The sequence below is a fragment of the Flavobacterium panacis genome, from assembly GCF_024649945.1.
GTDB classification, from domain to species: Bacteria; Bacteroidota; Bacteroidia; order Flavobacteriales; family Flavobacteriaceae; genus Flavobacterium; species Flavobacterium panacis.
In genome coordinates, this window is sequence record NZ_JANKMS010000002.1 from 288026 (window position 1) to 403368 (window position 115343).

Genomic DNA, 115343 nt, shown 5'->3' on the forward strand with positions numbered 1-115343 from the left:
TTTCCTTTTTTAGCAGGCCATTCGACCAAATCTCCTACTTTGTAACCTACCATCGCGATTCCTTCATCAGAAAGAACCGAAATTTTATTCTTGCTTACCTTCACTTTATCAGGACCAACCAGTAGAATGGTTTTTTCTTCATTATTGATATGGTTTTTATACGTTACTTTTCGGTTAATCGAGACAATATCTTCTGGAAGATTCTTGCGCAATACCTGAGTGGCATGTTTTAATTCATTCAGCAACAACTCTTCTTCTTGTGGTGTAACTTTTTTTCTTCTTACGTGATCTTTAATTAAATCGTAGGTTCCTGTAGTTAAAATAATATTTTGTGACATAACTTTCTTGTTTGCTTCATTTTGCATCGGGTATGATGCACAACTCTTCTCATCCCGAATGAAAATTGAGATTAAATATATGGACTATAAAAATGGAAGAATCCCCTGCCTAGAGTTTCGACAGGGCAAAAGGAATAAACTCTTTTGAGCTTTTTAAGAAAGTATCATCATGCAAATACAATAATGTGTACATCAGGCACATTAAACAGCTATTTATCAAATAAAAATTGGCAGTTCCCATTATTGTTTCAACTCTAATAATCTTTCTGCAATATACATATTTTTCTTATAAAAAAGAAAAGAAACTTTGGAAGAATATAGCTTCTCTTAAAAGTAAAATGCGTAAAAGTCAAATTGATTTTTACGCATTTTTTATTTCATTATCTTTTTATATGCTTTATATAAAAAATAAATTACAGCTGCGAAAAACAGCAGAAGAAACAACTGCCATAACAACAAGCCTATTTGAAAATCATTAATTAGTTTTTCCATAATTTTATTTATTGAGCTAAAATACAAATTATAAATTAACAAGAAAAATAACTTTTAGTATACACTTTAATTACAATATGTCCGTTCTAATTACGGTTTCACGTAAGGATTTTGTTTCGGAACCCATTACTTTTGGAAAAGCTTTAAAAACTAACTTTCAAACAACCAAAAATAAAAATCAATGAAATTGATACTAACCTCTTTACTTTTTATTTTCAACCTACTTTTATCTGCGCAATCCAATCAATTGGCAGGTGATTATAGTCGTTCGCTTGGAGAAAAAGGAAAACATGAATTTGAATACAAACTTACTTTAAATCAAGACGGAACATTTTTATTTCATTATTATTCTAAAATAGACAATGGAACTCCTCCTGAAGTAAATAAATACGGAAAAGGCAAATGGACCACAAAAGACAATGTGGTTACTTTTTCGGCAGACAAAAAGGAAGATTTGGATGAAAAATATACGCTTGATTTTACTAATTCGGCTGCCCGTTTTGTGACTAAAAATCCGAGAGATAAAAGCGATAAAATAGTGCAAACCAGACTTAGGTTTTTAGCATCAGAAATCTTCTGGATGAAAGGAATCGATATTTTCAAAATATAAACAGAACTTTCATACCTCACATGAAATTAAGAAAACATCCTTTTTTTCAAAAAAACAAATCATTCAAATACTTTTTATTAGTTCATCTGGTAATTAGTCTGATTTTTTGTGTTTCGCAATTGATTCATGGCTTTATAAAAGGCGATCCTTTTAAAAGCATTGCAAAACCTTTTGAAAATTTAAAAGCTTTAAGTATTCCAGAAAAATATTTAAAAACCGATTTTTTCGTATTAGACACCGCTTTTGTCGAACAAAAAGAATCCTCTTCGGGAGCTTCTACCGAATGCAGTAAATACACTATTGTTAAAGGCCACGTAAAAGATTCCGATACGCAAAGAGAAATTATTGCTCAGGATAATAACTTGGAGACTTTTTACACTGTTAAATACGATTTGGTAAACAATATCAAAACGCCTATTTACATTAAAAAGAACGAACCAATAAAAATATGGAGAAGTACCTTAAACGATGAAATTTTTCTGGAAAACGAACAGATGATACTGGACGAAAAATTCAATGCGGTTATCGGCTTATATTTTCAGGTTTCTCTTATCCTTTTAACGATACAATTATTAATTCTAAAAAAGAGATCTGAAATAGAATAAGCCGCCTTCCCCATCTACAAGCTTGATCTGATAAGTTAATAAAACGATTTTGAAACTTTACATCAGTTAATTATGAAAAAATTCATTTTTATAGTTTTAGCCTCAATTCTTTTCACATCGTGTTTTGGTTTGTACGACTATGGAAGCGACATTATTGTAGATGATTATGAAGCACTTTGGATTGACTTGTACGAATCCAGATCTTTAAAAAAAGGAGAAACATTAGTACCTGCCTATGTTGCTGCGGTAGGTTATGATTCAAAATATATTTATTCGAAACAACATCCGCTTTTAGAAAATTCCAAAGAAAAAATAAATTTAAAAGTAACGAATTACTACATCATCGAAAGAACAAAAAGCGGCTTTCAAGACAAACCTGTCTTTGGTCCGTTTAATAAGTTAGGTTTTGAAAAAAAATGCCAGGAACTTTCCATCCAACCAAAATTTCATTTAACTTTTCCAACTGAATGGCATTTTGAGTGATGAATGAAGATTGTATAATGTATTTACAATTGTATAGTTTTTCAAGAACCAAACAAAAACCTTTGTCCCTTTGTCTCTCTGAACCTTTGCCCCTTTCCCATAAAATCCCTATTTTCGCTCTTCAATAAGAAAAGGAAAAAATGAAGGTCTGTATTGCTGAGAAACCAAGTGTAGCACGTGAAATCGCATCCGTTTTAGGCGCCAATACCAAACATGACGGATATTACGAAGGCAACGGTTATGCGGTAACTTATACTTTCGGGCATTTATGTACCTTAAAAGAACCTAACGATTACAAACCGCACTGGAAAAGCTGGGATTTAAATAATCTTCCCATGCTTCCTGATAAATTTGAAACCAAAGTAGTTCAGAATTCTGGAATCCAGAAGCAGTTTAAAATTATAAAAACACTTTTTGAAAAAGCCGAATTGGTTATCAATTGCGGGGATGCTGGGCAGGAAGGAGAATTAATTCAGCGTTGGGTGATGAACGAAGCGCATTACAAAGGCGAAATAAAACGTTTATGGATTTCCTCCCTGACTACCGAAGCCATAAAAGAAGGTTTTGATAATCTGAAACCCTCTGAAAACTACGACAATTTATTCTATGCCGGATTTTCGAGAGCAATTGGCGACTGGCTTCTCGGAATGAATGCTACACGTTTATATACCGTAAAACATGGCGGTTATAAACAAGTTTTATCTATTGGACGCGTTCAAACGCCGACATTGGCAATGGTTGTGGACCGATTTAAAGAAATCGAAAACTTTAAACCTCAACCTTATTGGGAATTACAGACTTTGTATCGCGAAACGCTTTTTAGCTATGAAGAAGGACGTTTCTTAAATAAAGCTGACGGAGAAATTCTAGCCGAAAAAGTAAAAGAAAGTGATTTTGAAATTGTTTCTGTCGATAAGAAAAACGGAAACGAATATGCTCCAAAACTCTTTGATTTAACAGGTTTACAAGTCTATTGCAATCAGAAATTTGGTTTTTCAGCCGAAGAAACGTTGAAAATTGCCCAGACATTATACGAACAAAAAGCGATTACTTATCCCAGAGTAGATACTACTTTTCTTCCGGGAGACATTTATCCAAAAGTACCTGGAATTCTGCAAAAACTGACCAATTACAGTCATTTAACAGAACCTCTTTTAGGAAAGAAAATCAAAAAATCGCCAAAGGTTTTTAATGATAAAAAAGTAACCGATCACCACGCTATTATTCCAACCGGAATCGAAATTAATCTGCCTCATAATCAGCAGCAGGTTTATGATATTATTACCAAACGTTTTATTGCAGTATTTTATGATGATTGTCTCGTAGCCAATACTACCGTAATCGGAAAAGCGGCAGATGTTACTTTTAAAGCCACAGGAAAAGAAATCCTGAAAAAAGGTTTTAGAGTGGTTTTTGAAGATCCAAATGCTAAAGAAAAAGAACCGGATTTATTGCCGAGTTTTGTTGTGGGCGAAAAAGGACCACATGAACCTTCTTTCCTTCAAAAAGAAACCAAACCGCCCAATCATTTTACAGAAGCCACTTTGCTGCGCGCAATGGAAACCGCAGGAAAACAAGTCGACGACGAAGATCTGCGAGAATTGATGAAAGAAAATGGAATTGGTCGACCGTCAACTCGTGCGAATATTATTGAAACACTTTTTAAACGTCAATATATTGTTCGAAACAAAAAACAGGTTTTACCCACTATAACAGGAATTCAGTTGATTGATACGATTCAGAATGAATTAATCAAATCGGCTGAACTTACAGGTTCTTGGGAAAAGCAGTTGAAAGATATCGAAAAAGGTACTTTTACAGCTGCGGCTTTTATTAAAAACATGAAACGTATGGTTGAAGCTTTGGTTTACGAGGTTAGAAGCGAAACCAAACATGCCAATATTTCTTATGCGGCAACAATTCAGAAACCAGTTGTAAAAGCAGAGAAAAAAAAAGCAGCAGGAATTTTGGCTGAAACTTGTCCGAAATGTCAAAAAGGAACTTTTATAAAAGGAAAATCCGCTTTTGGTTGCAGCGAATACAAATCGGGTTGTGATTTTGTACTTCCTTATGTTTTTCATGATAAAAAAATAACAGAACCACAATATTTAAGATTGCTTCAAAAAGGCTCAACGGTAAATATAAAAGGTTTCAAAATCGATTCGGGAACTTTAGAAGGTTTGATTCGTTTTGAGGAAAATTATAAACTCAAATTAGAGCCCAAAAAAACAGATAAAAAAACCGAGCCAAAAGAAAATTCAGATGCTTTGGTTTGCCCGAAATGCAAAAAAGGAACTATTCTAAAAGGCAAAACCGCTTATGGCTGCGCTGAATATAAATCAGGTTGCGATTTTAAAGTAACTTTTGATGAAGTTAGAGCTAAGCTTCAAGATCAAAAACCAACAAAGGAATTGGTTTACTTGATTTTATCTGCGAGCGTATAATTTTTTTGCCACAGATTTAAAGGATTATATTGATTTTTGTTTGCCACGAATTACACTAATTTCCACTAATTTATTTTTTTATGCTGCTGATAACTATTGGGAGTGGCAAAATTTGTATAGCAAATATTTCAATAAATAATTCGTGGAAATTAGTGTAATTCGTGGCTAAAAAAATTTTCATACTTTAGTACCACCATTTACAAAACCAAAACTCACAAAATATGTTTCAGAAAATTACTCTTATTGCGCTTCTAATAGCTTTCGTTTCCTGCCAGAAAAAAGAAACTGTTGAAAAAGACAAAATCAAATTGGCCGACTGGTTAATCGGAAACTGGGAAAACACTTCTACAGAAGGCGTTTTAAGCGAAAACTGGCAAAAACTAAACGACAGTACTTTTAGCGCTTCTTCTTATTTTATAAAAGGAAAAGACACTTTGCATTTTGAAACTATTATTTTGGCTCAATTAGGAGAAACGTTAACTTACAAAGCAACTGTAAAAGGGCAAAACGACGACAAACCTGTTTTCTTCCCTGCTACTTCTGAGACAGATAAACAGTTGGTTTTTGAAAATCCTAAACACGACTATCCTCAAAAAATTACTTATATAAAAGGTGCAAATACTTTGACAGCAGAGATTTCCGGAAATTTGAATGGAAAACCAAGTTCTGAGAAGTTTGTGATGACAAAGAAGTAAATATGAAGTTACTAAAAGGCTGCCTAATATCTTTAATTATATCCATTTTACTTATCTTGGTTGGATTTTATTTTCTTAAAAATAACATTCTAACCAACTTAGAAGCATCAAATAAGGAGGTAAATCAAAAATGGAATAGTTACATCTCTATTTTAAAAGAAAGAAACTCTCATTTACTAAAGCAGAATTTAAAAAATGACAGCTTAAAATATTATTTTGAAAAAAGCAAGTCAATAAATTTCAAAGAAAATTCGAAAAGATTTGAATACAACGAGTATAAAATAAATAAATTCATCAAACCAGATTCTTTAATTCTAAGTTTAAATGATTCATTAAATTCTAATATAAATACCTATAACAAAGTTGCTAGGAAATATAATTTTTATAAATTAAAATTCCCAAATTCTTTCATTATCAGAAAAACAAATCTCAATAAAAGGTTTAAATATTTTGAGATTAAATATGGCTCAGACAACGAAGAAATAATGTCGAAAAAGAAAAAAAAAGGCGAATGGATTAAAAATGGCGGAACATATCCAATGTAATATTTATCGAAATAAAACTAACTATCAAATAGTTACACAGAAAAATTACAAATCATGAAACTATACATTACTTTATTCTTAGCATTTGTTTTAATACTATTAACTTCTTGCAAAAAAGAAATCAAAACCGAAACTCCCGTTAAAACCTATCCTAATCTTGCCAAAGCCAAATGGTTTATAGGCGAATGGGGAAATAAATCGGCTGAAGGCGAACTTACCGAACGTTGGAAAAAAGAAAATGATTCGGTTTATTTTGGCGAATCTTACTTTGTTGTGGGCGAAAAAGATACCGTTTTTGGAGAACATGTAAAGCTTGAAGATAAAAATGGCAAACTGTCTTTTATCGTTACTGTTCCAGGACAAAATGACGAACTTCCGGTTACTTTTGAAATGACTTCATCTACAGACAATCAGATTGTTTTTGAAAACCCAAAACATGATTATCCTTCTAAAATTGTTTATAATAAAGTTGGAAATGATTCTTTAGTTGCAGAGATTTTCGGTTTAAAAAAAGGAAAAGTGGCTTCTGAGAAGTTTTTAATGGCAAAGAGGTAATTGTTTTAAAATGTGGTTTATTATACTTGGTTTTTCTTTTTTAGGGCTTATTATTCTAGTAAATGGTATTCTATATTTAAAGTATTCGTATATTCCAAAATCATTTATACCTCTTGAAAGTAAAATAATTCGTTTTGAAGAAAGGATAAGATGGCGTGATGCTGCAGGAAGTCCAAGAAATCCAGAAGTATCAGAAACCTACTATACGCCAATTATAGAATATACTTTTAATGGTGAAAAACATACGTATCAAGGACAGATTCCGATAAGGTTTGCAACTTATAATTTCAATCGCAAAATAGCATTATACATTAATCCAAAAAAGCAATCTGATGTCAGACATAAAGTTAAATACCATTGGGAATGAGCTATGGAATGGCTATGAAAAGCATAATGAAATTCGAGCTTTTTTAATTGATTTAATTCAAAGCGGAACTACTTCTTTTATTTTTAAATACAATCGAATAGAAAAATCAATGAATACTACTTTCGATTTTAGATTTTATTGCATAGAAAATCAAGTTGAAAAAGAGTTATTCTACGTTAATTGCAGTTCTACCAGAAAGACTTTGCTTTCTTTTTTATCAATTCTTAATCATATTACTGAAAACTATGAAATTGATTTAGTAAATGAATTCGCAAACGACGGTTATTTTTATGATAGTAAGAAGGAAGAAATTGTACGATATATTTATCCATAATTTCTAACAGAAAAAGTCCAATAAGAAAGCTTAGAAGCTCAGAATCTTAGCAACTTAAAAAATCACTCATTCTCCCCAATCTTATTCACCATAAAAATCATCAGAATCCCTAAAAGGGCCATAATTAAAAATGCCCATTTCATACTTAAATATTCGGAAATAAAACCAACCATTGGCGGTACCAATAAAAATCCCAAATAACCAATTGTAGATATTGAAGTTAAGGCAGAACCACTGCTTAGTTTTGAAGATCTTCCAGCAATACTAAAAACCAAAGGAACTACGCAAGAAACTCCAAATCCGATTAAAACATAACCGAAAATAGTTGGGTAAGCATATGGGAGAATAAAACAGATTCCAAAACCTATTGTAATTAAAATTCCGCTGTACAAAAGGATTTTTTTAGTTCCAAACTTCATTACACCATAATCGCCAAAAATACGTCCCAAGGTAACTGCGGAAGCAAAAAAGACAAATGCTGCACTGGTTAATTTTGGAGAAGCTTTTAGAATATTTTCGAAGTAAATTCCGCTCCAGTCGTACATTGTATTTTCGCAAGCCATAGAAACAAAACAAATCAAGGCAAACTTAACCAAGTTTTTTTCGGGCATTGAGAAGAATTTCTTTTTAACTGGAACAGGTTCATTATGAATACTCATTGGGTAAAAACAAGCCGTTAGCGCCAACATAAAAACACTCACTCCCAATAAATGGTGCGATGGTGCAATTTTCTGTGTCACCATTACATACCCCAAACCAGCTCCTGAGAAAACGGCTATACTCCAAACCGCATGAAAACGAGTAATAATTGATTTTGGATATAATTTTTGCACTTCAAGCGACTGTGCATTAATCGATAAATTGAAAATATTACGAGAGGCTCCAAAAATTAAAAGTACAATAACCAACTGCCAAACAAAAGCTACCAAACCTGGCAATGAGAGCACAATATTAAACATAATGGCTCCCAAAAGCATAATATAGCGGCTGCTGTATTTATTCAATAATTTTCCTGTAAAAGGCATTGTCAGCATTAAACCAATCGGAAAAGCGAATAAAACGGCTCCAAATTGTGCTTCACTTAAATGTAATTGTGCTTGTATATGTGGAATTCTCGATACCCAAGAAGAATATCCAAAACCTGAAAGAAAGAAAAAAACTGTATTAGCTATACGATATCCTCTAGGAGTGTTTTGAATTTTTTTAAAGAAAGATAAAATCATGAAGTTGTTTTTCAGACTGCAAAATTAAGGCTTTTTTCAGGGGAAGCTACTTTCTTTCTCCTTTTTTCACAAAAACTTAAATTTCTTTCCAATAGTTCAAAAAACAGAATCCCCTTGCTTTCTTAAAAAAATCTTAAGATTTACTAAATAAATCATTAAAATATAATTTGTTATAGGAAATATAATTTTTACATTTGCCCTGTTTTTATTTATTCTAAATAAGAACTAATTATAAACCAATAAAAATTAGCAATGAATTATGTCAGTTTGAAAACTTCACGTTTTCTATTTACACTCAGTTTTTTATTTTCTTTCCTATCCGGTTTTGCACAGAATAACGGAAAAATTAAAGGAACCATTACTACCTCAGATGGTGAATTGGCCGCAGGAGTTAACATCATTTTAAAAAATTCCAAATATTGGACTGTTTCCGATGAAAACGGAAATTTCGAATTCAACAGGGTAAAACCAAACACTTATACTTTACAAATTTCATTAACTGGTTACGAGACTTCAGAAAGCGAAGTAATTGTGGCAGAAAGCGAAACTTCAACTATCAATTTACAATTAAAAGTTTCTAATAAAGAATTAAAAGAAGTTGTAGTAAATGGTAAAAAGAGCATCTTGTCTAAAAAAACAGATTATGTTGCCAGAATGCCTTTAACTAATATTGAAAATCCACAGGTTTACAGTGTAATTCAAAAAGAGCTTTTACTACAGCAAGTAGCAGTAGATATTAAAGGTGCTGTTATGAATGCCCCTGGAGTTGTATCAATTAGTTATCCTTCGGGTGGAGTTGGAATGATTTTCAGAGGATTTTCTATTGGAGTCAATTCCCGTAACGGAATGGAAACAGTTTCGGGACGTTCTTCTGTTGATCTTGGTAACGTAGAGCGCATTGAAATCTTAAAAGGACCTTCTGGAACTTTATTTGGTTCTTCGGTATCTTCTTTTGGAGGTGTTGTGAATCTTGTTACAAAAAAACCTTTTGAAACAACTGCTGCCGAAGTATCTTATACAACTGGAAGCTACAATTTAAACCGATTGACTGTAGATGTTAATACCCCTTTAAATCAGGAAAAAACAGTTTTATTCAGAATCAACATGGGGGTTCACAGAGAGAAAAGCTTTCTTGATTATGGTTTTAACAACACTCTCCTATTCGCTCCAAGTTTAACATATAAGGCATCTGACAAACTTACTTTTAATTTTGACGCAGAGCTTTATAATGTGAACAACACCAGACGTACTTATAACACTTATAACGCAGATTCTGGAATAACAAATCCTAGTCAGTTACAAATTGATTACAAAAAATCGATGTTTCATGATGATAACGATGCTAAATCAACGGCTACGAAATTCTTTGGACAAGCTGAATATCAAATATCCGAAAACTGGAAATCGACAACTGTATTCTCTTTTGTAGGCGAAGATGTAGAACGCAGTTACCAAAGTTATGCTGTGTGGAGTTCACCAACACAGACAGCTAGAAGAGTTGGACTTTGGGGACCTATTTTTAATAACTACACCAACATTCAGGAAAACATTAACGGGCAGTTTTCAACTGGAAGCATCAAACATAAATTCTTAGCTGGTGTAAACTATAGACTTTACAGTTCAAACTTTTCAGGCGGATCGACTTTTACACTTGACAATATTGACGTTACAACTCCTTTCAGCCCTATCAGAAGAAAAGCAGTTGATGCCGGTCTAAACCTAACAACTTCTCCCGTTGCCGACCAAAAAACAATTAGTGCGTATGCTTGCGACGTAGTAAATTTTACAGATAAATTTTCTGCAATGTTAAGTTTGCGTCTGGACAATTTTGAAAGAGCAAAAGTTGGAACTGTGGAAGGTTACAGCCAGACCGCACTTTCTCCTAAGTTTGGATTAGTGTATGAATTTGTAAAAGATCAGGTTGCGGTATTTACAAACTATATGAACGGTTTTCAAAATGTACAGCCTGTAACGCAGCCAGATCAAACGTTATTAGTTTTAGACCCAATTTATGCCGTACAATATGAAGGAGGTTTAAAAGCAGAAACGTCTAATAAAAAATTAAGCGGTTCTATTAGCTACTACAACATTACAATTGATAATGCAACAAGAGTTGATGCAGGATACACTATTCAAGATGGTAAACAGGTAAGTAAAGGTGTTGATTTTGAATTAATGGCAACTCCAATTAACGGACTTAGCATTGTAAGTGGATATGCCTATAATGACAACCGAATTGTAAGAGCTTCTGATCCTACTATTGAAGGAAAAAAAGCTACAAGTTCTCCTGAGAATGTGGTAAACTTCTGGACTACTTATACTTTCCAAAATAAATTGAAAGGATTAGGAATTGGTGCAGGTGCAAACTATATTGACAAGAACTACTTTACAGCAAATAACTTAGTTTATATGCCTTCTTATACCGTTTACAATGCAACTGTATATTATGAAAAACCAACATGGAGATTAGGTTTAAAATTTAACAACATTACAAACGAAAAATACTGGGATTTCTGGGGTTCATCAATGGCGCCAGCCAATTTGTTAGCTAACCTAACAATTAAATTTTAAGATCTAAAAAACAGTTAAACTGACGCCTCAATTTTATAAATTGAGGCGCTTTTAATTATAACAATCAGAATTATTTTTATGACTTTTAAAAAACTCATTCTTAAAATTCACTTGTGGCTGGGGTTAGCCTCTGGCCTCATTGTAGTTATATTGGGTGTTACAGGATGTCTATATTCTTTTGAAGAAGAACTACGTCCAATTGTTCACGATTATTATCAGGTCGATCAGGTTAAAGAAAAAAAACTTCCTCTAAGCCAAATTATAGAAATTGCAAAAAAAGCCAACACAAATCCGAAAGAATCTATTTCAGGATGCCGAATCGTTAATGAAGATAACCGCACTGTAATTGTTTGGTTTTTTGAAGAGTTAAACCCAGATGCTTTTTGGTATTGGAATCAATATCAAAGTACTTATCTCTACGTAGATCCTTACAGCGGAAAAGTAAAAAAACAAGAAAATGTCAATTTTGAGTTTTTTGTTTTTGTTCGAATGTTGCATCAAACGCTATGTTTAAACGGCAAAATTGGAGATTATATTACAGGAACAGCAACTATTATATTTATAATTTCTTTAATTACAGGTCTTATCCTTTGGTGGCCCAAAAACAAACAAGCAGCCAAACAACGTTTTTGGTTCAAGTGGAAAGATTCTACAAAATGGAAGCGTAAAAACTACGATTTACACAACATCATGGGGTTTTATTCTCTATTTTTTGCTTTACTAATTGCCTTAACAGGTTTAGTCTGGGCATTTAAATCGTATGACAAAGGAATACAATGGCTATTGAATGGAGGAAAAACATATGAAAGAGAAAAAATCGTATCTGACACTACTCAATACACAAAAATCAATTCGACCGATAAAGCCTTTGCTTCTCTAAAACAATTGCATCCAAAAGCAAAAAGTTATTATTTATTTGCTCCAAAAGAAAACGACTCTTTGGCAACTTTTAATACTTTCATCAGATACAAAAATCGTTTTGACGATACAGCTGTAGATTTTGATCAATATACCGGCAAACCACTTAGAACAATAAGATACGAAGATCGAAATAATGGTGACAAATTCCGTTTTATAAACTACGACCTTCATGTGGGCAGTATTCTGGGTTTTCCGGGAAAAGTACTTGCTTTTTTTGTCAGTATGATTTGTGCTAGCTTACCAATCACTGGATTTCTGATTTGGTGGGGACGAAATAATAAAAAAGCTAAATAGTAGTACCATTAACCACAATAAATTATAGTTGCCAAAACATATAAATGATATACTTTGAAAAACTTTAAAACAGATTCTTTACGAAGAGTGAATTAATTTGGAGTTTTTTAGACTTTTTTATTTTTAACTATTCTAAATAAGATGTATGTTTGTAAAAAATATCATTCAACTAATTTTTAAACTTGATCTTATGAAATCAAATACTCTAAAAACATTAACTTTTTTATTTTTAATGCTTTTTGCCGCACCACAAATTTTTGCTCACGCACTTTGGATCGAAACTAAAGCAACAGGAACAAAAGGAAAAGCTCAGGAAATCTCTGTTTACTTTGGAGAGTTCTCTGATAATGATATTACAAAAGCCGACAAATGGTTTTCTGATTTAAAAGATTTCTCTTTGGTGGTTATTTCTCCTTCAAAAAAAGAAACTAAGCTTACTTCTAAAGCATTAGACAATAAATACCAAGCTTTCTTTACTCCAACTGAAGATGGAGTTTATACTATTGTAATGCAACATACTGTAAAAGATGTTTACGGAACTATGAAATTAGATTACAATTCAAGCGCAACAGTAGTGGTTGGAAACAAAGCAACAGGAAACAATATTACATCAAACACGAATAAAATTGCTGTATTCTCAGAAAATGCAGATGTTGCAAAAAAAGATACTAAAGTTACAGGAGTTGCTTCTTATGAAGGTGCTGTCGCTAAAGAGGCAAAAATAAAAGTAATTGCTCCAAACGGATGGGAAAAAGAATTATGGACTAACGATAAAGGGGAATTTTCTTTTACTCCAATCTGGTCTGGAAATTATATGGTAGAATATGCTCACACAGACAAATCTGCTGGAGAACACAATGGAAAAAAATACGACGAAATCTGGAAAATGGCTACCTACCAGATTGTTGTAAAATAATTTTATAAGAAACTCATTCTTAGATTTTAATTTCAATTGAAAAAACCTTGCTTTATGGCAAGGTTTTTTTTGTTTATTAAGACTGACATTAATACAAAATTAAAATATCATTAGAAAATTCCTAAGCAAATCTTAAGAAAAGACTAAGTAAGGTTTAAGTAAGAAAACCACTTCATAATTTCGTGTTAAAGAACATGTGTATTTATATTTGCAGTCAATAATTTTTATTGAATCTAAATAAATACCAATGAAATATAATTTACTACTAGCATTAGGATTATTGAGCTTTGCCTCTTACGGTCAAGATTATTCAAGTAATGAAAATACCTCTTCAGTTAGAGATACTGTAAAAAATAAAAAAGGAGAAATTCTTAATGAAGTTTTAATCACAGCAAATAAACCCAAAAAACCAATTGAAGCAGCTCGTTCTGGAATCAAAGTAATGGACTTACCGCAAAGTGTTCAAATCGTTGGCAGCGAAATTATAGAACAACAACAAGCCATCAGATTGAGTGAAGTAGTAAAGAACCTAAATGGTGTTTATGTAGGTTCTGCTCGTGGTGGCGCACAAGAATCTTTCTTTTCGAGAGGTTATGATATGAGTGCCAATAATATGTTTAAAAACGGGTTCCGCTACAATGCAGGTTCTATACCTGAAGTTTCTTCTTTAGAAAAAGTAGAATTCTTAAAAGGAGGTTCGGCTTTATTGTACGGAAATGTTGCACCAGGTGGAATTATGAATTTAGTTACCAAAACGCCTAAATTCACGCAAGGTGGCGAAGTATCGATGCAAATTGGAAGTTATTCTTATTACAAACCTACTATTGATTTTTATGGTCCTTTAAATAAATCTATTGCATACCGTTTTACAGGATCTTATGAAAACTCTGAAAGCTTTAGGGATTTTGTGAAAAACGAACGTATTTACGTTAATCCTTCGTTTTTATTTCATCTATCAGATAAAACGCAAATTACAGTACAGGGAGATTATTTAAGCGCAGATTGGACTCCTGATTTCGGTACTGGAATTTATGGAAAAACCATTTTAGATTTGCCACGTAACGAATTCTTCGGAGCACTTTGGTCAACTGCAAATACTAAATCTTCCAGCGCTTCGATGTTATTTAATCATGACTTTAACAAAAACTGGAAATTAAACTTTAATTCTTCTTATCAATATTATAGAAGAACACAAACTTCTACTGCACAATTAAGTACAATTGACGCTAACGGAAACTGGAAACGAGGTTTAACAAAATCTGATGCTGCTGAAAACATTTTTGGTGATCAGTTAAGTTTACAGGGAACTTTTAATACTGGAGAAATCAAACATCAGATATTTACTGGAGCTGATTATGAGAATTCTATGGCGCCTAGTTATACTTATGGTTTTTACGCAACACCAAATGGTACAACTGCTATTACTACAGAAGCTACTGCAATAAATTTATATACATATGATTACAGTACACAAAGTCGTAATATTCCATACCCAACCAGAGCAACACAATTAGCGACTACCAATACACAACGTTTTGGTGCTTATGCTCAAGATTTGATTTCAGTTACAAAACATATCAAAGTTTTAGCAGGATTACGTTGGTCATGGCAAGAAAGTTATGTTGCAACCGCGAAAGAAACAGTAAAACAAGGAGTTATTACAACTTCACTTGAAAATGCAGAAACAGTAGACGGAGCAAAAACAGTAAACAAAGCTTTTTCGCCTAAAGCGGGATTGGTTGTACAACCTACTAAAGACTTATCATTATTTGCAAGTTATTCTAACTCTTTTACTCCAAACACTGGAACAACAGTCGATTTAAAACCTTTAGATCCATCTATTATAGACCAATATGAAGCGGGTGTAAAGAAAGATTTCTGGGGAGGTCTTTTGAGTACAAACGTTACCGTTTATCAAATTACAAACAACAATTTAGCACAAACTGCTCCTTTTTTAGCAGACGGTGTTACACAAAATGCCAACACTTCGCTTAAAGAATTAGTTGGAGCTACAAAAGGAAAAGGAGTTGAGATTGATATTACCGCTTACCCTGTTGAAGGCCTTAACATCATGGCTGGTTATAGTTTTAACGAAACCAAAGTATCAAAATCATCTGGAACAAACGGAAGTCTTGTTGTTGGAGATGTTTTAGCAAGAACACCAAGAAATACTGCCAATTTAAGTTTTTTCTATAAACTACCTAGCGGTTTCTTTAAAGGAGTAACTTTTGGAGCTATCGGAAACTATATTGGCGATCGTACTGGAGGATGGAATGATGATTATCTTTGGACAGCAGTTACTCCTACTCCAACTAATCCAAATCCAGATCCGGCTTATACCATCACTATCAGAGATCGTGATATTCCATTAGAAGGATATGTTACTGTAGATGCTTCGCTTGGCTATGAATGGAAAAAAATCTCAATCTTATGCAGATTATCAAACATTACAAACGAATTAAATTATACTGTTCACGAAAATTATAGTGTAAACCCAATCGCACCTCGTCAGGTTATGACAAGTCTGCGTTATAAATTCTAAAGACTTTTGAATTAGTATTCTTTCTATTTTTTTTTTGAATATTAAAACCTCATCTTACTAAAGGTGAGGTTTTTTATTTTGTAAAAAAATGTCTTTATTATAAGTACTTTTGTCTTAAAATCGCCTTTTATATTTTATATATGTCAAACACGACCAAAAACCAATTGACAAAAACTTTAGGACTTAGTTTCAATATTGCCGTACTCATTGGAGGAACAATTGGAGTTGGAATTTTAAGAACTCCGGGGACTATTGCCGAAATGCTTAACAATTATTGGCTTATTCATGCCTGTTGGTTATTTGGTGGTTTGTATGTTTTACTTGGTGCCAATTCCTATTCAGAGTTGGCAACAATGCTTCCAAAAGCAGGAGGTTCTTATAATTACATTAAAAGAGCTCTAGGTGATTATGCTGGTTTTTTATCTGGTTGGTATGATTATATTGTCAATGCTATTCCGCCTGCTTTTTACTGCATTGTAATTAGCGAATACACTATTATTTTATTTCCTGAATTAGCCAATTATTCAACTGTTCTATCCATTTCTTTATTAATTGCTTTTGTTTTACTGCACTTGAGCGGTGTAAAAAACGGTAGCGTAATTCAGCAGATTACCAGTTTCTTAAAAGTAATTTGTTTTGTGGCTTTAGTTGTTGCTTGTTTTATGTATTCTGGAGTTGACGTTCCTTCAATAAAAACAGACAATTCTATCTTTCAAATAGGACTAATTTTTGGATTTTTCAAATCATTACAGTTGATTATTGGAACTTACAATGGCTGGAATGCTGTTTGCTTTTTCGCCGAGGAAAATGACGATCCTAGCAAGAACATCCCAAAATCATTATATAGTGGAGTTCTACTGGTTGTAGCCATTTATATTTTGGTAAACGCTGCTTTCTTTCACGTTTTGCCAATCGAAACTTTATCCAAATCAAATTTGGCTGCTGCTGATGTTGCCAAGATTCTTTTTGGAGAAAAAGGAGCCATAATAGTTACCGTAATTTCCATTTTTTCCTTAATCAGTATTTTGAATGCTTTTATGATGATTCCACCGAGAATCCTTTACGGATTAAGCCGTGACGGATTTTTTATCAAAAAAGGAACTCAAGTAAATAAAGGTGGTACTCCTATTGTTGCACTATTAGTTTCATCTTTTTTTAGCTTGTTTTTAATTTGCATTGGCTCGTTTGAAGTATTATTTTCATTCGCTGCTTTTATCTCAATAATTGTTTGGGGACTAGCTTATTATTCACTTATAAAACTAAGAAAATCAGCACCTGATTTGATAAGACCGTATCGTTCGTTTTGGTATCCGTGGACTACTATAATTGCCATTATTATTTCGATTGGATTATTATTAGGCTTTATCTATAGCGATCCTACTGCTTTTGCTGTAATTGTTGGAATTACACTGGTTTCTTATCCTTTGTTTTTGTTTTTGAAGAAGAAAAAATAAATCATTTAATATTTATACACCATTCTTGTCATTCCGAGGAACGACGAATGACAAGATTGTGGTTAGAAAACAACAAACCCGACAAATTTTAAAAATCTGTCGGGTTTTGTAATATAACTAAGTTTGATTTCTTATTTCAAACCTGCCAAACTCTGCTCGATTGTAGCGATTTTTGCTAAAGCATCAGCTTGTTTTTGTTTTTCTAAATTAAGAACTTTCTCTGGAGCTCCGTTTACGAATTTCTCGTTAGAAAGTTTTGCTTCTACAGATTTTAAGAATCCTTTAGTGTAATTCAATTCTTCTGTCAGTTTTGCGATTTCAGCTTCAACGTCGATGTTTCCTGTAATCGGAATGAAATATTCATTTGATTTTACACGGAAAGACAATGCTCCGTCTACTTTTTCAGAAACATATTCGAAAGCCGAAACGTTTCCTAATTTAGTTATAATTGAATCAAAGTAAGTTGAAACATTTTCGCTGTTGATTCCTTTTAATTCGATTGCATCTTTAAACGGAATGTTTTTGTCTTTACGAATTGTTCTAATTCCAGAAATTACTTCAATTGAGTTTTCAAAATCTGAAATTAATTTTGCGTCAAATGGTTTTACTTCTGGCCAAGTTGAAACAATTAAAGCTTCTTCAGGAGTTCTTTCAGCAATTAGCTGCCAAATTTCCTCTGTCAAGAAAGGCATAAATGGGTGTAATAACTTCAAGTTGTTTTCTAACATTTCGATCGCTTTCGCGAAAGTTACGCTGTCAATTGGCTGTTGGTATGCAGGTTTAATCATTTCTAAGAACCAAGAACAGAAATCATCCCAAACCAATTTATAAATTGCCATTAATGAATCTGAAATTCTGTATTTCTCGAAATTATCTTCAATATCAACCAAAGTCTGCTGTAATTTCGCTTCGTACCATTCAATAGCCACTTTTGATGATTCTGGTTGCGGAATAGTTTCTGAAACTTCCCATCCTTTAATCAATTTGAAGGCATTCCAAATTTTATTTGAGAATGCTTTTCCTTGGCTGCATAATTCTTCATCAAACATGATATCGTTTCCTGCAGAAGCACTTAAAAGCAATCCTACACGAACTCCGTCTGCACTAAATTTATCGATCAAGTCTAAAGGATCAGGAGAATTCCCTAATGATTTAGACATTTTACGACGTTGTTTATCACGAACTAAACCTGTCAAATATACATTTGTAAATGGTTTTTCTCCTGCATATTCATAACCTGCAATAATCATTCTCGCAACCCAGAAAAATAAAATATCCGGACCTGTTACTAAATCATTTGTTGGATAGTAATATTTGAAATCTGGACTTTCTGGATCCATAATTCCACCAAAAACTGACATTGGCCATAACCAAGAAGAAAACCATGTGTCTAACGCATCAACATCTTGTTTCAAGTCAGATGTTGTAAGTGAGCTGTTAGATGTTTTTTCTTGTGCTAATTTTAAGGCGTCTTCGATGTTTTCTGCAACTACGAAATCTTCTTTTCCGTCTCCGTAATAGTACGCTGGAATTTGTTGTCCCCACCATAATTGACGAGAAATATTCCAATCGCGAATATTGTTTAACCAGTGCGCATAAGTGTTTTCGAAACGTTTTGGATGTAATTTAATATCTCCTGTTTCTAAAACCGACTTAATTGCTGGTTTTACTAATTCTTCCATTTTTAAGAACCATTGGTCTGATAATCTTGGTTCGATTACCGCTTTTGTTCTTTCAGAAGTTCCAACTTTATTTAAGTGAATTTCTGTTTTTGCTAAAGCACCAATTTCTTGAAGTTCTTTCTCGATTTCTTTACGAACTACAAAACGGTCTTTTCCTTGATACTGTAATCCGAAGCTGTTTAAAGTCGCGTCTTCATTAAAAATATCAACGATTTCTAGATTGTGTTTTTCACCTAACGTTTTATCGTTCATATCGTGTGCAGGCGTTACTTTCAAACATCCTGTTCCGAATTCTACATCTACATATTCGTCTTCGATAATTGGAATTACTCTTCCGCAAATTGGAACAATCGCTTTTTTACCTTTTAAATGTGCAAAACGCTCATCGTTCGGGTTGATACAGATGGCAGTATCTCCAAAGATAGTTTCAGGACGTGTTGTAGCAATAGTTAAGAAATCTTCTGAACCTTCAATTTTATATTTTAAGAAAAACAGTTTTCCTTGTTGTTCTTCGTAAATTACTTCTTCGTCAGATAAAGTTGTTTTTGCTTCTGGATCCCAGTTTACCATACGGTATCCTCTGTAAATTAAACCTTTGTTGTATAAATCAACAAACGACTTAATTACAGAAGCAGACATATCTGGATCCATCGTAAATTTAGTGCGTTCCCAATCGCAAGAAGCACCTAATTTCTTAAGTTGCTCTAAGATTGTTCCGCCATATTTATCTGTCCATTCCCAAGCGTGTTTTAGGAATTCTTCACGGGTCAAATCGTTTTTATTGATTCCTTCTGCTTTTAATTTCGCTACCACTTTTGCTTCAGTAGCAATCGAAGCGTGGTCTGTTCCCGGAACCCAACAAGCGTTGAATCCTTTAAGACGTGCACGACGAATTAAAACATCTTGAATTGTATTATTCAACATATGTCCCATGTGAAGGACTCCAGTGACGTTTGGCGGCGGGATTACAATGGTGTACGGTGTTCTATGATCTGGTTCTGAATGAAAATAGTTGTTTTTCATCCAGTAGTCATACCATTTACTCTCAATCGTCTTAGCGTCAAATTGTGCTGGAATTGTCATTTATATATGTTTAATCGTTTATTTGCTTAACCGTTTAATCGGTTTTATCGTTGGCTTTAAATTGAATTATCTATTTGTTTTTCTGCTTTAAAAAAAATCATTTACAAATTAATCTATGCGATTAAACAAATAAACGATTAAACAGTTAAACAAAAATTTGGTTCAATTTTTGTAATTATAACTCACAGCAAAAGTAAATAATTAAGTAGACTATAAAAAGCGAATTAATAATTTGTGTGTTAATTAAAAGAATGTATATTTACTTACAATTAAAAACTAATTTCATATGAAAAATGCAGCCTCTTTTATTGCAGTCTTATTGTTTAGCGCAATAGGTTTTGCACAAAATGGCCCAAAAATTGAATTTGCAGCCCCAGACAATACAATTGATTATGGAAAAATTTCTAAAGGTGACAACGGACTTCGTTCCTTTGAATTTACTAACACTGGAGACGCTCCTTTATTAATTACAGGTGCAGAATCTACAGTAAGTTCTATCATTGTAACCAAACCAGCGGCAGCAATTCAGCCGGGCAAAAAAGGAAAAATCGATGTAAAATATAATATGGTCGCAGGGCCTATTCGTAAAACTATTACTGTTGAAACCAATGCAGTAAACTATCCTGATGGGCGTGTTGCTCTTAAAATAAAAGGAGAAGTTCAGTAAGGTTTTTAAAAATATAAAAACAATAAAAGCCGTTTCTTAAATTAGAAACGGCTTTTTTATTCGTTATAATTTTCAAAATTAAACCCGACAGATTTTAAAAACCTATCAAGTTTCTTAGATTTTTTTCTTACTTCTCAGCACATTCAACTGTGTCGAATTTATATTTAACCTTTTCAAAATCGATTGGTTTATCTTTTACTAAATAGGTTACGCCCATTGTTGTCTGCATGGTTCCGTTTCCTAAAATAAGTTGATTGTCACGTTTTAACAATGCCATCGGATTTTTGAATGTTTGATTTTCTTTATTCACTTTAAAAGTATAGTCTACAAATAAAGTATCTCCATGAAACTCACCTGTAACTTCACCCGATCTAACTGTCGAAGGAGCTACGTTCATAGTCATATCTCCCGATAGTTTTCCGTTTTTTAAAGTGTTCAATTTTAAATCTATTGTATCTTTTTCATAAATTGCTTTATAACAAGCGGTGCTTACTACTACCTCACCATCTGCTTTAGCAGCTTCAACAGCTTTTTGTTTTTCTTCATTTTTACAACTTTGCAATCCGATTACGGATAAAAGCAAACAAGATAAGGCTAGATTTCTCATAATTATTTCTATTTGTTGATATACTATAAAATTAACGAAAAAAGGTTGTTCTTCTTACAACAAACTTTATAAATTTTTAATTACAAATTCAGATCTTCTATTTAATTCGTGATCTTCCTCAGAACAAGCATCATCCGTTTTGCATTTTATAATCGGAACCGATTCTCCATAACCTTTTGCAGTAATTCTTTTGGCTTCGATTCCAGATTGAATAATAAATTCTCTTGTCGAGTTTGCTCTTTTTTGCGATAAATCTTCATTGAATTTAGCATTTCCTCGTGAATCAGTATGAGAACCTATTTCGATTATCATTCCAGGATATTTCTTCATTAATTCAACAACTCTTCCTAAAACTACTTTCGATTCTTTACGGATGTACCACATATTATAATCAAAGTAAATCGGATCGGTTTTAATTAATAAGCGGTCTTTGTCTTTCACAACATCTTTTTCCTGTGCCAGAATTTCTTTTACCTTTTCTTGCTTTTTAACCTCTGCAGCAGCAATTTCAGCTTCTTTTGCTTTTTTCTCTTTCTGCTTTAATTCTATTGCAGCAAGTTCTGCTTTTTTCTTATTTTCTTCTTCGATAATAATTTCCTGTTTCCTCTTATTTTCAGCAATTTGTTTTTCTTCCTTTTTAATTGCTTCTAAAGATCTTAATGCCAACGAAGCATCATTAACTTTATCTCTTGTTTTGTCTAACGTCAGTATTTTTGAAGCATTGGTGTAATTTTCTTTAAATGCTACAATTTTATAAGAAACCTCACAAGGAACTGTAAAACTGAATTTTCCATCAACAGAAGTTGTAATCGTATTCAAAATTTTATTTTCTGAATCCTGCAATAATACTGTAGCATTTTCTAAAGCCAACTGCGTATCTACATCTGTAATTGTACCCGCAATAAACTGTTTACAATCTTCAACAATTAAATCTTTAATTTCTTTAAATTGATAAATATCGTCTCCGCCTTTTCCTCCTTCTCTATTGGATGCAAAAAATCCTTCCTTAGTATTAGAATCGATATTAAAAGCAAAATCATCTGAATTTGAATTTAAAGGTAAACCTATATTTACTGGTTTTGAATATTCGTTTCCATTTATTTCAGCAACAAAAACATCCAATGAACCATAACCTAAATGTCCATCAGAAGAAAAATAGAGCTTATTATCTGCTGATACAAAAGGAAATTGTTCTCTTTTATTGGTATTAATTTCTGATCCTAGATTTTTAGGAGTATCAAAAGCTCCTTTATTGATATTAACCGAATAAATATCAAAAGAACCTAATGAACCTGGCATATCAGAAGCAAAATATAGCACTTTTTCGTCAGCGCTTAAAGCCGGATGCTCTGTTGAATAATTTGGACTATTAAAAGGAAGCGAAGTTACATTCGTCCATTTTCCATTTACTAATTCGGCTTTAAAAATCTGAAGATTGGAGATTTTCTTGTCGTCTTTCTTTTTTCTTTTATTTTTAGAATTATTTCGGGTAAAATAAATTGTTTTTCCATCTTTTGTAAAAACAGCATTCGATTCATGCATTCCTGTCTTTAATTCTTTAGCGAAATAATGAACAATAGAATCAGCTGAATTTATATTTTTTAACGGAATTGCTACCAAATTCAGATAGGTTTTATTATCCCATTTGTATTTTTTATCAAATAAATTGGTTTTCAATTTAACTCCGGCAAAAACCAACTTATCATTGTATTTCACAGCTCCAAATTCGGAATTTGGAGTATTTATAGCTAGATTTTTAATCTCAAAACGTTTCCCTATTGCGCTTACATTCTCAAGGTTTTTAAGGTCCTTTTCAAAGGCAGCAACATCTTCTGGATTTGATGATTTTGAATAATATTCCTTTAAAACAGCATTCGCATCATCATAACTATTAGTCGCTTTTAAAGTTTGAGCGTATCTAAAATAGTATTCTCTATCCAGATTATTGCTGTAGTTTTTCACCAAAAGACGGTAATAGCGTTGTGCTTTTACCAAATCATTGGTATAATAATACGAATCGGCTAAATTCTTTATGACTTCTTGAGAAGGTCTTTCGTCAGCTAATTTTTGGTATAAAACGATAGCTTCAATATAATAAGTTCTGTCAAAAAATTTCTTTGCTCTTATCAATTCCTGATCTTGGGCACTTATAAACTGTATTGAAAATACGAATATAATAACGAGTAGTTTTTTCATATTTTTCATTTTAAAAGAATCTTGGTGATTTATCAAATCCTTTTCCTAATAGATCTAAATCGAACAACAACATAATTTCATGTGTTCCAGAGTTAAACTGCCCGAAATTCGTAAGCGTGTAATCGTATGCATATCCGACTCTTAGCGTTGGTGTGACATTGATATTAAATAACGCACTTACCGAATCGTCGATTCTATAAGCTGCACCAAATTCAAACTTTTCGTTATACAAAATATTGGCTGTAACGTCTAAAGTTATTGGAGCTCCTTTAACAAATTTGGACATAAAGGCAGGTTTCAATTTCAGCATATCATTCAGCTGAAAAACATAACCAGCCGTTAAAAACGTGTGTATTTCTTCTGAACCAAAAGCATTTATTCCTGCTTTTTCCTGAATATATTTCGATTTCAACAAATTAGGAACCGACAATCCAACATAAAGATTATCTCTAAAATAATAAGCTCCAACTCCTATATTCGGTTTTGTAGCATTTATATTTTCTGCAAAGGCAACATCGGTTTGAGGATCTGTAAAACGAAATCCGTTGAAATTAGTCTGCATAGACGAAAAACCCGCTTTTAAACCAAGTGATAATTTATTTTTCCCAGCTAATTTTAAAACATAAGCAAAATCAGCGTAGACATTGTTTTCTTTTTTTGCACCATCTCCAATATCATCTGAGACAAATGAGATTCCGGCTTCTATTTTATCTGTAATAGCACTGTGACCAAAAAATGTAAAGGTTTTTGGAGCTCCATAAGCTCCAACCCATTGTGTTCTGTACAATCCTCCAAAATTCATCATGGCGGGCACTCCAGTCGCGTAAGCTGGATTGACAACACTCATATTATACATATAGTGCGTATACTCCGGATCTTGCTGTGCAGCAACTGATAAATAAAAAAGGAAATTTATAAAGAGTAGTATTTTTTTCATTTGAAATTATATTAAAAATATAAAAGAGATTAGCGATTTAAATAAAGACGACCTTGTTTAGGCGGTTTATTGTCTTTATTAAACTGAAGCACATAAAAATAAACTCCGTTGGGCGCTATTCCGCCAGCAACACCACTCTGTTCGTAGTTCTTACCATCCCAGGCTGGTTTATTTTTATCTCCTTTATACATACCATTTCCGTATCTGTTATAAATTTCAAGTGTATAGTTTGGGTATAAAAATTCAATATCTTTTATTACAAACGAATCGTTAACCCCATCTCCGTTTGGAGAAAACCCATCGGGCACAAAAAAATCATTTGGTACATTATCGCATGCTGTCAAGGTTACTGTAACTTCTACATAATCTGAGGAAAAACAATCAGTATTGGGTAAATTGAATCCATAATAAGAACCTCTTTCAATCAAAGGAGTTGTCGCAGATAATAAATTTCCGTTGTTTGGAGCATCATACCAAACTACAGTCGAAGGTATATTCGTATTGTTTGATAAATCTGTAATAGTCGGATTCTTTAATCCACAGAAATTTTGTCCATCCAAATTTAATACTGGAGCAGGCGAATCGTTTACAGTAACTACAGCCATTGCCGCTTCAGAAACACAACCAAATGAAGACGTTTCTCTTACATAATAATTACCCGATTGCAAAAGTACTGTGTTTGCTAGTGGTGTCGTTGCTGTTTCTGAACTATACCATTTATATTGATTTCCATTTGGAACTAAATTAGCAACCGTAGCTTCTTCTACTTTGCAAAATTGCTGCGGATTTACAGTTGGAGCTACCGGAATTGGATTGACTAAAAAATCATCAAAAACATTCTGCAGCACATTTTGACAGCCTGTAACATTATTTGTGACGTTAATTCCTGTAATTGTTGTTGCTCCAGAATTCGCCAGTAAAGCCAAAGGAATAGGAAAACTGGCATTTCCGTTTACTACTCGTAAACTAACAGTTTCTAACGCTGACGAATTACTGCCCGAAAGACTATAAGAAAGTGTTACATCATTAAGATTTGTTAATCCTGAAACGTTTGCTGTAAACTGTTGGTTCAAACAATTATCATTAACTGCTATTTTTACCGCTGTTACATTGGGAAGAGGATTAATCGTCAGATTTCCTATTAGATTTGCAGTATTACCACATTGTGGAGTAGGATATGTTATATTGACAATATTTATAATATTAATTACTGTCAATCCACTTTTTACATTTAAGTTTCCTGGAATTTCAAAATTCCCCTTACCTCCTTCTGTATGTAAAACAGCCGTTTGCGCTGTTGCTAAATTATCGCCATAAAGATTATAAGTAATGCGATAATCGCCATCAGATAATTGAGGTGCCGTAACCAAAACCGATGCTGCATCGTTCTGACATGTTGGATTAGCCGTCAGTACTGCTCCATCCAAACGTGGCAAAGGATAAATATTCAACTCTGTTGAAAATGGACTAAATATATTGACACAAGATTTTTTACTTGTAGTCGACACAATTCCCGTAACGGTAATTGTAAATTTCCCAACCTGTCTAAAATAAGCTGAACGAATTGGGAAACTTACCACTCCATTTGCAAAAGTTGCCGCTACAGTTTCTGATGCAGAAGATGGCCCAGTGACAGTAAATGAAACATTATAAACCCCATTCGGAATAGAATCAGGTCCCTGAGTAATTCTTGCTGCATAGGATGCCGTTGCAATCTCAGATTCACAGATATCTTTTTCTACTACAATTTTTGCACCTGTAAAATCTAGTCTTTTCTCTAATGAAATAGTTACTGGAATAGTCTTATTTGGACAAACCTTATTGTCAGGAACAGCGAGAACAGTGTACTGATAGGTATAATCAAAAGCTCCATAGGTATCAAAAATTTCCTGAAGATTTACATTGTGATCTGTATCTGAAGTTATACCAAGACCAGTCCAAGTACCTCCCTTGTCTTGATCAGTTAGTAGCTCATTTAAATCATAATTGGTATATCCAGCCAAATCTGTAGTACCACATAAAGTTAAATTCGTTGCCTTTCCTGTTCTTGGAGCTCTTAAAACGGTAACAAATACGGTAGATGAGAGTGTTGCGGAAGGACACTCCGCCATTCCTGGTACAGTATATATAAGTTCGAATGTTGTTTTTTCGTTAATATCACCTACAAATATCGGGGATTCTACTATCTGACCACCAACAGTTGTCCATACTCCATTCGAATGTGGCCCCATTATTTTGCTATCAAAAGCATTAAAAAGATTGTATCTGCCTACATCACTACAAATAGTAGCTTGTGATCCGACTCCTGCATAAGGACCTATTATAAGTGTCACGACAGCAGTATTATTTACACATCCTGCAGTAGCGGGAGCAGTATAAGTATACTTGTATGTTCCAGCCTGACTGATAATCTGGGCATTTAAAATTCCTGTAACAGGATCAAGCCCTCGTGGAGTATTATTGGTGGACCAAGTTCCACCAGGAACTGGTGATCCGCCCAACAGCGAAAATAGAGATAGTGATTGATTCGCCGGATTTTCAATATCACAAATTACTTTCTGTGAATCGATTCCAGCACATTGTGCACTAAGTTTTGCAGGAAAAAGGGTTAAAAAAATAAAAATCGTTACAAATTGTAAGAAATTAATGTAGTTTTTCACCATAGATTAAATTTTTGTTAAACATAGTAAAATATACAGGTACAAAACTAATTTTAACAACCGTTTTTTCACAAAAACAAAAATACTTTTAAACAAAATCAAAGTTCATCTTCCAATTTAAATCTGAATTTAAGCACTACACTATTGCGTTCAACTTCTAGATTTATCCAGATATCTTCTTCAGATTTTAAAAGATTATTAATCTGTTGCAAACTGTATTTATAAGGTTGAATCCTATTTATACTTACAATAATATCTCCTTTACGTAAACCACATTTTTCGGCTGCCGAGTTTTTACGTACATTCACAATTTCGTAAACAGGCTTAAGGGCGAATTTATACTTAAAATTATTGTTGTTTTTTTCTCTTTCCTGAATTTCGTCAATAGTTGAAGCCACCCGAACAGTCTCTAAATGCACCGTTTCCTGAACCCACTGCAATCCATTATGCTGAATCGTAATACCACTTTTATTATAGGTAAAAGGCTCCGAAAATCGACTGTTTTTCTTTAAATAAAGTTCCTTTTCTTTATAATTCAATACCAAAGTAAAACGCTTAAGCACTTCTCCTCCAACCGAACCAATACGTCCTGGGACCATCTTTACATTTCGAATAGAAATAGAATCTGGAAATGAGACAATAGTTTTTTTGAAATCAAATTTATCAATAGAAAACTCGTCTATTTTTGCGCGATGTCCTTCGATATCTCCGCTAAATCCCTTTCCTAAAAAATCTGGAAAATTCTTATCTGGGAGTTTAATTTTATCATTTTCGAAAATCCAAAATGCATCGCTATTACCAATATCAATAAGCAACTTCGCCGGAATCTGAATATTATTAACCGTTGCCATAGCAACCAAATATGGTTTTGATCTTTCTATAGTGATTGGAACTTTTTCAAATTTTCTTTCAAGCTTTTGCTGAAACTTATCACTCTTCGTATGAACTATAATTTTCTTTTTTTGATAATTGATCTCTACTAGATTGTTCCTAAAGAATTTATGACCTATAATTCCATTAACAGGAATCCCAATATGAGACGATAAATTAAAACTTTGATCGAGAATAATAAAAACCATATGGTCATTAGATTTTAGACCATGAGTTTCTAGAATATTTTTTGTTGATTTTAACCCTTCAATTTCTTCTTCACTTCCCAATCCACGAAGTTTGATTTTTTCAACATTGTTAAAACTTACTTCCTGTCTTTCTTCCATGCTGAATAAAATTGTTTCTTCAACACCTGAATCTAAGAGAAAATTAAGCTCTACTCCATTTACTTTTATAGGTATAAAAATAAGATTATTAATGAGTTTAAACGGCACTGTTGCCTTTGTTGCATTGTTCTCTAATAAAAAATCGCCTTGTCCAAAAAGCAAAAAAGGTAAGAATAACCCAAAAAACAATACTATATATTTTTTCATTGACAATATTTTATTATAAAATTACTAAATATATTTATTATTGTTACATTTTTAGAAGTACCCGTATTGTTTACGTTAAATTCGAAAAAAATATGCAAATTTGCACTTCAATAATTTATACTCATGCCAACAATTTCACACAAAGGCAAAAACATGCCTGAATCTCCGATACGCAAGCTGGCTCCTTTTGCAGATTTAGCAAAGAAAAAAGGACACAAGGTGTATCACTTAAACATTGGTCAACCGGATATCAAGACACCCGAAGTGGCCATCGAGGCGGTAAAAAATATTGATTTAACTCTTATAGAATACAGTCCGTCTGCCGGATATGAAAGCTATAGAAAAAAATTAGCAGAGTTTTACCAGCGCCAAAATGTAAACGTTAACCCAGAAGACATCATTGTAACAACTGGTGGCTCTGAAGCCTTACTATTTGCGCTGGCCACAATTACAGATCCTGGAGACGAAATCATTATCCCAGAGCCTTTTTATGCTAATTATCACGCGTTTGCTTCTTCTACAAGTGCAACTGTAGTCCCTCTTGTTTCTACTATCGAAACAGGATTTGCTTTGCCAAGTATTGAAGAAGTTGAAAAACTAATTACACAAAAAACAAAAGCCATTCTGATTTGCAACCCTGGAAATCCAACTGGATATTTATATTCTGAAACAGAAATTAAGCAATTAGCAAGCTTAATTAAAAAACACGATTTATACTTAATCGCCGATGAAGTGTATCGTGAATTTTTATATGATGGAGATGATGTGCATTTTTCTGTAATGAATTTAGAAGATGTACAGCAAAACGTAATCATGGTCGATTCTGTTTCTAAACGTTACAGTATGTGCGGAGCAAGAATTGGTTGTCTAGTAACTAAAAACAAAGAAGTTCTAGCAACAGTAATGAAGTTCGCTCAGGCGCGTTTAAGTCCGCCAACAATTGAACAAATTGCTTGCGAAGCTGCAATAGATACGCCACAAAGTTATTTTGATGAAGTAATTGGAGAATATAAAGAACGTCGTAATACTCTAATCGCAGAATTAAACAAAATCGAAGGAGTTATTGTTACCAAACCAAAAGGTGCATTTTATTGTATTGCAGAACTTCCAATAAAAGATTCTGATGATTTTGCACAATGGCTTTTAGAAAGCTACAATTTAAACGGAGAAACAGTAATGATTGCTCCTGCTAAAGGTTTTTATTCAACACCAGGAATGGGATTAAATCAGGTTCGTATTGCTTATGTTTTAAACAAACAAGATTTAATTACAGCTGTAAACATCTTAAAAGAAGCTTTATCGGTTTATAATAATAGATAAAACAATCAAACTTAAACTTTCAAAAGACAATAGCGATTTTCGTTATTGTCTTTTGTTTTTATGAGGCAATTTTAAATTATATCCAAAAAGGAACAATTAAATCGTAAAAAGCATAGAAAAGGTTTCCCATTTATTAATTATCTTTACCGCCTTAAAAAGATATACCCATTATAATAGCAGTTTTTAATGATAAATAACGAAGATTTTATAGACGAAATTGGTGACAGTCATTTCAGCAGTAATGCTCAAAACCCTTTAAGACCGGATGCTTTTGACATAACTGACGAAGAAAAAATAGAAAAAATTAAAAAAGATGTCGAAAGCATTCTTCAAACTCTCGGAATGGATTTGACAGATGACAGCATCAAAGGAACTCCAAATAGAGTTGCTAAAATGTTTGTAAAAGAGATTTTTGGAGGATTAAATCCTGCAAAACAGCCAAAAGCTTCTACTTTTGACAACAATTACAAATACGGCGAAATGCTGGTAGAAAAAAACATTACCGTTTATTCTACTTGCGAACACCACTTATTGCCAATTATTGGACGCGCTCACGTAGCTTACATCTCAAGCGGAAGAGTTATTGGTCTTTCTAAAATGAACCGTATTGTTGAATATTATGCTAAAAGACCTCAAGTGCAAGAGCGTTTAACTATGCAGATTGTTCAAGAACTTCAAAAAGCTTTAGGAACCGAAGACGTTGCCTGCGTTATCGATGCGAAACACCTTTGCGTAAACTCACGCGGAATTAAGGATATCGAAAGCAGTACAGTAACTTCTGAATTCGGAGGAAAATTTAAAGACCCACAAACTAAGAGAGAATTTCTTGACTACATCAAATTAGAAACTCAGTTTTAAATATTTGGTTGATTGATTAATTGTTTATATCGATTGATCATTTTTGAAAATCAAAAATTAAACAAATTACAACAAGTAAAACTATGCCTTTATATACAAGTCAGCCCTTAAAAATATACAATTCGCTTTCAGGCGAAAAAGAAGATTTCAAACCTATCCATGATGGAAATGTTGGAATGTATGTTTGTGGACCTACCGTATATAGTAATGTTCACCTAGGAAATGTGAGAACTTTTATGTCTTTTGACGTAATCTTCAGATATTTTCTGCATTTAGATTACAAAGTTCGCTACGTACGTAACATTACGGACGTCGGGCATATTGTGGATGATGTGGATGAAGGTGAAGATAAAATTGCTAAAAAAGCACGTTTGGAGCAATTAGAACCAATGGAAGTCGTACAGCGCTATACTGTAGATTTTCATAACATTCTAAAAGCTTTCAATTTTTTGCCACCAAGCATTGAGCCCACTGCTACTGGACATATTATCGAACAGATTGAAATCATCAAAAAAATCATCGACAAAGGTATCGGTTACGTTGCCAATGGATCGGTTTATTTTGATGTTGTAAAGTATAACGAAACCAATAATTACGGTATTCTAAGTGGTAGAAATATCGATGATATGCTGGCAAATACGCGTGATCTTGATGGACAATCTGATAAGAGAAACCCGCAGGATTTTGCACTTTGGAAAAGAGCAGAACCAGAACATATTATGAGATGGCCTTCACCTTGGAGCGATGGTTTCCCAGGATGGCATCTTGAGTGTACTGCAATGAGCACTAAATATCTTGGTAATCATTTTGATATTCACGGAGGTGGAATGGATTTAAAATTTCCACACCACGAATGCGAAATTGCGCAAAACGAAGCTTGCACAGGTCAATCTCCAGTAAATTATTGGATGCACGCCAACATGCTGACTTTAAACGGAAAGAAAATGGCTAAATCAACTGGAAATAATATTTTACCAGGCGAAATTCTTAGCGGTGATAACAATATCTTAAGCAAACCATTTTCAGCTTCTGTAACCCGTTTCTTTATGTTACAGGCTCATTACAGAAGTATTTTAGATTTTTCTGATGACGCTATTGTTGCAGCCGAAAAAGGATATAAAAGATTAATGGAAGCAGTTGATGTTTTACCAAATATTACAGCAGGAAATACGAGCTCTATCGACTTTGCAGCATGGAAACAACTTTGCTATGATGCAATGAATGACGATTTCAATACACCGATTTTGATTGCTCAATTATTTGAAGCGGTTCGTTACATCAATTTATTAAAAGATGGTAAAGAAACTATTTCAGCAACAGATTTAGCAGATTTCACAACAGCTGTCAATGCTTTTGTTTTTGACGTTTTAGGACTTAGCGACGAGAAAAACGCTGACGGTGATAACGACAAATTAGAAGGTGTTGTAAACATGCTTATCGGAATGAGAAATCAAGCAAGAGCAGATAAAAACTTTGCTCTTTCTGATCAAATTCGCGATCAGTTAATTGCACTAGGCATACAACTTAAGGACGGAAAAGAGGGAACATCTTTTAGCATTCAATAAGGAAAACTTTTTTTTGGATGTAACAAAATACCCTAAAATGCAACCTATAAAGAGTTTCAAAAACTAGACAATACGTATTTAATGTTATCCAAAATTCTAATATATCCATTTGTGCTATTGGTGCGTTTTTATCAAACCGCAATTTCTCCGTTTACACCGGCATCTTGCAGATTCGAACCCACCTGTTCCACTTACATGATTCAGGCATTACAAACTCATGGATTATTTTATGGCGGATTTTTAGGCATAAAACGCATTCTAAGCTGCCATCCCTGGGGAAGAAGCGGTTATGATCCTGTACCAGAAAAGAAATGCAGTCACAAACATTAACCTTTTATAAAACGGTACTTTACATTAAATATTTATTTTTACAATAATATAAAACATTTTACATGACACACGCCTTAAATTTTGTTTGGAACCCTTCAGAGGGAATCAATTTAGGATTTTTTATGATTCGCTATTACAGCTTAATGTTTGTAATTGCCTTTTTGTTAGGGTGGTTCCTAATGAAAAAGATTTTTGAAAGAGAAAACGAATCACTTGAAAAACTGGATTCTTTATTTGTTTGGACAGTTCTTGCCACTTTAATTGGAGCACGTTTGGGTCATGTTTTCTTTTACGATTGGGAATATTTCAGAAATCATTTACTTGAAATTTTCCTTCCTTTTAGATTCGAACCGAAATTCGAATTTACAGGCTTTCAAGGATTAGCAAGTCATGGTGCAGCGATTTCTATTATTGTTGCGATGTATTATTACAGTAAAAAAATTCTAAAACGTCCGCTTTTATGGATTTTAGATCGTATCGTAATTCCTGTAGCAAGTGGTGCTATTTTTGTTCGTTTAGGTAATTTTTTCAATTCAGAAATTATTGGTAACGAAACTACTTCTTCATTCGGAATTCGCTTTTTACATGATACCTTCAGCAAAAACGAAGCCGTACAAAAAACCGGAATTGCAGATCCCGTAGAAGCATATAATGCCATTGCTACAAATCCTAAATTCGCTACTCTTTTAGCAGAAGTTCCAGCGAGACATCCCGCACAATTATACGAATCGTTTTCTTATGTTTTTGTATTTGCGATTTTATACTTTTTATACTGGAAAACAAACACAAGACTTAAATCTGGTTATTTATTCGGATTGTTTTTAGTTCTTTTATTTGTAGTACGTTTTATTGTTGAATTCGTAAAACAAAGCCAAGGAGGAATCGAAGAAAATCTAGGCTATTTCTCAACTGGACAATGGCTAAGTATTCCATTTATCATTATTGGATTATTCTTTATCATAAGAGCTCAAAGAAATCCTTTAGCAGAATCTTAAAAAAATACTCAAATAGAAAAAACGCCCAATATCATTCATATTGGGCGTTTTCTTTTTATAATTGACACAAGATACCAAATTCGATATTTTTCGTATTGTATCCCGCATTTGAGCTTCCTAAACCAGCATTTGAAACATGTCTTAAACTAGGACGAATATCAAACTGAAATCTATCATAATCCACAGTACAACCAAATGCCAAAACATCTGCAAAAGCAAAACCTTTAGACATTCGTTCTGTTTCAGTATCTGAGACCATAGGACCAACACTTCCTAAAACATAACAGGAATACATTTTACCAATAGGTTTTCTAATCAAAAAACCGATATTCAGAACATATTCACGAACATTTTTCAATTTTAGATACTCAATTCTTTTCTGCTCAAAATCTGGAGTTTCCGGCTTTACAAAATACAAATTCAATAATTGATGTTTTCCAAAATTGATTTCTGGCTGTACTAAAATTTCATATTGAAAGTTCTTAGTTTCTTTAATTATATAATACAATTGAAGCTTATAAAAATGATTCGCAAAAGTATAATTCTTGTTATTAAATTCACTTCCTAAACCATAGCCTACACCTACTCTATAGTTGCTTTTTTTCTGCTGTGCATTAACAAACATTACAGCAAACAATACTGCAACAAAAAATAATCGTTTTTGAATCATAAGTAGGATTTGAATCTTATATACAAACATAAAAAAAAGATCCAGTTTTCACTGGATCTTTCTATATCAAAATAAGGTTTCTTATTATGCCTTATTATGTTTGTCTTCAATTGTATGTTTTTCATCATTTGAAATCGTATCAACCAGTACTGGAGTCGCGATAAACAATGAAGAATAAGTACCAACGATAATACCAATTAACATTGCGAAGATAAATCCTCTGATAGACTCTCCACCGAAGATAAACATCGTTAACAATACAATGATCATCATTAATGAAGTATTCAATGTTCTTGACAATGTAGTATTAATAGAAGCATTTACGATATCTTCGAAACTTCCTTTACGGTTTCCGATGATAAACTCTCTTACCCTGTCAAATACAATAACCGTATCGTTCATAGAGTAACCAATTACAGTTAAGATTGCAGCGATAAAGTGCTGATCCATTTCCATGTGGAATGGCATGAATTTGTAACATAATGAATAAACTCCTAATACAAATACTACGTCGTGCGCCACAGCTGCAATCGCACCTAATGAATACTGCCATTTACGGAAAGATACCATTAAGTATAAGAAGATAACTGCCATCGCTCCAAGAACTGCCCAGTATGAGTTCGTTTTAATATCTTCAGAGATAGAAGCTCCAACTTTAGAAGCTTGTAATACACCAACTGTTTTACCATTGTAAGAGTTAATGAATTTATCGTAAGAAGTATTTGGGAAATATTTCTGTAAAGAATTGTATAATTTCTGGTTTACTTCTTCATCAATAGCAACACCGTCTTCTTTAATTTTATATTTAGTAGTGATTTTCAATTGATCATCATCACCTAAAATCTTAGCTTCAACAGGAGTACCAAAAGCAGCAGATAATTCATCTGAAACTGCAGTAGCATCTACAGCTTTTTCGAATTTAACTTGGAAAGTTCTACCTCCAACAAAATCCACACCTTCATCTAATCCGTTAACGAAGAAGATAGAAACTAAACTTACTACTGTTACAATAGAAGAGAAGATATAAGTGAATTTTTTAACTTTAATAAAGTCAAAGTGGAAATTAGTAAACCAATTTTTAGTAATGTTTGTTGAAAAAGTTAAATCTGCTTTTCCAAGAATATTTCTATCGATGAAAATTCTAGCGATAAAGATAGATGTAAACAATGAAGTTACAATACCAATTAATAATGTTAATGCGAAACCTTTGATTGGACCTGTACCAAAGATAAACAAGATAGCTCCAGTTAAAACGTGAGTAACGTTAGCATCAATAATAGAACGCATTGCACCGTGCCATCCGTAAGAAGCTTGAACTGCCTCAGAAAGAGATTTTCCTTCACGTAATTCCTCTTTTGCTCTTTCATAGATAATAATGTTCGCATCTACCGCAGTACCCAATGTTAACACGATACCTGCAATACCTGGCAATGTTAATACGAAACCAAAACTTGCCATAATTCCGAATAAGAACAGTAAGTTCAATAATAAAGCAAGGTTTGCATACCAACCAGCTTTACCATAATAGAATACCATCCAAACGCAAACTAATAAGAAACCTAATACAGAAGAAATTGTACCTGCATCAATAGCTGCTTGCCCTAAAGACGGACCAACAACAGTTGATTGAATAATATCTGCAGAAGCTGGTAATTTACCTGCATTTAATACGTTCGCTAAATCTTTAGTTTCAGCAACATCAAATGAACCTGTAATCTCAGATCTTCCTCCAGCAATAGGACCGCTTGTTACACCTGGAGCAGAATATACGATATCATCTAAAACAATAGCAATGTAGCTTTTTTGAGCAAATGCTCTTCCTGTCAATTCTTCCCAAACTTTAGCACCTTGGCTGTTCATCTGCATAGAAACTGCAGGTTTACCCATTTGGTCAAAAGTATCTTTTGCATCAGTAACAACACCACCGCTCATTGCTGGGTTATTGTCTCTGTTTCCTTTTAAAGCGTATAATTCTACAACTTCAATATCTTTAGCACTTGCTAAATCTTTTGCTTTTTGATCTTTTATTGTAGTTGGCTTACTCCAAACAAATTTTGCATAGTGTTGGTCAGCTGCCAATAAAACTCTAATTTCTGGTCTTTTAAAATAAGCATTGATAGTTGCTGTATCTTTTGGTGCAAAATAACCCAAAACTGGTCCACCACCTTGACCGATAATTTTATCAAATAAAGGATTGTTTCCTTTTTTAGCTGCAGTTGAATCTTTAGTATCATCCGTTAATAAAGCATTCAATGAATCTTTAGCAACAGTTTTAGTTTCTACTTTCTTAACTTCAGTTTTCTTTAAAGCTTCGTTAGCTGCTACTAAGAAGTTTCCAATTTCTTCAATTTTGTAAGTTTCCCAGAACTCTAATTGAGCTTTTCCACCTAATAATTTTTTAATTCTATCAACATCCTTAGCACCTGGAAGCTCTACTAGGATTCTTCCTGTTTCTCCTAATTTTTGGATGTTTGGCTGTGTAACACCAAATTTGTCGATACGCTCTCTTAATACTTTAAAAGCACTTTCTACAGACTCATCAACTTTTCTTTTGATAACTTTTTGAACCTGCGCGTCAGACATTTGAAAATCTACACCACCATCTCCTTGAAGACTTCTATTAGCAAAAATATCTGGAGATGCTAATTTTACAGAACCTTTTGAATTTGCTTCAAAAGCCTCGAAGAACTTATTTAAATATGTTTTGTTTCCTTCTAAATTTGCAGAAGCATCAGCTAATGATTTATTAAAAACTGGATTTTTAGAATTATTAGCCAAACCTTTTAATACATCTTTAATAGAAATTTGAAGAATAACGTTGATTCCTCCTTCTAAGTCAAGACCTTTATTAAGTTGTTTGTTTTTCACTTCATTGTAAGTGAAATCAGTAAAACCAAGATTTAATACTTTTTCTTTACCAATAGAATCTAAATATTTCAGCTCTTTATCAGGGTTGTCACCTGCAAAAGCTTTAGCTTCACTTTTGACACCATTTGCCACAAAAGTGAATGATAGTTGGTAAATACTTACCAATGCAAATAGAATTGCGAAAAATTTAATAAGTCCTTTATTCTGCATTATTACTAAAAATTAATTATGTTTTATTTTTGTTTTTGTTTTAAAGTCCCATAAAATAAGCCCTGACATGATTTTTTAAAACAAAAATACGAGATCACGAATTACCATTTTTTTTTTAAACCGAGCAAATATATAATTAACGAAAATATTAACCAATTAATTTATTAATTAATCGCAAAAAAAAGACTGCAAAAGTGCAGCCTTTTTCTTTTATTTCGTTTTTTATTACACTAAAATCGTCTTTAAAGCCTCATTCATGCTACGAACTGCATCTGCACTTTTCGCAAATAATGCTTTTTCTTGATCATTTAAGTTAATATCAAGGATTTCTTCCACTCCGTTTTTACCAATTATACAAGGAACTCCTATACAAATATCATTTTGACCATATTCTCCTTCTACAAAAACAGAACATGCAATCATTTTCTTTTGATCGTTCAAAATACTATCTACCAAGTAAGCTACCGAAGCGCCAGGAGCATACCAAGCAGAAGTCCCAAGCAAACCTGTAAGTGTTGCCCCTCCTACCATGGTGTCTGCAGCAACTTTTTGTAACACTTCTTCTGAAAGAAATTCTGTTACTGGAATTCCGTTATAAGATGCCAGACGAGTTAACGGAATCATAGTCGTATCACCGTGACCTCCAATTACCATTGCCGAAATATCATTTGCAGGTTTATCTAAAGCCAATGAAAGATATGTTCTAAAACGCGAACTGTCTAAAGCTCCACCCATTCCTATAATTCTATTTTTCGGAAGACCTGTTGCTTTCAAAGCCAAATACGTCATAGTATCCATTGGGTTCGATACTACTACAATAATTGTGTTTGGAGAATATTTTAATACATTTTCAGCAACTGTTTTTACAATTCCTGCGTTTATACCTATTAATTCTTCTCTTGTCATTCCTGGCTTTCTCGGAATTCCTGATGTAATCACCACTACATCACTTCCTGCAGTTTTAGAATAATCATTGGTTACGCCAGATACTTTTGTATTAAAACCAGTATTTGTAGCGCACTGTGTAATATCCAATGCCTTACCCTCTGCAAAACCTTCTTTAATATCCAACAATACTACTTCGCTTGCAATTCCTCTATAAGAAATAACATCTGCACATGTAGCACCAACATTTCCTGCTCCTACAATGGTAACTTTCATATTTTATACTTTATCGGTTATTAATATTGCCTATTCTTTAAAAAGACAATTCGTTTAATTGTCTAGTAAATTTAAACAATTAAACGAATTGAAATTATTAATTTTTCATTTTATGCATCAATATTTGCATAAACTGCATTTTTCTCGATAAACTCTCTACGAGGCGGTACCTCATCACCCATCAACATAGAGAAAACTTGATCAGCTTCTGCCAAACTATCAATATTTACTTGACGTAAAGTTCTGAAGTTCGGATCCATTGTAGTTTCCCATAATTGTTCCGCGTTCATCTCTCCAAGACCTTTATAACGTTGAATATTGGCACTTCCTCCCATTCTTTCGTTGGCTTGATCACGCTGAACATCATTCCAAGCATATTCTTTTTTATTTCCTTTTTTAACCAAGTACAAAGGTGGCGCTGCGATATATACGTGACCTTCCTCGATTAGCTCTTTCATAAAACGGAAGAAGAACGTTAATATTAAGGTAGAAATGTGACTACCATCGACATCGGCATCACACATGATGATCACCTTATGATATCTTAGTTTTTCAAGATTTAATGCTTTACTATCTTCTGCAGTTCCAACTGTTACTCCAAGAGCGGTAAAGATATTTCTGATCTCTTCGTTTTCGAATACTTTATGATGCATCGCTTTCTCAACGTTCAAGATTTTACCACGCAAAGGCAAAATTGCTTGGAAGTTACGATCACGTCCTTGTTTTGCTGTTCCACCAGCCGAATCTCCCTCGACAAGGTAAACCTCACATCTTGCTGGATCTTGCTCAGAACAATCAGATAATTTCCCTGGTAATCCACCACCGCCCATAACGGTTTTACGTTGTACCATTTCACGCGCTTTTTTCGCTGCGTGACGTGCTTGCGCTGCTAAGATTACTTTTTGGATAATTAATTTGGCATCATTTGGATTTTCTTCCAAATAATTCTCTAACATTTCTCCAACAGCTTGAGAAACTGGAGAAACTACTTCTCTATTTCCAAGTTTAGTTTTTGTCTGCCCTTCGAATTGAGGCTCTGATACTTTTACCGAAATAATGGCTGTTAATCCTTCACGGAAGTCATCTCCAGCAATTTCGAATTTTAATTTATCTAATAACCCAGAAGCATCTGCATATTTTTTAAGCGTTCTTGTCAAACCACTTCTAAAACCTTGTAAGTGCGTTCCTCCTTCGTGAGTATTGATATTATTTACATAAGAGAAAATGTTCTCTGTATAACTTGTGTTGTAGATTAAAGCAACCTCAACTGGGATTTCTCCTTTATCATTATCCATACTGATAACATGAGAAACAATTGGCTCACGGTTACCATCTAAATAACGAATATATTCTTTAAGCCCTTCATCTGAATGAAATACTTCACTTCTGAATTCGCCTTTATCATCAACCTCTCTTTTATCTGTAAAAGTAATTGTGATTCCTTTATTTAAGAAAGAAAGCTCACGCATACGTGCTGAAAGCGTATCGTATGAAAATTCGGTTGTCTGAGTAAAAATAGTATCGTCTGGAAAGAAAGTCTGACGTGTTCCTCTTTTTTCTGTTTCTCCAATTTGTTTTACTGGATATAAAGATTTTCCTCTTTCATATTCCTGCTCGTAAATTTTTCCTTCTCTGAAAACTGTAGATTTCATATGAACAGAAAGTGCATTTACTACAGAAACCCCAACTCCGTGAAGACCTCCAGAAACTTTATATGAATCTTTGTCGAATTTACCTCCGGCTCCGATTTTAGTCATTACTACCTCAAGTGCAGAAACCCCTTCTTTTTTATGTAAATCGACTGGAATACCACGTCCATTATCTTCAACTGTAACAGAACCATCTTCGTTTATTGCAACACTAATCGCATCACAATGTCCTCCCATGGCCTCATCAATAGAGTTATCAACAACCTCATAAACTAAATGATGCAGTCCTCGAACTCCCACATCTCCAATATACATCGATGGACGCATTCTTACGTGCTCCATTCCTTCTAATGCCTGAATACTATCTGCTGAATAATTGTTCTTCTTGATTTCTTCGCTCATATAATTTATTCTAAAAAATGTATTTACTGTCTAACACGCAAATATATAAAAACGCGGGCTATATAACCAGTAAAATAGTAGTGAAAGCTGTTAAGTTATTAACACAATTGTCTGAAAAACTAAAAAATAAAAGTAGAAAATTCCAATTTTTTAAAATTTCAAATTCTAAAACTGAAAATTACACAAAAAACAATGTTTTTGGAAACTCCAATTCTTAAAATTAAATTCCAAATTTTTGAAATTCCAAATTCCAAAACTCTGAGTCTAGAATTTTTAGTTTCAATTCGAAAAACAACATTTCAAATTCCAATTTTAAAACTTCAAAATCCAAAATTGTATTAAAACAAAAAACCGAAATCACACCTTAATGCATTTCGGTTTTTAAATCGGTTTCAATTTGGTATTTGGAATTTATTTTATTTAAAAATTCTTTCTTTTTTTTGGGAATTTGGAATTTTAAAAAATTGGAATTTCTCTTTTTAAACCGCTACTCCAGATTTTACACTTTCAAAATTTCCTTTCAAGTGCGCTGCGTTTGCTCTTCCACTTGGATCAAGGTTTTCCTGCCATTTTGGTATCCATTTACGCACTGTTTGCGCTGCGCTAACCTGCGGGTAGTATTTATGAAAAATTGAACGATACAAGTAAGCTTCTTTTGTTGTTGGAGAATTATATGGAAATTCTGCATTTGCTCCTGCTAGTTGCTCATCTGTAACCTGCGAAACACAATACTCAATTAATCCGTCAACCCAATTGTATCCTACTCCATCAGAAAATTGTTCTTTCTGACGCCATAAAACTTCTGACGGCAAATAAGGATTTTCTGGGGTATCGAAGGCTTTTCTTAAGATGTATTTTTCAATTCCATCATAAGTTTTAGGCTGTTTTTCTTCTGTTTTAATTCGGATATTAGTATCTAAAAATGTAGTATCTAAAAACGGAAATCTAACTTCTAATCCATGCGCCATTGTTGTTTTGTCTGCACGAAGTAAATCTGCTGTAAACAACTTCTGAACTCTTTCTATTGTTTCATCTTGAAATTCTTCTGTTGATGGTGCATTTCTAAAATACAAATGACCACCAAAAACTTCATCGGCACCTTCTCCTGACAAAATAACCTTCACTCCTTGATCCGCAATAGCTTTAGACAACAAATACATTGGCACGCCAGATCTTACCGAAATAATATCATAAGTCTCGATATGATAAATTACTTTTTCTAAAATCTGTAATCCTTCTTCTATAGAAAAATGAATTTCATGATGTTCTGTTCCTAAAAACTCTGCTGCTTTTCTAGCAATTATATTATCTGGTGAATCAGCATCTAAGCCAATTGAAAAAGAATGTAATTTCTGTCCGTTTTCTTTTACTATTCGGGAAGCAATAGAAGAGGTCAAAGACGAATCCAATCCTCCTGAAAGTATTACACCAACTGGAACATTAGCCAATAATCTTTTACTGGTAGCATCAATTAAACTCTGACGAATTACATCAAAATCTAATGAGTGATTTGCATTTTTATGATCTTCGTATTCTGGATGATAATATTTTACAAAACCTTTTTTTGCCGTATAATAATGTCCTGGAGGAAAAGTTGAAAATGACTTGCATTGATCTGCAATTGATTTCATTTCTGAAGAAAAATAAATTCTTCCTCTTTCATCCAATCCGTAATACAGAGGTTTCACCCCAATCGGATCTCTTCCTGCAATATAATTATCACCATCGATAATCACGAAAGCAAAATCGCCATCGAGTTTATTACAGAAGTCATAACCAAACTCTTCATACAAATGTACAATTACCTCTGAATCTGATTCTGTTCTAAAAGTATGATGTTTTAAAACAGTATCTTTTAATTCTTGATAATTATAAATTTCACCATCATGAACCATCCAAGCTTTAGAAGTTCCTTGAATTGGCTGTTTACCCGAATTAAGATCAATGATTGATAGACTTTCATGGCAAAGTATACTGCCATTTTCCATAATATGAACATCACTTTCATCAGGGCCACGATGTGACATTCTTTCAGAAAGTTCTTTTACAAGCTTGGGGTCTTTTCCTTTACCAATTACGGCTAACAATCCAGACATACTATTCTATTTATTATTTTGTTGTAGTGTACAAAACTTAAAATTAAGTCGTACATTAAAAAATCATTAAAAATTTTCACTAAAAGCAAAACTAAATATTATTTTTTGCTTTCCTATATTTTCTTAAATTAAAATCTTAGGTATTCAATTCTATTTGGAGAATGCCAAATATAAAAAAAGTAAACTTACTAATTACCAAATGAAAATTATAAAGTACTGAAAAATAGAATTTAACAATTTTAGACAAGAAAGACGTCCTTAAAAAGAACGTCTTTCGGCAATATATATACTAATTCTAAAAATTAAACTCGTATTTAGGCTTTTACATAAGCATCATCGTGAACACTTGCTACAGCTCTTCCAGATGGATCGTTCATGTTTTTGAAAGCTTCATCCCACTCCAAAGCAATTTTTGTACTACAAGCCACACTTGCTTCCTGAGGCACACATAATGCTGCTGCGTCACTTGGAAAATGTTCCGTAAAAATAGAACGATAGTAATATTCTTCTTTTGAAGTTGGTGTCTGTAATGGGAATTTGAATCTAGCGTTTGCTAACTGCTCATCCGAAACTTCTCTGGCTACCACTTCTTTCAAAGTATCAATCCAGCTGTATCCTACTCCATCAGAAAATTGCTCTTTTTGTCTCCAAGCTACACTTTCTGGAAGCATGTCTTCAAAAGCTTTACGAACAACCCATTTTTCCATCGGATGTTCTTTATTGATCATTTTATCTTGTGGGTTGATACGCATCGCAACATCCATAAATTCTTTATCCAAGAATGGCACTCGTCCTTCAATTCCCCACGCTGCTAAACTTTTGTTTGCACGTAAACAGTCGTACATATGAAGTTTACCTAATTTACGAACGTTTTCTTCGTGGAATTCTTTTGCGTTTGGCGCTTTGTGGAAATATAAATATCCTCCAAACAACTCATCTGCTCCTTCTCCTGAAAGAACCATTTTGATTCCCATTGACTTAATAACTCTTGCCATTAACCACATTGGAGTTGAAGCTCTAACTGTAGTTACATCATAAGTTTCTAAGTTATAAATTACATCACGAACGGCATCTAAACCTTCTTGAATGGTAAATTTAATTTCGTGGTGAATAGTCCCAATATGATCTGCTACTTTTCTTGCTGCAGCTAAGTCTGGAGAACCTTCCAATCCAACTGAGAAAGAGTGCAATTGTGGATACCAAGCATCTGTAGTATCATCAGATTCGATTCTTTTTTGAGCGAATTTTTTAGCTACTGCTGAAGTAATAGAAGAATCTAAACCTCCAGAAAGTAAAACTCCGTAAGGAACGTCACTCATTAATTGTCTGTGAACTGCTGCCTCAAGCGCTTTTCTGATTTCTGGAATACTTGTTTCGTTGTCTTTTACTGCATCGTACTCTGTCCAGTCTCTTTTGTACCATTGTACAAATTCTCCATCTTTACTTGACAAGTAGTGTCCTGGAGGGAATAATTCGATTTTTGTACAATATCCTTCAAGAGCTTTTAATTCAGAAGCTACGTAGAAAGTTCCGTGTTGATCCCATCCAATGTATAATGGAATAATTCCCATATGATCACGAGCAACGAAGTATTCATCTTTATCAACATCATAAATTGCAAAACCGAAGATTCCGTTTAATTCATCAACGAAGTTTACCCCTTTTTCTCTGTATAAAGCTAAAATAACTTCGCAGTCACTTTCTGTTTGAAAGTTATATTTTCCTTCGAATTGTTTACGCAAATCTCTGTGATTGTAAATTTCACCATTTGCAGCCAAAACCAATTTTTTATCCTCTGTAAATAAAGGTTGTTTTCCTGAAGCTGGATCTACAATTGCCAAACGCTCGTGAGAAAGAATTGCTTTATCATTGCTGTAAATTCCGCTCCAGTCTGGTCCACGGTGACGAATGATTTTTGACATTTCTAATACTTGAGGTCTTAACGCTTCGGCTTTTTGTTTAAGATCAAAGGCACATACAATTCCACACATAATATCCTATATTTTATTTTTTAAATTTTAATTTGATAAGGCAAAGATGAAGTATTAGTTACAATTGAAAAACACATTCACCAATATCAATTACAAATATCAATCAAAATAATCATTTTATATACAAAATGTAAAATTTTCATATTAAAAAAAGCTCTAAACTTGAAATTTTTAATTTAGGAACTAAAATTGGTTTAAATTTTAAAGTTTTGTTCTATTTCTTGAATTAAATTTTGAGTTATTTCAGAATAAGTAAAAGATTCGTAAAGAGAAGATGGAAAGTTGTTCTATAATTGTGTTTTATATAATAGTTAAGGGATTACACGTATAGTTTGTTATTCTGAGGAATGAAGAATCACACTATAAACTCCGCAAAGAAATCACCAATCTTTGCCAACCACTAGTGTGATCCTTCCTTCGTCAGGATGACAAGATTGTGTAAAGCTATTTACATTGAGAACTTTGTCAAAGTTTAAAACTTTGACAAAGTTGATAATTTGAAAAAGTTTGAAGTAACAAAAAACCTACTCTATACTTTCAATAGTATAATGCGTTTTATTAATCTCAAATTTAAACCCAGCTTTATTCCCCATTAAATGATTTCCTAAAGGAGATTGTGGAGAAAGTGCGATGACATTAATTCCGTCAATGGCAATTTTTGGAAGCGCAACACTTACATACAAATAAATTCCGTTTGCTTTTACCAAGCTTCCTAAAACAATGTTTTCAGTAGTTTTAATCGGATCAATTTTATCTAAAATCCCTTTTTGCTCTATTGCTTCTTTAAGTTTATTCGTCAGTTTTTCCTGCTCAATATGCATCATTGATAAAGCCGTTTCGTGTTTATCGCCGGCAGAACCTTTTGCGTCGTTTTTGGAATCTTCGGTCAAGTTTGAAATCATGTCTCTAAAAACATCCATTCTATCTTGAACCATTTGGGAATAATGGGAATATATTTTTTCTTTGAAAGTCATTTCTTTTGAGGTACTGAGGTTCTAAGGTACAAAGATGCAAAGGTTTTTTCTTTATTAAAAAAAACAGCCACGAATTCACGAATCTACTCCAAAAAATTCATGAGTTCATGGCTGAAAAAAAAAGGCACTTTATTCTTTTACAAAACTTTTGTGCCCTAGTCTCTTTGTTGCAAAAAGCCTAAAAATCAAATTTATAATTTGCGCCTCCTAAAATCTGAAATCCTTGAACTGGATAATTCAGCCATTTTTGATAAGCTTGATTTCCGATATTATTTGCTTTTAAGAAAAACGTCAAACGTTCGCTAAATTTATATCCTAAATGTGCATTGGCATCAAAATAACTTTTTAATGTAATTGGAGCTGCATTGGTTGTGATTGCCGAATTTACCTGCATATCTTTTCTCTCTCCTACATAAAACACATTAACTCCTGCATACCACTGCTTAGTAATATTAACGTCTAAAGTTGAACTTAATTTCATTGTTGGCAAATTCCATGCTTCAACTACATTATCTGTGTTGTAACTATTGAAGGTTCCATTGATTCCGAAAGTTACATTTTGAGAGAAATCAGCTTTTAATTCTGCATAAAAACGCAATGTTCTAATATCTTCATAAACCACTCCAAAAGAGTTTCCAAAAGCATAATCTTCATTGGTAATAACTTCTGTATAATCATTTGCTTTAAACAGCGCTTTATTCTTTTCATTCAAATAAGAACCTGTTAAATTATAATTGACATTGTTTGCCAATTTCCCTTTTAAACCAGCAAAAACGTTATACTGAGTACTTGATGGACGCATGTTTAAGGTCGGAGACAAAAACGGATTTTCAGTTACAAAATCTGCATAAGAATTTTGTTTTAAACCTCCATTTACTCCCGTATAAAAAATCATTAAATCACCAACCAATTTATAAGATGCATTTACTTTTGGGTAAAAATAGAATTTGTTACCGCTATTTTCAGAATCCGCACTATAAAAAACTCCAGCTCCTAATTCTAGAGTCCAGTCATTTTCATTGATTACAAAACTTGGCTCAATTCCAACATTTGTAAAACTATAATTTAAACGTTCTGTATTATCCTTCAAATAATTATTTTTAAAAGAACCACTTACATGATCTACAATCACATTTGTTTTTATAGCCTGATCCATTACATCAACAGTAAAAGTCGGTTTTACAAAAAATCTATTTTCTGATGAAGAATAACTATCCGAAAAATGAGTGAATTTTGTCGAAAGATTACTAAAAATACTTTCTGTAAATTCAGCATTTCCGCCTAACCAAATCGTATTATAAGAGTGATCTGGACTAATACTGTTTAGCAAATCTAAACGTTGAGATGGAATTGTTGAACCAAAATCTGAAGGAAGTCCGTACCAATTGTAAATTTGATTTTGATAACCTAAATCTACATTCCAAGAATTATCTCTGTTGTTCTGACCGTAACCTACATTGATTGCTGTATCATAAAATTCATCATTTAGCTCTACATCTTTAATACCGCCTTGTGAAGAATGATGGCGAAACATTCCTGCTACATAATCATTGTTTCCTAAATCCTGATTTACGAATAATTCTGCATTTAAGGTACTGTAATTTCCAACACCCAAAGTCGCATAATTATTGAACAATTTTTCTTTTTTAGCTTTTTCAACTCCTTCAGCTTTTCCCTTAGAAGGCGTAAAAGTCGAAGCTACAGGAACAGACAAAATGCTGTATTTAATAACTTCTTTCGGTTGATTGCCACTATCATCAAGCGAAGGATTTTCTTTTACTTTAAAAGCATCTGAAATAGTAGGCGAATAAGGTTTCACCACGTTTACAGTTTCTGTTCCGATACTTTCATTTTTCTTTTGCGCAATCGAAAACTGAGCTGTAAATAACACTAACAATATAATTATTTTATGTCGGCAGTTTAATTTCATATTTCTTCTATTTGAGAGTATAGAGAAAAGATCATAGAACATAGACTTTTGCTATATCTCAATTCTTTTACTCAAACTCTTTGTTCTATTCTCTATATTCTATTTTCTTTTTTTCTTCTTCTTAAATCTAAAATCTATATTCTAAAATCAATTACGCTTCCCACTCGCCTTTGGCAACAAATTGAGCTTTTCCGCCTATATTGATATCAAACTGATCATCTGTCAACTTTCCTTTGAAATAAATTTCAGATGGACGATTGATATAATCTCCCTGATGATTTGTCAATTCCAGTTCAGGTTTATGATATTTCAACAAAAAGGCTTGCAAACAAGTACTTGCACTTCCGGTCGCAGCATCTTCTACCAGTTGATTGTGTTCGATGCATAACATTCGGCTAAACAACTTAGAACCTTCTAAGTAATAAAAATACAAACCACGATGACTCGTTTTACAATGCTGTTTTAACCATTCATCTGTTTTATCTTTATTTAAAACCAAATTCTCTAAAGCTCTTTTACTACTTAATCCAACCATTACAAAAGCACTTCCTGTTGTTACTTCCTGAATTGGAAACTGATTTTCGAAATCACTTACTTGCAGATTACTGAAAAATGTAAAATCTATCTTAGAAAAAGTATCCCAAAATTTGGGTTGTGCTGCTTTTAACCAAATCTGATCTTCAGTTTTATTAATTGCAATTGGTCCAATTGGAACCTCTAATTTTATTTCGCTCGGCGAATCATCAAAGATCTTATTCATCAAAACCCATGAAGTTCCAATGATTGGATGTCCTGCAAACTGCATTTCCTGAGATGGAGTAAAAATTCTAATCTCCGCTTTATTCTTTTCTTTATCCAGTTTGGTAACAAATGTGCTTTCGGCAAAATTAATTTCTCTGGCAATCTGCTGCATTTCGTCTGAACTTAAATTTTCTGCATCCATAAAAACTGCCAATTGATTTCCAGCATATTTCTTATCTGCAAAAACGTCAATTATATAAAAAGGTAAACTCATTTCTTTCTTTTTCTTTTTAGAGGCAAGAAGCAAAAGAAAAGACTTTCTAAGAAATCTTACTTCTCGCTTCTTTCATCTACTTTGTCTTTATCGATTAATTGACGAATTCGTTTTTGACTCTTCTACTTTTATTGCGCCTAATTCTTTTTTAGCTTCTTCTACAACATCTGAATAATCAGTAAAGTTGTTGATTACGTTATCTAAAATATAAGTCGCTTGATAGCTGTCTTTTAATCCGTAGAAGTTTTTCGCCATTAAGACTAAACCTTTTGCACCATAATATTTGTAAGCAGAATAGCTTTTGGCTAATTTTTGAACTGCAGTATTTGAAGCTTCATATTTTCCTTCTTTGGTTTTAAAATAAGCATCGTAATACAAAGCTTCAGCTGCTAATTCTCCTTTAGAAGTTGTTGCTAATTTCGCATAAGCCGCTTTAGCTTTGTCTTCATTTCCTGTCTGGATTGCCGCTCTTGCCACAATAATTTGCGCATCTGCTTTTACACCTGCATCTGCTTTCGGATTTTCTAAAACTTTATCTGCAGCAATAACCGAATTATCATAATCCTTTTTATCGTAATAACATTTCATCAAATTGGCTTGAGCAAAATTTTTATTTTGCGGATAATCAGCTTCACTCTCTAAACGAGTTAAAACTGGAATTGCTTTATCACAATCTTTAGTTTTCAAATAAATCTGAGCCAATCTGTTCAAAGCTTGCTCTGTAAATTCATTTCTAGGCTGATCCACTACAAACTGATAATTAGCAATAGATTTCGTTTCAGAACCTTCAGCGTAAGTCAATTGTGCCAAATAGAAATTAGATTCTAGAGCATGCATTCCATTAGGGAATTTAGCAATATAACCTGCAAAACCAGGAATAGCTTGTTTAGGATTGTTTTGACTGTATTGTTTAAAAGCAGCATCATAAGTATCATTATCCAATTCTGCATCTGTAACGGCAACGAAATCCAATGTACGAACCCAGGTTGCATATTCGTCTACTTTTCCAGAATCAACATAGATTAATCTTGCTGTTGCAACGGCTTCTAGGGCTTCTGGAGTTTTTGGGAATTCAGCCGCAACTTTTTTAAACTTCGTTAAAGCTTGCTCATCACGATCTGAATTATAATAAATAAGACCTTGTTTTAAAATAGCTTTTGAAGTAAATGATCCATTTTTGAATTCAGAAATCAATTGATCATACGCTTTTATCGCCTGCTCGTTTTTCTTTTCTGCAACGTAAGTATTTCCTAATTCAAACAAAGCATCATCACGATAAGATGATTTTTTGTACATCTGAATAAAGTTGTTCAACTCATCTGCTTTCTTAGCATTATTAGACATAAATCCGTATGAAAGTGCTCTTTGAAACTGTGCATAATCGGCATCTACACCTTTTGCAGCAATCGCTTTTCCATAAGCTTCATTTGCTGCGCTGTATTTTGAAGTCACAAAACGGCAATCACCCAAACGCAAGTAAGAATCGTTCAAACGAACTTTATCTGATGGAGAATTATCAATTTGAGCCTGAAAAGAATTGGCTGCTTGATCGTATTCTTTCAATTTAAAATACGTGTAACCAATATTGTAGTTGATATTTTTGTATTCGTCTGTCGATTTAGTAGCAGCCATTCCAGCAAATTGTTTGTAAGTTAACAAGGCATTTTGCATGTCATCGTTCAAATATTCTGTTTCAGCTTTCCAGAACGTCGCACGAGCTGTAAATTCAGGTGTTTTTTGTTCGCTGATTGCGCTTTTGAACATTTTACCAGCTTCTTGGTAATTTGATTCATTGTACAATTCTACTCCACGGTAAAACAATACTTTTTGGTACGCTGCCTTGTTTTCTGCTGTTCTATTTTTTTCTAATAAAGCCAATGCTTCTTTGTAGTTTTTAGAAGAAATATAAGAATCAACCAATAATTTTTCTACTTCTGAACGGCTTGAATTGTTTGGATATTTTTTTAAGAAATCTAATAAAATTCCAGGAACCGCTTGGTAAGCATTTCCAATATCATAACTCAGTTTAGCGTAATTTAAAGATGCATCTTCTTGAATTTGCGCATTGAAATCCATTTCTGAAGCATTTTTAAAAGCATTTAATGCTTCTTGTTTTTTACCAATATTCAAATAACTTAAACCTAAATGATAATAGGCATTTTGAGCTACGAAATCTTTTCCTTCAATAATTTTATTGAATTGAGAAATTGCTTTTTCGTAGTTTTTCTGCTCATAATAAGCATAACCCAACTGATAAAAATCGGTATTATTCCACTTTCCTTTTTTACCAGCATATTTTTCTAAATATGGAATGGCTTTATCGTATTGTTTTAAATTGAAATAACTTTCTCCAATAATTTTATTCAATTCTGATTTTTCAATTTCGTTCGATTTATTCATCGCAACCTGACCTAAATCAATCGCTTTTTGGAAATTCCCCAATTTGAAATTCATGTCAGCCTGATAGTACGAAAGCTTTTCTTTGTATTTTTCTTCGCCCGAAACCTCGTCAAAATATTTGGTTGCTTCTTTGTAATCGTCACCTTCATAAGCCATAAATCCTAAATAATATTTGGCTTGAGAACCATATTCTTTAGAATTCACCACTTTATTGAAATAGTTTGTTGCTTCTTTTTTCTTTTTCGCATTAAAATAGCTATAACCTTTCATGAAATTGAACTTATCAGATTCTGATTTGCTCATATAACTTTCATCTACTTTGTCAAACCATTGCAAAGCTTTTGGATAATTTCCTTGTTCGAAAAAAAACTGCGCTGCTTCTATATAAGCCTGATTCTGTTTGGTACTTGTCGGGTAATCGCTAACGAATTTTTCTACCAAAGCATCGGCATTTGCTTTATTGGTTCTAATCGCACAATTGGCAATGTAATAAGCACAATCAGATTGAACTTCTTCGTTTGTTGCATTGTATTTTACCTTCTCAAAAATCAATTGAGCCGACGCATACTGTTTGTCGTTATATAAAGCCAGTGCTTTGTCAAAATCTTTTAATTCGTAAGTATAAATAGCCGATTTTTGTGCCGAAACTATCGTCGAAGTAAGAGAGATTTGCAATAAAAAGAACCAGGAAAGTTTACGCATTTTAATAATATTTTAATATTCAAATGTATCATTTTATACGCTTTATAACGAAACGTTTTGAGGTTTTATTATAAACAAATTAACAAACTGCTGTGATTTTAGAGTCTAATCAGCTTCAATTTATTGGTTCTCAAACTTTCTAAAACAAATAAATCAAAAACGATATAAGGTCTATAAGTTATTATTAGTCAGAAAACTTTACCCGACTTTTATTAAATGAACTTGTCCCATATAGATCGTTTAATTTTTTTAAGCTTTTTAATAAGAAATGATTCAAATTTATTTTGAATACATACGTTATCTTATTACTTTTACCATTCAAACCAATTTTATTATGTCACAAACCGTACTGTCTCTTAAAGAAGTCACTATATATCAAGAAGGAAGAAAAATTATCTCTCACATTAATTTAGATGTTAACCATGGTGAATTTATCTACATCATCGGTAAAACAGGTTCTGGAAAAAGTAGTTTCTTAAAAACTTTATACGCTGATTTACCATTAGTTGAAGGAGAAGGACATATCGTTGAATTTGATTTGGCTACTTTAAAAGAAAATGACATTCCGTATTTAAGACGTAAAATTGGTATTGTATTTCAAGACTTTAAACTGCTTCCAGACCGTTCGATTAAAGACAATATGCTTTTTGTTTTAAGAGCTACAGGATGGACTGAAAAAGAAGCGATGCTACACAAAATTGACGAAGTTTTGGATAAAGTTGGCATGAAAGATTTTGTCAACAAAATGCCTCACCAACTTTCTGGAGGAGAACAACAGCGTGTTGCTATAGCAAGAGCATTGCTTAACGATCCGGAATTCATCTTGGCTGATGAACCAACAGGAAATCTTGATCCACAGACAAGTTCTGAGGTTTTAGAAGTATTAAAAGCAATCAACGCTGCTGGTAAAACGATTATCATGGCGACTCACGATTATGCTTTGTTAATGAAATTCCCTTCTAAAACATTGAAATGCGAAGATGAAAGAATCTTCGAAGTCGTGCAAAGAAGCGTGTAATGCTTTCGATTTTAATTCCCGTTTACAATTATAACATTTTTACACTTGTAGAAAATTTACACCAACAAGTTTTAAAATGTAAAATTCCTTTTGAAATTATTTGTTTAGATGATGCTTCTCAAGAATTTTTAATTGAAAACGAAAGAATTAAGCAATTCGAAAATACCTCATATTCTATTCTCGAAAAAAATATCGGACGAAGTGCAATTCGGAATTTATTAGCTAAAAAAGCGGTTTATGAAAACCTGCTTTTTTTGGATGCTGATGTAATGCCTGTAAACGAAAATTTTATTTCTAAATACATTTCTGAAATAAAAAACAAAGTTGTTTTTGGCGGACTTTTATATGAAGATAAAAAACCTGACCACGAACATATTTTAAGATGGATTTATGGCAAAGAAAGAGAAGCTTTACCTTTATCCCAAAGAATCCAAAATCCTGCTGAAACGGCACTGGTTTCTAATCTATTGATCAAAAAAGAAATTGTGCTTCGTTTTCCTTTTGATGAAACATTGACGAAATATGGTTACGAAGATTTACTTTTTTTTGCTGTTTTAAAATCAAACAAAATCGAAATCACGCCTATTGAAAATCCTGTTTTTCATCTAAATCTGGAAACTTCTACCCTATTTTTAAATAAAACAAAAACAGCATTAGAAAACCTCGCTTTTTTAAATGCCAAAAATAAGATTTCAGTTAATAAAAGTAGAATTATAGCTTCATTTGAAGTTTTAAAAACAGTACGATTACTTTCTGTTTTTTCTTTTATTTTTAGGAGATTTGAATCGAAAATTGAACGAAATCTTCTTTCAAAACAGCCTTCGCTTTTTTTGTTTGACATTTATAAATTAGGTTACTTTACCTTTTTAAAATCAAAATAAATGGCTTTTTTTTCTGTCATAATTCCACTTTATAACAAAGAAAATTTTATCGAAAACACGATACAAAGTGTCTTGGATCAAACTTTTCAGGATTTTGAAATTATTGTGGTAAATGATGGATCTACAGATAAAAGTGAAGAAAAATTACAATCGTTTAAAGATTCGAGAATTCATTATTTCAGCAAAAAAAATGAAGGCGCTTCTACGGCAAGAAATTACGGAATTGAGAAGGCAAATTCTGATTTCATAACCTTTCTCGATGCCGACGATTATTGGTATCCGACGTTTTTAGAAACGATGTTTAATAACATTTCTAAAGTTCCAGAACAAAAAGTCTTTTCGGCTGCAATTGAAATTGATACTTCAAAAAAAATAATTTCATCACAATATTCCATTTCAAAATCAGGCAATGAATTTGAAATTGTAAATTATTTTCAAGCCAGTATGAAGGAAACTGTTCTTTGTACTTCTTGTGCGGTTTTCCATAAAACCATTTTTGAAGAAGCTGGAAATTTTGATACTAAGATCAAAAGTGGCCAGGATACCGATTTATGGATTAGAATCGGAATTCTTTATCCTGTTGTTTTTTCTTGGGAAATATTGGCTCGTTATGTTTACGACCCCAGAAGTCTTTCGAAAAACAGTAAATGGATTAAAGAAAAAATGGATTTTTCGAAATATGAAGAAGCTGAAAAAACAAATCCGGATTTAAAAAAGTTCTTAGATTTAAATCGATTTTCATTGGCTATAAAAAGTAAATTAGCTGGAGAAAAAGCTCTTTTTACAAAATATTCTAAGCCAATTGATTTAGAGAATTTGGGCTGGAAGAAAGGATTTTTATTAACTCTTCCTGCATTTACACTACGTTTTTTAATTTCTTTTAAAACTTTTTTAGCCAATTTAGGAATTGGTTCATCTGTCTTTAAATAATCTGAATTTTTTATATTCCCGAATATAATCTTCTTCTTTAAATTCATCCGAAGACAAAACCAGACAAACACTTCCGGAAGAGAAATTTTTAAGTTCACGCCAAATTCCTGAAACGATCAAAAGACCAACATTTGGTTTATTAAGTGTAACGGTTGTGATATCTTTCCCGTCTTTTAGAACTACATCAAAACTGCCACTTAAGGCAATCAAAAGTTCCTGTTGTTCTATGTGCGCATGACCGCCTCTCTTGCTTCCGCTTGGAACATCGTACAAATAATACACTCTTTTGGAAACAAACGGAATCGTATCTCCTTCAATTACCGAAAGATTTCCTCTTCGATCCTGAATTTTAGGAATTTCAATCAATTGAATATCTGAAATACTGTTCATTATTGATTCGTTAGAAGCTTTTTCCATTGTTTCGTACTATTTTTTAAAGATAAGTGCTGCACACTTTCAGCCGCGTTCTTTTTACAAAAATCATATAATTTGTCTTCTTCTGCAAATCGATTTATCGCTTCAGCCAAAGCTTTTGGATTATGATTTTCAACCAATAATCCATTAAACTCATTTTGAATAATTTCTCTTGGCCCAGAATTACAATCGACCGAAATTACAGGAGTTCCCAAAGCTAATGATTCTACAATTGACAACGGAAAACCTTCGTAATTACTTGTCAAAATCGTAAATTTTGCTGCTCGAACCTCATCAAACGGATTTTGTTTAAAAGGAAGAATTTCAACAAAATCATTCAAATTCAAAGCTCTAATTTTCTGTTGAATAAAATCCAAATCGTTTCCAGTTCCCATCAAATGGAGGCGATAATCTTTTTCATATATTTTGGATTGCGAAAAAGCTTCTAACATTAAAGTAAAATTCTTTACTTTTTCGTCGAACCTTCCAAAAAACAAAATCACCTTTTTGATTTCAGAAAACTCTTTTTTTAATTCTTCATCAGCAATAAAAAAAGGATTGTAAATCGTAATGGCATTATCGAATTTATAAAGCTGCTTTACTTTTTCTTCAATCGCTTTTGAAACACAGATTAAGGCCTCGGCATTTTTATAAAGTATTCTTGACCAAAATTTTGAAGAAGGAAAATAATTCTTAAAATTATAACTGTGAACGATATAATAGGTTTTTAAATCGCGATAAATGAATTTCGTAATTAATTCTCGCAGCAACACATTTCTTGATCTGCTGTCGATTACGATTTCGATATTGTATTCATTCAAATAATTTCTCAATACTTTTCCTTTTTTTAATTTTCTAAAAAAAGAAAATGAATTCGAACTTTCCTTTTCCAAATTAAACAAAGTTCCTGTATACGAATAATCTACAGCATCATTTACAATAATTGAATGTACCTCAAAACCAGATTTTTCTAACACAAAAGTCAATAAAGCTGCAAAACGTTCTGCTCCTCCTTTTCCTAAAGAATTTGAAACAATAGCAACTTTCTTTTTATTCATGTTTTTGACCGAAAAAGTAAATATATTTGTCAAATATACACATTAATGAAAGTTTTACTGGTAGGAGAATACAGTCATTTGCACAATTCTTTAAAAGCGGGTTTGCAGGCTTTAGGACATGAAGTTTTTATCATCGGTCGAAAGGACGGTTTTAAAAACTTTCCTGTTGACTTTCCTATCTTAAAAAAATGGGATTCTGGTATATTGAAAAAGCTAAAAATTGCGGTTTACAAAATCTCTGGTTTTGATATCAGTTCTTATTTTACTTACTGCCAGTTTTTAAAATTCAAAAAACAATGTTCAGGTTTTGATATTGTACAGTTAATCAACGAAAACAGTTTTCATTGCCAGCCTTATTTTGAAAAAAAAATCATTTCAAGTCTTTTAAAAAACAATCAAAAATTATATCTCTTAAGTTGTGGTTTTGACTATTTGAATGTGAAGTTTTGTTTTGAAAATCCGAATTTTAAATCTGTAATTCCGTTATATCTAGATCATAAAATTGATAAAAAGTCTTTTGGAAATGTGCTGAAATTCCGCAAAAAAGCTTTTTACGAACTGCATCAATTTATCTATAAAAACTGTCGTGGTATTATTGCTTCAGATTTAGATTATCACCTTCCATTACAAGGAAACCCTAAATATTTAGGAATGATTCCGAATCCAATTAATATCGATAAACTTCCGTTTGAACCTATTTCGATTCTTGATAAAGTCATTATTTTTCACGGAATTAACAATGATAATTATTTGAAAAAAGGCAACGATTATTTTGAAAAAGCTTTGGAAAAAATTGAGACAAAATATGGTTCAAAAGTCGAAATCATTACGGTGCGAAGCGTTCCTTATTCTGAATATATTAATCTGTATAATCGTTCTCATATTTTGTTAGATCAAATTTACGGATACGATCAAGGTTATAATGCTTTGGAATCGATGGCAAAAGGAAAAGTAGTTTTTACAAACGCCCAAACGGAGTTTACGAACTATTATAATCTTTCTGAAAAAGTCTGCATAAATGCCATTCCAGATGTTGATTATTTGGTAAATGAATTGTCTTTTTTGATTGAAAATCCAAAAGAAATTAGAACAATTGGAAATCGTGCGAGAGCTTTTATAGAAAAAGAACATCATTATGTAAAAATTGCGAAGCATTACATTCAAAAATGGAATGAAAACTAAAACAAACTTTTTCTAAAATAGATGCCGAGAATCAACAAATAACTTAAATTCTGAAAGGCATAAGCCAAAACGACACCTTCAATTTGGAACATTTTCATGTAATATAAACTTGCCGAATACAAGACAAACAAGGAATATAATTCTGTAATTATAAAAGCCAAAGTCAACTTTTTTGCAAAAAACTGATAGCCTAAAATCAGGGCGCAGACTTTAAAAATATCGCCTAAAAACTGCCAGAAAAACAAATTGGTGACAGGTAAAAATTCTTTTGTAAAAAGAAGTTCCACAACAAAAAATCTTGCTAGATAAAGCACAATTAAACCCAAAACAAAAACAGGAAGAATGAATTTATAATACTGCCAAAAAATACTTTTGGTTTCTTGATTTGTAGACGCTTTAGAAAGTTTTGGCAAAAAATAAACCGTCAAAATGGTGCTGACAAACAAAAGATAATAAGACGAAATTCTGGTCATCGTTTCCCAATATCCTGCCTCCTCTATTCCTAAATTCTGAATGATTTCATTTCGAACTGCCAGAAATACAATTGGTCCGATAACCGAAGAAACTAAAGCCATTACAGAGTAAGAAGAGAGATTTTTTATGATCTGAAAATCAAATAATTTTAGTTTTATGATTTGAAAGAAATCAATCTCTTTTTGAACCAGATAAAAAGTTACAAAAAATAATAAAGCTGGAGCTACGACGATGGCCAATAAAGCTCCTATTGTCTGATATTGTAAAATCATCAAAACAGAAACCAACAATCCGATTGTATTTCCGATAATATTGATCCAGATTACTTTTTTAAATTTTCCTAAACCGTTTATTAAAGCGACGAAGAAAATAGAAACTGCATAACAAGGCAAAGCGAAAGCCAGAACTTTGAAAACCAGCAAATATTGGGTGTCATTTCCGAAAATTCTAGTGTTCCAATAATTCGCTGTAAAAAATAAAATAACGCCTAAGAGCACAGCCATAAAGGACAAACTCAAAAAAACGGTTGTAATTATTTTTTGAAGCTCCGATTTATTCCGTTCATTTTCGGCGGTATATTTTACGATTCCGTTTTGAAATCCTAACGTGGAAATATTTTCTAAAGACGTCAAGAAATTACGAAGGTTCCCAACCAAAGCCATTCCGCTTGGACCAACAAAAATGGCTAGTATTTTGGACGTAATTAAACCAATTCCGATTTTTAAAAGTACACTAAAACTGTTTAAAGATGTAATCTTAAACAAACTCGTTTGAATTATTTTTTTATAGAAATTCAAATTAGTGCATTAAATTTATCATGAAAAAATCCTGATTATAGACGGAACAACCTAATTCTTCTTTTTGTTTCAAAAGTCCCAGATTATACCCTGCTTCATTTTCATCATCCACAATTCCCATATCTAAAAAATACTTACCCTCATTTTGATACTTACGTGTTAGATTTATAAATAGAAAATCCAAAGCTCTAAATTTTTCTCCAATTTTTGAAGTAGCTCCATATTGCGATTTAACTACATTTTTAGTTTCAAAAATGGTTATTCCAGCTATAATGTGACCATCCTTATATGCTGAATATTGTTTTATATTTTGAGGAAATCTAGATTTTAAAAGTGTAATTTCTTCTTGAGAATGAACTGGCTTTGTATTGAATTTCTCTTGTAAACGTGGTTTCAAAATTTTCTCCCAGAAAGGATCAAAATCTAATTCTTCTACAATCTCTACATCTAAGTTTTCTATTCTTCTAAAGTGTTTTAATTTACTTTTTGAAATCTTCAAAGGTACAGATAGATTAATCGCTAAATTCATTTCTTTTCTTTCCAAAACTGCATGTCTTCTCATTAAAAAAAACTCCATTTCTTTGTTTCCCTGCGAAAAATAAAAATCCGGAATTGGCTTATAATAAAAAGTTTCTATTTGGTTTTCTTTCAAAAAAAGTAAAATTTCATCCAGAATCGATTCTACTTTTTCTGCATTTAATTTAGAAGTATAAACCAATCCGCCATAAGTAAGTCCTTGATGAGAATAAAGGTCATTTCCTTTTTTATTGGCTGGAAGAACAGCACGTAATTTTTCATCTTCAAAAACTAAAAGCGAAAAATCTTCAAATCGATCTTTATGATATTCCATAAAATCGCGATGAAACAAAAAAGTAGCGTTTTTTGCCTGAGCGATAAAATCGTTCCAAACTGAAAAATCCTCCTGATTGTATTTCTTTATACTGTATTTTTTCATCTGCGAATTACTTGTGATCAAATGCTTTTAAGTGCCATTTATATTTTACCGCCATAAGCCTGATTACAATAATAACAAGGGAAGTAACCAAATACAAGACATCGACATTTAAGTTTAGTTGTCGTAAACCAAAAAATACGATTCCGCCAAAAATACAGATTGTAGCATATATTTCTTCTCTAAAAACGTTCGGGATTTCGTTACACAAAATATCACGAATTACACCTCCAAAACAAGCTGTCATGGTTCCCAACGCAATACAAATTGCAGGATGAAGTCCAGTTAGAAGACCTCTTTCTAGACCAATCAAAGTAAAAACGCCAAGACCAATCGTATCAAATAAAAATAATGAAGTTCTGAGTTTATCAAACCTTTTTCTAAAAATAATGGCAAGAAAAAATCCTAAAATGATCACATAAACATACTGCATATCACGCATCCAACCTACAGGAGTTCTTCCGATAAGTACATCACGAAGTGTTCCGCCTCCAACTGCCGTAACAAAGGCAATAATAAAAACACCAAACGGATCCAGTTTTTTATGCATTGCCGTTAAAGCTCCGGACATCGCAAATGCCATTGTCCCAATAATATCTAGTAAGTGAAACATTTTTTTTTAAGTTACAAAGATGCAAAGGGACAAAGTTACAAAGTTGTAAGGAATTATCTGAACAAATAAATTACTCTAAATGTAATCGTTATTTTTTAACGTAAATCGGACTTCTCTTTAATAAATAACTTACAGAATCCATCCAACTGTCTTTTACTGCTAAAAAGGGCTTGCGAGTCTGAGAGTAGATTTTATCTCTGTTTTTATACATATCAAAATAAACCGTGTAGTAATAATAACTCTGATTGTTTGATGTGGTAGTCGAAACATCGTTTGTGGTTACTTTTTTGTTGTTATTGCTCACTTTTGCATTTCCACTGTTGTAAGTGGTCGAAGTTGCAGCTGTTCCGATTGTATATGAAATTTTAGTGGCCACAATATTATCTACTCCTAGTATTTTTTCCAGATCATCTATTGGAGTTTCATCTATGTTAGTGTGGTCGATTCCTGCTTTGTGCAGTAAACTGTTTGTCGTTCTTAAATCTTGAACCGTTAACGGAAAAATATTTGAAGATTTGTCCAGCAGTTTATTATAAAGATCATTTTGGGCAAATTTTGCCATATCTTCTGAGCTTTCCTGTGTATCTGAATTTAAATAAGGAACTGGAAGGACTGCTATTGTATTGGTCTTCATTTCTGAAGCTGTAATTCCAGACGATGCAGCCGATGGTGCACTATTTCCCTGACTAACATCAAAAGTTTGCGATCGTCCGCTGGCAAAGTCAATTCTGGCAATTTGTGAGACGTCAAGCGAAATTTGCAATGTTTCTCCTGGAAGTGAATATTCTACGGTTTTATCAGACATTTTTGCAATAGTACATTCAATAATCTGATAATCTCTCTTGATGATTTTATCTAGTTTTTTTCCGCCTTGAGCGAAACTAAAAACGAAAGCAAACAACATTAATACAGTAAGGAAAGACTTTTTAATTTTCATGATGCTGGATTTATTTGATTGTACTAATTAATAATCAGCTAAATATAAAAAATTAAAACGTAAAGTGGAGAATCTTTCCTACTTCTTAAAGAAAAAATTACATATGCTGTGTGTAGAAATTATAATCTTTTAAAATCACTCTGATAAAATCGCTATTATTTCCAGATTGATTTTTAATTCCTGTTACACTTTCGATTTTCGCTACTAGTTTGTAGATGATTTCGTGATCGTTTTTGGCTTCGGCTTTTTGGTACGTTTCTTTAATGATTCGCATATCATTATCAGAAAGTTTAATCACCAAAGGATAAGTTGGCACATAAGCATCTCCGATTTCTTCCAAAATAGTGTGACTGATATTAATTTTATTTTTTAAAGTAATAACAGCTGTTCCTGCCGCCATATCACCTAAACGTTGTGATTTCTGACTCGTAATCATGGTTATTATTCCAGGAAGGCCAAAAAGACTGAAAAAATCAATTACCCTAAAAAACCAACGGATTAAATAATCGCCAAAACCTGCCTGATAACCATCAATTTTAACCACTTTAATTTTGACTAATTTCTTTCCGAGTGATTGTCCTTCAAAAACACTTTCTAAAACTAAAGAATACACTATAATTGGCGAATATATAATTAAATAGATGGCACCTTTTGACCATCCGTCAAGATTAAACATTAATCGTTCTACTTGAAGCCAATCAAAAACTACTAAAGAAATCGTAAACCAATAGGAGATTATAATGGCAAAATCGATGAAAAAAGCGCCCAGTCTCTCGCCTACTGTAGCGGCAATAAAATTTATTTTGACATTTTGTGTCGTATTAATAGATAATTCTGACATATTTTATATTTTAGCCTACAATGAGAGAAATCGCTTTTATAAAACAAAATAAAGAAAAATGGCTCGAGTTTGAGCTAGCAATTTTCGGTAAAGCTAAAAAAAATCCTGATGAATTAGCTAATTTATACATTCAAATGATGAATGACTTAGCTTATGCCCAAACGTATTACCCTAAAAGTAAAACGGTTGTGTACTTAAATCATCTGGCTTCCCAGATTTATCAAAAGATTTATAAAACCAAACGAACAGACCGAAATCAATTTATAGACTTTTTTAAAATTGATGTTCCGTTGCTGGTTTATGAGTATAAAAGATATTTACTTTATGCTTTTGCCTTGTTTTTTGTGACTGTTTCTATTGGAGTAATTTCTGCACGCTACGATCAGGATTTTGTTCGTTTGATTTTAGGTGACGAATATGTCAACATGACTTTAGAAAACATCAAAAAAGGGAATCCAATGGCGGTTTATGGTTCTGGAAGCAATTGGGGAAGTTTTATCGGAATAACCGTAAACAATCTTTTTGTTGGTGCAAAATGTTATTTCTATGGCATTTTTGCAGGAATTGGTACGTTTACTATCTTTCTTCAAAACTGCATTATGCTGGGATCTTTTCAATATTTCTTTTACGAACAAGGCGTTTTCTGGAAAAGTGTTCGTGGAATCTGGATTCACGGTTCGATGGAAATTTTCGCTATTGTTATAGAAACTACAGCCGGATTTATTTTAGGAGCTTCAATTCTATTTCCAAAAACTTTTTCAAGATTAAATTCATTTAAAATTGGTTTTAAAAACAGTTTCAAAATTTTCCTAAGCACATTTCCTTTTACTATAAGCGCAGGATTTCTGGAAGGTTTTATTACCCGATATTCTATTGATATGCCTAATTGGTTAAGCAGTTTCATCATTTTAATTACGCTTGCTATTATTTCGTTTTATTACTTGATTTATCCTTTTATAGTGCACAAAAAATTACATTCTTTAACCGCCGAAAACCTTTAAAACGAGTAATGACAAGATTATTATTTATTTTATCTTTTCTTTTTTGCTTTTCTGTTTCTCAGGCACAGGACTCTCTTGCTGTACCTGTACCGGTTGATCCGCCAAAAATCAGTTCGATTAAATATACTGAAAAGGATATTCAGGTTGATTCCAGAAAAGTAACCCCTAAACATTTCGATAAAAATTTCAAGAAAAAATACACCGATCCTGAGTTTGTTTATGAATACAAAGCTCCTGAAAAAAACTGGTGGGATCATTTTAAGTATTGGCTGGCAAGCAAATTAGCCAATTTATTTAATTTTAAAAGCGTTAAAACCTCTCTGAATTTCTTAGGAATTTTGATTAGAGTTATCGCAGTTGTGATTGTTATTGTATTGATTTACTTCATTGTAAGAGCTATTACAAAACAAGAAGGAAGATGGATTTTTGGAAAAAATGCCAACAAAAAATCTATTTTCTATTCTGATGCTGAGAAAAACATTCATCTTTTAGATTTCGAAAAACTAATAAAAGAAAGTACTGAAGCGGGCGAACGAAGAATCGCAGTACGTTATTATTATCTCTGGCTCTTAAAAGTAATGGCGCAACACAATTATATTGAATGGGATATCGAAAAAACCAATTCAGATTATGTCTACGAATTACATCAGCCTGCTCATAAAGAAGAATTCATTTATCTTTCTTATTTGTACAATTATATCTGGTACGGCGAATTTGAAATTGATGATGTTACTTTTAGAAAAACAGAAAACAGATTTAAGAATGCTTTAAAAACCTTCGGCAATGGATAAAAACGTCAAAATATACATTGCTATTCTGGTATTAATAATCGGTTTGATTATGTTTACAGACAATGGACAGCCCAAAACTATTGACTGGACTCCTACTTATTCTGTAAATGATAAAATTCCGTTTGGATTATACATTTTTGATCACGAAATAAAAGGCTTTTTCAAGAATCAAAAAGTGGAGAAAATTTCGACGCAAACACCATACGAATATCTAGATGCTCAATATGACGAAAATGAAAATGTTGAGAATTACAGAATTAAAGGTACTTTTATCAATATTTCTGAAGCAAACAATATAGACGAACAGTCTATGAAAGAAATTTTATATTTTGTTTCGCACGGAAACAAAGCTTTTTTAAGCATGAGAGCTTTTCCAAAAGTCTTGCTCGATTCCTTAAAAATACAATTAGCAACAGATTTTATGCCTTCAGAAAATGTTTCGATCTGGATGGCAAATAAAAATGTAAGTTCAAAAAAATATACTTTTAATACTGGTTTAAGTGATTACTTTTCCAGAATCGATACATTAAACACAAAAGTTTTAGGGTATCAAAACAGCAATAAAAATAAAAGACAGATTAATTTTATTGAAGTTCCGTACAAAAACGGATATGTATATTTACACACGCAACCTGTAGCTTTTACGAATTATAATCTATTAAAAAAGGATCATTATCAATATGCCGAAAATGTGCTTTCGTATTTCACAAAAGGAGATATCTTTTGGCACAATAAAAGCCTGAATGATAAAAGAATTTCAAATTCTCCAATGCGTTATATTTTCAGTCAGCCCGCATTAAAATCGGCTTGGCTTTTAGGACTTCTTGGACTTTTAATTTTTATGATCTTTAATGCAAAACGCAAACAACGTATAGTTCCAATTATAAAACCATTGCAGAATCTTACTGTAGATTTTACTAAAACAATCGGAAATTTATATTATCAGGAAGGAGATCACACCAATATTATTGACAAAAAAATTATCTATTTCCTAGAAAAAATCAGAACGGATTATCTGATTGATACAACAAAATTGGATGAAGAATTCATTAAAAAATTACATTATAAAACCGGAAAAGACCAAAGAGATATTGAAGAACTTGTTCGTTTAATCAATGAGCATCGAAACAGTTATCACGGAAGCATTGAAGAAGATTTGATTAAAATAAACACAGCAATAGAAAAGATTTTACATTAATATAGTTTTAGAGTTATCAGGATAAAGATTAGCACAGATGATCTAAAAATCCTTTTTAATCCTTTAAATCTGTGGCAAAAAATAAAAACATACCAAATTATGGACGATATCAATACATCATCAAACGAAATCACAAATGAAAATGTGAATTTTGAAACCAGAATCAATTTAGGACCTCTTTTAGAACATGTAAATACAATCAAAAAAGAGATCGAAACTGTAATTGTTGGACAACACAAAATGGTAGATCAGCTTTTGGTAGCTATTTTATCAAACGGACATGTTCTTTTGGAAGGTGTTCCAGGAGTTGCCAAAACTATTACCGCTAAATTGCTGGCTAAAACTTTAAATATTGGTTTCAGCAGAATTCAGTTTACGCCAGATTTGATGCCTTCTGATATTTTAGGAACTTCAATATTCAATTTGAAAAATTCAGAATTTGAATTCAAAAAAGGACCAATTTTCTCTAATTTGATTTTAATTGATGAGATCAACCGTGCTCCTGCCAAAACGCAAGCGGCACTTTTTGAAGTGATGGAAGAACGTCAAATCACAATTGATGGATCTGGATATCAGTTAGAAACTCCATTTTTGGTAATTGCTACTCAAAATCCGATTGAGCAGGAAGGAACTTATCGTTTACCTGAAGCACAATTAGATCGTTTTCTTTTCAAAATCACTATTGATTATCCGAAATTGAATGAAGAGATTTTAATTATTCAAAGAGAGCATTCTTTACAAGATCACGGAAAATTGGATGCTATAAAAACCATTCTTTCTTCTGAAGAAATCAAAGAATATCAGGCTTTGGTAAAACAAATTAGAGTAGAACAAAATTTATTGGAATATATCGCTAGAATCGTCGTAAATACACGTGAAAATGCCTTTTTATATTTAGGTGCTTCTCCTCGTGCTTCTATTGCTATTTTGAATGCGGCTAAAGGTTTTGCTGCTATCCGTGGACGTGATTTTGTTACTCCTGAGGATATTAAAGAAGCTGCAATTCCAGTTTTACAACATAGAGTTATTGTAACTCCAGAACGTGAAATGGAAGGCATTACAAGTTCAGAAATCATTAAACAGATTATTGAAACAGTCGAAATTCCTAGATAGTTTTAGTCGCAATTTTAGTTTTCAGTCTCAGCTCAATAACTATAAATTGCAACAAAACTAGAAACTTTAAACCTGAAAATCAGAAACAATAAAAAATGAAATTCATAAAAAGTTTATATCTAAATAATTTCTTTTTCTATGTGCTTATAGGCATAATAGGATTATTTATTTGTGCTTTTATTTTTCCGAACATTTATAATGCTGTCTGGCTTATTGTGTTGGGCTTAGTCACTTTTTTAGGACTTGACATCTTAATGCTTTATATTGCCAGAACTGGACTTGAAGCAGAAAGAATTACTCCAGAAAAACTATCAAATGGAGATTTAAATCCGATTAGAATTAATTTAAAAAACCATTATAATTTTCCAGTTTCAGTTAAAATAATTGACGAGATTCCGTTTCAGTTTCAGGTTCGTGATTTTAAAATTGTAAAATCAATAAAAGCTTCCACACAGAAAGAAATTAGCTATGAGCTTCGTCCAACAGAACGCGGTGAATATCATTTTGGAGCTTTAAACGTTTATGTCTCATCGCCTTTAAAATTAATTTCAAGAAGATTTTCATTTGATAAAGATCAAATGGTTCCGACTTATCCTTCTTATATTCAATTAAGAAAGTACGATTTAATCGCTTTCTCGAACAATCTATTTCAATACGGAATCAAGAAAATACGCCGAATTGGTCATACAATGGAGTTTGAACAAATTAAAGAATATGTTCAAGGCGATGACTTAAGAACATTGAATTGGAAAGCGACTGCCAAAAGAAATTCTTTAATGGTCAATCAGTTTCAGGATGAAAAATCACAATCGGTTTATATGGCAATTGACAAAGGACGTGTCATGCAAATGCCTTTTGACGGATTGAGTTTATTGGATTATGCAATTAATTCTGCTTTGGTTTTATCTAATGTTATCTTGAAAAAACAGGATAAAGCAGGGCTTTTTTCTTTTTCTAAAAAAGTAGAAAACAGAGTTTTTGCTGAAAGAAGAGGTTCTCAAATGCAGAAAATTCTCGAAACTTTATACAATGTAAAAACCGATTTTTTTGAAAGTGATTACAGCCGACTGTACGTTGACATCAAGAAAAACATCAACCAAAGAAGTTTAATTATTCTCTATACGAATTTTGAAACAATGGACGGATTAAATCGTCAATTGCCTTACTTAAAAGGAATTGCGAAAAGCCATTTATTGGTCGTTGTTTTCTTTAGCAATACAGAATTAAACAGCATAATCAACAAAAAAACAACTACAATCCAGGAAGTTTACGATAAAGTTATTGCCGAAAAATTCATGTTCGAAAAACGATTAATCGTAAACGAATTGAAGAAATACGGAATTCATTCGGTTTTAACACAACCAGAAAACCTGACTTTAGATGCCATAAATAAATATCTTGAAATTAAATCAAGAGGTATTTTGTAAATCTTCTCTTTATTAATTTATAGTTACGTTACGTTATCCCGTAAAAATTGATTCATTAAATTAATTAGTTTTGAATCATTAATGTAATTTCAAATTAATAAAAGATGAAAAAAGCAGTCTTATTTCTGTTCATTTTAGCTGGTATTCAATCTCAAGCGCAAAAAACAGAAAACATCATCATTATTACTACAGATGGGTTTAGATGGCAGGAAGTTTTTAAAGGAATCGATCCTGCAATTGCCAATGACAAAAAATTCAATCAGGGAGATAGTGCCTATATTTATAAAAAATATGCTGATGCTGATATCAAAGAAGCACGTAAAAAACTGATGCCTTTTTTCTGGTCTGAAATTGTTTCGAAAGGACAAATTTATGGCAATAGAGATTTAGGAAATAAGGTAGATGTTGCGAATCCTTACTGGTTCAGTTATCCTGGCTATAGCGAAATCATGACTGGAAATGTTGATTTAAAAGTAAACTCAAATGGTTACAAACCAAATCCGAATGTAAATGTTTTGGAATTCTTAAATCAGCAGTCTAAACTAAAAGGAAAAGTTGTCGCTTTTGGTGCCTGGGATGCTTTTGACAGAATTCTGAATGAAGAAAGAAGTGGTTTTCCAGTAATTTCAGCCTTTGATAAAGTGGGTGGAAACAAACCAACTCCAGCCCAAAAATTATTAAATGAAATGCGTGACAATTCCTTTAAACCTTTTCATCAAGATGAATGCCTAGATGTTTTTACACATTATCAGGCAATGGATGAATTGAAAACTAAAAAACCTAAAGTACTTTATGTTGCTTACGGCGAAACCGATGAATGGGCGCATCACGGAGATTACAGATCTTATCTTGACGCTGCAAATCAAGTCGATAAATGGATTCAGGAAATCTGGAATTTCATTCAAAACGATCCACAGTACAAAAACAAAACAACTTTATTTATCACAGTAGATCACGGACGAGGAGATAAAGTAAAAGCACAATGGACGGACCACGGAGCTGATGTTCCTGGCGCATCTGAAATCTGGTTCGCTGCAATGGGACCTGAAATTACACCTAAAGGCGAGATTAAAACCGAATCTCAATTTTATCAAAAACAATTCGCTCAAACTTTGGCCAAAATAATGGGTTACGATTTTAAAACGTCGCATCCTGTCGAAAAAGAGATTTCAGAATTATTCTAATACAACCAAAACCATAAATAATTTTTTAACCAATTAAACCCAAATGAAAAAAAACTTATTATTTCTATTGCTATCGATTCTTTCGATTGCTAAAATTACAGCCCAACAGCCTGATACTTTAAAGGCTTTTTATGACAAAATCGACAAATCTTTCACTTACGAAACAGGAAAAATCAAACTGCCTGAAGGTGAAGGAACTTTAAATGTCCCAAAAGGGTTCAAATTTTTAAATGGAGAACAAACCCAAAACGTTCTGACCAATTTATGGGGAAATCCCGAAGATAAATCTATTTTAGGTTCTCTTGTTCCAGACGGAAAAGGTGTAACTCATGCCGACAGCTGGATGTTTGTTATAAGTTATCAAGGTGATGGCTATGTAAAAGATGATGACGCAGACGATATTGATTATGATGATCTTCTTAAAACTATGAAAGAAGATGTTAAAGCTGAAAATGAAGAAAGAAAAAAAGGTGGTTATTCTGAAGTTCAATTGATTGGATGGGCATCTAAACCTTATTATGACAACAACTTAAAAGTGTTACACTGGGCAAAAGAATTGCAATTTGGCCAAGATAAAGAACATACCTTAAACTATGACTTAAGAGTTTTAGGAAGAAAAGGAATGTACAACATTTCTGCTGTAGCAGGTGTAAATCAGTTAGAAGAAGTTAAAGCCAGTATTCCGGGAATCATTAAAAGTGTAGAATTTAATGACGGACACAAATATTTGGATTTTGACGCTGATACAGATACTGTTGCTGCTTGGACAATTGGAGGTTTAGTTGCTGGAAAAGTTTTAGCTAAAGTTGGTTTCTTTGCAATCCTAGCCAAATTCGGAAAGTTTATCGTAATCGGAATTATAGCTGCTTTTGCAGGAATTAAAAAATTCCTTTTCGGAGATAAAAATCAGGTTGTTACAAAACCTGTTGAAGAAACTGCTCAATTAGAAGAAAATAACAACACTACAGAAGAGTAATATTTTTTGCCACGAATTACACAAATTTCCACGAATTATTTTTTGTTTTTATAGGAGAAAAAATTGGTGAAATTTGTGTAATTCGGGGCAGAATAAAAAAGACTTTGATTCTTTGTCGCTTTGTCACTTTGTGTCTTTCAAAAAAAACTCAGTACCTTAGCGCCTTAGAAACTTAGTATCTCAAAAAAATGAAACAAATCACTTCTGTTCAAAATCCGTTTATAAAATCTTTGGTTTTACTTCAGGAAAAATCCAAAGCAAGAAAACAAACTGGAACATTTTTGATTGAAGGCTTACGCGAAATTTCATTAGCAATAAAAGGTGGTTATGAAATCGAAACCGTTTTATTTTTACCTGAATTAGTTTCTGAAACTGAAATCAATAAACTGATTCAAAACCCTTTTCAAATTATTGAAATCAACAAAGAAGTTTATCAGAAACTGGCTTATCGCGATACAACGGAAGGAATTTTAGCTGTTGCAAAAAGTAAATCACTTCAATTATCTGATCTCCAATTATCCGAAAACCCATTAATTCTGGTGGTAGAATCACTGGAAAAACCAGGAAATATTGGCGCCGTTTTACGTACAGCAGATGCCGCTAATCTAGATGCCGTTTTAATTGCCAATCCTAAGAGTGATTTGTACAATCCGAACATTGTTCGTTCAAGTGTTGGCTGTCTTTTTACGAATCAAATTGCAACTGGGACAACTTCTGAAATCATTGCTTTTTTAAAAGAAAAAAAGATCAGTTTTTATAGTGCCACTTTGCAAAATTCCACTTCTTATCATACTCAGAATTTTACAACACCAACCGCTTTGGTTGTTGGAACTGAGGCAACAGGATTAACTCAGCAATGGCGAGATGAAGCTACTCAAAACATTATCATTCCCATGCAAGGAGAAATCGATAGTATGAACGTTTCTGTAGCTGCCGCAATTTTAATTTTTGAAGCTAAAAGACAAAGAGGGTTCTGATTTTAGATTTTAGATTTTAGATTTTAGATTTTAGATTTTAGATTTTAGATTTTAGATTTTAGATTTTCCAAAAATCGCTTCGCTCTTTTTGGAATTTGGACTCGAGCGATAGCGAACAGGCGAAGCAATTTAAAATTTGCTTTTTCATCTTGGACTGATTGAAGTCGAAGTCCCATTCTTACACAAAAAAACCTAAAATCTGCAATCAAAAATCTACATTTTTCTTCCTTGCGTATATTCAAACTAATTCTTATTTTTAGTACTTGAACTATGCCGTTATGACAGAAATAGATATTGAAAAAGAAAACAAAGCTATTGCACAGGAATACAAGGAATTACTTCGAATAAGTTACCAAACTTTAAGCCCAACTGATAAAAAATTAATTCGAAAAGCTTTTGATGTTGCAGTTGATGCGCACAAAGAGCAGAGACGTAAGTCAGGCGAAGCATATATCTTTCACCCTATTGCAGTTGCAAAAATTGTTGCCTCAGAAATTGGTCTGGGAGCGACCTCTATCGCTGCGGCTTTACTACACGATGTTGTAGAAGACACTCCCATGACAGTTGAAGATATTGAGCGTCTCTTTAATCCGAAAGTTGCGCAATTGGTTGAAGGTTTGACTAAAATTTCATTAGTTCAAAAAGACTTAAATGCTTCTATGCAGGCTGAGAATTTCAGAAAAATGATTCTGACATTGAATGATGATGTGCGTGTAATTTTGATCAAACTGGCCGATCGTCTTCATAACATGCAGACGATGGATTCTATGGCAGAATACAAACAGACCAAAATTGCGTCTGAAACACTATACATTTATGCGCCTCTAGCCCATCGTTTAGGACTTTACAACATTAAAACTAAACTAGAAGATTTAGGATTAAAATATACAGAACCTGCTGTTTATGATGATATTGTAAGCAAAATTCGAGAAACTAAAGAACAGCAAGATGCTTACATCAAAGACATTTCAGATGTTCTGAAAAAATCTTTAGATAACGAAGGTGTAGATTATATAATCAAAGGACGCCCAAAATCTATTTATTCAATTCGTCGAAAAATGCGTGCACAAAACGTAACTTTTGATGAAGTTTATGATAAATTCGCTCTTCGAATTGTATATAAAGCAGATACTCACGAAGAAAAATTCATTGCTTGGAAAATCTATTCTATCGTAACTGATCATTACAGACCAAGCCCTAGCCGTTTGCGTGATTGGATTTCATCTCCAAAATCTACAGGTTATGAAGCATTACACATCACAGTAATGGGACCTAAAGGACGCTGGGTAGAAGTTCAGGTTCGAAGCGAGCGTATGGACGAAATTGCCGAAAAAGGTTATGCTGCACATTACAAATACAAAAACGGAGCAACCGAAGAAAGCGGTTTAGATACATGGCTAAATTTGCTTCGCGAAGCTTTAGAAAATCAAGAAACCAATGCGGTTGATTTTGTCGAAGATTTTAAAATGAATTTATATTCAAAAGAAATCTTTGTCTTTACTCCAAAAGGAGAAATCAAATCATTGCCTAAAGGTGCGACTTCTCTAGACTTTGCCTTTAGTATTCACTCTGAAATCGGAATTAAAACAAGAGGAACTCGTGTAAACGGACGTTTAGTTCCATTAAATCATGAGCTTAAAAGTGGTGATCAAGTTGAAGTCATTACTTCTGCCAATCAAAAACCAACGGTAAACTGGCTGGAATATGTAACTACTTCTAGAGCCAAAAATAAAATTAAAAACGTTCTTAACGAGAACACTAAAAAAATTGCAGAAGAAGGAAAAGAATTATTGGTTCGAAAACTAAAACATTTAAAAATCACTTTTAATGAACAGGTTACAAACGAGTTAGTAAACTTCTTTAAATTAAAAACAAGCTTAGATTTATTTTATAGAGTTGGAATTGGCGCGATCGAAAATCAACAGCTGAAAGATTACGCGGCACAAAAAGGAAATTCGTTTATCAATTTCTTTAAAAATAAAATCAAAAGAAATAAAGATACAGCAGACGAGGATATTCATAAACCAGTTATCAGCAGTAATTATGACATGCTGGTTTTTGGAACGGAGCACGACAAGCTGGATTATAAACTTTCGCAATGCTGTAACCCAATTCCTGGAGACGATGTTTTTGGATTTGTGACCATTAACGAAGGAATTAAAGTGCATAAAAAAGATTGTCCGAATGCCATCGGAATGCAATCTAATTATGCTTACCGAATTATGAGTGCCAAATGGATTGACTCTTCTCAAGAAGAATTCAAAGCCATCATCAATATCACCGGAATGGATGTTTTAGGACTTACCAACCAATTGACAAGAGTAATTTCGAACAATATGAGCGTAAACATTCAAAGTATTTCTTTGAGCACAGATGCCGGAATTTTCCATGGTCAGATTGCTGTAATTGTAAAAAATAACACCATTTTGAAGAAAATGATCAATGCAATTAAGAAAATTGATGGCGTTGATAAGGTTACAAGAGAGTATAGAACCTAACTTTTTAGGGAAACTATAAGAATTTTGTAACGAAACTTTAAACCCGAAACTTTTATTCATTAAAAATAAAAAATTATCTTTGCCGGATATGACACTTATTTCAACTGACAACACTAAGAATCAAGAAATTGTAAAAAATGTTTTTACACTATATCTTGAGCAAAAAGGGCATCGCAAAACTCCTGAGCGTTATGCTATACTTCAGGAAATTTACGATAGCGAGGAGCATTTTGATATAGAAAATCTTTATATCAAAATGAAAAACAAAAACTATCGTGTGAGTAGAGCTACTTTATACAACACGATCGAGTTATTGTTAGACTGCGCTTTGGTTAGAAAACATCAATTTGGACAAAATCAGGCTTATTATGAAAAATCATATTTTGATAAGCAGCACGACCACATCATTATGACAGATTCTGGTGAGGTAATCGAATTTTGTGATCCAAGAATTCAAACCATCAAAAAAACTATCGAAGAAATTTTTGATATCGAAATTACAAATCATTCGCTTTATTTCTACGGAAACAAAAAGCAAAATTCAAACTCATAGTCTTTAATCAGACTTTTAGGAAAAACAAAAAAAGAAAAATTAACTACATAATCAGTAGGACAACTTAGAGTGTCCCAACGCAAATTAAAACAGAATGACCGTAGATTTATTACTAGGATTACAATGGGGAGATGAAGGTAAAGGAAAAATTGTTGACGTACTTACCTCAAACTATGATATTATTGCACGTTTCCAAGGAGGACCAAACGCAGGACATACATTAGAATTTGACGGAATTAAACACGTACTTAGAACAATCCCTTCTGGAATTTTTCACAAAAATTCAGTAAATATTATCGGAAACGGTGTTGTAATTGATCCTGTAGTTTTCCAAAAAGAAATCGAAGGTTTAGAGAAATTCAACCTTGATATCAAAAGCAAATTAATTATCTCTAGAAAAGCACACTTAATTTTACCAACACACCGTTTGCTTGATGCTGCTTCTGAAGCTTCTAAAGGAAAAGCAAAAATTGGTTCTACTCTAAAAGGAATTGGACCAACTTACATGGACAAAACAGGTAGAAATGGTTTACGTGTTGGAGATATCGAATTAGAAGATTTCAAAGAGCGTTACAGAGCTTTAGCAGACAAACATGAAGCAATGATTGCTTTTTATGATGTTGCTATTCAATATAATTTAGCTGAATTAGAAAAAGAATTCTTTGAAGCTATCGAAGAACTTAAAAAATTAGATTTCATTGACAGTGAAGAATACATGCACCAAGCTCAAAAAGCTGGAAAATCTATTCTTTGCGAAGGTGCTCAAGGATCTTTATTAGATGTTGATTTCGGAACTTATCCTTTCGTAACTTCATCAAACACTACTGCAGCTGGAGCTTGTACAGGTTTAGGAATTGCTCCAAACAAAATCAAAGAAGTTTACGGAATTTTCAAAGCTTATGTTACTCGTGTTGGTAGCGGACCTTTCCCAACTGAACTTTTTGACGAAGTTGGTGCTACAATGGCAAAAGTGGGTAACGAATTTGGTTCTGTAACAGGAAGACAAAGACGTTGCGGATGGTTAGATTTAGTAGCTTTAAAATATGCTGTTCAAGTTAATGGAGTTACTCAGTTAATGATGATGAAAGGTGATGTACTTTCTGGTTTTGAAACTTTAAAAGTTTGTACTGAATACAACTACAAAGGACAAAATATTTCTCACTTCCCATACAACATTGAACCAGAAAACGTTACTCCAGTTTATAAAGAATTTAAAGGATGGAAAGCTGACTTAACAGGTTTAACAACTTATGATCAATTACCAATTGAGCTAAAAGAATATATTGAGTTTATTGAAAAAGAAATCGAAGTACCAATCAAAATTGTATCGGTTGGACCAGACAGAAAACAAACAATAACAAAATAATACATTTAAAACGCTCTGATAATCAGAGCGTTTTTTTATACAAATCATTTCATTTATGAAAAATCCAGAAGTTCAAATTAAAGAAACTAAATTATTATCAGACAATTGGTATATTTTAAATCGAGTAACTTTTGATTACAAGAAAGAAAACGGCGAAATTGAAGTTCATACCCGCGAAGTATACGATCGTGGTAATGGTGCCGGAATTTTATTATACAATTCGACTAAAAAAACAGTTATTCTAACACGTCAGTTTCGTTTACCCACTTTTCTAAACGGAAATAAAGACGGAATGATGATTGAAGTTTGTGCAGGTCTTTTAGACAAAGACAATCCCGAAACTGCAATTATCCGCGAAACAGAAGAAGAAACTGGTTATCGTATTTCTAAAGTTCAGAAAGTTTTTGAAACTTATATGTCTCCTGGTGCTGTAACGGAAATTTTATATCTTTTTTTGGGCGAATACGACGAAAGCATGAAAGTAAGCGAAGGTGGCGGATTGGACGCTGAACAAGAAAACATTGAAGTTTTAGAGTTTACATTTGATCAGGCTTATTCAATGATTGAATCTGGACAGATTTCGGATGCTAAAACTATTATGCTTTTGCAACACGCTAAAATAAAAGGATTGATTTAAAGTTTTTTGAGTATTTTAGATTGACCAAATAATCTAAAATGCTCAGATTAAAAACAGTACTACTTTTTCTTTTTCCATTATTTGTTTTTTCACAAAACGAAAAATGGCCAGCTGAAAAACTCAAACAAGACTTAACCATTTTTAAGAAAATAAGAGAAAAAGCCAATTCAGGACTTTACAAATACAGGACAAAACAGCAAATTGACAGTATTTATTCTTGGGCATTTTCGCAAATAAATGAACCTAAACAGCTTATTGAGTTCTACAAAATAATTCTGCAGATTACCGATTTTGAAGGAAGTCTGCACAATGACACCACACTTCCTGATGATTTTGAAAAGAAATATTCATCAGGAAATGTTTTCTTTCCTTATCCCATAAAACTTATCCAAAATCGATTGATTCTTAATTTTGAGAATCCTGAAATTCCGCTTGGTTCAGAAATTCATAACATTAATGGTATTGAGACCAAAAAAATGCTTTCTGCTCTCTACAAATACTACACAACTGACGGTTACAACATTACAGGAAAATCGATCGGAATTGGAAGCTCTTTCTCTAAATATTTCCAAATGGAATATGGACCTCAAAAAAGCTTTTTAGTCGAATATTCACTTCCAAATCAAACTGAGAAACTGACAAAAACGATTGCTTCTGTTTCCAATGAGACTCGAAAAGAGAACTTTAAAAACCGATTTTCCTTGCCAATTGACAGTTTGCAATATAAGCATCCAAAAGACAAATATTCATTTAAAATAATTTCTAAAAATACAGCACTTCTTTCTGTTCATACTTTTGTGATTGGACGAAATGCTAAAGACAAACAACATATTGCCTATAAAAGATATTTGGACAGCTGTTTTCAATATCTTTCTAAACATTCAGAAATTCAGAACTTAATTGTCGATGTTAGAAACAATGGCGGCGGAACCGACCCGAACGACATCGTAACTTTTTCCTATTTAACACAAAAAGCTTATCGCGAAAACGCTTCTGCTTATGTAAATTTTCAGAAAATACCATTTTCCAACTATTTAGTTTACGAAGAAACCGATGCTAAAAAACAGCTGGAAGAGCTAAAGGATTTTGAAGATGAAGTAATAGAAGAATTTCCAAAACTAATTAATAAAAAATATCCTCAGGACAAAAAGTTTAATACAATATTACAACCTGCTAAAAATAGCTTTAAAGGACAAATTTATATGCTTATCAGTCCGAGAATTGCTTCTGCTGGATCATTATTTGCTTCACTTGTGAGAGGAAATACCAATGCCATTGTAATTGGCGAAGAAACGATGGGCGGATATTACGGTCACAACGGCCATACTCCTATCGAATATCAATTACCAAACACAAAAATTACAACGCAATTTTCTATCGTAAATCTAGAACAGGATGTTCCTAAAAAAGCGAATCAAATTTTTGGAAGAGGTGTAATTCCAGATCATGAAATCTCACAGACCTTTGAAGATTTTATGGAAAATAGCGATACTCAGTTTGAATATACTTTGAAACTTATTGGAAAATAGCAAATGAAAATCCCGAAACCAATTCCAAAAATTATGTAACCCTTTTCAGCTATCATAATCATAACTTTATTTTCATAAAAATACGACCTATGAAAAAGTTATATTACACAGCAAATGCATTACTGATTTTGATGTTGGTTTTATTAGGTTCTTGTAAAAAGACCGATACGATAACATTGACAGAAAATAAAACCGAAAAAAAAGAAGTAATTGAATACAAGAAGCCAAAAACAGTTTCTTACCAAATTTCTAATACGAAAGAATGGTTGAAACTAAATGAGGCTGACAGTAGTAAAATGAATATTGTATACGCCTTAAACAGAACAGACAAAGCTAATTTCAAAAAACTAGACTCAGTTGTAATTCCAGCAGATTTTAGTGGAGATTTGGTTTACTATCTTCCATTTCCACTGCATGTTTCAGCTTTAGAAGAAGTTTCAAAAATTATTCTTTTCTCCTATCCAACACAAACTTTTGCAGCTTACGAAAATGGCGAATTAGTTCGTACCGGCCCAACAAATATGGGAAGAAAAAAAGATCCTACTCCAACCGGATTGTTTTTTACCAATTGGAAAGCAGAAAAAACAACCAGCACTTTTAATGATGAGTGGGACTTAAAATGGAACTTTAATATCGAAAACAAACTAGGTGTCGGTTTTCACGAATATGATTTACCAGGATATCCTGCTTCACATTCTTGCTTGAGATTATTAGAAAAAGATGCCAAATATCTTTATAAATTCGCTGATGAATGGATTTTGAAAGACAAGGAAAATGTAAAAGTCAAAGGAACTCCCGTAGTTGTCTTTGGAAGCTATGATTTTGACGGACCAAAACCTTGGCTCAAATTGGCTTCTGATCCAAAGGCACTAAATATATCCGAAGGCGATATTGAAACCGCAACAAAACCTTTCTTAAAAGAGATTCTAGAAAATCAAAATCTCAGAGAAGCCGAACCAACAAAGACTATATAGTATAAAATATATATAATATAAAATGAGCTGAAATAATTAAATATTGTTTCAGCTCATTTTTTTTATCATGATTTAAAAACCATTCGGCTAAAGCTCTTTCTATTTACTTCAAAACCTCCAGCGAAAGCTGGAGGCTATTCACATCAAACCTTTGTTACTTTGTTACTTTGTCACTTTGTTGCTTTGTTGCTTTTTAACCAATAAATAAGCGATCGTTCATTTATTATTTATATCTTTGTATTCTAATAAGTTAAAATAATGAGAACGAGAGATTTAAATAAGGAAGAAATTGTAAAGCAAAAAGCAATCGAAATGATCGTTTCGCAAGGTGTAGAAGGATTTGGAATGAACCGTTTGGCTAAAGAATGTGGTATTTCTGTTGCTACACTCTACATCTATTATTCGGACAAAGAAGATTTGATTAAAAAAATCGGAATCGAAATTGGAAAAAACTTTTTTGAAAAGATGTTTGATGGATTTTCTGCTGATATGTCTTTCAAAGATGGATTACGAAATCAATGGGAAAACCGTATTGATTTCAACTTAAATTTTCCGTTACAAACTTCTTGCTTTGAACTTCTAAAACATTCTACTTACGGCGATGCCATTGTAAAAGAAATTACAGTAGATTACAAACAGATTATGACCGAATTTATGCTCGCCGCAATTGACAGAAAAGAACTTATTGCTGTTCCATATGAAATATTTTGGAGTATCGCTTATGGCTCTCTTTATTCTCTTTTAGAATTTCATAGAGAAGGAAAATCAATGTCTGGAAAACCTTTTTCGCTTAGTGATAAATTGAAAAACGAAGCTTTCGATTTGGTTTTAAAAGCTTTGACTCCTTAAATAAAAAAATCAATAGCAATAGCAAAATCAAAAATCAATAGCAATATCAATATTCAATACAATACAATATAATTTCATTACAATGAAAACTTCAATTATAGAAAATAAAAAAACAGCCATTATTGGTGGTGGACCTGTTGGGTTAACTACAGCTCGAATTTTACAAATTAATGGCGCAGATGTTACGGTTTATGAAAGAGACATAAATGCTCAGGCGAGAACATCTGGCGGAACTTTAGATATTCATTCCGATTCTGGTCAATATGCAATTCAGAAAGCGGGATTAATGGATATATTTCTCGAATACGCAAGACCAACTGGAGAAAAAATGGCAGATCTAGACGGAAACATTACTTCTGATGAAATGCCAGATGAATCTAATGCATTTTCGCGCCCAGAAATTGACCGAAATGATTTGAGAAAAATTATGCTGGACAACCTCAAAGAAAACACAGTTGTTTGGGATAGTCAATTAATCAATATTGAAAAAATTGAAAATCAATATCTTTTAGAATTTAAAAATGGTTCAAAAACCTTAGCCGATTTTGTCATTGTAGCAAACGGCGGAAGATCAAATGCACGAAAATTTGTGAGCGATCAGGAACCGAAACTTTCTGGAACTTACATTATTCAAGGAGAAATTGTAAATCCCGACAAAGATTACCCCGAATTTAAACCGAAGTACGGAAACGGAAATGTGATGGCAATGGGCGAACACAAAATGTTTTATACTCATACCATGCGCGATGGTTCTGTTCATTTTGGAGTTTCTTTTAAAGCGGATGAAAACTGGATTTCTAATCACGGAATTGATTTTGAAGACAACCAGTCTGTTATTTCTTTTTTGAATGAAACTTTTAAAAACTGGGGCGATGATTATAAAAAATTCTTTGCTGCTTCAACTGAATTTTCAGGATTGCCGTTGCGATTGTTTTCTTTAGAAGAATCATGGAAAGAACATTCAAACATTACTCTTGTTGGTGATGCAGCTCATTTAATGCCTCCATTTGCCGGCGAAGGTGTAAATATGGGATTATTTGATGCTTTTCATTTGACTGAGAATCTAACCAATGGAAAATTCAACACAATTGATGAAGCCATTAAAGACTATGAGAAAAAGATGTTTGGTTATGCTTTGGAAGCACAAAGAATGACGAAAAAAATGGAAGATTTATTGCATTCTGATATTATTGCTCAAGACATTTTGAATAGTCGTTTTTAATCAATTAAAAGTTTATTAAACAGTAAAGGAATAAATAATTGAGCTAAATTTCTTATTTTCGTTTATTATGTATCACTCAATTTAAACAAATGTCAAAGAAATTAATCTTCTTGTTTTTAATATCTAGTTTTGTAATGCTAGGGCAAACTAAAAATGACCCAAAAACAGAAACTTACACTAGTCGTAAAGAACTTTATCAGTTAAAATACAATCCTAATAATTGGATTAAGAGTCCAGAATCAAAAAATTGGGATGCAGAATTTAATGACAAATACAATTTGTTAACTGCTTATTTCATAGAATATGATTATTTCATTTCCGATTCGAAACTCAAAAGTACTCTTGAAAATCAATTTAAAGATTTTGATAAAATCAAAAAAGTAAAATTCTACAAGAAAAAGATAAACAATCTTGAAGTCAATTATTTCGAATGCGAACTAGACTATAATTCTTTTCTGTATAAATACCAAGGCTTTTTCTACAATGGTAAAGGCGGAACTGTTCAAATACAATATGGCGGACAAGCTGAATCAATTGAACAAAACCTCGATATTATTAATGAATTGAACAACGGATTTTCATTAATTGAATAACAAAAAAAGGCGTAAGAAATAAATCTTACGCCTTTTTTTGTTATATCTAAAACTCAAAAATTATCTAGAATAGTTTGGAGCTTCTTTTGTAATAGTTACGTTGTGTGGGTGACTTTCATTGATTCCGCTAGAAGTGATTCTAACAAAACGTCCCGTTTCTTGTAAAGTCGGAATATCTTTTGAACCACAGTATCCCATACCTGCACGAAGACCACCAACAAACTGAAGCATACTCTCGTTTAGTTCTCCTTTGTAAGGAACACGTCCAACGATTCCTTCAGGAACTAATTTTTTAACATCGTCTTCAACATCTTGGAAATAACGATCTTTAGAACCTGTTTGCATTGCTTCAACAGAACCCATTCCGCGGTAAGATTTGAATTTTCTTCCTTCGAAAATGATAGTTTCTCCTGGAGATTCTTTTGTTCCTGCTAATAACGAACCTAACATTACACAGTCAGCACCTGCTGCGATTGCTTTAGGAATATCTCCTGTGTAACGAATTCCACCATCTGCAATAACTGGAACTCCAGTTCCTTTAATTGCAGCAGCAACTTCTAAAACTGCTGAGAATTGAGGGAAACCAACACCTGCAACGATACGAGTTGTACAGATAGAACCAGGTCCGATTCCTACTTTTACACCATCTGCACCATTTTCTACTAAATATTTAGCAGCTTCTGGAGTTGCAATATTTCCAACAATTACGTCAATTTGAGGGAATTTTGATTTTACTTCTTTTAAAGTGTTTACTACACCTTCTGTATGTCCGTGAGCTGTATCGATAATGATAGCATCTACACCTGCATTTACCAAAGCTTCTGCTCTTTGAACAGCATCTCCAGTAACGCCAATTGCAGCAGCAACTCTTAAACGACCAAAAGAATCTTTGTTTGCAATTGGTTTTTGAGTCAGTTTTGTAATGTCTCTAAATGTAATTAAACCAACTAATTCATTTTGAGCATTTACTACTGGTAATTTTTCGATTTTATGACCTTGTAAAACTACTTCAGCTTGTTCTAAAGAAGTTCCTTCTGCAACCGTTACCAAGTTTTCACTTGTCATAACCTCAACAATTGGTCTTGCACCGTTTTTTTCGAAACGTAAATCGCGATTCGTTACAATTCCTTTTAGGATTCTGTTTTCGTCAACGATTGGAATACCTCCGATTCCGAATTCTTTCATGGCATTTTTTGCGTCAGCGATTGTAGAGTTCATTGGCAATGTTACCGGATCGATAATCATCCCTGCTTCAGCACGTTTTACTTTTCGAACTTTTCCTGCTTGTTGTTCGATCGTCATATTTTTATGTAAAACACCGATTCCGCCTTCTTGCGCCATAGCAATTGCCATTGCACTTTCAGTCACTGTATCCATAGCAGCAGATACAATTGGAACGTTTAATGTGATGTTTCTTGAGAATTTTGATTTGATACTCACTTCGCGTGGAAGCACATTCGAGTAGTTAGGTACTAATAATACATCGTCGTAAGTTAAACCTTCGCCGATAATCTTGGAGTTGTGTGCTATCATGTTGCAATTTCTAGTTGAATTGCGTGCAAATATAGTGAATAAATTGCTAACTTGATTACTAAGTTATTCATAAATTTATGTTTACACGAATCATCTTACAAAACAATATACTCTAGCCCAGATGGAAATGGAAAGCCACGAAAAGCTAAAAAACATTTTTTTCTGATTTAAAAAAGCGACCAACGGAAGCTCTTTTTAAATCTTGAAAAAAAGTGTTTTAGCTCGAGTGCTTGAAATGTACAGCTGGAAATTGCTCCTGAAATCAATCATCATCACTACCCTGAAAAACAAAATTAACTCCGAGTTGGAATGTGGCACTGTTGGCTTTGGACAAATCTTTGTATTCTAACACATTTCCAAATAAGGCATAAATATTGACCGCTCCTAGTGTTCCTGCGAGTCCTAAACCGATATTTTTGTTTGAAAATGTATCAAAAGTGTAAGTTGCTTTTGCTTCGAGTTTTCTAAAAATACTTCTTTTATAAAATGCTGTCAGTGCAAATAAAGGTTCGCGAGGTGCCGTCATAGCGAATAATTGTGCTCCAACTGCATTCTTATAATAGGTATTGATTTTTCCGCGGCAATTACATTCATCGTCCGGGCGCGCTTCTCCAAACGAATATTGGATAGAAGAATAAAATTTAGTCGGACGCCAAGTAGTGTATTTATTATGTAATGTATCTCTTGGAATAGCTCTGTCAAATTCGTCAAAAACATCTTCGGGATCATCATTCCCCATAAAATCAGGATTTATTCCATCGTATTGATAGGTTCCTTTGTAAGTCAAGGTTTCAATATCTTTTGATTGTCTGATAAAACCTAAATCTATTATACTCGCTGTTAGCTGTAAATTATCTTTGATATAATAGGTAAATCCGGCATCGACACCAAGTCCTAAGCTTCCGCTAAAAAAGGTATTATTGGCAATATCTCTAACTACATTTCCTTCGTACTCATCTTTTGTAAATTTAGAAAGTCCGGAAGTTTTTAATTCTAAATTTGAAGAAATGATTTGATTGTAAAGATTAGTACTTCCTGAATTTTGTCCAGTATAAATGTAACCTGAATTTTTTGTCGATGTTGCATTGGCACCGCTAGAATAAATTTTAGCACGTCCGCCATAAACCAATTTTTCGTTTACTTTTTTATGAAAACCAACATGCCAAACAGAAAGAACCTCAGCCTTCATGTTTAAATCTCCAAGATTGAATGACTTTCCTATATAATTTCTATTTCCGTCTAAAGCTAAGACGGCTAAATCTTTCGGAACAAACATAAAAAAGTCAAATTCCTGATACAATCCGAAGGAAACATACGATTTACTATCTCTACCACCAACTCTAAATCCACCAGAAAAGACTTCCAATTGCTGATTGGTAACAGCTTTATCTCTGTTTGTAGATTGATTGACTACGTTTCGAACCTTTTGATTAAAATCGACACCATTGTTGGCAAACAAATCGTAAGCTGTAAAACTGCTGGAACCTACATTGGCTGAAATTCCAGATAAAACTGGAAATCCAAAATAATATTTATACGAAACATCGGCTCCGGGATTTACCATTAAGGATTGCGGAATCGAAGTGAAATTATACAGCAATTCTTTGTTTTGAGAAAAAGAAGAAAGCTGAAAAACGAGGCAGATAATCAGAACTATTTTTCTCATTCGATTGTTAAATAAGCTGTTGCACCTGATCTCAATTTTAAACTTCCTGTACTTTGACTATTTAATGGAGTGCCTGTAGCAATCACAATCACGAACGTTATTTTAGTCGTTTGTTTGAGAAGCGCTAACCGTTCATTTTCGAAAACTTCTGTTGGATACTTTATAACATTTGAACTTCCTTGATAAGAAGGAACAGGAAAAGATATAGTCTGTAGTATTTCATCTTGATCATTCATCAAAAGCATATTCAGAGAAAAGGAACGCTGAATCGTATTTTCGATTTCAAAATCGAATTCTGCTTTCTTTAATCGTTCATTAAAAAACTTATCTTTAAAAACATTAAAATTTCTTGTATCATACGCAATATTGGTACTCCCGTCGTCTATCAACTGATTCGCAGAAATGTCAAAGTAAGCAAGATTTGCCACCACGACAGGCTCTAATTTTAAATCTTTTATCTGATCGAAATCTAATTCGCTTGAACAGGAAAAAAATAGAAAGGCGAGTAAAATTATACTAGAAATATTGTGGCATTTTGATTTCATGATAAAAGTATATCTAATAAATGTAACGCTAAATGTTTACAATCCTTATCGAAGGTAAGTAAATATAACTATTTATTAATGGAACTTTCCGAACAATTTTGAAGCTTCATTATAAGCGCTTTCAAAACTAAGAGAGTTCAAACCTGTAACTTTCTTATTTGCAGTAAAATAAGAAATCAATTTTTCTGTAGGCATGTTTCCTGTTAATTTATCGGTTGCCATCGGACAGCCTCCAAAGCCTTGAATAGCGCCGTCAAAACGAGTACAACCCGCTTCTGCTGCGGCGTGTATTTTTTCAAACCAGCTTTCTGGTGTCGTATGAAGATGTGCTCCAAATTCGATCTTAGGATATTTCGGAATCAAATTAGAAAACAAATACGTAATCACTTCTGGAGTAGAACTTCCGACTGTATCTGAAAGTGAAAGGATCTTCACTCCCATTCCTGCGAGTTTTTCTGTCCATTCTGCCACAATTTCAACATTCCATGGATCTCCGTAAGGATTTCCAAAACCCATTGAAAGATAGGTTACAACTTCTTTATTTTTTTTATCGGCAACTTCTAGAATTTCTTCTAATGTAACTAAAGATTCAGCAATCGTTTTATGTGTATTACGCATCTGGAAATTCTCTGAAATAGAAAATGGAAATCCGAGATATTGAATCTGTTCATATTCAGAAGCTGTTATTGCACCTTGTGTATTGGCAATAATAGAAAGCAGTTTACTTGTTGTCTGAGATAAATCAAGTTGTTCTAAAACGGCAGCGGTATCCTGCATCTGCGGAATAGCTTTTGGAGAAACAAAACTTCCAAAATCAATAGTATCAAAACCTACTCTAAGCAAAGCTTGTATATAGGAAACTTTATTTTTGGTCGGAATAAAATCTCTTATGCCTTGCATGGCATCTCTGGGACATTCAATGATTTTGATTTCTTTATTCAAAGCTTATTCGTTTGTAAAGGCTAAGTTAGTTCCTTTTTTAAAGATATAAAAGAGAATTTTAGCGGAATACCATTTATTACCAAATACCGTAACACATCTAATTATTACACAAAAACGTAATAACATTAAATATTACCAAAAAGTGTAATAAATAGTTTTATTACCTATATTTGTAATAGAAAGTTTATTATTTTTTAATTATATTTGGTTATGACTAGCGTAATTACAGGAGACATAATTGGTTCAAGACAGCAGAAATCAGAACATTGGGTTGAAGATTTAAAGAAAATTTTAGCTCCATTGGGAAATACTCCAAATCAATGGGAAGTATATCGTGGAGATGAATTTCAGATTGAAATCACAAAACCTGAAGAAGCCTTGCTAACTGCAATTTTAATAAAAGCACATTTAAGGTCTATAAAATCTGATGCTCGTATGAGTATTGGTTTTGGTGATAAAACACATAAAGCAGAAAGAATATCTGAAAGTAACGGCTCTGCTTTTATACATTCGGGAGAGCTTTTTGAGACTTTGAAAAAACAAAAAGTGACCTTGGCACTTCGGAGCGGAGACATCAGTTTTGATGAAAAATTGAATTTAATGCTCCAACTTGCTTTAACTTTTATGGACAGTTGGCTGGTACAATCAGCAGAATTTGTTGCGGTTGCAATAGAAAATCCGACTTTGTCACAGGAAGAATTAGGACAAAAATTAGGCATTAACCAAGCCGCTGTCAGTCGAAGACAAAAACGCGCTCAGTTTGATTTGGTTATGCATTTAGATCGATATTTTAGAACACAAATAAAACAAATTACAGCCTTATGATTTTATTCGTAAAACTGCTTTTAGCTCATTTATTAGGTGATTTTATTTGGCAACCAAATTCCTGGGTTTCCGATAAAGAAATAAAAAAACATAAAAGTGTTTACTTATACATTCACCTTTTATTACACGGTGCTTTAACCGCAATCCTTGTGGGTGAAATCAGTTTTATCCCTTATGCTGTTTTAATTGCTATTGCGCATGGAATTATCGATATAATCAAATTGAGTTTTCAGAAAAAGAAAACAAAACGCACCTGGTTTGTTGCAGACCAAATTGCACATATTCTAATTCTAATCGCTGTTGTTCTACTTTACCAAAATAAAGGTTTAATCTCTTTTTGGCAACACGATGAATTCTGGATTTTAGTCACTGGTATCTTATTGGTTACCAAACCCACTTCAATACTCATCAAAACCATCATTTCGATTTGGAGCCCAGAAAGCAGAAACAGTCACCAAGACAATTCTCTTGCCAGTGCAGGAAACTACATTGGCATTTTAGAACGTCTCTTAGTGGTTTGCTTTATTTTGACTGCTCATTTTGAAGCTATCGGATTTCTATTGGCCGCAAAATCTATTTTCAGATTCGGAGATTTAAAAGAAGCCAAAGACCGAAAACTTACAGAATATGTAATGATTGGAACTTTAATCAGTTTTGGAATTGCTATTGTTATCGGACTTGCAATCCAAGCTGTTCTTTTACAATTGCCCTAAAACCTTTTTATTGATTGCTTTTATTAGCGCTGGTCCTTCGTAAATAAAACCAGTATACAGTTGCACTAAACTTGCACCGGCATTTAGTTTTTCGATAGCATCATCTGCAGAATGAATTCCTCCTACTCCAATAATTGGGAATGCCTTATTGCTTTTTTCCGAAAGAAAACGAATCACTTCTGTAGAACGTTTTGTCAATGGTTTTCCAGACAAACCACCTGTTTCAGATTGATTAGAAGATTGTAGACCTTCTCTCGAAATAGTGGTGTTTGTAGCAATAACACCAGCAATCTGTGTTGTTTTTACAATATCAATAATATCTAATAATTGCTCATCTGTTAAGTCTGGAGCAATTTTTAAAAGAATTGGCTTAACTTTTTGTGTACTTGTTTTTTGCTTTTCAACATTTCTATTTTGCAAAGTCTGCAATAATGCTGTTAAAGGTTCTTTATCTTGTAAAGCTCTTAAATTTGGTGTATTGGGAGAACTTACATTCACAACAAAATAATCAACATGATCGTACAAAGCATCAAAACAAATGATATAATCTTTAACGGCATCTTCGTTATCTGTGACTTTATTTTTCCCGATATTTCCTCCAATTAAAACTCCAGAATTTTTCTTCAAACGTTCTACAGCTTCTAGAACTCCGCCATTATTAAATCCCATTCGGTTAATAATTGCCTGATCTTCTTTTAAACGAAATAAACGTTTTTTCGGATTTCCTTCTTGTCCAACTGGTGTTACTGTTCCAATTTCGATAAATCCGAAACCAAAATCACCCAATTCTTTGTACAACTTCGCATCTTTATCAAATCCAGCAGCAAGTCCAACTGGGTTTTTAAATTTAATTCCGAAAACTTCTCTTTCTAATCGAGAATCTTTTACTTCATAAATTGATCTTATAATTGCCGAAACTCCAGGGATTTTTGAAATGAATTTTACAAATGAAAAAGTAAAGTAATGCACTTCTTCAGGATCAAACCAAAAAAGTATCGGACGAATTATCAATTTATACATAAGAGTTGTGTTGTTATTTTTCGGATGCAAATTTAAAATATTATAGTTTAAAAAGGCGCTTATTTACAAAAACAAATAATTTCAATTTTGTTTGATTCTTTTACCTACCATTTTATCTCACTAAAATATTTTGTTCAAAATCGGGGTTTTCATGTTGCAAATTATAAAATGAAACCATTTAGAACCTGAAAACCAATCTCTTTGGTTCACATATTACCTAATTTTGAGAGAATAAGTATAAAAATCATTTTTAAGACTTAATAAATTCTACGCGCCTTTAAAAGCAATTCTTTTGTAAAACAACGCCTCATTTTTAGTTCACATTATTATAAAATACCCTCAAAAAATCAAATAATAATCAAACAATTAATATCATGGAAAACAGCAACAAAACAATGATTAAAAAGAGTTTTTACCTGTTTCTTTTATGCTTTTTATCAGGCATAACTTTTAAAGCGTCGGCACAAGCTGATCCTCAACAAGTAACGAAGGAAACTTTTAAAGGAAAAATAGCATTGGATATTAGAGATTCAAAAAGTGACTGGGCTCCCTATCTTCCTAAAAAGGCTCCAGCAGGTTCTCCTAATATTTTATTCATCTTATATGATGACACTGGATTAGCTGCTTGGTCTCCTTATGGTGGAGGAATAAATATGCCTACGATGCAAAAATTAGCCGACAATGGAATAACTTACGCACAATGGCATACAACTGCACTTTGTTCGCCAACTCGTTCTACTTTATTAACGGGGCGCAACCATCATCTTAACGGAATGGCTGCAATTACAGAAACTGCAGATGGTTATCCTGGAGCAAGCGGAAGAATTCCAAAACAAGCTGCAACCATCGGACAAGTTCTTCAAGACAATGGATGGAGTACTTTTTGGATTGGAAAAAACCACAATGTTCCTGAACAAGACATTGCCTCTGGCGGACCACGTGCAACTTGGCCTTTACAAATGGGATTTGACCGTTTTTATGGTTTCCTTGGAGGAGAAACCAATCAATGGTATCCTGATTTGGTAGAAGACAATCATTTTATTGAACCGCCTGCAACTCCAGAAGAAGGATATCATTTATCTAAAGATTTGGCCGATCATGCACTCGAATTCATAAAAGATCAACAGGCAACAAACCCTTCCAAACCTTGGTATATGTGGTATTGTCCAGGCGCAAATCACGCACCGCATCATGCTCCTGAGGAATATATAGCAAAATACAAAGGCAAATTTGATGACGGTTACGATGCGTATCGCAAATGGGTTTTGCCTCGAATGATTGCAAAAGGAGTTCTTCCTCCAGGTACAAAATTTGACAATTTTAATCCGATGCCTCCGGGAGTTGCAAATCCAGCGGACAACGTTTTAGACTGGAACAAATTAAAACCTGAAGAGAAAAAATTATTCTCAAGATTGGCAGAAGTGTATGCTGGTTTCTCTGAATATACTGACGCACAAGTGGGGCGAATTATTGATTATTTAGAAAAAACGGGGCAACTAGAAAATACGGTTGTTATTTATGCGGCTGATAATGGTGCTTCTGGAGAAGGTTCTGAATCAGGTTCTGTAAATGAGAATAAATTCTTTAACGGATATCCTGATGAATTAAAAGAAAACCTGAAATATATTGACAAATTAGGAGGTCCTGATACTTACGAGCATTATCCAACGGGATGGGCGGCGGCATTTTCAACTCCTTTTAAAATGTTTAAAAGATACAGTCAATATGCAGGAGGAACTTGCGATCCGTTGGTTATTTCATGGCCAAAAGGAATAAAAGCAAAAGGAGTTGTTCGCGATCAATTTCACCATTCTACTGATATTGTGCCAACTATACTAGATATCTGCGGACTTGAAATGCCTAAAGAATATCGCGGTGTTCCACAATATCCGTTATCAGGAGTTTCCATGAGATATACTTTTGATGCTGCTCCCAACACAAAAACACAAAAACATATTCAATATTTTGCCATGTTAGGAAGCCGTGCATTGTGGAAAGACGGTTGGAAAGCTGTTGCACTTCACGCTCCTCTTGGCGGAAAAGGAAATTTTGATAAAGACGAATGGGAATTATTTAATACTGATGTAGATCGCTCTGAATCTAATAATCTAGCTAAAAAATATCCAGATAAACTGAAAGAATTAATAAAAGATTGGAATGATGAAGCCGCTAAAAATTTGGTTTTACCTCTAGATGATCGTTCTGCGATTGAAGTTTTAGGAACCGAAAGACCTTCATCTGAAGCGCCTCGTGATCTTTACAAATATTACCCAGGAACTTCCCCTGTACCAGAAGGTGTTGCCGTAAATGTTCGAGGACGTTCTTATAAAATTGTTGCCGATGTTGATGTAAAAGACGCGAATGCCAATGGAGTTCTCTTTGCTCATGGCTCTCGTTTTGGAGGCCATACTTTATTTTTAAAAGACAAAAAACTGCATTATGTATATAACTTTTTAGGAATTTCTCCTGAACAGAAATTTACCTCGAACGTTGCCATCACTCCCGGAAAACATGTTTTTGGAATGGAATTTAACCGCGAAAAAGCAGGTCCAAACGGAGAATCTTTAGGAACAATGAAATTGTACATTGACGGAAAAGAAGTAGCTTCTGGACCAATGCGTACACAGTCTGGTAAATTTACTCTTTCTGGAGACGGACTTTGCGTTGGTTTTGACAGTGGAGACGCTGTAAGTAAAGAGTATAAAACTCCGGGAACATTTAAAGGTGGAGAGATTTACGGTGTCGGAATAAATGTTGGAAAAATTGAATATTCTGATTTAAATAATGAAGCGAAAAGAGCTTTAGGAAGAGACTAATTTTTTAATTACAACAAATTGAAAGAGGTATTTTATGATGACTTAAATTCAAAACAATACCTCTTTCAATTTATAAATCTTTGAATTAAAATGTACACCTCGACTTTTTATTCTAAAAAAATCTTGTTTTTAATGTTGCTCTCTTCCTTCATCTGTCTTTTTTGCAATAAAATGAGAGCACAGGAAAGTGAAGAAAAAGCTTTTAGTCCGCATCATCAAATTGGACTTTCGATCAATCATGTTCATGTCTTTGAAGGTCGTGATGATGAAGGAAATCGTGAAGTTTTGAGTCTGCCTGCTTGGGGTTTAGATTATACTTTTCAATTTCATGAAAAATGGGCAATCGGACTTCATACGGATTTTATTATTGAAAAATTTAAGGTCGAAAAAAATCTAGCCAGCGGAGAAGACAATGAAACAATCGAAAGAAGTTATCCTATTGCTCCAGCCTTAATGGGAATTTATAAACCAAACGAACACTGGAGTTTTCTTTTAGGTTTTGGAGGCGAATTTGCCAAAGAAGAAGATTTTTTCTTAACTCGTGCCGGAGTAGAATATGGTTATGAACTCCCAAATGGATGGGAAATATTTGGAACTGCAAGTTATGACTTCAAATGGAATGCTTATGACAGCTGGGGAATTGGTTTAGGAATCGCAAAAAACTTTGGAGGAAAATAAATTGATAAAAGCAGTTAGAAACTTTACAACTCGCAGCCTATGTTTAGTTCACAAAAAACAATACGCATCTGGAAAAATTTTCTTTTGATAGGAATACTTTTTATAGGTTCTAGCGGAATTTCTCAAGAAGAAAAAGACACTACAAAAATAATGGGGGTTCGATATGGAAAAAAAGGAATTGAACTTCAGACTAGAGATAATAAATTTCTATTTCAACTCCAAAGCAGACTGCAATTTCGTTTTTCTACTCCTTATGACACAGATCCTCTCACTTACGACGATTACAGTCAAGATGCCAAAACTACTTTTAAAATAAATCGTGCCAGACTAAAAATTGGCGGTCATGCTTTTGAACCTTGGCTTAAATATTATTGGGAATACGAATTAAGTCAGTCCAATTTACTTGATTTTAGAATTATGATTGAAAAATGGGATTGGCTGAGTTTTAAAGTCGGACAATGGAAAACAGAATTTACACGCGAACGCTACATAAGCAGTGGCGAACAGCAAATGGTTGAACGATCTCTCATTAATCGACCGTTTACAGTTGACAGGCAATTAGGTGCTGAAGTTTACGGTCATTTAAAAGGCAGTGGTATTGCAGATTTCAATTATTGGTTTGCTGCCCTGACAGGAACCGGACGAGGAAGCACTTCAAACGACGACGGTAATCTAATGTATTTTGGAAGAGCACAATGGAATTTCTTGGGACGCTTTCTTGATTTTGAAGGTTGCGATTTAGAATTTCACGAAAAGCCAACTCCTATTATTGCCTTTTCTGCCATAACAAACCGAAGTCCATACACGCGATTTTCGCAAGCTGGTGGAGGTTCTTTGGACGGATTCGAAGATGGTTTACCTGGACAATACAGAGTCAATCAATGGAATCTAGAAACTGCTTTTATGTATCGTGGTTTTTCTTGGCAAAGTGAATGGCATACCAAAGAAATAATAGATAAACTCAACAACGATGACATGACGGTAATGAGAGGTTATTATGTACAGGCAGGATATTTTTTTCATACTGTTTTTCATTGGTGGCCGAAACATTTAGAAATGGCAGCAAGACATGCCTCATACAAACCCGATTATTCTATTAGACAAAATCGACAGGACGAATCTACATTGGCTTTTAACTGGTTTTTCAAAGGGCATAAGAACAAATTAACTTCTGAAATAAGTTATTTTAGTTTTCAAGACAAAACTCTCCCATTGGAACAAGGCTGGCGTTTTAGAATACAATGGGATATTTCATTGTAATTCAAAGTTTTAACTGAACAACAGCAAATCGAATCTTTTTTTTCATAACTTTAAGTCATATAAATCCTTGAAAATGAAAAACATATCCAAATCCTTAAGAAAATCGGCAGTAGTTTGCTTGATCGGAACATTTTTCCTTATTTCAATTGATAGTTTAGCACAGCGTCATCGCGGAGGCGGAGGCGGAACAAACAGATCTGGCGGAGCGACTCACACTAGACCTACAAGACCAGCAAATCAGACCAGACCAAATGCAACGAGACCAGCAAACACAACGCGGCCAGCTGCAACAACAAGACCTGGATCAAATAATTCTGGAACTAAAGTAACCAGACCTGCAAACAATTCAAATTCAAGAATTAATAACAGAACCAATAATTCAAACAGAAATAATACTGTTAATAGAAATAGCGGCAACAGAAACACCAATATTAGTGGAAATACCCGAAATGTAGACCGAAGCCGAGATATCACCATCAATAACAACCGCAATACAGTGGTAAGAAGAAATACAGTCGTTTACACACGTCCTCCATACAGATATGGCGGTTATCGTTATTATGGCTATCATCCTTATTATTATCACCCATACAGACCTTATTATTGGGGACCAGTTTGGCATCCTTGGGGATTTTTTGTTGCGACTTTAGCTGTTACAGCAATCGTTGTTAGCGTAGAAAGTACTCAATATCACTATGATCAAGGTGTTTGGTATGCGCCGTCAAGCGGAGGATATACAGTTGTCTCTGCACCTGTAGGAGGAACTGTAAACAATATTCCGAGTGGTGCGCAAACGGTAAATACAGGAACTGTCAACAATTATTATTACGGAGGTACTTATTATGAAAAAGACGGCAATAACTATAAAGTTGTAGCTCCAACTGCGGGAACAATTGTAGAAAGTCTACCTGAAGGTGGAGAAGAAGTAACAAGAGGAGATGTAAAATACATCAAATTTGGAGAAACTTATTACCAGCCTGTACAAATAGATGGACAAAATAAATATGAAGTCGTTCTAGTTGAAAAAGACAATTAATTTTATTAGTCCTATCAAATTAGTATAATTATAAAATTATTTTTATAATTTTATCCTCTCTATTGACAACCATAATCAGTTTAAAAATAAACAACCATGAAAAAGAAAACTTTTTGGATTTTTGCGTTACTCACATTATCCATTATTTCCATAGCGTACAGCTACACGAGATTTTCAAATAAAGAAGAAAAAACGGTTGCTGAATGTCATGAAACTCCAACAAATACAGAATCTCAATTCAAACCAACTATCGAAAATAAATTCAAACCCACAATAAAAGCACCTAAAGGCATGGTTTGGATTCCTGGCGGAGAATTTTCGATGGGATCAAACGTTGAAGATGAAAGTTTATGTAGCATCAAAGGAGTAACAAAAGATGCCGCTCCTATTCATCGTGTTTATGTCGATGGCTATTATATGGACGAAACAGAAGTAACCAACGAAGAATTTGAAAAATTTGTAAAAGCTACTGGTTATGTAACTGTAGCTGAACAAAAACCAACTAAAGAAGAATTTCCAACAGCAAATGAGGCTGATTTAATTACGGGTTCAGTTGTTTTCACTCCTACTCCATCAGCAGTTAATTTGAATAATTTCCTGCAATGGTGGCGTTACGAACCAGGCGCTGACTGGAGACATCCTGAAGGACCGCAAAGCACCATTATAGGAAAAGAAAAATATCCTGTAGTTCATGTTGTTTATGAAGATGCTCAAGCCTACGCAAAATGGGCTGGAAAAAGACTTCCAACAGAAGCAGAATGGGAATTTGCTGCACGTGGTGGTAAAACTGGAAATCTTTATGCTTGGGGAAATGATTTAAAACCAAAAGGAAAATTTCAGGCTAATATTTACCAAGGACATTTCCCAATAAAAGACGGAGATACTGGCGAAGATGGATTTAAAGGAATTGCACCAACCAAACAATACGCTCCAAATGCTTACGGTTTATACGATATTGCTGGAAATGTATGGGAATGGGTTAATGATTGGTACAGTACCGATTACTACAAATCATTAGCAGAAAGCGGAAAAGTAACAAAAAATCCACAAGGGCCAGATGCTTACTATGATCCTAACGATCCTTCAGAAATAAAACGTGTACATCGTGGCGGCTCATTTCTGTGCACCGATCAATATTGCACACGTTACATGGTTGGCACAAGAGGAAAAGGCGAAATTAGATCTGCGGCTAACCACGTTGGTTTTAGGTGTGTAAAAAGCAAATAATAATCTTTAAATATCAAAAAGGGATTCTTTAGAGAATCCCTTTTTTTATCAATTCTGATATAGAAAGCTAAATTATTGCACAGAAAAAATTTTCTATATTTGCTAAAAAATCAAAAAATGCAACATATCATAGATCGTTTTATCAGTTATGTAACAATTGACACTGAATCAGATCCAAATTCTCAAACAACACCAAGTACTCAAAAACAATGGAATCTTGCCAACAAATTAGTCGAAGAACTAAAAGCAATTGGCCTTGAAGAGGTAACTATAGATGACAAAGCTTATATCATGGCAACGCTTCCAAGCAATGTTGATCATGAAGTTCCGACTATTGGTTTTGTTTCTCACTTTGATACTTCTCCCGATTTTAGTGGAGCAAATGTGAAACCACAAATCGTTGAAAATTACGACGGAAAAGATATCGTTTTGAATGCCGAGAAAAACATTGTTTTATCTCCAAACTACTTTAAAGATTTATTACAATACAAAGGTCAAACCATCATTACAACTGACGGAACGACTCTTTTAGGAGCTGATGACAAAGCTGGAATTACAGAAATTGTTTCGGCAATGGAATACTTAATTCAGCATCCAGAAATCAAACACGGAAAAATCAGAATTGGTTTTACACCCGATGAAGAAATTGGACGTGGGGCACATCATTTTGATGTTGAAAAATTCGGGGCTCAATGGGCTTACACCATGGATGGAAGTCAGATTGGTGAATTAGAATATGAAAATTTTAATGCTGCCGGAGCGAAAATTACTTTCAAAGGAAAAAGTGTTCATCCTGGTTATGCTAAAGGAAAAATGATCAATTCAATGCTTTTAGCAAATGAGTTTATTAATGAACTTCCAAAAGGAGAAACACCTCAGGAAACTAAAGGTTATGAAGGATTTTTCCATGTTCATCATATAAAAGGAAATATCGAAGAGACAGTTTTAGAATTGATTATTCGCGATCACAACAAAAAGAAATTCGAAAACAGAAAAAAATTAATTCATAGCATAGCTAAAAAATTCAACAAGAAATTCGCGAAGAAATTTGGTGAAGATATCGTAGTTGCTGAAGTAAGAGATCAATATTACAATATGAAGGAAAAAGTGCTTCCTGTAAAATATATTGTAGATATTGCTGAAAAAGCAATGAGAGAATTAAACATCAAACCAATCATTAAACCCATTCGTGGCGGAACAGATGGTTCTCAATTATCATTTATGGGATTACCTTGCCCGAATATTTTTGCGGGAGGACATAATTTCCACGGAAAATACGAATATGTTCCAGCAGAAAGCATTCAGAAAGCAACTGATGTTATTGTGAAGATTGCTGAATTAACTGCGATTCCAGGCATTTTTGATGCACCAGAAAAATCTAAAAAAAGAAAATAGTTGGAAACAAAATCCGAAAATAAAGGCATTTGGAAGTATGGCGATAAATGGGAAGAAGAATTACTTTTCCTTAAATCCATACTTGAAAAAACAGAACTGACCGAAACTACAAAATGGGGTGGTCCAGTTTATGTTTACGAAAAGAAAAATGTAGTTGGCCTTGGCGGATTTAAAGATTATTTTGCGATCTGGTTCTTTAATGGAGTCTTCTTAAAAGACGAAAAAAAGAAACTCATAAACGCTCAAGAAGAACTAACCAAATCTTTGCGACAATGGCGTTTTACTTCCAAAGATGAAGTTAACGAAAAAGAAGTTTTGGAATATATTTACGAAGCGATTGAAAATGAAAAACAGGGAAAAGTTATAAAACCTTCTAAAAAAGAAGCCATTGTTTCTGAGCTTTTAGAAAAAGAAATGACTAAAAATCCAGCTTTGGCAGCAGCTTTTGCAAAATTTGCTCCTTACAAACAATATGAGTTTTTAGAATATATCGAATCGGCTAAACAGGAGAAAACTAAACTATCCAGAATAGAAAAAGTACTTCCGATGATTTTAGCGAATGTTGGGATGAATGATAAATACAGGTAATTTAAAATCCAAATTCCAAACTATACAAGACCTTTGTCAAACTTTAAAACTTTGACAAAGGTTTTTTCTGTTACGAGCTTAACCAAATCAAACATAATCCACCAGTTTGTCATTTCGACCGAAGGGAGAAATCACACTCGTATCTCTACAAAGATTGGCAAATTTCTTTGCGGAGTTTCTAGTGTGATTTCTCCCTTCGGTCGAAATGACAAAACTGCGTACAAAAAAAATCCCAAACTCCATTTGCTGGAATTTGGGATTTTAAATTTTATTGGAATTTTAAAAAAAACTTATGCCTTTTTATTCAAAGCAGCGCTCAATTCTAAAGAGATAGCAGAACGCTCTAATTTTAATTTTCCAGACATAGTTTCGATTACAACAGTAGTTTCTGCTAATTCAGCAACTTTACCGTGGAAACCACTTTTTGTAACTATTTTATCACCTACTTTAAGGCCGTTTTCGAATTCTTTTTCATTTTTTGCTCTTTTTTGCTGTGGTCTGATCATGAAAAAATAAAGAACCACAAACATTAAAAGGAATGGCGCAAATTGAGTTAATTGTTCCATAATTTAAATTTGTTTTTGATTTATAATTAATTTCTTTTGGAATTTGTCTTTTCTAAAATTGGATTTTTAATTACATCAACCCTCTTCCAGCTTTTACCATCTTTTTATTAGCGGTAAGCTCTTTTACAAGGTTATCTAAAATTCCGTTGATAAAAATACTACTTTTCGGAGTAGAATACTCTTTTGCAATTTCTAAATATTCGTTAAGCGTTACTTTTACTGGAATCGATGGAAATTTAATAAACTCACAAATGGCCATTTTCAAGATAATCGTATCAATTTCAGCAATACGATCGCTATCCCAATTTGGTGTTTTATCTTCGTATTCTTTTGCAAAAGCCGTTTCATTTAAAATTGTTCTTCTAAATAAATCTTTTGCAAAATCTTTATCCTCAACATCTTTATACAATTTTGGCACTCTAAAATCGTCCGGTTCTTCCGTTTTGATTGCTTTCAATTGTTTCACAATATGAGTATTTACAACAGGAATATCATCAACCCACGTTAATTTATCATCCTCTAAGTACTCATATAATTTTTCATTTGGAACAATAACATTTTCAAACAAATCAATTACAAATTGTCTGTCTTCTTCAAAGGTATTCACGTTATTGTTCATGTATTTTTTGTAGATATCGCTTGCTTTGACATCATTTAAAAGCAAAATAATATAATCGTCATTTAAAGACCAGTTATTGATTTTACGATTTTCTAAAGCGATACTAAGAGAATTGCTTTCGGCAAGAAGTTGAAAAATTTTATTCTTTACAAATTTTTCATTTGGATTACGTTCTGCGGCAGTTGCCAGGTGTTTTTTACTTGAAAGATGTAAAAAGACAGCTTCTTTTTTACAAATTTCTATCAATGAAGAAAGCATTATAAGGTATAAGTCCTGAATATTGTCTATGCTGTAAAAAAGAAATTTCTCTTCTTTTTCCATATTATCAGAACCGCTTTGATGCATTGCATAAATGGATTGCATTACTTTAACGCGTATGTGTCTTCTATTTACCACCGTGTAAGAACATTTAAAAATTAGTCTGCAAAAGTATAACTTTTGAAGCGTATATTAAAATTAATTCGTAAAAAAGTCGCAGTTTTCGGTCGCAGTTTTCCATTTAGTCGCAGTATTCAGTCGCAGTCGCAGTAATCGCAAAAACTGAGAACTGCAACTGAGAATGAAAACTAAAAAAAAGTCTCAGTTTCCAGCAGAACTGAAAACTGAGACTGAGACTATAAACTAAAAAAAAATTATTTAGCAGCGTTCTCGATTCTTCTTTGATCAATACGATTTTGAGCAATAGTAAGAGCCGCTTTGTGCGTTGTCATATTATTTTTAGCAGCGAAATCGATAATTTCTAAAGTTGTATTGTAGATATTCTCTGTTTTTGTCATGATTTCAGCTTTACCGTAGTTAGCTAATTCAGCGTAAACATTGATAATTCCACCTGCATTGATTAAGAAATCTGGAGCATATAAAATTCCTCTTTCTTGCAATCTTGCACCGTGAATATTCTCATCTGCTAATTGATTATTTGCAGCACCAGCAATAACTTTAGCTTTGATTTTATCTACTGTATTATCGTTGATTGTTGCTCCCATCGCACACGGCGCATAGATATCAACATCTGCAGTATACAAATCTTCACCTGTATAAATTGTTGCATTGTATTTTGAAGCAACTTGGTATAATTTTTCTTCGTTAATATCAGAAATCGTTACCTGTGCTCCTTCTTTAGTTAAATACTCAACCAAAGTTTCACCAACGTGTCCAATTCCTTGTACCAAAACTTTTTTACCATCTAAAACATCAGTACCAAACTGACTTTTAGCAGCCGCTTTCATGCCTAAATAAACTCCGTAAGCCGTCACAGGAGAAGGATTTCCAGAACCTCCTCTTTCTTCAGAAATACCCGTAACGTAAGGTGTTACGTCTCTTACAGTATCCATGTCTTTAGTTTCCATTCCGACATCTTCTGCAGTAATATATCTTCCGCTTAAGGAGTGAACGAATTCACCAAATTTGCGCATTAACTCAGGAGTTTTTTGCGTTTTAGCATCACCAATAATAACCGCTTTACCTCCACCAATATTAAGTCCAGTAATAGCCGATTTAAAAGTCATACCTCTCGAAAGACGTAAAACATCATTTAAAGCTTCCCATTCTGTGTTGTAATTCCACATTCTGGTTCCTCCCAAAGCTGGCCCCATAACTGAATTATGAATACCAATAATTGCTTTTAAACCTGTATCTTTGTCATTGCAAAATACAATTTGTTCGTGATCATCAAAAGACAATTGACCAAAAACAGGATCCATTTTTTGAAGTTCCTTTCCAGTTGCAAAAGTTGCATCCATAGCGCTAGTATAAATTAGTTAAAATTATGAATTCGTCAAAAAGACAACTCAAACATAATTAAAAAATACATATGTGCTAATTTTTTATCTTTAAAATAACAATATTACAATATAATTGTTTTGATTAAATCGCAAATTATTATAAATTTATTTAAAAATAATTCTTAAATACAAATCAATTCAATATCAGATTTCTTAAAAAAATGAAAGAATTAAGCTATTTAAACAAATATTTCATTAAATATAAATACAGTTTTTCCGCAGGTATTTTAATCACCATAATCGCACAAATATTTTCGTTATTTACACCAAAGCTTATCAGTAAGTCTTTAAATGCTATTGAAAATTTTGACAAACTATCTGTTGCAGACCAAAATTCAGAAATTGTGATTGCGGCTTATCGTCAGGATCTTATTCATAATGTGTTACTTATCATCGGAACTACGATTATCGCAGGTTTTTTGACGTTTTTAATGCGTCAGACTTTGATTGTAATGTCACGTCATATTGAGTTTGATCTAAAAAATGAAGTTTTCAGACAATATGAAAATCTTTCACAAACTTTTTACAAACAAAACAGAACTGGAGACTTAATGAATCGTATTAGTGAAGACGTTTCAAAAGTTCGTATGTATGTTGGTCCAGCGGTAATGTATACTATTAATACATTTATACGTTTTGCTATCGTTATATTATATATGTATAATGTATCGCCACTGCTTACCTTATATACTATTCTTCCTTTGCCAATTCTTTCTTATTGTATTTTCAAGTTAAGTTCTGAAATCAATAAAAGAAGTACCACTTTTCAACAATATCTTTCAAAAGTTTCAAGTTTTACACAAGAAATCTTTTCAGGAATTCGCGTTATAAAAGCCTATTCATTAGAGAATCAGCATCAAAACAACATGGTTGATTTGGCTGAAGAAAGCAAACGTAAAAGTTTAAGTTTAGCAAGAGTGCAGTCTTTATTCGGTCCGTTGATGATTGCCCTTATAGGAATCAGTAATCTGGTTGTAATTTATTTCGGAGGCGTAATGTACATTAATGGAAGTATTCCAAATATTGGAACTATTGCCGAGTTTATCTTATATGTAAACATGCTAACATGGCCAGTTGCTTCTTTAGGATGGGTTTCTTCTATGGTTCAAGAAGCAGAAGCTTCACAAAAACGTTTAAATGAATTTTTGAAAATTGAACCAGAAATTAAAAACAACAACGAAAATTCATCAGAAATTCAAGGAACAATCGCTTTTGAAAACGTTTCTTTTACTTACAAAGACACCAATATTGAAGCTTTGAAAAATGTCTCTTTCACAGTAAAAAAAGGAGAAACTTTAGCCATATTAGGAAAAACCGGTTCAGGAAAATCGACAATCCTTTCTTTAATTTCGAGATTGTATGATGTTACTGAAGGAGATCTTAAAATTGACAACAACGAAATCAGCACGCTAAACCTCAACGATCTTCGTAATAATATCGGAATTGTACCTCAGGATGCTTTCTTATTTTCGGATACCATTAAAAACAATATCAAATTTGGCAATCAAAATGCCACTGACGAAGAAGTATTTGAAGCCGCTAAAAATGCAGTCGTTCATGACAACATTATTGCCTTTAACAAACAATACGACACTATTTTAGGAGAAAGAGGAATCACACTTTCTGGAGGACAAAAACAACGTGTTTCGATTGCAAGAGCTATTATTAAAAACCCTGCAATCCTACTTTTTGATGATTGTCTATCAGCAGTTGATACCGAAACCGAAGAAATGATTTTGAACAATTTATTTGAAATTTCTAAAGACAAAACCACTATAATTGTAAGTCATCGAGTTTCCTCTGCAAAGAATGCAGACAAAATTATTATATTAGAAGATGGTAAGATAATTCAACAAGGTTCTCATAATCAATTAATAAATCAAGGCGGCTATTATGCATCGTTATATTTAAAACAACTTTCGGAAAAAGAATTACTTTAATTGTTGCGTAATAGATAATTTTTTATGATTTTTGAGTACTATTAATTCCAAAAATGATAGAACGTATTATGAGAGAAAATGACATGTTAGAAAAAGAAGAGATTTTTTCTAAAGTATTACGAGCAGGAAGAAGAACTTATTTCTTTGATGTGAGAGCTACCAAAGCTGATGATTACTACATTACCATTACCGAAAGCAAGAAGTTTACTGAAGAAGATGGTTCTTTTCACTTCAAAAAACACAAAATTTACTTATATAAAGAAGATTTTAGTGCTTTCGCAGAAATATTAGAGGAAATGACTTCTTATGTTTTGAACCACAAAGGCGAAGAAGTAATTTCTGAAAGACATCAAAAAGATTTTAAAAAAGAATATAGCTCTGAAAAATCTGAAAGCCAAAGATCAAGCTTTACAGATATTGATTTTGACGATATTTAATTCAAAATAAACTTTTTAAAGTTACAAGTCCAATTTGTTCTGCATTTTGGACTTTTTTTATATATTTATATTTGAGATGTGAATTGTAAAAATGTGAGACTTATAATTCATGCTTCTTTCACTTCTATCATTTTCACAAATTACACTTTACTATTAACTCACAAAAAATGAAAAAATTAATTCTTCTTTTAAGTTTCGTTTTCTTCGGAATTTCTCTTTCGGCACAAAATATAGAATATGAAACGAAAAACAACATTCAATATTATAATGCTGCCGCAAATAAATCGGATAAATATATCAATGAAAGATGTGTTTTAGATATTTATTATCCAAAAAACAAAACCGGATTTGCTACAATCGTTTGGTTTCACGGTGGAGGATTAACTGGCGGAAGCAAAGAAATTCCTGAGGCTTTAAAAAATAAAGGTTTTGCTATTATTGGTGTAAATTACAGATTATCGCCAAAAGTAAAAGCTGTAAAATGCATTGAAGACGCAGCGGCGGCAGTTGCTTGGGCTTTCAACAATATTACTACTTATGGAGGCGATAAAACTCAAATCTTTGTTTCTGGACATTCCGCTGGAGCGTATTTGACTTCCATGATTGGTTTAGATAAAAAATGGCTTCAAAAAGAAAACATCGATGCGAATCAAATTGCAGGACTTATTCCGTTTAGCAGTCAATGTATTACGCATTTCGAAATTAGAAGAGAAAACGGAATCCCTGAAAAACAGCCAACAATTGACCAATTTGCTCCTTTATATCACGTTCGTGCCGATGCACCACCATTATTATTAATTACTGGAGATCGTGAACTTGAAATGTTAGGACGTTACGAAGAAAACGCATACATGGCCAGAATGATGAAATTAGTTGGACATACTCAAACTAAATTATATGAATTGGACGGTTACGGTCACGGAATGACAGAACCTGGTTTTCCACTTTTGGTTAATGAAGTAAACCGAATTTTAAAAGAACGCAAAAAATAATCACTAAATAAAATTCCACGGCAATGGAGACACAACTATTAATCATACCAGGACTTGGAGATTCTGGAGAGAAACATTGGCAAACCTTTTGGCATAAAAAATTTGAAAACTCGATTCGCGTTATACAAGACAATTGGGATGAACCAATTCGTGAAGAATGGCTTGAAAGATTAAACGAAAACATCTTAAAACTAGACAAACCAACTATTTTAGTAGCACACAGTTTAGCCGTTTCATTGGTTTTGCATTGGGCAGAAAAATATAGTAGCCCCTATATTATTGGCGCATTTTTGGTCGCTCCTGCAGATGTAGATTCACCAGAACACACACCAGAATGTACTAGAAATTTTTCGCCAATGCCACTTTACAAATTACCTTTTCCATCGGTAGTTGTAGCAAGTGAAAATGATCCGTATTCTTTATTTGAAAGAAAAAAACACTTCGCTGAAAAATGGGGAAGTGATTTTGTAAATGTCGGAAAACAAGGTCACATCAACTCCGATTCTGATTTAAAATATTGGGAAGAAGGACAGGAGATTTTGCAGCAGTTGATTAAAAAAATAAATACCTAAAAAAAAAAAAAAAATTAACACATAGAAATATAGATTTAAAACTTAAAAAAAGTGCATAAAAAAGAAACTAGTTTCTTCACAAATAGCTATGTGCATTTAAACAAATGAAATGCCTTTTTTACATTTTCCAAAACTATGTCTCTATGTGTTTATAAAAAAATTAGCCAATTCTAAGTCCATTTGGGATTTTAAAATCAGGAGCTAACAAAATCACGTCTCCCTCCTCGCCTACTGCGCCTAAAACAAGACATTCACTCATAAATTTTCCAATTTGTTTTTTCGGAAAATTGACAACCGCTACAATCTGGCGATTTACTAAATCTTCTTTCTGATATCTTTTTGTAATTTGTGCCGATGATTTTCTAATTCCAATTTCTGAACCAAAATCTATTGTCAGCTGAAAGGCTGGTTTTCTCGCTTCAGGAAAATCGTTTACTTCTATAATTGTTCCGATTCGCATATCGGTTCTTTCAAATTCGTTCCAGGTTAAATCCATTTTATTCTCTTTTATTACAAACCTATAAATTTTGTAATTAATGCGCCTAATTCTATAACCCTTTTCTTTCGCTTCCATTCTAATTTTACGAGACTAGAAAACGAAACTCACGTAAAAAAGATATATCATGGAACATACAGAACCAAATGCATGCATGACAATTAAGGACTTTGAATCTAATTTAAAACAGATTCATACAGATAAATATATAGAAACTGCCCAAAATGTAAGACTATATGTCAAAGATTATGGTCAGGGAAAACCTGTAATCTTGATTCACGGTTGGCCTCTTTCTAACGAAATGTGGGAATATCAAATTGACCATTTAGTCCAAAACAATTATCGCGTTATTGCATATGATCGCCGCGGTTTTGGAAAATCTTCTCAACCTTGGAACGGTTACGATTATGACACTTTAACTGATGACCTTAAAGAAATAATCGAGCAATTGGAATTAGAAAATGTAACACTTGTTGGTTTTTCGATGGGCGGTGGTGAAGTGGTTCGTTATTTTAGTCGTCATGGCGGAAAAGGAGTTATCAAAGCTGCTTTAATTTCATCTATTATTCCTTTTCTTTTAAAAACAGATGATAATCCAGACGGCCATCCGAAGGAAAAAAGCGAAAATACTGCAGCAGCCATTAAAGAAGATCGTATTGGATTTGTAGATAATTTTGGAAAGACTTTTTTCGGAATTAATATCATCAACAAACCAATTAGTACTCCACTATTAGAATATTATAGAACATTGTGCTCACTCGCATCTCCAAGAGCAACTTTAAAATGTGCCGAATCTTTTTCATACACTGATTTTAGAGACGAACTGGACTTTATAAAAGTTCCTACTTTGATCATTCATGGAGACGATGATAAAATTGTACCTATTGATCTTACTTCAAGAAAAGCTGCAAAAGCTATTGCAAACAACACTTTTATTGAATATGAAGGAGCTCCACATGGTTTGTTTTATACCGACAGAGAAAAACTAAATGAAGATTTGCTTCAATTTTTAAATTCATAGAAAAACTTTAAAAAGTATCCAAAGAGCAAGCAGATAATGCTAACTGCTTCTTTGGATATTTTTTATTCTTGTGCTCTTTTATTTACAGATTTTTAAAGCTATTTTTGAAAATCTAATTTCGAATAAAATGGCACGTACAGAATCGACAATGCTTCCTTTAGGGACAATTGCTCCGGATTTTTATTTAAGAGACACTAATTCCAATGATACTTTTAGTTTCGAAGATTTAAAAGGATCAAAAGGAACATTGGTTCTATTTATTTGTAATCATTGTCCGTTTGTGCATCATGTCATTCAGGAAGTTGTAATGATTTCAAACGATTATCGTGTACAGGGAATTGGTGTAATTGCCATTTCAAGCAATGACATTACAAAATATCCGGAGGATTCTCCAGAATTAATGACTGAATTTGCTATGAAAAATAAAATTGACTTTCCTTATTTATATGACGAAAGTCAGGAAACAGCCAAAGCTTATCAGGCAGCCTGTACTCCTGATTTCTATTTATTTGACAATCAAAACCGTTTATTTTATCGCGGACAGTTAGATGATTCAAGACCAGGCAACGGAATTACCCTTAGCGGAAGCGATCTAAGAGGCGCAATTGATGCTTTAATTTATAACAGAAGTTTAAAAGAAACTCAAAAACCAAGTTTGGGCTGCGGCATTAAATGGAAGTAAATACGCACTAAATCCAAAAAGATTCCCTATCTTTGCAAATCAATTTAATCATCCTTATGGGAAATAAAATACTACATACAGCCTCTAAACAGTCGTTTTGCATTGCAAAACCGCTAGATGCTGTAATTATTTCACATAATAAGGCCTTTATTAATTAGGCCTCCGTCTACTTCAGTTTTCTTCTTTTTGACGGAGGATTTACATCAACTTAAACATTTATTTATTTGACAAAATTCATTTTGGGTCAGATATTTTTTTGTTTTTCTAATTAAAATTTTTAGTTCAAAAGACTAAAAAATTATTCGTTTTTAATAAATCCTAAAGAAGAAAAATTAGCTCAATTTAATAACAATAAATTCAATTATAGATATGAAACCAACACCCACTTTCTGTAAATCAGATTATCAATTTCTAAGAGAATTGATTTTAAAAAGTAAAAATTCAACGAATACAAAAGAAGCGAATCAACTTTCACAAGAATTAGATCGTGCTGTGATAAGCAAAGAAAGCGAATTGGATAGTTCTGTTATACGCATTAATTCTTTTGTAACAATTGAAGATGTAAAAGCAAAAAAACAAATGAAAATCCAAATCGTTTTACCTTCTGCTGCAGATGTAAAACAATCTAAAATTTCAATCTTAGCTCCTTTAAGCGTTGCTATTATTGGTTTTAAAGAAAATGATGAAGTCGATTGGGAACTGCCGGCTGGAATAAAAACTTTAAAAGTAGTAGCTGTAGATAATTCGGCTGTACATCATTCTTAACTTTTTAAACACCTCATTCTGTGAAGGTGTTTTTTTATATCTATTTGAAAATAAAAAAACCGATTCAATTATTTATTGAATCGGTTTTTTATGTTTTTTTTAATACGAATTACAATTGAGAATCAATAAAATTGGTTATTGAAGCCATTTGAATATCGTCAAGTTTTGCCTTTTTCTGCATTCTTACCAAAATTGGCTTCCACTCTTCTTTGCTAAACTGTTTTGGTTCATACCATTTATGACATTTTGCACAATTGTTATCATACAATTGCTTTCCTTCTGCCAAAGCTGTATCTCCAAATACAAGATCTTTAGCAGATACTTCTTTTGAAGGTGGTGGCGGTGGCGGTGGCGGAGCTTCTGCCATTGATTGCTTAGCACCACAGGCTACTAAAACTAAAACCGTTCCTGCTAAAATTAAAGTCTTTCTCATTACAATGTTTTTTAGTAAAAATAAAAAAAATCCCATTCGAGATTCGAATGGGATTCTATTTATAACAATCCTAAATTGCTAATAAACTCTTATTTTACGTCCATTAATTCAACGTCAAAAATCAAAGTTGCGTTTGGTGGAATAACTCCTCCAGCACCAGATGGTCCGTAACCTAAATCAGAAGGAATTACAAAACGAGCTTTGTCTCCAACTTGTAATAAAGCGATACCTTCGTCCCATCCTTCGATAACTTGTCCAATTCCTAATTTGAATTCGATTGGTTTTTTACGTGGGTAAGAAGAATCGAAAACTTTTCCGTTTTCTAAAGAACCTTCGTAGTGAACAGAAACTGTTTTTCCTGCTTCAGCTCTTTTTCCTTCTCCTTTTTGAATCATTTTATAACGTAAACCGCTTTCTGTTTTATCAAAACCAGCAGCTAATTGTTCCATTTTTGCTTCAGATTCTGCTTTTAAAGCTGCTTCTCTTTTTAGACGAGCCCCTTTCAAACCAACAAAAGCTTCAATAGCGTTCCATTTTTGAGCTTCTTCTCCAACTCTGATAATTTCTACAGACTCTAAGTTATCACCCTGAGCAACAGCATCAACAACATCTTGTCCTTCAATCACATGTCCAAAAACAGTATGTTTGTTATCTAACCAAGGAGTTGGAACGTGAGTAATGAAAAATTGAGAACCATTACTTCCAGGTCCTGAGTTTGCCATAGATAAAACTCCTGGACGGTCATGTTTTAAACTTGGGTGAAATTCATCATCAAATTTATAACCTGGATCTCCAGTTCCAGTTCCTTTTGGACAACCTCCCTGAATCATGAAATCTGCAATTACTCTGTGGAAAGTTAATCCGTCATAGAATTTTTGTCCTTGAGGTTTCACTTTATTTTCCATATTTCCTTCTGCAAGAGCTACAAAGTTACCTACAGTTCCCGGTGTTAAATCGTGTGTCAATTTTACTAAAATCGAACCTTTGCTAGTATTGAATTTAGCGTATATTCCGTTTTCCATGTTGTTATTTTTAATTTGAACGCAAATTTACAAATTAATTTCTTAATCAATTTGCGCTTTCTGTTTTTTAGATTTTGATTTATAAGTAAGACCGTAAATAGTTAATGATATTAAAGACAAAACCATACAACCGATCGTCACAGCTGGCCATCCGCCTAATTTCCAAAGTAATAAACCGTAAGCCGATCCTGCAGCCGTTCCTAAAAAGGTAAACGACATAAATACGGTATTCAATCTGTTTCGGGCTTCTGGCAATAAAGAATAAACTCTTGTTTGATTTGAAATGTGAACGCCTTGAATTCCGATGTCAATAAACACAATTCCTATTGCAATTCCGATTACACTTTCTATCGCAAAATAGAAAGTTATAAAACTGATTAAAACCAGTAAACAACCATAACCCACTGCAATTCTAGAATTTCCTTTATCACCAAGTTTCCCGACCAAAGGTGCTGCTAAAGCTCCTGAAGCACCAACAATTCCAAACAAACCGATTGTGGCACTATTGAAACCAAACGGATCACCAGAAAGCAATAAAACCATTGTCGTCCAAAATGCTCCAAACTGAGCAAAACTGAAAACATTGATAGCAGTTGCTTCTCGCAAAACTGGCTGTGTTTTTATCAATGTAAATAAAGATCTTATTAATTGACCATAAGTTCCTTGAAACTGCGGTTTATTAACTGGGAACTTACTTTGAATAACAAAAAAGATCAAAAGACAAATTCCGGCAGCAATATAAAACATCGATCTCCAGCCTAAAACTTGACCAATAAATCCACTCAAAGTTCGCGAAAGCAAAATCCCGACTAAAAGTCCACTCATAATGGTTCCAACAACTTTTCCACGCTCTTCTGGCGCACTCAAAGAGGCCGCTAAGGGCAGAATAAGCTGCGGTACAATAGAGGTAATTCCAATTAATAAAGAAGCAATTTGCAACACTAGAAAACTTTTTGCTGTTGCTGCAATCAACAACGCAATTACAGTAGCGAAAGTGGTCATTAAAATTTGCCTTTTTCGTTCTAACTTGTCCCCAAGTGGCACCATAAAAAATAAACCAATTGCATAACCTGCTTGAGTAAGATATGTTATCGTTCCTGCGCTGGCTTCTGGAATTTTAAATTCATTGGCAATTAAAACAATCAAAGGCTGGCAGTAATAAAGATTTGCAACTATAAGACCAGTGCAAACTGCCATAAAAAGTACATTTGTTTTGGATAAATTCATGCTGCAAAAATACCAATCTAATCTTTAGCAGAACTTTAAAAAAAGTATAATTTTTAAGATTTTTATAAACCATATAAGTTATATAAGTTCATTTAAATAGCTTGCCGAAGCTTAAAATACCTTCAAAAACTTAAATTTCCTAAATCAATTATATGGTTTATTTATTTTGATTTTAAGAGCTTTTATTTCAAAAAATCTTCACGAGCAGGACCAAAAACATCAGTCAACATGCCAGTTTCTAGACAAACCACACCATGAATTGCATGAGGAGGAATGTAAAAACTATCACCTTCTTTTAATGTTTCCGTTACACCGTTTATCGTTACATCAAACTTTCCGCTAGCTACATAAGTAACCTGTGTATGATAATGTTCGTGTAAAACTCCGATTCCACCTTTTTCAAAATGAACGTTTACTAGCATTACTCTTTCATCAAAAGCCAGGATTTTACGCTTGATTCCTTCTCCGACAACTTCCCATTCGATTTCATCGCCTTTTATAAACTCTTTACTTGTTCCGATATTCATGTTTTTATGTTTTTTTATTGAATGCTTTTAAGATCTTTTTCCATTAACTGTTTCCCTTCAGTTAAATTGTTTCTCTCAAAATACTTTTGTAATTCTGTTAATCTTTTTTTATTGTCGTATTTAATTCCTGAATTTAATTTTCTCTGACAATTTGAACATAGTCTAAGTGTATGTCTATCGGTTTCAATCATACTATTTGTGCCATTCATAACACAATTCGCATCAATACAATGACGAAGTCCGAACATATGTCCAATTTCATGAGAACAAATTTTCAATAAACGTTCGAGACATAAATTAAAATCGGCTTCTTTCTGCATTCTGTACATAGAACTTACTGCAATTTTATCTTTGAAAGAAGCTAGTCCAAAAACATAATTCCATTCTGGTTTTGGATATAAATCCATTTCAGTCAAAGCCATTAATCCAATTCCGTTTTCAGGTTTTTCTTTTTTTAAAACATCTTCCAAAATATAACCTGCCAAAAATTGTTCTTGTCCCACATCTCCGATTCGTCTGGCGTGTTTTGGAATGACATCGTTGGAAACCGTTTTCAAAACCTTTGTTTTCAATTGAAAAAATATTTCTAAATATTCTCTAACCAATTCGATTTGTTTCACTTGAAAAGAATCAAACTTTCCTATAGGCTGTAAATAAACAACATTTTCATCTTTGGTAGGAACAATATGTTTTGAATTTATGAATTGCTCAAAACTTTGTCCTTTTTCTTTGCGCGTATACAACCAATCTCCAAAAACAGGTTTTGCCAACTTAACATCATTGACCTTAATATCAACAAAATACGGATCAGGTTTTGATTCTACTAAAGTCCTTATTTTCGGATCTGGATTCTCCTTTTCTTTTTTATTTGATTGACAAGAACAAAGAATCACTAATACCAACAAAATGAGCTTCTTCATAAAAAAATTAATGAATTAGATTTTTAGAAATAAAATCAAAACTCGATTGGATTGATTCGAAAGAATTTGAAGCAAAATTATTTTCTTGTTCTACAAAAAAATGAATCATTCCCGATTGTTTTGCTGCAGCAAATAAAGGTCTAAAATCGATCGTTCCTGAACCAACTTCGGTATTTAATTCATTATTATTTTTAGCTTTATCTTTGACATGCCACATTTTAAAACGTCCTGGATTTTCATTGAACAATTTTAAAGGATCATTTCCCGAATGAATTACCCAATATAAATCCAATTCAAAAAAGACCAAATCTTTATCGGTTTCTTTTAATAAAATTTCAAAACCTGTCACGCCATCGTGTTTTTGAAATTCAAAATCGTGATTGTGATACGCCAGTTTCAAGCCTGCTTTTTTACACATTTTAGCAGCTTCATTTAAACGAGCAGCAATCTTTTTGTAATCTTCAATCTTTCTTCTAAAAGGTTCATCAACCCACGGAACAGTTAAAAATTCACTTTTTAGAACTTTTGCAGCTTCAATGGAAGCAATTAATTCTGTCGTGTTTCCGTCATACAAAAAGCTTCCTAAATTATAATGTCCACTTACTGCCTTTAACCCATTATCATCCAAAATCTTTTTAAGCTCTTTTGGACTTATACCCCAAAATTGAGCTGCAGTTGAAAATCCATATGTTTCAACTGTTGTATATCCTGCTTTAGATACTTTCTCTAAAGTTGTTTTCACGTCTTTCGGAAGTTCTTTTCTTAGTGTATATAACTGAAGTCCAATTTCTTTTTTTTCCATAGAAAATGCTAATGAAGGCCGAGCCCAAACAGCAGTCGTGGCAAGTCCTGTGGTTACTATAAAATTTCTTCTTGTAATCATTTGGTTAGATAGTTTCAGATAGTAAATTTATCATAAAAAATGATTCTCAAAGCTTTTTATAAAGTTTTGAAGCGCTGTAGCCGTTTCTTCAACTATAATTTCTCCATCTTGATTAATTTTACCTCGAATTCCCTGAATTAAAAGCTGTGTATTTTCATCATATTTAGCTTCAAGAGTTTTCATTATTAACAAAAGTTGTTCGTGCCCCATTTCTCCAGAAGCAGAAGCAGTTATTAATCCCGTTTTTTTATTTGAGAAAATAGTAGTGGAAACGCACCATTCTAATGCATTTTTCACACTTCCTGGTAAACTAAAAACGTATTCGGGAGTACAAATTAAAATACCATCAGCATTATTAATTTTGTTTCTGAATGAAATTATTTCTTTTGGAGGATTTTCATTATTCAAATCCGGATTGAAATGAGGAAGAGTTGCCAAACCCTCAAATATTTCAACTTCAAACCTTTCTTTCAAATGATTCGAAACATATTGGAGAATTTTAAAATTACTGGAATTATTTCTGGTACTGCCTGTTATAGCAAAGATTTTTATTGTAGTTGAAGACATTGTTATAAAATATAAATAGTATTTTTAAAGAAGTGACTTTAAAAATACTATTTATTTGTAGAGAAAGCCTTAAAGGCATTCTAATTTTTTTATCTGCCCGTTTTCGAACTTAGCCCCACTAAGTTTTTTGAGTCTACTGATTGCGGAGGAAATTTTTGCTTTTCATTTTGCAATAAATAAATTTTACCTTCTTTATTTATATACACATAATCATATTTCCAAAAAGATGGTCCAGCAATTCCTGCATCTTCATTATGATCTTTAGTAAACACCTGATCTGCATAAAGAAGTATTTCATTATTCTGATCATCATGTAGCACCCTCACAGGTGGCCCCCAAGTCTTTATAAGTTTCTGCTTGGTCTCTCCAAGCCACTTATCATTCGTTTTATTGGTATTGGAGCACGATGTCTGCAAAACCGCTAACACAAGTAAAAGTAAAGTTTTTTTCATAAGCAAGTCTGATATTTTTTTAAGTTTGAATAGTAAGTTCTTATAAATTTAACACTATTTCACCAAATAAACGTACCACTAGTTTATTTTTATATTAAACTCGACAAAATGCACAATATATCGATGAAATGCATCATTTAAGCATAAAATGAGTTATTTAACTAAAAAAGTCTTCTTACAAATCTTTAAAAATTAGCAAATATTAACTTTGTATCTTTGCCAGCAAGAAAACTATTGAATAAAAATGCGAATTGACATTATTACACTTTTACCTGAGTTGTTAAAAAGCCCTTTTGAGGCTTCTATTATGAAACGTGCTATTGATAAAGGCCTAGTCGAAGTCCATTTTCATAATCTTCGTGATTACAGCACCAATCGACAAAAAAGTGTGGATGATTATCCTTTTGGAGGTGGCGCCGGAATGGTGATGACAATTCAGCCTATTGATGATTGCATTACGCATTTAAAAAGTCAAAGAGAATATGACGAAATAATTTACATGTCTCCCGACGGTGAAACTTTAAATCAAAAAATGGCCAACAAAATGTCTATGTATGAAAACATTATCATTTTATGTGGTCATTATAAAGGTGTTGACCAAAGAGTAAGAGATCATTTTATTACAAAAGAAATCTCTATTGGTGATTATGTTTTATCAGGAGGAGAATTAGGAGCCATCGTTTTATCTGATGCCTTAATAAGATTAATTCCAGGTGTTTTAAGTGATGAAACTTCAGCGTTAACAGATAGTTTTCAGGACAATTTACTTTCAGGACCGATTTATACAAGACCAGCAGATTATAAAGGTTGGAAAGTACCAGAAGTTTTAACCAGTGGACACGCTGCCAAAATAGATAAATGGCGAGAAGATATGGCGTTTGAACATACTAAAAACAGACGTCCGGATTTATTGGAAGGACATTAAAAAAGTTTTCAGTCTCGGTTTTCAGTCTCAGTTCTGTGACTGAAACTGAGACTGAGACTAGATTTAAAAACCTTTTTATCAGATAGTTAAAATAATTTACAATTTATAATTCATAATTTATAATTATTTTCTACATTTGCACCCGAATTTGACCAACCTCTGGCGAGATCCGTGAATGTTGTTCTAATATAAAAACCATAATTTAAATTATCATGGCAGATTTATTAAAATTCGTTCAAGACGAATTCGTTGCTAAAAAAGATTTCCCAGATTTCGGAGCTGGAGACACTATTACTGTTTTCTACGAAATTAAAGAGGGTGAAAAAACAAGAACTCAGTTCTTCAAAGGAGTTGTGATTCAAAGAAGAGGTTCTGGTAACACAGAAACTTTTACTATCCGTAAAATGTCTGGATCTGTTGGTGTTGAGCGTATCTTCCCAGTAAATTTACCAGCTTTACAAAAAATCGAAGTGAACAAGAAAGGTGCTGTACGTAGAGCTAGAATTTTCTACTTCAGACAACTTACTGGTAAAAAAGCTAAGATTAAAGATAAAAGAAGATAATCATTTATCAAAATGTTATAAAAAACTCGTTTCATATCGTTTGAAACGAGTTTTTTTTATGTTCTATTTTCATCACTAACAAAACTGTAATTTTTTAATACCAAAATCATCGATTTAGCAATTTAAAGAGCTCGAAATAACAATCTGTTAATTTCTTCTTTTCTCATCAAAACTCAACCGATTTCGTTGTGTTTTTACTATATTTGCTCCGCTCATTTTGAGCCGAATATATCTTTTACATCGTTAACTCCTGACGATACGATTATAAAAAAAAAAGAAAATGAATAAATCAAAAATTTTTTACACCTTAACTGATGAGGCGCCGTTATTGGCAACTTACTCTTTGTTACCAATTGTTCAAGCTTTTACAGCAACAGCTGGAATTGAAATCGAAACCAGAGATATTTCGCTGGCAGGAAGAATTTTATCAAACTTCCCAGAATCTTTGACTGATGCTCAAAAAACTGGAGATGCATTGGCAGAATTAGGTCAATTAGCAACTCAGCCAGAAGCTAACATCATTAAATTACCAAACATTTCAGCATCTGTACCGCAATTAAAAGCGGCTATTGCTGAATTACAATCGCACGGATACAACGTACCAAATTTCCCAGAAGATCCACAAAACGATGCTGAAAAGGAAATTAAAGCAAAATATGCAAAAGTATTAGGTTCTGCTGTAAACCCAGTTTTACGTGAAGGGAACTCTGACCGTAGAGCTCCAAGAGCAGTTAAAAACTTTGCAAAAGCAAATCCACACTCAATGGGTGCTTGGTCTGCTGACTCAAAAACTAAAGTGGCTTCTATGTCAAATGGAGATTTTTACGGAAGTGAAAAATCTGTTACTGTAAACGAAGCTAACGATGTAAAAATCGAATTTGTTGCTAAAGACGGAACTTCAACTGTTCTTAAAGCAAGTACTCCATTAAAAGCTGGCGAAATC

General features: G+C 33.1%; 102 protein-coding genes (2 of these 102 running past the window's edge). 60 read left to right on the forward strand and 42 right to left on the reverse strand.

Going from position 1 to position 115343, the window contains the following annotated elements; genetic code table 11:
- Window positions 1–338, reverse strand: the 5' portion of a protein-coding gene (locus tag NQQ59_RS06265; RefSeq protein ID WP_144214800.1) for a GreA/GreB family elongation factor. It extends 40 nt beyond the left edge of the window; the window shows 338 of its 378 coding nt (coding positions 1–338); its start codon is at window positions 336–338; its stop codon lies off the left edge, out of view.
- Between the two features lie 673 nt (window positions 339–1011).
- On the opposite strand from NQQ59_RS06265, the gene NQQ59_RS06270 reads away from it, so the two are divergent.
- From NQQ59_RS06270 to NQQ59_RS06310, 9 genes are all read left to right on the forward strand, one after another.
- Complete coding sequence (locus NQQ59_RS06270) at window positions 1012–1440, forward strand: copper resistance protein NlpE (protein WP_144214801.1); 429 nt, start codon at window positions 1012–1014, stop codon at window positions 1438–1440.
- A 20-nt stretch (window positions 1441–1460) separates the two neighbouring features.
- The gene (locus NQQ59_RS06275; protein WP_144214802.1) at window positions 1461–2045 is read left to right on the forward strand and encodes a hypothetical protein; all 585 of its coding nucleotides are present in this window, start codon (window positions 1461–1463) and stop codon (window positions 2043–2045) included.
- A 72-nt stretch (window positions 2046–2117) separates the two neighbouring features.
- A complete protein-coding gene (locus tag NQQ59_RS06280) occupies window positions 2118–2528 on the forward strand; it encodes a DUF3997 domain-containing protein (protein WP_144214803.1) in 411 nt (136 codons plus the stop codon).
- 140 nt (window positions 2529–2668) lie between these two features.
- Entirely contained in the window at window positions 2669–4972 is a 2304-nt protein-coding gene (locus NQQ59_RS06285; RefSeq protein ID WP_144221503.1) for a DNA topoisomerase 3, read from the forward strand.
- A gap of 221 nt (window positions 4973–5193) precedes the next feature.
- Window positions 5194–5667 carry a DUF6265 family protein gene (locus NQQ59_RS06290; protein WP_144214804.1) on the forward strand — a complete coding sequence of 158 codons (474 nt, stop codon included), beginning with the start codon at window positions 5194–5196 and terminating at the stop codon, window positions 5665–5667.
- Between the two features lie 2 nt (window positions 5668–5669).
- Window positions 5670–6212 carry a hypothetical protein gene (locus NQQ59_RS06295; RefSeq protein ID WP_144214805.1) on the forward strand — a complete coding sequence of 181 codons (543 nt, stop codon included), beginning with the start codon at window positions 5670–5672 and terminating at the stop codon, window positions 6210–6212.
- Window positions 6213–6266: 54 nt separating this feature from the next.
- Window positions 6267–6767 carry a DUF6265 family protein gene (locus NQQ59_RS06300; protein WP_144214806.1) on the forward strand — a complete coding sequence of 167 codons (501 nt, stop codon included), beginning with the start codon at window positions 6267–6269 and terminating at the stop codon, window positions 6765–6767.
- Window positions 6768–6777: 10 nt separating this feature from the next.
- The gene (locus tag NQQ59_RS06305) at window positions 6778–7134 is read left to right on the forward strand and encodes a hypothetical protein (protein ID WP_144214807.1); all 357 of its coding nucleotides are present in this window, start codon (window positions 6778–6780) and stop codon (window positions 7132–7134) included.
- Window positions 7100–7468: a hypothetical protein gene (locus NQQ59_RS06310; protein ID WP_144214808.1), complete on the forward strand. Its 369-nt coding sequence runs from the start codon at window positions 7100–7102 to the stop codon at window positions 7466–7468. Before NQQ59_RS06305 ends, NQQ59_RS06310 begins: the two co-directional genes overlap by 35 nt.
- Window positions 7469–7530: 62 nt before the next feature.
- Here the strand turns inward: NQQ59_RS06310 and NQQ59_RS06315 are convergent, their stop codons facing one another.
- On the reverse strand, window positions 7531–8691 hold the full coding sequence (locus tag NQQ59_RS06315) for an MFS transporter (RefSeq protein ID WP_144214809.1): 1161 nt from the start codon (window positions 8689–8691) through the stop codon (window positions 7531–7533).
- 252 nt (window positions 8692–8943) lie between these two features.
- On the opposite strand from NQQ59_RS06315, the gene NQQ59_RS06320 reads away from it, so the two are divergent.
- The 5 genes from NQQ59_RS06320 (at window position 8944) to NQQ59_RS06340 (ending at window position 17389) form a co-directional block, all read left to right on the forward strand.
- Window positions 8944–11262, forward strand: coding sequence for a TonB-dependent receptor (locus tag NQQ59_RS06320; protein ID WP_144214810.1), 2319 nt, complete (start codon window positions 8944–8946; stop codon window positions 11260–11262).
- Between the two features lie 78 nt (window positions 11263–11340).
- Window positions 11341–12477, forward strand: a complete 1137-nt coding sequence (locus tag NQQ59_RS06325) for a PepSY-associated TM helix domain-containing protein (RefSeq protein ID WP_144214811.1) — start codon at window positions 11341–11343, stop codon at window positions 12475–12477.
- Window positions 12478–12667: 190 nt separating this feature from the next.
- Window positions 12668–13393 carry a DUF4198 domain-containing protein gene (locus tag NQQ59_RS06330; protein ID WP_144214812.1) on the forward strand — a complete coding sequence of 242 codons (726 nt, stop codon included), beginning with the start codon at window positions 12668–12670 and terminating at the stop codon, window positions 13391–13393.
- Between the two features lie 247 nt (window positions 13394–13640).
- Window positions 13641–15935, forward strand: a complete 2295-nt coding sequence (locus NQQ59_RS06335; protein WP_144214813.1) for a TonB-dependent siderophore receptor — start codon at window positions 13641–13643, stop codon at window positions 15933–15935.
- 140 nt (window positions 15936–16075) lie between these two features.
- Window positions 16076–17389, forward strand: coding sequence for an APC family permease (locus NQQ59_RS06340; protein WP_144214814.1), 1314 nt, complete (start codon window positions 16076–16078; stop codon window positions 17387–17389).
- 131 nt (window positions 17390–17520) lie between these two features.
- On the opposite strand, the gene NQQ59_RS06345 is transcribed toward NQQ59_RS06340, so the two are convergent.
- Window positions 17521–20154 carry a valine--tRNA ligase gene (locus NQQ59_RS06345; protein ID WP_144214815.1) on the reverse strand — a complete coding sequence of 878 codons (2634 nt, stop codon included), beginning with the start codon at window positions 20152–20154 and terminating at the stop codon, window positions 17521–17523.
- 286 nt (window positions 20155–20440) lie between these two features.
- On the opposite strand from NQQ59_RS06345, the gene NQQ59_RS06350 reads away from it, so the two are divergent.
- Window positions 20441–20821 carry a DUF1573 domain-containing protein gene (locus NQQ59_RS06350; protein WP_144214816.1) on the forward strand — a complete coding sequence of 127 codons (381 nt, stop codon included), beginning with the start codon at window positions 20441–20443 and terminating at the stop codon, window positions 20819–20821.
- A gap of 127 nt (window positions 20822–20948) precedes the next feature.
- On the opposite strand, the gene NQQ59_RS06355 is transcribed toward NQQ59_RS06350, so the two are convergent.
- From NQQ59_RS06355 to NQQ59_RS06375, 5 genes are all read right to left on the reverse strand, one after another.
- Window positions 20949–21428, reverse strand: a complete 480-nt coding sequence (locus NQQ59_RS06355) for a hypothetical protein (RefSeq protein WP_144214817.1) — start codon at window positions 21426–21428, stop codon at window positions 20949–20951.
- 66 nt (window positions 21429–21494) lie between these two features.
- The gene (locus tag NQQ59_RS06360; protein ID WP_144214818.1) at window positions 21495–23624 is read right to left on the reverse strand and encodes an OmpA family protein; all 2130 of its coding nucleotides are present in this window, start codon (window positions 23622–23624) and stop codon (window positions 21495–21497) included.
- 10 nt (window positions 23625–23634) lie between these two features.
- Entirely contained in the window at window positions 23635–24561 is a 927-nt protein-coding gene (locus NQQ59_RS06365; RefSeq protein ID WP_144214819.1) for a PorP/SprF family type IX secretion system membrane protein, read from the reverse strand.
- Between the two features lie 29 nt (window positions 24562–24590).
- Window positions 24591–27224 (reverse strand): gliding motility-associated C-terminal domain-containing protein, encoded by a 2634-nt coding sequence (locus NQQ59_RS06370; protein WP_144214820.1) that lies wholly within the window; start codon window positions 27222–27224, stop codon window positions 24591–24593.
- Between the two features lie 95 nt (window positions 27225–27319).
- Complete coding sequence (locus NQQ59_RS06375; RefSeq protein ID WP_144221505.1) at window positions 27320–28645, reverse strand: PDZ domain-containing protein; 1326 nt, start codon at window positions 28643–28645, stop codon at window positions 27320–27322.
- A 123-nt stretch (window positions 28646–28768) separates the two neighbouring features.
- Between NQQ59_RS06375 and NQQ59_RS06380 the strand changes: the two genes are divergently transcribed.
- The 5 genes from NQQ59_RS06380 to lgt all read left to right on the forward strand — a co-directional run bounded on the left by NQQ59_RS06380 (window position 28769) and on the right by lgt (window position 33713).
- Window positions 28769–29965 (forward strand): pyridoxal phosphate-dependent aminotransferase, encoded by a 1197-nt coding sequence (locus NQQ59_RS06380; protein WP_144214821.1) that lies wholly within the window; start codon window positions 28769–28771, stop codon window positions 29963–29965.
- Window positions 29966–30151: 186 nt separating this feature from the next.
- Window positions 30152–30823, forward strand: coding sequence for a GTP cyclohydrolase I FolE (gene folE / locus NQQ59_RS06385; protein ID WP_144214822.1), 672 nt, complete (start codon window positions 30152–30154; stop codon window positions 30821–30823).
- Window positions 30824–30906: 83 nt separating this feature from the next.
- The gene (gene cysS / locus NQQ59_RS06390) at window positions 30907–32388 is read left to right on the forward strand and encodes a cysteine--tRNA ligase (protein ID WP_144214823.1); all 1482 of its coding nucleotides are present in this window, start codon (window positions 30907–30909) and stop codon (window positions 32386–32388) included.
- A gap of 81 nt (window positions 32389–32469) precedes the next feature.
- On the forward strand, window positions 32470–32718 hold the full coding sequence (gene yidD / locus NQQ59_RS06395) for a membrane protein insertion efficiency factor YidD (RefSeq protein WP_144214824.1): 249 nt from the start codon (window positions 32470–32472) through the stop codon (window positions 32716–32718).
- Between the two features lie 62 nt (window positions 32719–32780).
- Entirely contained in the window at window positions 32781–33713 is a 933-nt protein-coding gene (gene lgt, locus NQQ59_RS06400) for a prolipoprotein diacylglyceryl transferase (RefSeq protein WP_144214825.1), read from the forward strand.
- A gap of 55 nt (window positions 33714–33768) precedes the next feature.
- Here lgt and NQQ59_RS06405 read toward each other — a convergent pair whose 3' ends face one another.
- The 10 genes from NQQ59_RS06405 to NQQ59_RS06450 all read right to left on the reverse strand — a co-directional run bounded on the left by NQQ59_RS06405 (window position 33769) and on the right by NQQ59_RS06450 (window position 51781).
- Entirely contained in the window at window positions 33769–34383 is a 615-nt protein-coding gene (locus tag NQQ59_RS06405; protein WP_144214826.1) for an acyloxyacyl hydrolase, read from the reverse strand.
- An 84-nt stretch (window positions 34384–34467) separates the two neighbouring features.
- Complete coding sequence (gene secDF, locus NQQ59_RS06410) at window positions 34468–37461, reverse strand: protein translocase subunit SecDF (protein WP_144214827.1); 2994 nt, start codon at window positions 37459–37461, stop codon at window positions 34468–34470.
- Window positions 37462–37686: 225 nt separating this feature from the next.
- Entirely contained in the window at window positions 37687–38622 is a 936-nt protein-coding gene (gene mdh, locus NQQ59_RS06415; protein ID WP_144214828.1) for a malate dehydrogenase, read from the reverse strand.
- A 110-nt stretch (window positions 38623–38732) separates the two neighbouring features.
- Window positions 38733–40673, reverse strand: coding sequence for a DNA topoisomerase (ATP-hydrolyzing) subunit B (gyrB, locus tag NQQ59_RS06420; protein WP_144214829.1), 1941 nt, complete (start codon window positions 40671–40673; stop codon window positions 38733–38735).
- 479 nt (window positions 40674–41152) lie between these two features.
- The gene (gene asnB / locus NQQ59_RS06425) at window positions 41153–42769 is read right to left on the reverse strand and encodes an asparagine synthase B (RefSeq protein WP_144214830.1); all 1617 of its coding nucleotides are present in this window, start codon (window positions 42767–42769) and stop codon (window positions 41153–41155) included.
- Window positions 42770–43083: 314 nt separating this feature from the next.
- Window positions 43084–44760 carry an asparagine synthase B gene (gene asnB / locus NQQ59_RS06430; RefSeq protein WP_144214831.1) on the reverse strand — a complete coding sequence of 559 codons (1677 nt, stop codon included), beginning with the start codon at window positions 44758–44760 and terminating at the stop codon, window positions 43084–43086.
- 524 nt (window positions 44761–45284) lie between these two features.
- Complete coding sequence (locus tag NQQ59_RS06435; RefSeq protein WP_144214832.1) at window positions 45285–45734, reverse strand: hypothetical protein; 450 nt, start codon at window positions 45732–45734, stop codon at window positions 45285–45287.
- A gap of 178 nt (window positions 45735–45912) precedes the next feature.
- The gene (locus tag NQQ59_RS06440) at window positions 45913–47664 is read right to left on the reverse strand and encodes a TonB-dependent receptor (RefSeq protein ID WP_144214833.1); all 1752 of its coding nucleotides are present in this window, start codon (window positions 47662–47664) and stop codon (window positions 45913–45915) included.
- Between the two features lie 151 nt (window positions 47665–47815).
- On the reverse strand, window positions 47816–48679 hold the full coding sequence (locus tag NQQ59_RS06445; protein ID WP_144214834.1) for a PhzF family phenazine biosynthesis protein: 864 nt from the start codon (window positions 48677–48679) through the stop codon (window positions 47816–47818).
- An 87-nt stretch (window positions 48680–48766) separates the two neighbouring features.
- Complete coding sequence (locus tag NQQ59_RS06450; protein ID WP_144214835.1) at window positions 48767–51781, reverse strand: tetratricopeptide repeat protein; 3015 nt, start codon at window positions 51779–51781, stop codon at window positions 48767–48769.
- Window positions 51782–52115: 334 nt separating this feature from the next.
- On the opposite strand from NQQ59_RS06450, the gene NQQ59_RS06455 reads away from it, so the two are divergent.
- From NQQ59_RS06455 to NQQ59_RS06465, 3 genes are read left to right on the forward strand one after another with little or no spacing between them, the layout of a single operon-like run.
- On the forward strand, window positions 52116–52799 hold the full coding sequence (locus tag NQQ59_RS06455) for a cell division ATP-binding protein FtsE (protein ID WP_144214836.1): 684 nt from the start codon (window positions 52116–52118) through the stop codon (window positions 52797–52799).
- Window positions 52799–53680, forward strand: a complete 882-nt coding sequence (locus NQQ59_RS06460; protein ID WP_144214837.1) for a glycosyltransferase family 2 protein — start codon at window positions 52799–52801, stop codon at window positions 53678–53680. The genes NQQ59_RS06455 and NQQ59_RS06460 overlap by 1 nt, the downstream gene beginning before the upstream one ends.
- Window positions 53681–54610: a glycosyltransferase family 2 protein gene (locus NQQ59_RS06465; RefSeq protein WP_144214838.1), complete on the forward strand. Its 930-nt coding sequence runs from the start codon at window positions 53681–53683 to the stop codon at window positions 54608–54610.
- On the opposite strand, the gene NQQ59_RS06470 is transcribed toward NQQ59_RS06465, so the two are convergent.
- Together NQQ59_RS06470 and NQQ59_RS06475 are read right to left on the reverse strand one after the other, a co-directional pair.
- Window positions 54593–55027: a sugar 3,4-ketoisomerase gene (locus tag NQQ59_RS06470; protein ID WP_257698154.1), complete on the reverse strand. Its 435-nt coding sequence runs from the start codon at window positions 55025–55027 to the stop codon at window positions 54593–54595. The genes NQQ59_RS06465 and NQQ59_RS06470 overlap by 18 nt on opposite strands.
- Complete coding sequence (locus NQQ59_RS06475; protein ID WP_144214839.1) at window positions 55000–56082, reverse strand: glycosyltransferase; 1083 nt, start codon at window positions 56080–56082, stop codon at window positions 55000–55002. The genes NQQ59_RS06470 and NQQ59_RS06475 overlap by 28 nt, the downstream gene beginning before the upstream one ends.
- Before the next feature lie 45 nt (window positions 56083–56127).
- Between NQQ59_RS06475 and NQQ59_RS06480 the strand changes: the two genes are divergently transcribed.
- A complete protein-coding gene (locus NQQ59_RS06480; protein WP_144214840.1) occupies window positions 56128–57264 on the forward strand; it encodes a glycosyltransferase in 1137 nt (378 codons plus the stop codon).
- Here the strand turns inward: NQQ59_RS06480 and NQQ59_RS06485 are convergent.
- The 5 genes from NQQ59_RS06485 to NQQ59_RS06505 all read right to left on the reverse strand — a co-directional run bounded on the left by NQQ59_RS06485 (window position 57261) and on the right by NQQ59_RS06505 (window position 61878).
- Window positions 57261–58502, reverse strand: coding sequence for an O-antigen translocase (locus NQQ59_RS06485; protein WP_144214841.1), 1242 nt, complete (start codon window positions 58500–58502; stop codon window positions 57261–57263). The genes NQQ59_RS06480 and NQQ59_RS06485 overlap by 4 nt on opposite strands.
- Window positions 58503–58536: 34 nt before the next feature.
- Window positions 58537–59490, reverse strand: coding sequence for a FemAB family protein (locus NQQ59_RS06490; RefSeq protein ID WP_144214842.1), 954 nt, complete (start codon window positions 59488–59490; stop codon window positions 58537–58539).
- Window positions 59491–59497: 7 nt separating this feature from the next.
- Complete coding sequence (locus NQQ59_RS06495; RefSeq protein WP_144214843.1) at window positions 59498–60100, reverse strand: trimeric intracellular cation channel family protein; 603 nt, start codon at window positions 60098–60100, stop codon at window positions 59498–59500.
- Window positions 60101–60188: 88 nt separating this feature from the next.
- On the reverse strand, window positions 60189–61037 hold the full coding sequence (locus tag NQQ59_RS06500; protein ID WP_144214844.1) for a hypothetical protein: 849 nt from the start codon (window positions 61035–61037) through the stop codon (window positions 60189–60191).
- 97 nt (window positions 61038–61134) lie between these two features.
- Complete coding sequence (locus NQQ59_RS06505; RefSeq protein ID WP_144214845.1) at window positions 61135–61878, reverse strand: RDD family protein; 744 nt, start codon at window positions 61876–61878, stop codon at window positions 61135–61137.
- A gap of 20 nt (window positions 61879–61898) precedes the next feature.
- Between NQQ59_RS06505 and NQQ59_RS06510 the strand changes: the two genes are divergently transcribed.
- From NQQ59_RS06510 to NQQ59_RS06590, 17 genes are all read left to right on the forward strand, one after another.
- The gene (locus NQQ59_RS06510; protein WP_144214846.1) at window positions 61899–62879 is read left to right on the forward strand and encodes a stage II sporulation protein M; all 981 of its coding nucleotides are present in this window, start codon (window positions 61899–61901) and stop codon (window positions 62877–62879) included.
- An 8-nt stretch (window positions 62880–62887) separates the two neighbouring features.
- Window positions 62888–63670 (forward strand): DUF4129 domain-containing protein, encoded by a 783-nt coding sequence (locus tag NQQ59_RS06515; RefSeq protein WP_144214847.1) that lies wholly within the window; start codon window positions 62888–62890, stop codon window positions 63668–63670.
- On the forward strand, window positions 63663–64868 hold the full coding sequence (locus tag NQQ59_RS06520) for a DUF4350 domain-containing protein (RefSeq protein ID WP_144214848.1): 1206 nt from the start codon (window positions 63663–63665) through the stop codon (window positions 64866–64868). Before NQQ59_RS06515 ends, NQQ59_RS06520 begins: the two co-directional genes overlap by 8 nt.
- A 99-nt stretch (window positions 64869–64967) precedes the next feature.
- Entirely contained in the window at window positions 64968–65981 is a 1014-nt protein-coding gene (locus NQQ59_RS06525) for an AAA family ATPase (RefSeq protein WP_144214849.1), read from the forward strand.
- A 95-nt stretch (window positions 65982–66076) separates the two neighbouring features.
- A complete protein-coding gene (locus NQQ59_RS06530) occupies window positions 66077–67408 on the forward strand; it encodes a DUF58 domain-containing protein (protein ID WP_144214850.1) in 1332 nt (443 codons plus the stop codon).
- A 104-nt stretch (window positions 67409–67512) separates the two neighbouring features.
- Window positions 67513–68592 (forward strand): phosphoglyceromutase, encoded by a 1080-nt coding sequence (locus tag NQQ59_RS06535; RefSeq protein WP_144214851.1) that lies wholly within the window; start codon window positions 67513–67515, stop codon window positions 68590–68592.
- A gap of 43 nt (window positions 68593–68635) precedes the next feature.
- Entirely contained in the window at window positions 68636–69568 is a 933-nt protein-coding gene (locus NQQ59_RS06540) for a DUF2167 domain-containing protein (protein WP_144214852.1), read from the forward strand.
- 188 nt (window positions 69569–69756) lie between these two features.
- The gene (locus NQQ59_RS06545; RefSeq protein ID WP_144214853.1) at window positions 69757–70545 is read left to right on the forward strand and encodes a TrmH family RNA methyltransferase; all 789 of its coding nucleotides are present in this window, start codon (window positions 69757–69759) and stop codon (window positions 70543–70545) included.
- A 278-nt stretch (window positions 70546–70823) separates the two neighbouring features.
- A complete protein-coding gene (locus tag NQQ59_RS06550) occupies window positions 70824–73043 on the forward strand; it encodes a RelA/SpoT family protein (protein ID WP_144214854.1) in 2220 nt (739 codons plus the stop codon).
- An 88-nt stretch (window positions 73044–73131) separates the two neighbouring features.
- The gene (locus tag NQQ59_RS06555; RefSeq protein WP_008462215.1) at window positions 73132–73596 is read left to right on the forward strand and encodes a Fur family transcriptional regulator; all 465 of its coding nucleotides are present in this window, start codon (window positions 73132–73134) and stop codon (window positions 73594–73596) included.
- 94 nt (window positions 73597–73690) lie between these two features.
- Window positions 73691–74962: an adenylosuccinate synthase gene (locus NQQ59_RS06560; protein ID WP_144214855.1), complete on the forward strand. Its 1272-nt coding sequence runs from the start codon at window positions 73691–73693 to the stop codon at window positions 74960–74962.
- 55 nt (window positions 74963–75017) lie between these two features.
- Window positions 75018–75599 (forward strand): GDP-mannose pyrophosphatase NudK, encoded by a 582-nt coding sequence (nudK, locus tag NQQ59_RS06565; protein WP_144214856.1) that lies wholly within the window; start codon window positions 75018–75020, stop codon window positions 75597–75599.
- 38 nt (window positions 75600–75637) lie between these two features.
- Window positions 75638–77128, forward strand: a complete 1491-nt coding sequence (locus NQQ59_RS06570) for a S41 family peptidase (RefSeq protein ID WP_144214857.1) — start codon at window positions 75638–75640, stop codon at window positions 77126–77128.
- 89 nt (window positions 77129–77217) lie between these two features.
- A complete protein-coding gene (locus NQQ59_RS06575; RefSeq protein WP_144214858.1) occupies window positions 77218–78102 on the forward strand; it encodes a L,D-transpeptidase in 885 nt (294 codons plus the stop codon).
- A gap of 258 nt (window positions 78103–78360) precedes the next feature.
- Entirely contained in the window at window positions 78361–78951 is a 591-nt protein-coding gene (locus NQQ59_RS06580) for a TetR/AcrR family transcriptional regulator (RefSeq protein WP_144214859.1), read from the forward strand.
- 82 nt (window positions 78952–79033) lie between these two features.
- Window positions 79034–80173: an FAD-dependent oxidoreductase gene (locus NQQ59_RS06585; protein WP_144214860.1), complete on the forward strand. Its 1140-nt coding sequence runs from the start codon at window positions 79034–79036 to the stop codon at window positions 80171–80173.
- An 89-nt stretch (window positions 80174–80262) separates the two neighbouring features.
- Complete coding sequence (locus NQQ59_RS06590) at window positions 80263–80766, forward strand: hypothetical protein (protein ID WP_144214861.1); 504 nt, start codon at window positions 80263–80265, stop codon at window positions 80764–80766.
- Between the two features lie 60 nt (window positions 80767–80826).
- On the opposite strand, the gene guaB is transcribed toward NQQ59_RS06590, so the two are convergent.
- From guaB to NQQ59_RS06610, 4 genes are all read right to left on the reverse strand, one after another.
- Complete coding sequence (guaB, locus tag NQQ59_RS06595) at window positions 80827–82299, reverse strand: IMP dehydrogenase (protein ID WP_144214862.1); 1473 nt, start codon at window positions 82297–82299, stop codon at window positions 80827–80829.
- A gap of 262 nt (window positions 82300–82561) precedes the next feature.
- Window positions 82562–83965, reverse strand: a complete 1404-nt coding sequence (locus NQQ59_RS06600) for a DUF5723 family protein (protein ID WP_144214863.1) — start codon at window positions 83963–83965, stop codon at window positions 82562–82564.
- On the reverse strand, window positions 83962–84510 hold the full coding sequence (locus tag NQQ59_RS06605; protein WP_144214864.1) for a hypothetical protein: 549 nt from the start codon (window positions 84508–84510) through the stop codon (window positions 83962–83964). Before NQQ59_RS06605 ends, NQQ59_RS06600 begins: the two co-directional genes overlap by 4 nt.
- Before the next feature lie 75 nt (window positions 84511–84585).
- Window positions 84586–85452 carry a beta/alpha barrel domain-containing protein gene (locus NQQ59_RS06610; RefSeq protein ID WP_144214865.1) on the reverse strand — a complete coding sequence of 289 codons (867 nt, stop codon included), beginning with the start codon at window positions 85450–85452 and terminating at the stop codon, window positions 84586–84588.
- Window positions 85453–85662: 210 nt separating this feature from the next.
- On the opposite strand from NQQ59_RS06610, the gene NQQ59_RS06615 reads away from it, so the two are divergent.
- Together NQQ59_RS06615 and NQQ59_RS06620 are read left to right on the forward strand one after the other, a co-directional pair.
- A complete protein-coding gene (locus NQQ59_RS06615; protein ID WP_144214866.1) occupies window positions 85663–86277 on the forward strand; it encodes a hypothetical protein in 615 nt (204 codons plus the stop codon).
- Window positions 86274–86990, forward strand: coding sequence for a DUF3307 domain-containing protein (locus NQQ59_RS06620; protein WP_144214867.1), 717 nt, complete (start codon window positions 86274–86276; stop codon window positions 86988–86990). Before NQQ59_RS06615 ends, NQQ59_RS06620 begins: the two co-directional genes overlap by 4 nt.
- Here the strand turns inward: NQQ59_RS06620 and NQQ59_RS06625 are convergent.
- Complete coding sequence (locus NQQ59_RS06625) at window positions 86976–88010, reverse strand: quinone-dependent dihydroorotate dehydrogenase (RefSeq protein ID WP_144214868.1); 1035 nt, start codon at window positions 88008–88010, stop codon at window positions 86976–86978. The two genes, NQQ59_RS06620 and NQQ59_RS06625, sit on opposite strands and share 15 nt — an antisense overlap.
- Window positions 88011–88384: 374 nt before the next feature.
- Here NQQ59_RS06625 and NQQ59_RS06630 point away from each other — a divergent pair, with 374 nt between their 5' ends.
- From NQQ59_RS06630 to NQQ59_RS06660, 7 genes are all read left to right on the forward strand, one after another.
- Window positions 88385–90826, forward strand: a complete 2442-nt coding sequence (locus NQQ59_RS06630) for an arylsulfatase (protein WP_186296575.1) — start codon at window positions 88385–88387, stop codon at window positions 90824–90826.
- Between the two features lie 171 nt (window positions 90827–90997).
- Window positions 90998–91504 carry a hypothetical protein gene (locus NQQ59_RS06635; protein WP_144214869.1) on the forward strand — a complete coding sequence of 169 codons (507 nt, stop codon included), beginning with the start codon at window positions 90998–91000 and terminating at the stop codon, window positions 91502–91504.
- Window positions 91505–91543: 39 nt separating this feature from the next.
- Window positions 91544–92764 (forward strand): OprO/OprP family phosphate-selective porin, encoded by a 1221-nt coding sequence (locus NQQ59_RS06640; protein WP_144214870.1) that lies wholly within the window; start codon window positions 91544–91546, stop codon window positions 92762–92764.
- A 73-nt stretch (window positions 92765–92837) separates the two neighbouring features.
- Window positions 92838–93800 (forward strand): DUF6515 family protein, encoded by a 963-nt coding sequence (locus NQQ59_RS06645; protein ID WP_144214871.1) that lies wholly within the window; start codon window positions 92838–92840, stop codon window positions 93798–93800.
- Window positions 93801–93896: 96 nt separating this feature from the next.
- Window positions 93897–95027: a formylglycine-generating enzyme family protein gene (locus tag NQQ59_RS06650; protein WP_144214872.1), complete on the forward strand. Its 1131-nt coding sequence runs from the start codon at window positions 93897–93899 to the stop codon at window positions 95025–95027.
- A gap of 117 nt (window positions 95028–95144) precedes the next feature.
- A complete protein-coding gene (pepT, locus tag NQQ59_RS06655) occupies window positions 95145–96422 on the forward strand; it encodes a peptidase T (RefSeq protein WP_144214873.1) in 1278 nt (425 codons plus the stop codon).
- Window positions 96423–97010: a YdeI/OmpD-associated family protein gene (locus tag NQQ59_RS06660; RefSeq protein WP_144214874.1), complete on the forward strand. Its 588-nt coding sequence runs from the start codon at window positions 96423–96425 to the stop codon at window positions 97008–97010.
- A 290-nt stretch (window positions 97011–97300) separates the two neighbouring features.
- Here the strand turns inward: NQQ59_RS06660 and yajC are convergent, their stop codons facing one another.
- The 3 genes from yajC to NQQ59_RS06675 all read right to left on the reverse strand — a co-directional run bounded on the left by yajC (window position 97301) and on the right by NQQ59_RS06675 (window position 99934).
- The gene (yajC, locus tag NQQ59_RS06665) at window positions 97301–97576 is read right to left on the reverse strand and encodes a preprotein translocase subunit YajC (RefSeq protein ID WP_144214875.1); all 276 of its coding nucleotides are present in this window, start codon (window positions 97574–97576) and stop codon (window positions 97301–97303) included.
- A gap of 70 nt (window positions 97577–97646) precedes the next feature.
- Complete coding sequence (gene nusB, locus NQQ59_RS06670; protein ID WP_144214876.1) at window positions 97647–98558, reverse strand: transcription antitermination factor NusB; 912 nt, start codon at window positions 98556–98558, stop codon at window positions 97647–97649.
- Between the two features lie 269 nt (window positions 98559–98827).
- Entirely contained in the window at window positions 98828–99934 is a 1107-nt protein-coding gene (locus NQQ59_RS06675) for a Glu/Leu/Phe/Val family dehydrogenase (RefSeq protein ID WP_144214877.1), read from the reverse strand.
- A 203-nt stretch (window positions 99935–100137) separates the two neighbouring features.
- Here NQQ59_RS06675 and NQQ59_RS06680 point away from each other — a divergent pair, with 203 nt between their 5' ends.
- The 4 genes from NQQ59_RS06680 to NQQ59_RS06695 all read left to right on the forward strand — a co-directional run bounded on the left by NQQ59_RS06680 (window position 100138) and on the right by NQQ59_RS06695 (window position 103917).
- Complete coding sequence (locus tag NQQ59_RS06680; RefSeq protein WP_144214878.1) at window positions 100138–101916, forward strand: ABC transporter ATP-binding protein; 1779 nt, start codon at window positions 100138–100140, stop codon at window positions 101914–101916.
- A 68-nt stretch (window positions 101917–101984) separates the two neighbouring features.
- Window positions 101985–102353, forward strand: coding sequence for a PUR family DNA/RNA-binding protein (locus tag NQQ59_RS06685; RefSeq protein WP_057119174.1), 369 nt, complete (start codon window positions 101985–101987; stop codon window positions 102351–102353).
- A 167-nt stretch (window positions 102354–102520) separates the two neighbouring features.
- Entirely contained in the window at window positions 102521–103345 is an 825-nt protein-coding gene (locus NQQ59_RS06690; RefSeq protein ID WP_144214879.1) for an alpha/beta hydrolase, read from the forward strand.
- 23 nt (window positions 103346–103368) lie between these two features.
- Entirely contained in the window at window positions 103369–103917 is a 549-nt protein-coding gene (locus NQQ59_RS06695) for an RBBP9/YdeN family alpha/beta hydrolase (RefSeq protein ID WP_144214880.1), read from the forward strand.
- Window positions 103918–104077: 160 nt separating this feature from the next.
- On the opposite strand, the gene NQQ59_RS06700 is transcribed toward NQQ59_RS06695, so the two are convergent.
- Complete coding sequence (locus NQQ59_RS06700) at window positions 104078–104413, reverse strand: tRNA-binding protein (RefSeq protein WP_144214881.1); 336 nt, start codon at window positions 104411–104413, stop codon at window positions 104078–104080.
- 127 nt (window positions 104414–104540) lie between these two features.
- On the opposite strand from NQQ59_RS06700, the gene NQQ59_RS06705 reads away from it, so the two are divergent.
- The 3 genes from NQQ59_RS06705 to NQQ59_RS06715 all read left to right on the forward strand — a co-directional run bounded on the left by NQQ59_RS06705 (window position 104541) and on the right by NQQ59_RS06715 (window position 106881).
- Entirely contained in the window at window positions 104541–105434 is an 894-nt protein-coding gene (locus NQQ59_RS06705) for an alpha/beta fold hydrolase (protein ID WP_144214882.1), read from the forward strand.
- Between the two features lie 127 nt (window positions 105435–105561).
- Window positions 105562–106116, forward strand: coding sequence for a thioredoxin family protein (locus tag NQQ59_RS06710; RefSeq protein WP_144214883.1), 555 nt, complete (start codon window positions 105562–105564; stop codon window positions 106114–106116).
- A gap of 369 nt (window positions 106117–106485) precedes the next feature.
- Window positions 106486–106881, forward strand: a complete 396-nt coding sequence (locus tag NQQ59_RS06715; RefSeq protein WP_144214884.1) for a GreA/GreB family elongation factor — start codon at window positions 106486–106488, stop codon at window positions 106879–106881.
- Window positions 106882–106990: 109 nt separating this feature from the next.
- Here NQQ59_RS06715 and NQQ59_RS06720 read toward each other — a convergent pair whose 3' ends face one another.
- The 8 genes from NQQ59_RS06720 to NQQ59_RS06755 all read right to left on the reverse strand — a co-directional run bounded on the left by NQQ59_RS06720 (window position 106991) and on the right by NQQ59_RS06755 (window position 112912).
- Entirely contained in the window at window positions 106991–107314 is a 324-nt protein-coding gene (locus tag NQQ59_RS06720) for a c-type cytochrome (RefSeq protein WP_144214885.1), read from the reverse strand.
- Window positions 107315–107403: 89 nt separating this feature from the next.
- The gene (locus NQQ59_RS06725; protein WP_144214886.1) at window positions 107404–108336 is read right to left on the reverse strand and encodes a peptidylprolyl isomerase; all 933 of its coding nucleotides are present in this window, start codon (window positions 108334–108336) and stop codon (window positions 107404–107406) included.
- Window positions 108337–108378: 42 nt separating this feature from the next.
- Complete coding sequence (locus tag NQQ59_RS06730; RefSeq protein WP_257698156.1) at window positions 108379–109533, reverse strand: MFS transporter; 1155 nt, start codon at window positions 109531–109533, stop codon at window positions 108379–108381.
- A gap of 212 nt (window positions 109534–109745) precedes the next feature.
- Window positions 109746–110090 (reverse strand): cupin domain-containing protein, encoded by a 345-nt coding sequence (locus NQQ59_RS06735; RefSeq protein ID WP_144214888.1) that lies wholly within the window; start codon window positions 110088–110090, stop codon window positions 109746–109748.
- Window positions 110091–110104: 14 nt separating this feature from the next.
- Window positions 110105–111010 carry a Zn-dependent protease gene (locus NQQ59_RS06740; protein WP_144214889.1) on the reverse strand — a complete coding sequence of 302 codons (906 nt, stop codon included), beginning with the start codon at window positions 111008–111010 and terminating at the stop codon, window positions 110105–110107.
- Between the two features lie 7 nt (window positions 111011–111017).
- Window positions 111018–111893: a sugar phosphate isomerase/epimerase family protein gene (locus tag NQQ59_RS06745; RefSeq protein ID WP_144214890.1), complete on the reverse strand. Its 876-nt coding sequence runs from the start codon at window positions 111891–111893 to the stop codon at window positions 111018–111020.
- A gap of 30 nt (window positions 111894–111923) precedes the next feature.
- A complete protein-coding gene (locus NQQ59_RS06750; protein ID WP_144214891.1) occupies window positions 111924–112460 on the reverse strand; it encodes an NADPH-dependent FMN reductase in 537 nt (178 codons plus the stop codon).
- A gap of 89 nt (window positions 112461–112549) precedes the next feature.
- A complete protein-coding gene (locus tag NQQ59_RS06755; RefSeq protein WP_144214892.1) occupies window positions 112550–112912 on the reverse strand; it encodes a hypothetical protein in 363 nt (120 codons plus the stop codon).
- A 244-nt stretch (window positions 112913–113156) separates the two neighbouring features.
- Between NQQ59_RS06755 and trmD the strand changes: the two genes are divergently transcribed.
- From trmD to NQQ59_RS06770, 3 genes are all read left to right on the forward strand, one after another.
- A complete protein-coding gene (trmD, locus tag NQQ59_RS06760; protein WP_144214893.1) occupies window positions 113157–113837 on the forward strand; it encodes a tRNA (guanosine(37)-N1)-methyltransferase TrmD in 681 nt (226 codons plus the stop codon).
- A 212-nt stretch (window positions 113838–114049) separates the two neighbouring features.
- Entirely contained in the window at window positions 114050–114400 is a 351-nt protein-coding gene (gene rplS / locus NQQ59_RS06765) for a 50S ribosomal protein L19 (RefSeq protein ID WP_144214894.1), read from the forward strand.
- Between the two features lie 280 nt (window positions 114401–114680).
- A protein-coding gene (locus tag NQQ59_RS06770) for an NADP-dependent isocitrate dehydrogenase (RefSeq protein WP_144214895.1) crosses the window boundary here: on the forward strand, window positions 114681–115343 show its 5' portion. It continues 1557 nt past the right edge of the window; the window shows 663 of its 2220 coding nt (coding positions 1–663); the start codon lies at window positions 114681–114683; its stop codon lies beyond the right edge, outside the window.

Coding starts and splice junctions, on each gene's coding strand:
- NQQ59_RS06675 (WP_144214877.1), bottom strand. CDS start 99,934: ATGGATGCAACTTTTGCAACTGGAAAGGAACTTCAAAAAATGGATCCT.
- NQQ59_RS06525 (WP_144214849.1), top strand. CDS start 64,968: ATGGACGATATCAATACATCATCAAACGAAATCACAAATGAAAATGTG.
- NQQ59_RS06530 (WP_144214850.1), top strand. CDS start 66,077: ATGAAATTCATAAAAAGTTTATATCTAAATAATTTCTTTTTCTATGTG.
- yidD (WP_144214824.1), top strand. CDS start 32,470: ATGTTATCCAAAATTCTAATATATCCATTTGTGCTATTGGTGCGTTTT.
- NQQ59_RS06715 (WP_144214884.1), top strand. CDS start 106,486: ATGAAACCAACACCCACTTTCTGTAAATCAGATTATCAATTTCTAAGA.
- NQQ59_RS06560 (WP_144214855.1), top strand. CDS start 73,691: ATGACCGTAGATTTATTACTAGGATTACAATGGGGAGATGAAGGTAAA.
- NQQ59_RS06575 (WP_144214858.1), top strand. CDS start 77,218: ATGAAAAAGTTATATTACACAGCAAATGCATTACTGATTTTGATGTTG.
- NQQ59_RS06705 (WP_144214882.1), top strand. CDS start 104,541: ATGGAACATACAGAACCAAATGCATGCATGACAATTAAGGACTTTGAA.
- NQQ59_RS06310 (WP_144214808.1), top strand. CDS start 7,100: ATGTCAGACATAAAGTTAAATACCATTGGGAATGAGCTATGGAATGGC.
- NQQ59_RS06590 (WP_144214861.1), top strand. CDS start 80,263: ATGTCAAAGAAATTAATCTTCTTGTTTTTAATATCTAGTTTTGTAATG.
- NQQ59_RS06450 (WP_144214835.1), bottom strand. CDS start 51,781: ATGCGTAAACTTTCCTGGTTCTTTTTATTGCAAATCTCTCTTACTTCG.
- NQQ59_RS06730 (WP_257698156.1), bottom strand. CDS start 109,533: ATGGCAGTTTGCACTGGTCTTATAGTTGCAAATCTTTATTACTGCCAG.
- NQQ59_RS06680 (WP_144214878.1), top strand. CDS start 100,138: ATGAAAGAATTAAGCTATTTAAACAAATATTTCATTAAATATAAATAC.
- NQQ59_RS06305 (WP_144214807.1), top strand. CDS start 6,778: ATGTGGTTTATTATACTTGGTTTTTCTTTTTTAGGGCTTATTATTCTA.
- pepT (WP_144214873.1), top strand. CDS start 95,145: ATGCAACATATCATAGATCGTTTTATCAGTTATGTAACAATTGACACT.
- NQQ59_RS06330 (WP_144214812.1), top strand. CDS start 12,668: ATGAAATCAAATACTCTAAAAACATTAACTTTTTTATTTTTAATGCTT.
- NQQ59_RS06365 (WP_144214819.1), bottom strand. CDS start 24,561: ATGAAAAAAATACTACTCTTTATAAATTTCCTTTTTTATTTATCAGTT.
- NQQ59_RS06745 (WP_144214890.1), bottom strand. CDS start 111,893: ATGATTACAAGAAGAAATTTTATAGTAACCACAGGACTTGCCACGACT.
- NQQ59_RS06285 (WP_144221503.1), top strand. CDS start 2,669: ATGAAGGTCTGTATTGCTGAGAAACCAAGTGTAGCACGTGAAATCGCA.
- gyrB (WP_144214829.1), bottom strand. CDS start 40,673: ATGAGCGAAGAAATCAAGAAGAACAATTATTCAGCAGATAGTATTCAG.
- NQQ59_RS06275 (WP_144214802.1), top strand. CDS start 1,461: ATGAAATTAAGAAAACATCCTTTTTTTCAAAAAAACAAATCATTCAAA.
- NQQ59_RS06440 (WP_144214833.1), bottom strand. CDS start 47,664: ATGAAATTAAACTGCCGACATAAAATAATTATATTGTTAGTGTTATTT.
- NQQ59_RS06320 (WP_144214810.1), top strand. CDS start 8,944: ATGAATTATGTCAGTTTGAAAACTTCACGTTTTCTATTTACACTCAGT.
- yajC (WP_144214875.1), bottom strand. CDS start 97,576: ATGGAACAATTAACTCAATTTGCGCCATTCCTTTTAATGTTTGTGGTT.
- NQQ59_RS06685 (WP_057119174.1), top strand. CDS start 101,985: ATGAGAGAAAATGACATGTTAGAAAAAGAAGAGATTTTTTCTAAAGTA.
- NQQ59_RS06380 (WP_144214821.1), top strand. CDS start 28,769: ATGCCAACAATTTCACACAAAGGCAAAAACATGCCTGAATCTCCGATA.
- NQQ59_RS06270 (WP_144214801.1), top strand. CDS start 1,012: ATGAAATTGATACTAACCTCTTTACTTTTTATTTTCAACCTACTTTTA.
- NQQ59_RS06545 (WP_144214853.1), top strand. CDS start 69,757: ATGAAACAAATCACTTCTGTTCAAAATCCGTTTATAAAATCTTTGGTT.
- NQQ59_RS06515 (WP_144214847.1), top strand. CDS start 62,888: ATGACAAGATTATTATTTATTTTATCTTTTCTTTTTTGCTTTTCTGTT.
- asnB (WP_144214831.1), bottom strand. CDS start 44,760: ATGTGTGGAATTGTATGTGCCTTTGATCTTAAACAAAAAGCCGAAGCG.
- NQQ59_RS06710 (WP_144214883.1), top strand. CDS start 105,562: ATGGCACGTACAGAATCGACAATGCTTCCTTTAGGGACAATTGCTCCG.
- NQQ59_RS06350 (WP_144214816.1), top strand. CDS start 20,441: ATGAAAAATGCAGCCTCTTTTATTGCAGTCTTATTGTTTAGCGCAATA.
- NQQ59_RS06580 (WP_144214859.1), top strand. CDS start 78,361: ATGAGAACGAGAGATTTAAATAAGGAAGAAATTGTAAAGCAAAAAGCA.
- NQQ59_RS06690 (WP_144214879.1), top strand. CDS start 102,521: ATGAAAAAATTAATTCTTCTTTTAAGTTTCGTTTTCTTCGGAATTTCT.
- NQQ59_RS06325 (WP_144214811.1), top strand. CDS start 11,341: ATGACTTTTAAAAAACTCATTCTTAAAATTCACTTGTGGCTGGGGTTA.
- NQQ59_RS06355 (WP_144214817.1), bottom strand. CDS start 21,428: ATGAGAAATCTAGCCTTATCTTGTTTGCTTTTATCCGTAATCGGATTG.
- cysS (WP_144214823.1), top strand. CDS start 30,907: ATGCCTTTATATACAAGTCAGCCCTTAAAAATATACAATTCGCTTTCA.
- NQQ59_RS06475 (WP_144214839.1), bottom strand. CDS start 56,082: ATGAATAAAAAGAAAGTTGCTATTGTTTCAAATTCTTTAGGAAAAGGA.
- NQQ59_RS06510 (WP_144214846.1), top strand. CDS start 61,899: ATGAGAGAAATCGCTTTTATAAAACAAAATAAAGAAAAATGGCTCGAG.
- NQQ59_RS06495 (WP_144214843.1), bottom strand. CDS start 60,100: ATGTTTCACTTACTAGATATTATTGGGACAATGGCATTTGCGATGTCC.
- NQQ59_RS06370 (WP_144214820.1), bottom strand. CDS start 27,224: ATGGTGAAAAACTACATTAATTTCTTACAATTTGTAACGATTTTTATT.
- asnB (WP_144214830.1), bottom strand. CDS start 42,769: ATGTCTGGATTGTTAGCCGTAATTGGTAAAGGAAAAGACCCCAAGCTT.
- NQQ59_RS06445 (WP_144214834.1), bottom strand. CDS start 48,679: ATGAGTTTACCTTTTTATATAATTGACGTTTTTGCAGATAAGAAATAT.
- NQQ59_RS06695 (WP_144214880.1), top strand. CDS start 103,369: ATGGAGACACAACTATTAATCATACCAGGACTTGGAGATTCTGGAGAG.
- NQQ59_RS06555 (WP_008462215.1), top strand. CDS start 73,132: ATGACACTTATTTCAACTGACAACACTAAGAATCAAGAAATTGTAAAA.
- NQQ59_RS06500 (WP_144214844.1), bottom strand. CDS start 61,037: ATGAAAATTAAAAAGTCTTTCCTTACTGTATTAATGTTGTTTGCTTTC.
- mdh (WP_144214828.1), bottom strand. CDS start 38,622: ATGAAAGTTACCATTGTAGGAGCAGGAAATGTTGGTGCTACATGTGCA.
- NQQ59_RS06620 (WP_144214867.1), top strand. CDS start 86,274: ATGATTTTATTCGTAAAACTGCTTTTAGCTCATTTATTAGGTGATTTT.
- NQQ59_RS06360 (WP_144214818.1), bottom strand. CDS start 23,624: ATGAAAAAACTACTCGTTATTATATTCGTATTTTCAATACAGTTTATA.
- NQQ59_RS06640 (WP_144214870.1), top strand. CDS start 91,544: ATGTTTAGTTCACAAAAAACAATACGCATCTGGAAAAATTTTCTTTTG.
- NQQ59_RS06615 (WP_144214866.1), top strand. CDS start 85,663: ATGACTAGCGTAATTACAGGAGACATAATTGGTTCAAGACAGCAGAAA.
- secDF (WP_144214827.1), bottom strand. CDS start 37,461: ATGCAGAATAAAGGACTTATTAAATTTTTCGCAATTCTATTTGCATTG.
- NQQ59_RS06720 (WP_144214885.1), bottom strand. CDS start 107,314: ATGAGAAAGACTTTAATTTTAGCAGGAACGGTTTTAGTTTTAGTAGCC.
- NQQ59_RS06605 (WP_144214864.1), bottom strand. CDS start 84,510: ATGAAATCAAAATGCCACAATATTTCTAGTATAATTTTACTCGCCTTT.
- NQQ59_RS06725 (WP_144214886.1), bottom strand. CDS start 108,336: ATGGAAAACGGAATATACGCTAAATTCAATACTAGCAAAGGTTCGATT.
- lgt (WP_144214825.1), top strand. CDS start 32,781: ATGACACACGCCTTAAATTTTGTTTGGAACCCTTCAGAGGGAATCAAT.
- NQQ59_RS06340 (WP_144214814.1), top strand. CDS start 16,076: ATGTCAAACACGACCAAAAACCAATTGACAAAAACTTTAGGACTTAGT.
- NQQ59_RS06435 (WP_144214832.1), bottom strand. CDS start 45,734: ATGACTTTCAAAGAAAAAATATATTCCCATTATTCCCAAATGGTTCAA.
- trmD (WP_144214893.1), top strand. CDS start 113,157: ATGCGAATTGACATTATTACACTTTTACCTGAGTTGTTAAAAAGCCCT.
- NQQ59_RS06300 (WP_144214806.1), top strand. CDS start 6,267: ATGAAACTATACATTACTTTATTCTTAGCATTTGTTTTAATACTATTA.
- NQQ59_RS06645 (WP_144214871.1), top strand. CDS start 92,838: ATGAAAAACATATCCAAATCCTTAAGAAAATCGGCAGTAGTTTGCTTG.
- NQQ59_RS06505 (WP_144214845.1), bottom strand. CDS start 61,878: ATGTCAGAATTATCTATTAATACGACACAAAATGTCAAAATAAATTTT.
- nudK (WP_144214856.1), top strand. CDS start 75,018: ATGAAAAATCCAGAAGTTCAAATTAAAGAAACTAAATTATTATCAGAC.
- NQQ59_RS06470 (WP_257698154.1), bottom strand. CDS start 55,027: ATGGAAAAAGCTTCTAACGAATCAATAATGAACAGTATTTCAGATATT.
- NQQ59_RS06635 (WP_144214869.1), top strand. CDS start 90,998: ATGAGAGCACAGGAAAGTGAAGAAAAAGCTTTTAGTCCGCATCATCAA.
- NQQ59_RS06375 (WP_144221505.1), bottom strand. CDS start 28,645: ATGAAAAAATATATAGTATTGTTTTTTGGGTTATTCTTACCTTTTTTG.
- NQQ59_RS06490 (WP_144214842.1), bottom strand. CDS start 59,490: ATGAAAAAATACAGTATAAAGAAATACAATCAGGAGGATTTTTCAGTT.
- NQQ59_RS06735 (WP_144214888.1), bottom strand. CDS start 110,090: ATGAATATCGGAACAAGTAAAGAGTTTATAAAAGGCGATGAAATCGAA.
- NQQ59_RS06460 (WP_144214837.1), top strand. CDS start 52,799: ATGCTTTCGATTTTAATTCCCGTTTACAATTATAACATTTTTACACTT.
- NQQ59_RS06295 (WP_144214805.1), top strand. CDS start 5,670: ATGAAGTTACTAAAAGGCTGCCTAATATCTTTAATTATATCCATTTTA.
- NQQ59_RS06315 (WP_144214809.1), bottom strand. CDS start 8,691: ATGATTTTATCTTTCTTTAAAAAAATTCAAAACACTCCTAGAGGATAT.
- NQQ59_RS06465 (WP_144214838.1), top strand. CDS start 53,681: ATGGCTTTTTTTTCTGTCATAATTCCACTTTATAACAAAGAAAATTTT.
- NQQ59_RS06740 (WP_144214889.1), bottom strand. CDS start 111,010: ATGAAGAAGCTCATTTTGTTGGTATTAGTGATTCTTTGTTCTTGTCAA.
- NQQ59_RS06540 (WP_144214852.1), top strand. CDS start 68,636: ATGAAAAAAAACTTATTATTTCTATTGCTATCGATTCTTTCGATTGCT.
- NQQ59_RS06550 (WP_144214854.1), top strand. CDS start 70,824: ATGACAGAAATAGATATTGAAAAAGAAAACAAAGCTATTGCACAGGAA.
- NQQ59_RS06405 (WP_144214826.1), bottom strand. CDS start 34,383: ATGATTCAAAAACGATTATTTTTTGTTGCAGTATTGTTTGCTGTAATG.
- rplS (WP_144214894.1), top strand. CDS start 114,050: ATGGCAGATTTATTAAAATTCGTTCAAGACGAATTCGTTGCTAAAAAA.
- NQQ59_RS06650 (WP_144214872.1), top strand. CDS start 93,897: ATGAAAAAGAAAACTTTTTGGATTTTTGCGTTACTCACATTATCCATT.
- NQQ59_RS06480 (WP_144214840.1), top strand. CDS start 56,128: ATGAAAGTTTTACTGGTAGGAGAATACAGTCATTTGCACAATTCTTTA.
- NQQ59_RS06630 (WP_186296575.1), top strand. CDS start 88,385: ATGGAAAACAGCAACAAAACAATGATTAAAAAGAGTTTTTACCTGTTT.
- NQQ59_RS06750 (WP_144214891.1), bottom strand. CDS start 112,460: ATGTCTTCAACTACAATAAAAATCTTTGCTATAACAGGCAGTACCAGA.
- NQQ59_RS06335 (WP_144214813.1), top strand. CDS start 13,641: ATGAAATATAATTTACTACTAGCATTAGGATTATTGAGCTTTGCCTCT.
- NQQ59_RS06345 (WP_144214815.1), bottom strand. CDS start 20,154: ATGACAATTCCAGCACAATTTGACGCTAAGACGATTGAGAGTAAATGG.
- NQQ59_RS06290 (WP_144214804.1), top strand. CDS start 5,194: ATGTTTCAGAAAATTACTCTTATTGCGCTTCTAATAGCTTTCGTTTCC.
- NQQ59_RS06585 (WP_144214860.1), top strand. CDS start 79,034: ATGAAAACTTCAATTATAGAAAATAAAAAAACAGCCATTATTGGTGGT.
- NQQ59_RS06755 (WP_144214892.1), bottom strand. CDS start 112,912: ATGAAAAAAACTTTACTTTTACTTGTGTTAGCGGTTTTGCAGACATCG.
- nusB (WP_144214876.1), bottom strand. CDS start 98,558: ATGCAATCCATTTATGCAATGCATCAAAGCGGTTCTGATAATATGGAA.
- folE (WP_144214822.1), top strand. CDS start 30,152: ATGATAAATAACGAAGATTTTATAGACGAAATTGGTGACAGTCATTTC.
- NQQ59_RS06535 (WP_144214851.1), top strand. CDS start 67,513: ATGAAAAAAGCAGTCTTATTTCTGTTCATTTTAGCTGGTATTCAATCT.
- NQQ59_RS06520 (WP_144214848.1), top strand. CDS start 63,663: ATGGATAAAAACGTCAAAATATACATTGCTATTCTGGTATTAATAATC.
- NQQ59_RS06625 (WP_144214868.1), bottom strand. CDS start 88,010: ATGTATAAATTGATAATTCGTCCGATACTTTTTTGGTTTGATCCTGAA.
- NQQ59_RS06600 (WP_144214863.1), bottom strand. CDS start 83,965: ATGAGAAAAATAGTTCTGATTATCTGCCTCGTTTTTCAGCTTTCTTCT.
- NQQ59_RS06700 (WP_144214881.1), bottom strand. CDS start 104,413: ATGGATTTAACCTGGAACGAATTTGAAAGAACCGATATGCGAATCGGA.
- NQQ59_RS06570 (WP_144214857.1), top strand. CDS start 75,638: ATGCTCAGATTAAAAACAGTACTACTTTTTCTTTTTCCATTATTTGTT.
- NQQ59_RS06280 (WP_144214803.1), top strand. CDS start 2,118: ATGAAAAAATTCATTTTTATAGTTTTAGCCTCAATTCTTTTCACATCG.
- guaB (WP_144214862.1), bottom strand. CDS start 82,299: ATGATAGCACACAACTCCAAGATTATCGGCGAAGGTTTAACTTACGAC.
- NQQ59_RS06455 (WP_144214836.1), top strand. CDS start 52,116: ATGTCACAAACCGTACTGTCTCTTAAAGAAGTCACTATATATCAAGAA.